The sequence below is a fragment of the Pseudarthrobacter sp. NCCP-2145 genome (assembly GCF_023708005.1).
Classification (GTDB): Bacteria; Actinomycetota; Actinomycetes; order Actinomycetales; family Micrococcaceae; genus Arthrobacter; species Arthrobacter oxydans.
Window position 1 is genome coordinate 111,599 of sequence record NZ_BRCG01000005.1, and the last position, 115,343, is coordinate 226,941.

The window sequence follows — 115,343 nt, forward strand, 5'->3', positions numbered from 1 at the left end:
GTCCACGGCAAGCTGTTTTCCCCAGGCTGTTGCCACAACCGGGGAGGCTTGTTCGGCTACCGGGCTGAGCAGGAGGTAGTCCTGCTTGCCGGCCAAAGCGGTCAGTTCGGCGAGCTCGTCCGGGGCAAGGTCGGGGCGGTAGGTGAGCCACACGGCCCCGTGTTCGAGGGAATGCACTGCCCGGGTCTGTTCAACGGGGGCCGTGTAGATCCCGCAGTTCGTCCAGACCGGCGCATGGTCCCCGCCGGTGGCCGGAGTCTGTGGATAATTGACTGCCTGGCTGGTGTGGTTCCTGGATTGGTCCGGATAGTCCTGCTCGCCCTCGATCGGCCGTGCGGCCGCTGCATTGAGCTGTTCGCGCTGCTGCACCTCCCCTACGAGGACAAAGGTCACCGCGGCAATGATTGCGAGGACGACGGCCGCGCCGGTGCCGTAGATCAGCCAGGCCCGCCGTCTGTCAGCGGCCCGCTGTTTGGCCTGCACTGCTGCCAGGAGCGCTTTGCGGTCCTCACCGGCTTTTGGTTTTCCGGTCATCGGCGGTCTCACTCTCTTTTTTGGGGCGATCAGAGTCGGCTTCGGAGTTCTTCAAGGGCCGTGATTTCAGCTGTCTGTGCTTCGAGGATACGGGCAGCGAAGTCCCGGACCTTTGAGGTTTCCGCCAGCCGGGTACCGGCGGTGGCCATGGCGACGCCTCCTTGATGGTGGCGGATCATCAAATCAACGAACAGACGATCGGCCTCCGCACCTGAAGCTTCCCGCAGCGCCTGCATCTGTTCCGGGGTCGCCATGCCTTCCATGGCACCTTCAGGGCCGGACCCCTGGGCACCATGCGCGGCTCCGGCCCCGTCATGAGTACCATCTGCCGTCATCCAGGCCATCGGCGGCGCTGTCCCGGCCGGGGACAGTCCCCAGTCCTGCAGCCAAGCGAACATCTGCCCGTTCTGATGCTGCTGCGCGGTGGCGATGTCGTAGGCGACCGCCCGGACCTCGGGGTGGTCGGACTTGTCCCGAATCAGCATTGCCATCTCCACCGCCTGGGCATGATGGGTCTGCATATCCCGGGCAAATCCGGCGTCCGGGCCGGAGTCCGGGACGAGTGCGGGCGCCGCGGAAAGCCGGCCCAAAGCGAAGAAGCCCAGCGCGGTGAGGGCCACTACTATGAAGAAAACAGCCCAAAGCCGCTTCCGGTGCATTGGTGACGTTGCCGGCGCCTGGTCGCCCGGTTCCATGAGGGTCACGGCCGGAGCCAGCCCTGGGGATCCACCGTCACGCCGTCGCGGACGATTTCGAAGTGCAGGTGGCATCCGGTGGAGTTTCCGGTTGTTCCGGCCCCGCCGAGCCGCTGGCCCTTGGCCACCACAGAACCGACGGAGACCTCTATTGAGGACAGATGGTTGTACGTGCTTTTCATCCCATTGCCATGATCGACAACGATGCGGTTTCCGCCGCCGTTCTGGGACCATCCAGCTTCCACGACGGTCCCCGAGCCGGCCGTGAACACTGCCGTCTGGCACGAAGCCACCAGATCCAGCCCGGTATGCAATTCACCGGACGCGCCCGTGATCGGGCTCGTCCGGAACCCGAACGGAGAGGAAATGGACATGCTGGCCAGCGGAGCGCCCAGGGTGGTATCCACGGGCACAACCGTTGGCGGTGCCGCCGCTGCAGCGGAAGGAACTGCGGAGGGGGTCCCGGCGGTGGATCCTGTTGCGGCAGGCGCGGGCGTCTCAGGCCGTTCGGCCGGACGGGTCCCGACGTCAGTGCGCGGATAAGTGATGACCGCCTGTTCCTGCGCTGTTATGGCCGGGGCTGCCTCCACAGCGGCCGGCTCGGCGGCGGGAACGGTGCCGGCGGCAATAAGCCCGGCATGCGCGGCGGGTATGCCGGCTGCAAGCATCACGACGGCGGCAAAAGCGGAGGCCCCGGGAAGCCAGACAGGGCGCGGGGACGGGGCCACGGGACGGACGGCGCGGCGCGCAGTTCTGGCAGCACCGGCGCGGCGCCGGGAGCGGTCACTGGGCAGAGCGCGGCGGCGGCCATGGAGGGAGGAGGGCACAGCGGAATCCTTTCGGGTCGCCTGCGAAGTTAGCTGTCGGGTTCGGGCCAAGGAGAAAGCCCGGACGCCCCGTGGAGCCGGCCCTCGTGGCCCGGCACAGTGTGCGTCTTCACCCCAAGGCAGCAAGCTGCCGTTTGTGGGTCCTCCGCCCCCGCCGTTCATGTTCGGATCTGACACCGCCGGCGGGGCTGAGCGTGCGGCGTCGAGGGCTCAATACAGGAAAGCCTGAACTAACGTTACCTAAGAAAACCTAATTATCACAATCTGATAACAGCAGCAAGGAAGGCGCAGTTCTACGCTTCGTAAAATTCATCTGCAGATATCTTCATATGACCAGGCCCGCGGGTCAAGTTGACCGGGCCCTTTATCGGCGACGGGGTTCAGGTCTGTCTGCCAGCTGCTGCAGGTAGCTGTTGTAGGCGTCCAGCTCCGGGGTTCCTCCGGTGAGCTCGGCCCGCTCAATTCTGGCGTTGGATCTGGCTTCCTCACGCTGCCAGCGGACCAGGATGAACATCAGCAGAAGCACTCCGGGTAATTCCCCGTAGGACCATGCCAATCCGCCGGCTACGCCCTGGTCCGTCATGGGGTTGATGTTCCAGCTCGCAGGCGGCGCGGCGAAGAATTTAACCATGGGAGTGGTGGCCATCATGATGACCACCCCGAAGAACGCGTGCAACGGCATCTCCGCGAAGATATCGATCATCCGTCCGAAGTGGGTTTGGCGGCTCGGCAGCGGGTCAGCGGAAATCAACGGCACGGTGAAGAGGATCCCGGAGATCAGGAACAGCAGTTCCAGGCCGACGTGGCCGTACCAGTTTGGCAGCAGCAGGTCCGCCAGACCGGAGAAGTACACGCCGTAAAAGCTGAGCAGGAACAGCGGGACCATGAAGGCCGGGTGAATAGCAACGCGTCCCCATCGGGAACGCAGGCCCCATAGCGCGGCTTGGAGGACGCGGCGGCCCAGCCTGCCGTGGGGTGTTGCCCGCAACAGCAGTGTTCCTGGTGATCCGATGACCAGCAGCGGCGGAACGGCCATCATCAGGGTCAGTTGCTGGAACATAAAGATGGAGAACATCCGCAGTCCGTACCCTTCGATGCCGGCTCCCATGACCACGATGATGGCCAGGCAGCCGACCAGGAAGGAACAGGTCCGCACCACGGACCAGCCCCGGCCCTGCCGCCACAGACGGATCGCCCCTGCCAGGTAAAGCGCCGCGGCCAGCAACGTCAGGGCAGGGATCAGCGGTACCGGCTGCAGGTTCGGCGCCAGGTATTCAGGAAGCGAGGGCGGCAGCGACGGAAGCCAGACCGGACCGGTGATCTCGGGCTCAGACATGGCAGCACCGGCTGTCGCACTGTGCGGGCAGGCCCGCCCCTGTCAGGGTGCCTGGCCGCCTTCGACCATGCGCAACCGGTCCTTGCCTGTATGCCCAACGTGCGTCAAGCCGAGATCGAGGAGCATGCGGACGTGCGAATCCGCCAGAGAGTAGTAGGCCATCCTGCCCGAGCGGCGCACCTGAACAACCCGCGGCCCGCGCAGCAGGCGCAGGGCGTGGGAGACGCCGGACTCGCTCAGCCCGGTAGTTGCTGCCAGGTCGCAGACGCACATTTCTCCTTCGAGAAGGGCGATCAGGATTCTGACCCGGCCAGGGTCCGAGAGCAGCCCGAAAATCACCGCCAAGTCGGTTACGTCCGAATCTCCTGGCATCCTGGATCTGACCGCGCCGACTTTTTCTGCGTCGACGAGCCGGACCGAACACTCCGGCCCGGCGGGGACCCGGGGGGGAATCTGCATCATCCATCTAGGCTACCTTTACGCGCTAAAGCTTCGAGTTCCCCCGGTTACGTGCGGCAAGTGCAGGAGGCCCGCGGCGCCGGGGGAGTGCACGCCTTGACACGCACGTTTAACGTGTGAACAACTCTACAGATAATCTGGTGTCGCGCGCTGTGCTTCGTTTCGCGCTCCATCCCCACCCTTCCGTAGGGGCCAGGACCAGGTTAGGACGTATTGTGGCGCTCAAAGTCTCCACTTCACAGGAGAGGCCCGCTGTCTCACCCCGGCCGGTCTGGCTGGCAGCCGCCTGCGCAATCGCCCTGGTGGTGGTTCTGGCCGCGACCGCCTACGGCAGGGGAACTCTTCCGGCCGAGACCCGGGACCCCGGGGCGCTGGTCCAGTGGGGATACGGCCTGGCACAGACGGTGCACAACCTCGCGGCGGCGGCAACGATCGGCGGACTCGTCTTTGCCGCTTTCATTATCCCGCCCACCCTGAGAAGCTCAGGCCGGGCGTCAAGGACACGCCATGACGAGCAGGGCCCGACAACAGGCGCTGAGCACCCCGCCTTTACCCGGATCATGGTCCTGGTTTCGGCCACCAGCATCATCTGGACCTTCTCGGCGCTGGCGGTCCTGGTCCTGGGCTTCGCCGACATCGCCGGCGTCCCGGTCTCCGGCAGCCCCGAATTTTCCGCGGGCCTTGTCGCCTATATGACAGAACTGCCCAGTGGAAGCGCCTGGCTGTCGGTCGTGATCATCGCAGCGGTGGTGGCAACAGTGGTGTTCGGCGCCCGTTCTCCCGGGCCCCTGGCCGCGGCCGCGCTGCTGGCGATCGCAGGACTGGTGCCCGTCATCCTTATCGGCCATGCCTCCAGCGGCACCGACCACGAACAGGCCACCAATTCCCTGGGCCTTCACCTGGTCGGGGTGTGCCTCTGGTTCGGCGGACTGATCGCCCTCGCCGCCGCCGGAACAGCCCTGGGCAAGGACACAGCCGCGGTCCTTCGCCGGTTCTCCTCCCTGGCCTTGTTCGCCTTCATCCTGGTCTCCGCCTCGGGCGTCATCAACGCCTCAATCCGGATGCCGCTGCCGGAAGGACTGACCTCCCCCTATGGCGTCCTGGTGATGGCTAAAACCGCCGCCGTCATCATCCTGGGCATCATCGGATATCTGCACCGTACCCGCCTCATCCCCGCCCTGACCCGGAAAGACGGGCCGGGTGCAGGCAGGGTGCTGTGGCGGTTCATCGTCGCCGAACTGCTGATCATGGGCGCCGTCAGCGGCCTCGCGGCGGCATTGGGCCGAACGCCTCCCCCCGGTGGGGAGGAAATCCGCGCCGCCCTCACCCCGGCAGAAGTGCTCACCGGATACCCCCTGCCGCCGGAGCTGACCCCCGAACGCTGGTTTACCGTCTGGCGGCCGGACTGGCTGTGGATTGCCGTGGCCGCCACCGCTGCCGTCCTCTACCTTTTGGGCGCGCATCGCCTGCGCCGGCGAGGGGACAACTGGCCCTGGATCCGGACGGTGCTCTGGCTCACCGGGCTTGCGGCGCTGGTCTTTTTCACCTCCGGCGGCCCATCGGTCTACGGCCGCATACTTTTCAGTGCCCACATGGTCGACCACATGGCCCTGACCATGGTCGTCCCCGTCTTCCTGGTCCTCGGTGCTCCGGTCACCCTCGCCCTGCGCACCCTGGCTCCACGGCGGGACGGCTCCCGCGGCCCCAGGGAATGGATCATGGTCCTGGTCCATTCCCGGCCCGCCGCGGTCCTGACCCACCCCTTGTTCGTTGCGGCCAACTTCGCCGGCTCCATCGTCCTGTTCTACTACTCGGACGCCTTCGGGTTCGCCCTGCGCGAACACGCCGGACACGAGCTAATGACCGCCCACTTCCTGATCACCGGCTACCTGTTCATCCTCTCGATGATCGGGACCGACCCGGTACCCCGCCGCGCCCCCTATCCGCTGCGGCTCCTGCTGCTGCTGGCAACCATGGCCTTCCATGCCTTCTTCGGGGTGACGCTCATGGGCTCACCAACTCTCCTGCAGCCGGACTGGTTCACCGGCCTGGGCCGGGACTGGGGACCGCCGGCCCTGGCCGACCAGCAGATGGGCGGAGCAATCACCTGGGGCATCGGCGAGGTCCCCACCCTGCTCATCGCCATCGGCGTCGCCATCATGTGGTCCCGCTCCGACGCCAGGGAAATGCGGCGAACCGACCGCGCGGCCCTCCGGAACAACGACGCAGACCTCGACGCATACAACGACATGCTCGCCCAGCTGCAGGAACGCGACAGCAGGATAGACCGGCAGCGGGACGGCCAGTGAACCGCGTCAATTCAGGCTTCTCTGAATCCACCCTTATCTGTACGATTGCCCGTATGCGTATCCTCTCAAGCACTGAGGTCCTGGCCCGGTTCGGCAAAGCCCTCGCAGACCCGACCCGGGCAGCTGTCCTGCTCACGCTGCGAAACGGCCCGGCGTTTCCCTCCGATCTGGCCGAAGGGATTGGTGTGAGCCGCCAAATTCTTTCCAACCACCTAGCCTGCCTGCGCGACTGCGGGCTGGTCCTGGCCGAGCCCGTGGGGCGGCGCGTCCGGTACGAACTTTCTGATCCCCGCCTTGCCCACGCCTTGGATGACCTGCTCGGTACCATCCTCACGGTCGGCCCCATCTGCCAGTGCGCCGACCCTGACTGCGCCCAAGAGACAACCGCATACTCCCGGCCCGGGGCCGTAAACCAGGAGATCCATCCGTGAGCGGGCACGACCACGCCCACGGCACCGGCGACGGGGCGGCTCAGCGCGGAAAACTAATCATCGTCTTCACTATCACCTTTACCGTGATGATCGCCGAGATCATCGGCTCCTTCCTGACCGGCAGCCTTGCCCTGCTGGCCGACGCCGGACACATGTTCACCGATTCCACTGGCCTGCTCATAGCCCTGATCGCCGCGTCGCTGGCACTCAAGCCCGCCACCATGAAGCGGACCTGGGGCTACAAGAGGGCAGAAATCGTCGCCGCTGCCGGGCAGGCGGCCCTGCTCCTGGGCGTGGGCGGATTCGTCATCATCGAAGGCATCCGCCGGCTCTTCGAACCTCCCGAAGTCGGGGGCTCCACGATGCTCTGGTTCGGCATCATCGGCCTGGCCGGCAACGCCATCGGCCTGATCGTGCTCGCCTCGGGCCGGAAACACAACTTCAACATGCGCGCCGCGTTCCTCGAAGTCCTCAACGACGCCCTCGGATCCGTCGCCGTCATCGTCGCCGCGATCATCATCGCCGTCACCGGCTGGGTGCAGGCCGACGCCGTTGTATCGCTGCTGATCGGTGCCCTGATCATCCCCCGGACACTGAAGCTCCTCAGCGAAACCCTGAACGTGCTGATGGAGAACGCCCCGGCAGGCCTTGACCTGGCAGAGGTCCGTGAACACATCCTCGCCCTGCCGCACGTCATCGACGTCCATGACCTGCACGCCTCCCTCGTCGCCTCCGGCACCCCGGTCCTCTCCGCGCACGTCACGGTCGAAGACGGCTGCATGATGGACGGCCACGCCGCGGAGATCCTGGCGGACCTGCAGCGCTGCGTCGCAGAACACTTTGAAGTCAGCGTCGAACACTCAACTTTTCAAATCGAACCCGCCGCCCACCGCGACCAGGAAAGCATCCCCCACTGATGACAAAAACAACACCCACCACCAAGCCCACCGACCCGGCACGGAAGGTCCGCATCGTCCTCTGGATCCTCCTGGCCGCCGCCGTCGGCGCCGGCCTGATCTGGTACGCGGTATTCACCTTCAACAAACCCGAACCGGCCGCCCTGCAGCCCGTCGCGGACGCCCAGGTCGTCAGGGAGGACAGCCATCGCCTCACCACCCCCGCGACCGAGAAAGCCCAGCTCGTGGAGTTCCTGGACTTCGAGTGCGAGGCCTGCGGCGCCGCCGCGCCGCTGGTGGAGGAACTGAAGAAGGAATACGGGGACCGGATCACCTTCGTGAACCGCTACTTCCCCCTGCCCTCGCACAAGAACTCCGGCCAGGCCGCCCTGGCAGTGGAAGCCGCGGCGCAGCAGGGCAAGTACGAACAGATGGCCGCCAAGATGTTTGAGACCCAGCCGCAGTGGGGCGAGAAGCAGGACTTCCAAAACGCCCTGTTCAGGACCTTCGCCGAAAAGCTCGGCCTGGACATGGAGAAGTACGACGCTGCCATGGCCGCCGAAGAGACCAAGGAACGGATCCGCAAAGACATCGCCGACGGAAAAGCCCTCGGCGTCACCGGCACCCCTACCTTTTTCCTGAACGGTGAAAAGCTGACCCTCAACACCGAAGCGGAATTCCGGCAGAAACTCGACGACGCCGTCAAATAGACGGCACATGGCTGCTTGCAGAACCGCTATCGTTCTACATGATGTAGCAGAACAACGCCCGGAAGGAGCTGGCACGTGGTCGTTCACGCGCCTTTGCGCCTGCCCCGCGCAGGGGTTCTGGCCCTGACCGTGCTCACGCTCGCCGCCGCGGCACACCTGGGCGCCGGGGGCGAACTTCCAGGGCCGTCAATCATGATGGCGCTTGCCGCGGTCGTAGGACTCTCCGCAGTCCTGCTCGCGGGGCTGAAAATGACAGCGCCCCTCCTTGCGGCCTACCTTGGCGGGTCCCAGCTGAGCCTGCACCTGGCCTTCTCAACGCTGTCCGCCAGCGCCGTGCCCGGCTCTGAGCCTTCACATCATGGGCTGGGACTGGCGGCCACCGGCCCATTGATGCTGGAAAGCGCAACGTCCCATCGGCATCTGATGGCCGACGCCGGTTCACCAATGACGTTCGCACACGTCATTGCAACGCTGGCCACAGCACTCCTCCTTGCCCGCGGCGAGGACGCCCTCTGGGCGCTTGCGGCGTGGCTGCGTCCCCTCAACGGACCCATCGATCCTGTCATTATTCCCCCGGGCTTCCGCCAGCCGCCGCGTACCCAGCGTCCTGTTCCTCTTTGCGCCAAGGTTCCCGTTCAAACCGTTGTCCGTGGGCCACCGCCGGGATTCGGCTGCTCTTAAGCGCCTCGCCGGTGACGGCGGGGCAACCCGCCTGCGGTATGCAGTGCGGTGACCGGATACGAACAGAATCGAATGAACCCATGACAGTACGAAAAAAGAACGCACGCTCCCGGGCGGGCCTGGCTCTCGCCGGGGCGCTGCTGCTTGCTGTGATCGGCGCCGGCCCGGCGCAGGCCCACGACGCTCTCCAGTCCACGTCCCCGGACAGGGACGCGACAGTGACAGCCGCCCCTGACACGGTGACCCTCACCTTGTCAGAACCGCCCACGGATTCAGAGAGCCTGAACCTGAGCGTGATCACCGTGACCGATTCAACCGGAAAGACGCTCAGCGACGGCAAGGTCACAGTGACCGGCCCGACGATCTCGACCAGAGTCGCCCCCGGAAGCAACGGACCCTACACGGTGCTGTGGCGGACGGTTTCCTCCGACGGTCACCCCATCGAGGGAAACTACTCTTTCACGGTCCAGGACCCCGCAGCAGTAACGCCGGCTGCACCGCCAGCCTCGACAACAGAGTCGGTGCCGCCCTCGGCTGCACCATCGCCGACTCAGAGCGCGGCGGCAAACACCGTTCCGAAGGCTCCGCGCCCGGATGACAGCAATGGTCCCCTCGTCGTAGGGATCGGCGCAGTCATCATCGCCATCTTGGGGGGCATCCTTTACCTCGCCCGGCGCCGCCGGGAGCAGACCGGTAACGGGTAACTGACCCCTGAGGGATTTTCTGGAACCGTAGCTGCCGTGCCCGGCCACCTGACACGAAGGGTGCGACCGGGGCCGGCATCTCTTTTTAGGGCGTGGTCTTAGTGCTTTTGCGGCTGCTGTCCGGCTTTCGTTGAACGCCTGCGGTCCCGGTACCTGGAGACCGCAGCAGCCGCAACGGCCCCGGCCATTAGCCCGAATGCGGCGAAGCCAACGTAGAACAATACGGAGGACACCGGCGGTGCAGGTGCGGACGCATCGGCGGCCGCAACAATGGTCAGCCAGTACGCGATGGTGGCTCCTGTCCACGCTACGCCCGCACAAGCTGTCAGCCATGACCACCGGGAAAACCACGCCGTTCCGTGCCGATAGGACAAGGCGACGGCTATCGCCACTACCCCGGCGACTGCCAGGAGCTGCAGGCCGAGCAGGTACGGCCCGGCAATCAATCCGACGGGAACGCCTAATCCGCCCAGGAGTACCAGCCGCTTGGCGCCCAGGGGCATTCCGGCCGTGCCTCCCTGGTCCCCGTCGGGCCGTGCCCCGTCGCTTGTCGTCTTATCTGGCATGGTCGTATCCATGGACTTCCTCTTAAAAAATGGGGCTTGGCCGGCGCAGGGGCTGCCCGGCGCCGCACGATGGCGCGGCAAATGTTTGGCCCCCCTGACGTTACAGCATCAGCTGGATCGAACCTGGCCGGGGCGAATCTACGGGGGAACGGAACTTTTCACCGGAGTAACGCGTTTGAGCTGTTATTCCTGCGAGGCGTCCGGCCCCGGGTCCCGGGCTCTTCCTTTGGCAGTGTGAGGAAGGTATCCATGACGCCAACTAATCAGGGGCTCCGCGGGCAGGAGATCTGTTACGGGCAAAAGCACCTTCTCCGGGCACAAGAGACGATGTGCGCTGAGGAGTATCTCGTTGACGGTTCTGATCCATCTGTTTCCTTAGTTCTGTAACGGGCCAGAACGTCATCTCGATGGAAACCGCCACGACGATAAGACGCCGGTCGCTCCTGGCGCCCGATCCACGAGAGCAGTGGCGCTCACCGGAGCAGCGCGCACAGACCGCTGGCGGTCAGCGGCACTTGATGGTGTCGGTAGCAGCTGTGGCGGCAGTGGTCCTTGTATCGCTCAGCATCCATGGAGTCCTTGATGGCTGGAGCTGGCTTCCAAACGTAGTGTCTACTGCCGTGGCCGTGTTGGGGGCGACGGCAGGGGCGCGGAGCCTCCGTTGGCCCCCTGCCCTCATCATGGGTGCGGGTCTTGTGGCCCTTGCGGGGGCGTTGATCTGGCAATTTTTCCGTGAGCAAAGCACTCTGGGCATCATTCCGAGGCCCGAGGCTGGAGACCGGTTGGCTTTTCTGCTCGAAAACGCCGAACTTACCGTGTCATCCGAGTTGGCACCGGTGGTCCCTGGTGATGGAATCCTTTTGATTACCTGCGCGACCATCGGTCTGACGGCAGTGCTCGTTGATACCCTGGCCATCACCTGCAGGATGCCGGCGACCAGTGGCCTGCCCCTGCTGGCTGTCCTTTCCATCCCCGCAGTCATCATTCCCGAAAGCGTGGGTGTTCCCGCGTTTACTGCAGCGGCCGCCGGCTACATCTTCCTCCTTGGCTCGGGGCAGTGGCGGGAAAGCTTTGATGTACACAGCCGGGCAGCGCACTCAACTGCCGGCTACCTCGCTCGTGCTGTGTCTCTCGGGGCGGCCGCGCTTAGCCTGACTCTTTTTCTGCCAACCGTCATCCCGGGCTTCAACGCAGGAACGTTTCCCCAGGGAGCCCGGTTGCAGTGGTGGGGCGCCGCGTCCGGGCTCGACCCAAGCATAACGCTGGGAAACTCGCTCAGGGAGCCTGACGGTTTTGGTCGAATCACGTATGCCACCACTGCCGATGAACCACTGTATCTGCGGCTTGCGACACTGGAGGACTTTTCGGGCAAACGATGGCAGCCGGACCCACGCCTGGATTCGCGCCGGTCCGGCATCAGGGAGATGGGAAAGAGAGCCGGCCTTCCGGTCCGTAGCGGGAGTGTGATCACCACCCGGATCGATACCCGAAGTTTTACGAGTCCCTGGTTGCTGGCACCCTATGCCCCGGTGAGCATCTCTGGACTTGATGGCAGGTGGACATGGGACCCGCGAAACCTGACTGTGCTGTCGGCCAAGGGGGAGACAGCAGCCTGGCAAAGCTATCAGGTGATCAGTTCAACACCGGAGTTAACGAGTGAGTCACTGGCCGGCATGGGCCCTGTCAGGGAAGATGAGGTCGATGCCGGGTTCAGCTCCCTGCCCGGGGAGCTTCCACCCATCGTCAGGGAAACCGCACAATACCTCACCGAGGACCTGATCAAGCCCTACAACAAAGCAATGGCCATCCAAAATTACCTGCGGGGTGGCGACTTCACCTACTCCCTGCAGGCACCCGTCGAAGGAAACTACGATGGCACCGGCCTTGAAGTCATTGGACGGTTCCTTGAAGTAAAAGCCGGCTACTGCGTCCACTTCGCCGGAACCATGGCTGTCATGGCACGGCTGGCCGGGATCCCGAGCCGCGTCGCCGTCGGTTACGCCCCAGGGGACCCAACCGGGAACACCGTTATGGTCGGCGGGGAAGAGCTGCCCGAATTCGCCGTTGATTCCAAGGACGCCCATGCCTGGCCAGAGCTGTACTTCCGCGGTGCCGGCTGGGTTAGATTCGAACCGACTCCTTCCCGCGGAGTCGTCCCCGGCTATGCGCAGCAACCGGCAACTCCTCAAGGGCTCGCGGTAGAGGACGACTTCAGATCCGAAGGCTTGCCCGTGCCGGACATCGGGATATCCCCGACTCCTGCCCCAGGACCTCCAGGCGTCGGCACGCCGGGCACGTCCGCCCCTTCCGGTATGGATCGCAGCGTTTTCACGGGCGCGGTTTTGGCCCTGCTACTTCTGGCCTCCGCACCATTTCTGGTCCGCATCGTCAGATCCGGTGGACGAAAGCGCCGATTTCTCAGGTCAAGTCCGGGACAAGCAGCCAGCATCGCCTGGGCCGAGACGACCGAAAGCGCCGTTGATCATGGTTACCGTCCGAGCCCCGCGGAAACACCGCGGAATTTCACCAGCCGGCTGATGTATCAAGCCCGGTTCAACGGCCCGGCCATCGAATCACTGACCAGGCTCCGTCACGCTTACGAACTCCAGGTCTACTCCGCTGCTGCAAACGCGAAACCCGGCCCCGGGGCTCCAACATGGGCCGACGTTCAGGAAGTTAAAAGGGCATTACGAGATTCCAATACTCTTCCCGCACGTCTGGAAGCCAGGCTCCTGCCGAGATCGCTCCATGAGGGCCAGTTGCACGCCGACAAGAAGCAGTCGCGGCAGGCCGTACCCAAACTGTGACCGAGCGGCCGGTCTGGTCCTTGCGAACAGGCCGGTAGTTTAAAAACCGGCGTTCAGAGGCCCATGCTGCTCAAGAGATACTGAAGGCCGGTGATTCGCCGCCCCCAAGGCACCGAATCGCCGGCCTTCAGAAATTTATTAGCCTGCGCGTACGAAGGTGACAGCACCCTTTGACGTCATCCACGTCAGCGGGTGAACGGCGGTTTCGTTCTTGCCGTTCAGGCCGGAGCTGAGAACCTGGCCGTTGCCGACGTAGATTCCTACGTGGCCGGGCTGCATGACCATGTCACCGGGCTGCGGATCGGAGACTACAGTGCCGTAGTTCATGAACTGCATCGGACCGAGGTCTCCGACAGGGATGCCGGCAGCGTTAAGAGCGTTCTCGACCAGTCGTGTGCAGTCCTGGATCATGCCGATCTGGGCGTAGGCCGAGGAGACCATGGTGGCGTTGACTCCGCCTGCCGGGGCGGCTGCCGGCGCGGCAGCAGGGGCGGGGGTGACGGTGACTTGGGCCTTGGCCGGCGCTGCGGCGTTCGCGACGGCAGTCGCGGCGGGCACGGCCGCCTTGGGTGCCTGAACGGCGACAGGCGTTGGCGCTTCGATGACAGGAGCGGGCGTCGTCTTTACGGCGGGGCGCTCGTAGGAAATCTGGACTGTCGAGTCTGCGCTGAGCGGCGCCTGGACCTGGCTGGCAACCTCCAGGGTCGAGGCCGGCTCTGCCTCGCGCTGGGTCGGGGCATCTGCTGCCTGGGCTGCAACGCCACTGGTAAGAACGAGTCCGGAAGCTGCTGCGATGACGGCCGCCTGGCGGCCCACACCGCCGGCGTTGTCGGTGACGGACTTGGTCAGGACTGCAAGGGCGCTGGTGTGGACGGGGACCGCGCGGTGGCGGCCGTGAGCACGGCGAATGGACATGAAAGGGCCTCTCCCACTGCCTGCGGGGTTAGCTGTCGGATTCGGATGGGAGACACCCGGCCGCAGTTCCAGCACAAGGCAGGAGTCGCGGCTTCACCCCAAGGCCTGCCCGAAGCAGGCCACAATTGGTTTCCCCGTCTCTGCCGGACGAATGATGCGAACGGATCCCGAGGCAGCGGCAGAGTTAGGCAATCTGCTCAGGAGTGCCGCATTCTGAGACCGGCACGCGTCTGACCCTACTCGAAAACCCACGACGTTGTCACATTTGCATAACGCAGAGCCGCAGATCCTCTTATTGGATGCATAAAGGACGGCACTAAGGACCAGGGATGAACAATTGCGCTGCCGCCTCCATGTACTGCCCTGTGCCCGTATTCCTGTCCGGTCGGCCACGTAGTCATTTCGGGAGTCTGAAACACGCTCTTAGAAAACAGAAGACGAAGACGAATTGCATTTTCCGTCGGGCACTTGCGAGGAGGCTCTTGTTTAAGGGCTGCCTCTGGAACAGACCCCGCTGGTGGGCCTCACCGCTTAGTAAGGCAGGGCCGGCCCAACCGGATTAAGGCTGAGTTGTCCTGCACTTACTCGATGTCCTGGAACACGAGCCGTATCCTTTCTGAATGGATCCAATTCCATTGCTTCGAGAAACCCATGGGTGGCGCTGCGGCTGCGGTACCGTCTAGGGCCAGCCCTACAAACACCGCCGCCCCTGAAGCCGACATACGCCCCCGCCGCTGAACAGGAAAGCACCGCCGATGACACAAGCTCCGGCCGCCGTCACGCCCGCCGACTCTGAACGGAAGATACGCAGGATCATTTGGGTCGTCCTGGGAGCAGCCGTGGCAACCGGGATGATCTGGTACGCGGTGTTTAACGCCACGAAGTCAGCACCTGCCACAGCCGAGAATGTTATCTACCTGCTTGGTGACGGCATGGGCCGAACCCAAGTCACGGCGGGCAGGGAGCGTTTCTACGGGGCCGAGGGCAGGCTGGTGATGGAAACCCTCCCTGTTCACGGCTCCGTCAGCACCTACGCTGTGCAGAAAAAGTCCGGCCAGCCGGGCCAGGCCGACTTTAATCCGGAACTGGTTACCGATTCCGCCGCCGCAACCACGGCCTGGGCCTCCGGGATTAAAACCTATAACGCTGCCCTCGGGGTGGACGCCAAGGGGGCCGTGGTGCCGACGATCATGGAGTTGGCCAAGCAGGCCGGCTACCGCACCGGCAATGTCTCCACCGCCGAAGTTACCGACGCGTCGCCGGCCGGGCAGGTGAGCCACGTCCTGTCCCGTGGCTGCCAGGGACCCGACTACTCCGCCGACGCGTGCCAGGACACCGAGATCACCGGCAAACCGTTGCCTGCCAGTGATGTGCGGGTGACCCCCGTCGCAGACCAGATTGCCCGCAACGGCACCACGGACGTCATTCTCGGTGGCGGCCTGGGCCGCTTCGATGCCTCGAATGAAACCGCGCTGAAGGAGCAGGGCTACGCAATCCTGGGTTCAGTCTCCAACCAAATCCCTGCCACCCGGACAGCCCTGAACGCGGCCGCACAGGAGAAGGTCTTTGGCTTGTTCAACACGGGAAACCTGACCGTCGAAAAAGCCAAGCAGGACAACCCCGAAGATCCCGAGGCGAAGGAGCCATCCCTGTCGGAGATGACAAAGAAAGCCATCGAGCTTCTTGACCGGAAAACCAGCGGCAAGGGTTTTTACCTGCAGGTTGAAGGTGCCTTGATCGACAAACGCTCCCACGACAACGACGCGGCCCAGACCCTGGAGGAAGTCAAAGCTTTCGACGACGCCGTCGCCGCAGCCCTGGACTTCGCCAAGAAGGACGGCAACACCCTGGTCATCGTCACCGCAGACCACGAAACCGGGGGTTTCAACATCATCGAAAAGGGCACCTTCACCAATGCCGAAGCAGCCGGACCCCCCGTCAACGTCGACTCCGGCAACCCCGCCAATAACTCCACCCCCACCCGGTCCGACGGAAACTCCAAGGACACGGACCGCTCAACCGGGATCACCAACGGAACCGGCGCAACGGACCCGAAAAACTTCGGCCCCGCCACCTTCCGGACCCCGAGCGACCCGCCCCACGTCAAGGACGGCTCCAAGGAAGCCAGTCTCTGGCTGACCTACGCCTCGGGCAACCACGCCGGCGCCGACGTGCCCGTGTACGCCTACGGCCCAGGCTCCGAGCAACTGCACGGCAGCGTGGACAACACCGACCTGTTCGACATCGTAGGTAACGCCCTGGGCGTCCTGCGCTGACCCTGGCGAAAAATCAGAACTGCAAAACTGCCACGGCCCGGGTCAAACTCGACGGGACTCCCGGCGGCCTGCAAACCGATCGGCCAAGTGATGCAGGCACACCACCCGGGGGACCCCGTTAAGGTCCGGAACAAACTGCGGCAACCGGTCGGTGCCAGGGCAGCTGAGCCCGGCAGCCTACTGCGCGCGCTTGTTCTTCACCCTTCGCCACTGGCTGGGTGCCGGCTGTGTACCTCTCGAAATGCGGGTGCGGAAACCCGCATAACTTCCCCGTGAATCTTCCCTAGCAGATTTTGGGCATGGGACGCTGGGGAATCGCTTGTGAATCAACGACTGACACTTGGCCCCAGCCAGTTTGTCAAGGAGGCAAGATGCCAGCCATCCCTCGGTGGTACACCCCAGCAGCTGTACGGTTCAGAACCGATTCCCAGACCTGGGGAATCGCCCCGCGCCAGGCGCTGCTGGTGGCCCTGCTTCCCTTTATCCTCGCCGTTGTCGCCGCGGCTACTGTTCCCTTCAAGGAGCTCTATCTCTGGCTGGTTGACGAGGATTCCCTGATCGAATGGCTCCAGGTTCTCTGCCTGCTGGGCGCATGCATCTTCTTGCCCCTGATCACCCTCCGCCTGCTCCGGGCCGGGCGTCTGGGCATCGCACTGCTCTATGGTGTGGTCACTCTCGGCGTCTGGTTTCTCACGGGCGAGGAGATCTCCTGGGGCCAGCGCATCTTTGGCTGGGACACCCCCGAAGACCTGGATGCGGTCAACCGTCAGGGGGAGACCAACCTGCACAACCTCCGGGGAGTGCAGGAGCTGGTCCCCTCCGCCATGCTCCTTGCCAGCCTGTACGGTGCATGTGCCCCGCTGGTGTGGGCAGCGGTCGGCTCACGGCGGGACGTTGCGCCCAAACACCTGCTCGTTCCACCGCTCTTTCTCGTGCCGGCCTTCCTGTTGGCCGCGGGCTATCGCCTGTTCCGCCTACTAATCTGGCCGGAACCGACTTTCGTTATCTCAGAATATGGCGAGGTGATGGAACTATGCCTGTACCTGGGGCTTGCGGTGTTCTGTTGGCTCAACCTGCGCCTCCTGCGGCAGCTGGAGCCGGCCCCGGGTGTGCAGGATCTATCTCGTCCCTTGCCCCGCAGGCCCTGACTGTCAGGCATGTGCAGTCCCATTGGCCAGCAGCATCCTGCGTATCAGGGCCTCCCTCAAGGGCACTTGACCGGCCGGAAACCCAGCCAGACGGCACCACAAAGCGGCTATCGCTGGGGCGAACCCCGCGCCCCCGCTTCCCTTAGACACGCCTGGCCGGGGTCATCGGCCGTTTCCTCGCGGGTCTTCAACTCAAGTGCTCGGTCAACGTCCCGGGCGCCCCGGGAGGGGCCAAAAGGAACCGTCCTGCCGGGCAAGGACTGGTTGTAGGAAGAACGTCGTTTAGTGCAGGCGACCTCGGTGCATCCGCTTGAGAACTCAGGAGGGTTCGGAGACTGCTTGTCCGTTCCCGTCTGCACTACGCGCGTAATCGTGGGGTTAATACTGCAAAAGGAGTGTCTGCAGTGGCCTGCACGAGCGCTGAGGAGGGGAGTGATGGAGAGACGTGCAGTTAAAGCAAGGCCTCGGTGATGCTGCCCTCACTGCATGGGCTCCAAACTATAAAGCGGGGCTGGCTCCAGACGTGCTGAGACCGGGAGCCAGCCCCACCCCGTTCGGCACGTGCTCCCGGACGAAGAAACAGGATCTCCCCCCACAAGGACAAGGAACACCCACCGCTGCACATCATCCGCCAAAACGGGGTGCCAACCAAACAGCATCGCGCAGTCCATCGCCATGACGGCGACTTTCAGGAGCCAAACGGTCGCAGGGTGTGCACAGGTAAGCCAATGCCTGTCTCCAGCCGTGAAGGCAACATCCCGTCCGGGGGCAGCCCAGATCCAAAGGCCGCCGTCGTCGCCCTTGAAGGCGTGAGCGCCAATACCTGGGCCTGCATACTGACCCTTTGCGTGCAGGTGGTTCCGGCGTCAGCCGAATAGTACACACGGTACCGTCCGGTTCAACGCAGCACGGTTAGAAAAGCCAATGAAGCGCCAACGGAGAAGTTAGCCGCCATCGCAGGAGTCTTGACGGCAGCCAGTAGAAATGGGTCCGATAGCCGATCCGTCAGCGGGCGGCCTTTCTTGTGGTGTCTTTGCGGCATCCCGGAAGAGACCTGGCAACTGCAGGCAAGATAGGACCATGCTGGTTCCTTCCCGCCGCCGTCTGCGGATCGAAGTCTTGATAGTACTGGGACTGTCGTTAGGACAATCCGCCGTCTACTCCGTGGTGCAGCTTCTGGACAAAATAACCAGCGCGCCGCTGGCTCAGGGCACCTCCACACTCAACAACTCCCAAAGCACGCGCGAATACTTTGACCTGACATATCAGCTGCTGGAAATCTTCTTCGCGCTGGTACCTGTCGTTCTGGTGTTCTACTTCCTGACCGAGCAGCACAGAACGAACACCGGCAACGGCTACGGCAGTGTTTCTGCCTTCACAAAAATCGGTTTTAATTTTGCCCGTCCCGGAATGGACATGCTGCAGGGGCTCGGGCTTGCCGTCCTGATAGGCGTCCCCTCACTGGGCCTCTACGCGGTCGGGCGGGCACTGGGCATCACGACAGCGATCATTCCCAGCGCCCTGGACCCTTACTGGTGGACGGTTCCCGTGCTGGTTTTGTCAGCGGTGCGGCACGCGATCGTCGAGGAAGTCATCGTGGTGGGTTATCTGCTGGACCGCTTTGGGAAGTTTGGCTGGTCAGTGCCCCTGGCCATTCTTGCCAGTTCCACGCTGAGGGGCAGTTACCACCTGTATCAGGGTTTCGGGCCGTTTATTGGCAATGCCGTGATGGGCGTGGTCTTTGCACTGATCTATACCAAGAGCCGCCGTGTGATGCCACTTGTCATCGCCCACGCACTCCTCAACATTGTGGCGTTCGTCGGTTTCAGCCTGTTTGGAAGGGCGGTCGGGCTCGGCTAATTGACTCAGCCCTCGGTACTGGGCCTCCGCGCAAAGATTCCAGCCTTGTGCCGCCCTCATCACCCGTGCGTGAGCGCACTGCCAGTCTCATTGACCGCTGTAGGTGTGCTGACCGGCTGAGGTAAGGATCTGGGACATGGACCCCTTCGTTTGGGGGAGCTTCTCCGGTGGCCGTTCAGGTGCTCAGGCTGGTGCCCTGATGACCGGCAGTTGCAGTGGCTAAGGTCGAGGAACGAGCTGGTATGCGTAAAGCAGAGGCGCGTCCACGCTTGATGCTGTGAATTCCACGGGGCCCGATTGCGGAATACGGAGTTTAATACTTTCGCGGGCACCGTTGCAGGCAGCACCAAAGTCGATCAGCTCGCGTTCTTCCACGCGTGCAGTCAGGAAGGCTTTGCCGCCGCCGTCACACGCCAGCACAAGGGTGTAATTGCCTTCAGGCACGGTCACGATGTTACTGACGGGCTCCGCATCCAGGATTTTGCCGGCGCCCTCGGCCACTGCTGTGCCGGCAGTCGGGAGCGCGGTGGCCGTCCACGATGGGATATCAGCGCTCTCGACCGAAAGCTGCTGAGTGCAGCCCGAGAGTGCGACCACGGCTGCAGCGGCAGCGACACCTTGGAAGCCGTGCGTAATGGACAAGAATCGGAAGGGCATGCCTCCAACTTACCCGGAAATCAGAAGGGGGCGGAGGCACCCTGCAGGGCCACCCGGCCCACGATGCATCCTGAATGCTTAAGAGCTTTTCCCCTTAGATGCCGCCACTGCGACCGCGCCGACCAGTCCAGTTAGGGCGAACAGAATTCCTACGATCTGGTCTGTGCCGTAGGCGCCGGGCGCGATAAATGTCACCCCCAGTAAACCCAGGAGTGCCATTGCCGCCAGACTGAAACGCCGCATTGATAACTTCCGGACGCACGACAGGGATGTGTGGGGGAGCAGCCGGCTACTACTGCACCACACAGCCCCAGCCATGGTTCCGCTCAATTGGTGAAGCTCCGGTCAAATAGCGGTTGACCGGAGCTTCGGTCCATTATGCCTACCTGAACCTTGTGGTTTGCTGGGAAGGCAGCACCAGGGCCAGACATTATCCACAGATAATTGCCTGACTCGCCAGGCCTGGCGTATTACACACCTGCGCTGGGGTCGGTCCGCCCCTGTATCCAATCCTGCAATTGTTGGGGAAGGTAACCCGGCGCCTGTGGTCCAGGGCCGTCCACCCTCGACGGTCCCAGGGCGGCGCAAAGTAGTTGATCTGACGTGCCAGCTGCTGGAGACGTCATTTTTCGCTTTCGTGCCGGTTGTGTTGATGTTCTGCTTTCCAACCGTCAGGGCCAAACGAAGTCGGGAGCCGGCTATGACCGTACATCCTCATTTTCTGGTGCCTTGCTCTGCTGCAGGGGCCCGGATTGCCCTGATCTTTGGTTGCCTCGCCTGGCCTGTACGCACAGTTTGGACTCCTACGGCAGCCGGAAAGTGTCCGGAAAGTGCCGGGGCGGCCGGCGGTAAAGGCGGAGCCTGTGACAAGACGCATCACCGTGGCAAACATTGAGGAAAGGGCGGCAAAAGCGGGGGAGTGAACTGCTCCCAAGGGCTGGAGACAAAGGCGCCGGCTCATTGGTGGACCGTATTTTGCCTGCCCCGCCAGGTGTCCTGCCCGCTGAGCGGTAGACTCCTTTCGTGCTGAATGAGTTTTGGAATGGTGCCTCTAAGTTTTACAAAGCCTTGGTGTTTGGTGCCATGGGGTTCATCGCCGCAGGCCTCGTTATTAGCATCCTGGGCAATGCTACGCAGAATCAGGGGCTGGCTTTCGCTTCTTTGCCCGTGATCGGAATTGGTCTGGTTCTCCATGCGGTAGGAGTCGCGGTACGCGGGCACCAGGTCCGCAAGATGATCAGGTAACGCGGGCCGCCGCCGGCTCAGCACTGGTACGGAGGCCCCCGGCTGGATAGTTGCACGACGGCATGGCCCCAAAACTTTCACGACCCCTCCGCCCTGTTGTCGTGAAAATCTTTCGTGAACAGGACGGTCTGCCCGGCCGTCTCCGGAGGGCGCGTAACCCGGACAGAACTGCAAGGAATACATGAAGCTATCGTTAGTCGATTCTCTGGCCCAGGGAATCATTGCCTTCAGCGCAACCCCCTCCCCGAGCGCTGGCGAGAATGGGCTAAGACCAGGTCTTAGCCCCGACCAGGTGACCCCGGGCTTCCTTGGCTTCGTGATGACAGCGTTCATGGTTATAGCCGTTGTGATGCTGATGGTGTCGATGACCGGGCGAATCCGCCGCATGAGATACCGGGCACAGGTCAGTGAAGCGGGCGGTGAGGGTCCTGCTCTGCCCGGTGCCCGCAGTGCGGAGCAGTCCGGGGATGACCCGGCCCAGCAGGCGGTCTGACACCACTATTCGTCCTTCCCGTTCCGTCAAACCGAGTGTGTGAAGGAGAAGGGGTGGCCTGCTCGCTCTTCCAGGTCAGGTCGCCCTTGAAAGGCGGCTGTAATCGTGTCGCTGTCGTGGTGGCGCTGTCCCAGGGAATGTCCAGTTGAGTTAGGGTAGCTTTACCTTTACTGTGCTGGATTGTGACTGTACAGCCAGAACTGGCAGGAGTCTCGTTCGCCGCCACACTGGCCGGCTTCGGAGACCGCACCGCCATCAGGACCAAAAACCAATCAGTGAGCTACGGCGAACTGGCACGCCGCGTAGAGGACATGGCCCGAACCTTCGGCCCCGCCCGGCGGCTCATTGCCCTTGAGGCAGGGAATTCCCTGCCGTCCCTGGTGGCCTACCTCGCGGCCCTGTCCTCCGGCAACCCATTGCTGATCCTGCCCGCAGCCGGCGGGACCGCCGCCGAGGCGCTCGTCGCCGCCTACGATCCCGACATCGTGGTCCGCGCGTCCCAGGGCGAGGCGGTACTGGACGTACGGCGGGACGAAACCCGGCATGAGCTGCACCCGGAGCTGGCGCTTCTGCTGAGCACCTCCGGATCCACCGGTTCCCCCAAACTCGTTCGCCTGTCCGCCGAAGCCGTCCAGGCCAACGCCTCGGCGATAGCCGAATACCTGCACCTGCGCCCCAGCGACACCGCGGCCACCACGCTTCCGCTCTCCTACTGCTACGGGATGAGCGTGGTGAACAGCCACCTCCTGGTGGGCGCGTCCCTGGCGCTGACCAACCTTTCAGTAGTGGACCCGTGTTTCTGGGAACTGGCCCGCACCGAAAACGTCACATCCTTCGCCGCCGTGCCCTACACGTTCGATCTCCTCGAACGCGTCGGATTTGAGCACATGGACCTGCCCGGCCTGCGCTACATCACCCAGGCGGGCGGCCGGCTCGATCCGGACCGCGTGCGTTCCTACGCGGAACTGGGCAGGCGGCAGGGCTGGGACCTGTTTGTAATGTACGGGCAGACCGAAGCCACGGCCCGCATGGCCTACCTGCCGCCTGACCTGGCCGCAGAACACCCCCACGCCATAGGAGTGCCCGTCCCCGGTGGATCCTTCCGGCTGGAGCCCGTCCCCGGCCTGGATGCCTGCGAGCTCGTCTACTCAGGTCCCAACGTCATGCTGGGGTACGCCGAACAGCCGGAGGACCTTGCCCTGGGACGGGTCGTCACCGAGCTTCACACCGGTGACCTCGCCAGGTGCGGGTCCGATGGCCTCTATGAAATCGTTGGCAGGCGCAGCCGGTTCGTCAAAATCGTCGGCCTGCGGGTGGACCTGGGCCAGGTGGAACGGCTCCTGGCCGATTTTGGCCTGACCGCCGCCGCTGCCGGCTCGGACGACGCAGTGGTGGCCGCGGTGGAAGGAAGCCACGATCTTGCCCTGGTGGCCAAGACCCTTGCCCAGGACCTGGGCCTGCCGCGTTCAGCTGTCCAGCTTCATGCCGTGAGGTCCATACCGCGCCTCGACAACGGAAAGCCGGACTACCCCGCGGTCCTGGCCCTGGCGTCACCGGATGATGACAGCACCGATGGTAGTGGCACTGCGCCGGAACCGGCAGGAGACCCGGCTGACGTGCGGCGGATCTTCGCGGAGGTCCTCGAACAGGACGAGATCGCCGACACGGACAGCTTTGTTTCCCTGGGCGGTGACTCGCTGTCCTACGTCGCAGCGTCCGTCCGGCTGGAGCGTTCCCTCGGCTACATCCCGCAGGGCTGGCACCTGATGCCGGTCTGCGAACTTGTGCCTGCCCCGCACCGGGCTCAGGGGACGCCGCCCGCGGCCGCGGGTGAGCCTGCGGTCCGGCCGACCGGGCAGGTCGCGCGAAATTCCCGGAGCTGGCACCAGCGGTTGCTTGCCCCGATGGAAACCGGGATTGTGCTCCGCGCCATTGCCATCATCTTCATTGTTTCCACGCATATAGGTTTCTTCCATTGGGAAGGGACCGCCCACGTACTCATCGCCGTCGCCGGCTATAACTTTGCGCGCTTCCAGCTGACCGGTACCCGCGGTGCCCGGCTCCGGCGGCAACTGCGCAGCGTTGCCCGGATCGTGGTGCCAAGCGTTGCGGTCATAGGTTTAGCCTTTGCCGTGACGGATACCTATACCTGGGCGAATGTTTTCCTGCTGAACTCCCTGCTGGGGCCGGAAGGATGGACCGACTATTCCCGGTTCTGGTTTATCGAGATCCTGGTCTACATCCTGCTGGGCCTCGCTGCGCTGATGGCAATTCCTGCCGCTGACCGAGCCCAGCGCAGGTGGCCGTGGGCCTTCGCCCTTGCCTTGATTGCTGTTGATCTGCCGTTGCTCTTCGGCCTTGTTGACAGCCGGTATCCGGGGCAGGGGCCGGTCCTGTGGTTGTTCGGGCTGGGCTGGGCCGCGGCCGCGTCGCGGACGCTGTGGCAGCGGGCAGCCGTGACAGCCATTGCCCTGCTCACTATCCCTGAATCCTTCGACGACCAGTACCGCAGCGCAACCATCCTGGTGGGCTTCCTCATCCTGCTTTGGCTGCCAACGTTGACCGTCCCGCGCGGACTGCACCGGGTCACGGCACTGCTGGCCAGCGCCTCGCTGTACATCTACGTCACCCACTGGCTGGTGTACCCGCTTGTCGATCCGGCGCAGAAGGGCCTGGCCGTCGCCGTTTCCCTGGCAGCAGGCATCCTCTACTGGGCCGCAGCCACCCGGGCCATGGGCATGGTGGAAAAGATGTTCAGGAAGCGGCCTACGCCAGCGCCAGCCGCATCAACACACGCGGGAAGCCGTTGAGTACCGAGTCCGTGTCCGCGGCCTTGGTGAAGCCTGAGTACCAGCACCAGCCGCCGCCTATGGGGATGGGATGCGACTTAGCTGGAGGGGTCGGTCCGTCATGATGATCCAGGGGACGATCTTGACGTACGCCACCATCCCGATGAGCTCCACTAATGATGTCTGGGTGACGACGACGAGGGATACCAGGGCGAGCGGCTCGGGAAGGGCCAGGACCAGGGGGAGTACGACCAAGGAGTTGCGTGTTGCGCCGCTGAAGATCACGGCCTTGGCACTGGCGGCGTCCAATCCGCCGGCCCGCCGCGGCAGCCATTCCGGGCGGGACCATCACCACCAGGAACGCCGCGTAGTTCGGGATAACTGGCCTGCCCTACGGGGGCAGCGGGATGACTGTGCGGTGTTTGCCGCCTGGGGTGAGGCGCGGAGGACCGGGGTCTCTGGTTAGGGTGACGTTGCCCAGTCCGTGGCTGGTCAGCACGGCGGCGATTTCGGATCGGGCTGCTTCGAAGATCCTCGCAGGATCCGCACCAGCAGCGGGCTGTAGCCGGAGGGTGAGGCTCTGGGGTCCTGTTTGGATGATCTGACCTTTAGTGAGGCCGTGAACTTTGTCCAGCGCCGTACTCAGCGTCAGGGGTGTCACTGGAACGGGGAGCCCGGCGCTTCCCGGGAAGGTCAGCAGCTCCGCTGTTCGTCCCTGTACGTGTATGGCCGGCGTCAGGTCCCCGCACGGGCACGGGTCCGTCCTTGTGGTGACGCTGTCTCCCAGGTCGTAGCGCAGGATGGGTTGTATGCGGTTGGCCAGGTTGCTCAGCAGCACTGTGTGCGAGGGCTGGCCGGGCGGGACAGGTTTGTGGTTGGCGTCGACCGGTTCAAGGATGACCCAGTCGCTGTTGATGTGAAGCCAGCCTTCCCGGCAGCTGTAGCTCAGAAAGGGGCATTCGGTCGCTGCGTAGCTGTGGAGGACCTTGGCTCCGAACGCTGCGCCGATCCTGGCGTAGTCTCCAGCAGGCAGTCCCTCGGCGGAGAGAATAACGGCAACGGGGTGGATGTTCAGCCGTCCTGCTTCCTGCTCCAAGGCCAGCAGCCGGCCGGTGGAGGCGTAGGGGGCTAGAAGGGCCGGGCGGCAGCTGTCCAGTTGGGCGACGAGGTCCGGCATCGGTGTCTGGACCGGGAACACAGCCACGCGTTGCCTGCCTGGCCCGTTTTGGAGCGCGGCCGCGGCTGCTGCTGAGGCGAAGTGGCCGCCGGTGGCGATGACCATGGCGGTCCGCCCGCGCCGACGGATGATCTCTTTGATGTCGGCCGGGGTGAGCCAGGAACTGAGCATGTGGAATGTCAGGGCCTTGGCCACGGCCAGGGATCTGGTGTCGAGCAGGAAGATTCCCCGGGTGCCGGTCGTACCGGATGTCGTAGCGACCGTGTACCGGTTGAGGAATTTTGCGCCGACCAGTGATGTGTCAGCGACGAACGACTGCATTTCCTCCAGTGTCACGGCTGGGTCTGTGACCCAGTCATCGAAATGGGCCATCAGTGCGGCCTTCGTCGTCGCGGGCAGCAGTCCCGGGTCGGTGATCCGGGCCGGCAGGCCCTGATAGAGCCGGCGGTAGTACGGGGAGCGTGTCCGTGCGTAGGTGACGATCTCTGCCAGTCGTTCCCGTTGACGTTCCAGGATCGCAGCGCTGCCTCGTTTCCGGGCCGCCCGGGCATCGAGTAACAGCCCGATAGGTGTCTCTCTTATGGTTCCTCCTGACCCTGGCAGTGTTCTCCTCTCACGACTCGTGATTTCTCAGGCGTTGAACAGCCGGGTGAGGACGCCGGAGCTGATGAGGATGAACAGGCCCAGCCCGATGAACACCGCAGGGACCAGCCAGTGTTCTATCTTCTCCAGGTTTTCGGTGACTTTGGGGTGCGTGCCTACAACGCGTCCCAGTGCGCACCAGACGGCAACAAGGATCAGGAACACAATGATGGTGACCACGGTGTCCTGCGGCGCCATGGTCCGGAAGATCGGGGTATAGATGGCGATGTTGTCCGCGCCGTTGGCGATGGTGATACCGGCGACGCTGAGCAGGCCGACTGCGCTGATGGCAGTTTCTTCCTCCTCTTCCCCGCGTTGGCGCAGGAAACGGATCAGGCCGATGACGCCGATTCCCAAAGGGACCAGGCCGAGCCAGCCGACCCATTCGTCCGGGACAAGCGTCAGCCCCAGGGCGGCCAGAACGCTGATGCCGACCAGGGTGATGAATCCCAGGTACTGCCCGCCGACGATCTCCCAGGGCCGGGGCCGGCCTTTCGAGGAGGCAAGGAACAGGACGGTCAGCACGACGATGTCGTCAATGTTCGTGGCGGCGAACATGGCTGCCGCCGCTGCGATGATGCCAAGCATTGGTCGTGCACCTCTCGGTGGGCCCCTGACGGGTTTCATTCCGGCGGGGTGGATCAGATGGGCGTGGTGAAGGTTCCGATCAGGTTCTGCAGGCTCAGGATCCAGGTGGTCCAAACACCGGAGACCATCAGGACGCCGATCAGGACCAGGGTCGCGGCTCCTGCGAGGTTGAAGGTCCTGATGTTTCGGCGGACGAAGCCCAGGGTGCCGGTGACCCAGCTGAATCCGCGGGCGACGAGGAGGAACGGGATGCCCAGGCCGATGCAGTACGCGAAGCCGAGCAGCGCCCCGCGCCAGGCCGACCCGGTGGTGGTGCTCAGCGCCAGCACGGCGCTGAGGGTCGGGCCGATGCAGGGGGTCCAGCCCAGCCCGAACCCGATGCCCAGCAGCGGGGCGCCAGCCAGGCCGGTGTTCGGTTTCCAGGCCAGTTTGGCCGTGCTCTGCAGGAACGGGATCTTCCCGGACAGTGCCACACCCATGACGATGACGACCGCGCCCAGGACGCGGGTGATCTCATCGCTCCAGCTCACCAGCCAGGACCCGATGGTCCCGAACGCCGCACCGTACAGGGTGAAGACCGCGGCGAAGCCGAGGATGAAGAGCCCCACGCCGGCGGTGGTCCGCCGGCGTGCGGCCTTTTCATCGGTTCCGGCGAGACCGGAGACGTAGCCCAGATAGCCCGGGAGCAGGGGCAGGACGCAGGGTGAGATGAACGAGACCAGACCGGCAATGACCGCCAGAGGCACGGCCAGGAGCAGGGCTCCGGACTGCACGGCCTCGGCGAAGTACCCGCCCAGATTCACGCCCTGTTCTCCGGGTCCTTCCCGGGCAGCAACGTTCCCAGGACCAGGACGGCGACGCCGACGGTGACGAAGACGTCGGCGAGGTTGAACGTCGGGAACCATCCGCTGTGCAGATAATCCACGACCCCGCGCCCGTCGAGCCGGTCAATGAAGTTCCCGATGCCCCCGCCGGCGACAAGGATTCCGCCGGCAAAGGAGGTCCTGGACATCTTCGGGGCGCTGACGGTCAGCCAGGACAGCAGCGCGGCGATGACGACCCCGGTACCGGCCACGACAACGCCGGTGGGCAGGGCCGCGCCGAGGCTGAAGGCCACCCCCGTGTTGTACAGAAGCTTGATCGTCAGCAGCGGCGTCTCGATCACCTCGCCCCGGGCGAGGTTGGCTTCCGCCTGTGCCTTGATGAACAGATCGGCTCCGGCGAGCAGGAGCGCGCCGATCAGCAGCCCGCCCCGCCGTCTCCACGGCCGGGGCGGGGCGCTGGTCCGCACCGGTGCCAGTTGGCTCACCGGGCCGGTTCCAGGCTGGGGACGGTGTCCTGGGTGACCGGGATGGTGCCGTACTTGCTGACCCGGCCGGCGCGGACACCGTTGGCGATGACGACGATTTCGGCCAGTTCGTGGATCAGGACCACCGCTGCCAGTCCCAGGATCCCGAACAGGGCCAGCGGGATCAGCACCGCGATCAGGACCAGGGACAGGCCCACGTTCTGGAACATGATGCGCCGGGTGCGGCGGGCGTGCTCCAGCACCTGGGGCAGGTGGTGCAGGTCCTCGCCCATCAGCGCGACGTCGGCGGTTTCGATGGCCACATCGGTGCCCATCGCGCCCATCGCGATGCCGGTATCGGCGGTCGCCAGGGCAGGGGCGTCGTTCACACCGTCACCGACCATGGCGGTCGGCTGCCGCCCCTTCAGGGTGCGGATGATGTCCGCCTTGTCTTCGGGGCGCAGGTCGGCGTGGACTTCGGTGATGCCCGCTGCCTTCCCCAGGGCCTCGGCGGTAAGCCGGTTGTCACCGGTGAGCATCGCCGTGGTGTAACCGGCGCGGCTCAGCCGTTCAATGACGGCTGCGGCCTCCGGGCGAAGTTCATCGCGTACGGCCACGGCGCCAATGAGGACGGAGTTCTCCTCAACCAGGACCGCTGTCGAACCGCCGGCCTGCATCCGCCGGACGGTGTCCTGCAGCGCCCCGGGGGCGATCCACCCGGGCCTGCCAAGCCGGGCGCTGTGCCCGTCGATGGTCCCTTCGAGCCCGGCCCCGGGGACCGTGTCCAGACCGATGACGGTGACCCGGTCCGTGGCGGCGGCGAGGATGGCCCGGGCGAGCGGGTGTTCGCTGCGTTCCTCCAGGCCGGCGGCAACGGCCAGCACCCGTTCCCGGGTGGAGGAGGCGGTGGCGGCAACCTCGATCACGGCGGGTTTGTTGCGGGTCAGGGTTCCGGTCTTGTCCAATGCGATGGTGCGGATTTTGCCCAGGGTTTCCAGGGCTCCGCCGCCCTTGATCAGGACGCCCATCCGGCTGGCCGCACCGACGGCGGCGACTACGGTCACGGGCACGGAGATGGCCAGGGCACACGGTGAGGCTGCCACCAGGACCACCAGGGCACGTTCGATCCACAGGAGCGGCTCGCCCACGATGAAGCCATAGACGGAAATCAGCACGGCGGCGATCAGGATGCCCGGGACCAACTTTTTGGCGATGGAGTCGGCCAGGCGCTGGCCGGGGCCCTTGCGGGACTGCTCGGCCTCCACGATGTGCACGATCCGGGCCAAGGAGTTGTTCTCCGCGGTGCTGGTGACCTCGACCTCGAGCGGGCCGGTGCCGTTGATCGAGCCGGCGTAGACGTCGCTGCCCGGTCCTGCTTCGACCGGGACTGATTCGCCGGTCAGGGCCGACGTGTCCAGGGAGGTGCGCCCGGTCAGGACGCGCCCGTCGGTGGCCAGCCGTTCGCCCGGGCGCACGATCATGGTCTCACCCAGCACCAGCCCGGACGGGGCGACGGTGACTTCGGTTCCGTTGCGCAGGACCCGGGCCTCAGCCGGGACCAGGTCCAGCAGCGCCCGCAGCCCGCGCCGGGTGCGGGCCACCGAGTATTCCTCCAGCCCCTCGGAGATGGCATACAGGAAGGCCAGCATCGCCGCTTCCTCGACCTGGCCCAAGGCAACGGCGCCCGCTGCGGCGATCGTCATCAGCGTGCCGACACCGATCTTGCCCTTGGCCAGCCGGCGCAGAGTTGAGGGAACGAACGTCCACCCCGCGACCAGCAGCGCCGCAGCCTCCAGCGGCAGGGTGACCCACTCGGACGCGTCCAGCAGCGAAGCGATCCAGGCGACCAGCAGCAGAGCGCCGGAGACCGCGGCAGCGCGGACCTCGGTCACCTGCCAGAAACCCTCCGCCTCTTCCTGACCTTCTTCTGTTACCGGCTTGTCATCGCCGCAGCAGGCGTCACTCACAGTTGCTCCCCTTTGGTGGTTGCGGCGTCGCAGGACGCGTCACCGTAAACCGGGCACAGGCTGACCGCGTTGCCCGTCGCGGCCAGAAGGATCTCAGCCTGGGCCAAAACGTCGATCAGCTCAGGCCGGGTCAGCGAATAGAACACCTTCCGGCCCTCCATCCGGCCCGTCACCAGCCCACAGTCCCGCAGGCAGGCCACATGCGCTGAAACCGTGGACTGCGCCAGACCCAGTACCTGGGTGAGGTCACCGACCCTGACCTCACCCTGGGCAATGCGCTTTACGATGGCCAGGCGGGCCGGGTCCGCCAAAGAATGGAACAACGCGGCGGCCGGATCCAACCGGGTGCCGCTCCTCATATCAATCGTCATATGCCGATGATATCTAAGCTTGCAGATATGTGCCAGACGCAAGCCCTCCATGGTCTCCTGAATGCAGGTCGGAGCCAGTCCGCGCATGGCCCGTGGAAGGGGGTATGCGGAGCGGTGTTGGTGCGGTCCGGGGCGTCCGGAGAGAATGACGCCGCTTCCGGGCAGCGCGGGCACCCGGGTGAGGCCGATGCTCAGGTCCTGGGCGGGTACGGTGGCCGAGACGCTCCACCGATTCCCGTGCACGCATGACCGGCCTTCAGGATATGCGCAGGTGGCTGGAATATTCGGGAAATCCCAGCGCACCCCTGTACGGGAGGGCTGGGGAGGCAGCCTAAAACGGCATCCCAGTTTTTTCTAGGGGTTGAGTGTGGAAGTGATCAGGGCTTTCAGGGTGCTCTTGTCGAGTCCGCCCAGGATTCTGGCCGCGACACGGCCCTTTTTGTCCAGCACGAGGGTGGTCGGGACCGCCTGGGGCGGAACGAAGCGGGTCATGGCGAGCAGCACCTTGCCGTCCTTGTCCTGCACGCTTGGATACGTCACGCCGAAGGTCCGCTCGAAAGCTTCCGCGGTCGGCTTTTCATCCCGGACGTTAACGCCGTAGAACAACACTCCCTGCGGGGCGAACTCCTGGTACAGCGCTTCCAGGTGCGGGGCCTCGACACGGCACGGGGCGCAGGCCGCGTACCAGAAATTAAGTACCGTGACCGAACCGGACCAGTCACTGGAGTTGACAGGCGTGCCGTCATAAAGGGTCGCGTTCAAAGCCACCGGAGCCCCCCGTGACTCCTCGGCGTATTCCTGCACCGATCCGTCACCGGCAATGTAGTTCTTGTTATCCCCTGCCGCCGCCTGCTCGGCGAGCGGATCGGGTCCGGCGCAGGCGGCCAGGCCGAGGGAGGCCACTGCGGCCAAACCTGTCAGGATGCTGCGCCGGGCCAGGCCGCCGCCGGATGGGGTATTCATGGGATGACTTCCTCGTTCGTGGGTTTCCAAAAGGGGCATCACGCTCACTGCTTCCTTGGCGGATCAAGCCAGACCGCTGGGGAGCTCCACACCCGCAGAAACCGTTCCCGGCCCGCCCCCGTTTCCCGCGATGGCTTTTCGAGCGCAAGGCTTAACCGGAATCGGTTCAATCGTCTTTAGGCGATATTATCAGGACGAGGCTCCCTGAAGCGCAGGAGCCCCTTCTGCTAATTCTACGTATGGTAGAACTGCGGGTTACCAGACCTGTGCCCGCTTTTGATGAAACCGACCGGAAGGCAGCGATGTCCTCATCTGACGCAACGGACACTGCGGCAGCCCCAGTTCCTGCGCCGCTGGGTCCCGCCGGAATGCTGCGCTGGGCATGGACGCAGCTGACGAGCATGCGGACAGCGATCTTTCTCCTGCTTTTGCTGGCCGTGGTCGCCGTGCCCGGCTCGTTGTTCCCGCAGCGTCCGGCAAACCCTGCCCTGGTCACGCAGTACATCAAGGACCGCCCGGAGTACGGGAAAATCCTTGACTCGCTCCAGCTTTTCGATGTCTATTCCTCGGCCTGGTTCTCGGCAATCTACATCCTGTTGTTCATCTCCTTGATCGGATGCGTGATCCCCAGGGCACGGGCCCACTGGAAGGCCCTGCGCTCAGCCCCGCCGCGCACTCCCCGGCGGCTGTCCCGGCTGCCCGAATACGGCACGCTCGTGCTGCCGGCGAACGCCGCTGTCAGCCCGGGCGACGCCGTCCGGGACGCAGCGGAGGTTCTAAAGAAACGCGGCTACCGGGTCGACATCCGGGACGCTGACGGCCCGATGCCCTCACTGGGGGCCGAACGGGGACTGCTGCGGGAAGTCGGCAACCTCGTCTTCCACACCGCCCTGATCGGCGTGCTGGTTTCCGTGGCGATCGGCGGATTGTTCGGCTACCGGGGCCAAAAAATTATCATCGAAGGCGACACCTTCGTCAACACCCTTGTCGGCTACGACAACTTCACGCCCGGCACCAACTTCCAGTCCGACTGGCTGGACCCGTTCGCCCTCACCCTGGACAAGTTCGAGGTCCGCTTCGACCGCGAATCCATTAGGCAGTTCGGGCAGCCCATCGACTTCAAAGCCGCCCTGACGACCAGGGAAAGCCCTGATGCCGCCCCGCAACAGCAGGTCCTGAAAGTCAACGAACCGGTCTACTTCGGCGGGACCGGAATCTTCCTCGTCGGCAACGGCTACGCACCCATCATCACCGTCAAGGACGGTGACGGGAACACCGCGTTCAGCGGCCCCGTCGTGTCCGTGCCCAACGACGCCGTCTACACCTCCAGCATTGTCCTCAAGGTCCCGGACGCCGCGCCTTCCCAGCTGGGTTTCGTCGGGTTCTTCCTGCCCTCGGCCATCAAGAACCAGGAGGGTGTGTCCTACAGCTTCGACCCGGACCCGCTGAACCCGCAACTGAACCTGAACTCCTACTACGGTGACCTCGGGCTGGACACAGGCAAACCCCAGAACGTCTACAACCTGGACGTGCAGAACCTGACCCAGCTTAACGGCCGTGATCGTCCGGCCGGCGGCATTGTCCTGGACGCCGGGCAGAGCTACACCCTCCCGGAGGGCAAAGGTTCGATCAGTTTCGACGGGCTCAAACGCTACATCGGGGTGGACATCCGCACCGACCCCGGCCAGGCCGGTGTCCTGGTCTTTTCCCTGATCGCCACCGCCGGGCTGATCGTCTCCCTGTATGTGAACCGCCGCCGTGTCTGGCTCCGTGCCGGCGCCCACGAGGACGGGCGGACCATGATCGAATACGGGCTGCTGGCCCGCGGCGAAGACCACCGGCTCGCGCCCGAAGCCACCGCGATCCGTGCGCGGCTCGGCGCCCGCTGGAACCTGACCGAGTCCCGCCCCGCTGCGGCCACCGTCCCTGCCCGCTCACCGAAGGAGCACTAATGTCGGAGATCAACGAAACAATGGGTCAGTACAGTGAGCTGTTCATGCTCCTGGCCGCAGGCACCTACACCGTGGCGTTCATCGCCTTCGCCTGGGACCTGGCCCGCAGCAGCAAGGCCCTGCGGACGGTGGACCTCAGAGCCGCATCCGCCGCGCCCGCCCTGGCCTCCCGGCCAGCCAGGGTTCCGGTCAGCGCGGGAACCAGCGCCGCCGCGGACCGCGCGGCCTCCGGCGTTGGCGGACCGGCCGGCATTGCCGAACGCCCCAGCTCAGCAGCCCGTCAAACAGGAGCGGACGCGGCCGGTGCAGGACAAACCGCCGAGCCCGGCATGGGCTACGCCCCGGAGCAGCGCATGCCGGCGCGCATCGGTGTGGCCCTGACTGTGCTGGGCGCCCTGATCCACGGCGCCGGAGTCTTGACCCGGGCCCTCGGTGCGGGTCGGGTGCCGTGGGGGAACATGTACGAATTCCTCACCACCGGCGCCTTCGCCGCCGTGGCTGTGTTCCTGCTCGCGCTGATCCGTCGTGACCTGCGGTTCCTGGGAACCTTCGTGGTGGGCCTGGTCATCATCATGCAGGTGGCCGCCTCGGTGGCCTACTGGACTCCAGTGGGCCACCTCGTTCCGGCCCTGCAGAGCTACTGGCTGATCATCCATGTCTCCATCGCCGTGCTCTCCTCGGCACTGTTCACCCTGACCTTCGCGATGTCCGCCCTGCAGCTGGTCCAGTCCCACCGGCAAAAATCGGTGGCTGCCGGCGGAAAGGACAAGCTCGGCTTCATGCGCCTCGTTCCTTCGGCGCTTAGCCTGGAGAACCTCTCCTACCGCATCAACGCGCTCGGTTTCATCGGTTGGACCTTCACCCTCATGTTCGGTGCTATCTGGGCCGAGAAGGCCTGGGGCCGCTTCTGGGGCTGGGACACCAAGGAAGTCTGGACCTTCGTGATCTGGGTGGTCTACGCCGGCTATCTCCACGCCCGCGCCACCAGGGGATGGACGGGCACCCGTGCAGCCTGGCTGTCCATCGTCGGCTACCTGTGTGTGGTGTTCAACTTCACCATCGTGAACCAGTTCTTCAACGGCTTGCATTCCTACTCCGGGCTGTGATGGCATCACAGGTGCCTGAGCGTATCAACCGACCACGGCGGGCCAGGGCGGAAAGAGTGCCGGCACCGCCTTGCTGACCGCCATCGTCACTGTCCTCGCCTTCGACACCGGCATGGGCGGATGGATGCTTTTCATGCAATTCGGCAATTTCATGCCGGCCCCTACCGACATCAGCTTCTTCTTCCTCATGCAAGTCGGTCTGGTTCTGGAGTTCTTCACCGCATACCAGCCGTCCGCTGGCTCATTCGGCGTCGCGTCAAAGTCGTCTCGCTGTGATCGTTAAGGATGCAATGCGAGTGGGTCCACCGCGAACTCCCGCTCGCCGTGCTGGAAGCACCTGCACCGGCACGGTCTTCCGGTATGGTCACCGACACGGCTACCACAGTGGCCTCCCGAAACCCGTGCGACCGGACCCTGCGGCGTCCACGGTCGGCCACGACGACTCCGCAGCCGCGGGCACCCGCATACGGTTTCGTCGGTTTCGACGCGCAGGAGCATCCAGCCCCGGTGCCGGCAGTAGCATAATGAGAAGCGTCCGGGATGGCGAGCAGCGCGACACGAATGTGTCGGATGAACTGCCCGCTAGGAATGCCGTGCGGTCCCGCCCCAAACGACGGAAGCAAAGTGAACCGACGATGCAAATGATCTCGACAACTAAGTTCCGGGCAGTGAAGACATCTGCGATGCTGTTGTGTCTCTCATGGCTGGTTGTCGGCTGCTCAGGTGGAAACGCAGAATCCGAAGCAGCTCCAAGCGCATCGGTGCTTCCATCGCCGGAGTCCAGTCCCAACAGTTTGGCGGGAAGCGAAGTCTGCGGGGACCTTCTTGCTCAACAGGAGTCGTTCAACTATTTTCCGCCGTTGATCTTGTCCAAGCGTGAGGGAGCGCCGGAAGCGCTGGATGAGGCCATAAAGAAGGTTGAAGACGTCGACGCGTCGGCTATACCGGAGTTGGAGGCGAAGCTCAAGGATTTGGCAGCAACGATGAATCTTGGACGCGGCGAAGCGAAAGATTTTGACTACGATAAATTTGTGGCCGCCAAGATCGAGGTTGATGAGTGGATAACTAAAAACTGCCTGTGAACACCGGTTGATTCGGTCCACGGACGTCCAGTGCTTGTGTGAGTCTCGTGTCCGGCCATGAAAATTCACGAATCGTGGAACGGATCCCGGACCGCTTTCGATGCCGCCTCCGCGGTGGCTTTGTCGTCCTTGGCCCCGGTCATCCATTACCGGATTGTCCAGATCCGGCTATCGGGCCGCTGCTTTCGATGTCCCTGCTGCAGAGAAGCAAGGACTGATCACGGGGCAGCTGCCCGCGACCAACACCCGGCGCCCCAACCGCCCACAACGCCAGGTTCAGCTTCCTAAACGCGCCAAAGCCTAGCTGGTCTGCCCGAGAATATGTGACGCAATTTACATTCTCGCCCATCCTTTCCCGGAGTTGTTCCGAAGTACTGGTGCCCCCTTCCCGAGGGCACCAACGTCACACGCGCGTGTATGAGGAGATTTTCCCCAGGACGGAAGAAGAGCAATGAAACAGCACAAGCTATTGCTGGCCTCCCTGACCATGGCCGCCCTGCTGCTCTCCGGCTGCGCAACAGCGGCCGGATCGGCGTCCACCCCGGCCAACGTCTCGACACCGGCAGCTCCGCCTGAGACCGGGAACGCCGGCAACCACGGCGGCGGGCACAACGCAGGGGGTCATCATCACCCGAAGCGACCATCGACGGGCCCAGCGATGCTGCCCTAATGGTCTGCGGGAAACAACCGATGGACAGGCTCAAGTCCATCCTGGACCTGGACGCGGATCCACACACCGCCAACGACTGGGCCGACAACACCTTCACCTGCACCTATCACCTGGGCGAAGGCGCGCTGAAAATCTCCGTCAAGGAAGATAAAGACCAGGCAACTGCACGGACAACCTTCGATGCAATGCAGGGCCTTGCCAAGGACGCCGAACCCATCGAAGGACTCGCCAACTTGGGCTTCCCGGCCTATGAGACCGCAGACGGGTCAGCGGTCTTCCAAAAAGACAGCTTCGTCCTGCACGTGGACGGCACAAACCTGCCCGCCACCCTCGGGCCGGAAAACATTACCCGGAACGCCCTGGCCTACCAGCTCTCCACCACCATCCTGGCCTGCTGGGTAGAACACCCCTAACAGACACCCCGGCGGTACCCGTCAAAGGTTCACCCATAAAGGCAAACACCAGAACCGGTCCACAGGCTATAACGTCCTCGCGGTTTATCTGGCCGCCGGTGTCCTGGCGTTCGCCGGCGTGTTCTCCCCCCGGCGGGCGCTGTGCTGATGTCGGTATCCCCGATTGTGGTGGCCCTGAACGCCCAGTTGCTGCGGAGGGTGAAACTGAATCCATCCCGGGTACGTTGATCATAAGGCTGTGACCGGCACGAAGCCCCTGCCGGTACGCTTAAAACCATTGATCCGGTGTGGAAGGGAGGAAAGTTATGACCGCAGTATCACGCGGCCCCGTCACCGCTTTCCTCCTCCGTGCAGGCCTTCCGACCGCAGCACTGGCCATCATCGCAGGGATTTTCGGCATGCACATCATGACCGATGCGCACAACATGATGACCGATGCGCACAACATGCCCGCCGGGCCCGCCATGCCCGCAGCAGCTGCCGGCCCGGCCATGGCGCCGATGTCCGGCGCCCCGACCGGCAATGCCGGCCATGGGCCAGGACGAGTACCGGACGGGGCAGCAGTTGCCGAAACGGCAACCGGCTCCTCTTCCTCCTGTTCCGTCGCAGGGTTCTGTCCCGAGATGTCCGCGATGGACAACGACTGTGTGCTGTCACCGGGAAACACGCCACTGACGGCCCCTATGCCGGGAACAGCACCATCCGTGCTGCCGGAATTCGATGGCCGGGCTGCGGCCGGCACGAACTATTCATACTCACCGGACAGCCCTTCCCCCGGTGACCTCTGTATCAGCCGTACGTAAACCGGCACTTTTGCGCCGTGTCCCGTCCCGGCGCACAGCCCAGCCACCAGCACGCATGAAGCAGCCCCGCCCTCCGGCCGGGCCGCCCCTGCACGCAACGTCCAAGGCGCCCTAAGCGCCGCTGGTACTTTTGAGGACCCCGATTTTTATGAAAAAAACCCTGACCATTTCCGCTGCCGCCATCGCCGCAGCCATCGCCCTCGCCGGGTGCTCCGCCGGCCCTGAAACAGCCAGTCCGGACGCAAGCATCACGCCCGGCATAAACCATGACAGCTCCGGCATATCATCCAGCCCGGCTCCAGCAGCTTCGGCTGACTTCAACGACGCGGACACCATGTTCGCGCAGATGATGATCCCGCACCACACCCAAGCGGTGGCCATGAGCGACATCATGCTCAATAAAGAAGGTATTCCCGACGCGGTGACCCTCCTGGCGGCCAAGATCAAAGCGGCCCAAGCCCCCGAGATCGAGAAAATGACCGGCTGGCTTGAAAGCTGGGGCCAGCCCACGGTGATGCCCACGAACATGCCTTCGACCCACAGCATGTCCGGGATGATGGGCGGGGACGACATGGCCAAACTCGAGGCCGCGCAGGGTACCGAGGCCGCCAGGCTGTTCCTTACCCAGATGATCGCCCACCATGAAGGCGCCGTCATGATGGCCAAGACCGAAACCACCAACGGCAAAAACGCCGACGCGGTCCAGCTCAGCAAGGACATCGTCAGCTCCCAGGAAGCGGAAATCCAGGAAATGAAAGACCTGCTGGCCCCCCTGTAGCAAGCACACATCCGGCACCGGCCCCCTCCCGGGGGCCGGGCCCTCCCACAGACATTTCCCGGTCCACCCTTTGGAGTTTCCGTGCCCCTGCACTCTTTTACCCGTCGCCTGCCCGGGGCTGCCCTCGCGGCCGCCGCCCTTCTGTTTACGCTGTCCGCCTGCACCCCCGGCTCAACAACCGATAGGCCGGGCGCCGGCACCGCACCGTCCATTGCGGCCTCGGGCCTTCCGAGCTCCCACGTCCATGGACTCACCGTCATCGGTGACACCGGCCAGGTACTCCTGGCCACCCACGACGGCCTCTTTGACGTCACCACGTCCCCGGCCACCAAAATCGGTGACACCAACGACCTGATGGGCTTCACCACAGTCGGTGACAAGGGCCCGTTTTACGCCTCCGGGCACCCGGGCCCCGAATCGGATCTGCCCAACCCGATGGGTCTACTGAAGTCCTCCGACGGCGGCAAAACCTGGGAACAGCTCTCCCGGCAGGGGGAATCCGACTTCCACGCCATGACCATCACTAAATCCGGCATTATTGCCTTCGATGGGACGCTGCGCACCAGCCCTGACGGGAAGACCTGGACAACCGCGTCGGCCGGGTTTGCCCCGGCGGTCCTGGCCGGGCATCCCGGCAGTGACACCGTTCTGGCCACCACCGAGGAGGGTATCCAGCGCTCCACCGACGCCGGCGCAACGTGGAAGCCGTTGGACGGCGGGCCGGTGATCCAGTTCGCCGCCTTCGCGAACCCGGCCGAGGCCGTGGGCGTTGAACCGGACGGTACGGTGCACTACTCCGCTGACGGGGGGCGGACCTGGACGCAGAAGGGCCGCATCGATGCCCAGGTGGTGGCGGTCGCCGCGGTCAAGGGCGAGGACGGCATGCCCTGGATCTGGGCGGCCACCCCGGACGGGATCGTTTCCTCCACGGACGGGGGAATGACGTTCCGGCCAGCGGGCGCCTAATAGCCTGATTCCTGACTGGTTCCTGACCTGTTGGGCATACCGCTGGCGTGTCTAGGGAGAAGGGGACGGCCGGGAACGGCTCCGGCGGCCCCTCGCCCAGTGACAGGAGCCACCACGTCAGTGCCATGCTCAACGCCCGCCCCGAGGCGGACACTGCCCCGGGCCGAGACAGCCTGGCCGAATGTATTGCGGCCTGCTTCGAGTGCGCCCAGACATGTACGGCTTGCGCGGACGCGTGTCTCGACGAGGACATGGTCGCCGAGCTCGCCAACTGTATCCCGACAGATTTGGACTGCGCCGACTTCTGTGGCCGCGGGAATATCCTGACCCGGCAGACCGGCGGGCAGAGCCCTATCACGTTGTGGCGTTGAAGGCCTGCCGGGCAGCGTGCGCGGCCTGCGCCGAAAAGCATGGGGGATGCACGAGCACTGCCGGATCTGCGCCGAAGCCTGCTGCCGCTGCGAAGCCGCCCTGCGGTGTCCTCCTGGCCGGAGGCTAGGAGTTTTCGGTGCAATAGCTGCTCGTTCTAGGACGTGAGGGCCAGGGCGAGCAGTTGGACCAGGCACACTCCGCAGAGCGTGAGGCAGCAGCCGCCGCCACAGCGGCAGGGCCCCGGGCAGTGACCGCGGAGGCCCGGGCAGTCGCCCTCCGGGAAGGCCACGACGCTCTGCTGCAGCGCATCACCCCGGAAACCCGATGGAAGGCCTCAGCCAAGGGGAGGCGGATGGCTAAGACGAAGAAGGCAGCCGGCGGCCTAAGCCGACAAGCGTAAAGGGGCGAAAACCCGCTGGCTCCCAGCGGTGATAGGAGAGCCGACGGCGCGGACAACGAACAAGACGAAATGCAGCACCAGAGCGAGGGAGGAGAGCCCATGACGAAGCGGACAGAAGAGGCCAAATCAGATGGAGGTCCGGCGCCGGTGTCCTTCCCCGGAATGTTGTCCCTTGAGCAGGTCCAAGAGATCCTGAACCTGGGCGCACCGGCGGTCTATGCCCTGGTGAGAAGCTGGTGAGAAGCGGGGAGTTGAGGGACCACGTCAGGTCGGCACTTAAGGTGGCCGCGCTCCCAGGAACCATCATGTGAGCTGGACGAGGTGGGGGCGCGCCTTCGCGGAAGGTGCGCCCTCTCACCACATCCTGTTTATTGGGTTGCTGTTTGTGGCGTGGTCGATAGTTCCTGGAGGACCTTGGCGCATGCGCTGGGTACAGGCTGGATGATCTCCGCCATGCCGGTCAGCGCCAGCCGCCTGGCTGTTTCGCTGAGGGGTCCGCCGGCGATGATGACTGCTTCCGCCCCATCATTGTGGCTGGCTTCGCTCACTGCCTCGGCCAGTTCCAGATACTGCTGTTCCGGGTCCGAGGCGAGAACCAGCGGTTCGGACCTCGTCAGCCTGACCCCGGTGAACCACCGGCTACGGCCATGGCGCTTAACCAGTGCCGACAGCGACCCGGCGAGCAGGGGAGTGCTGGTCGCCATCCCGAACCGGCGGCCCTCTCCGCAGGCTGACTGGATGGAAGCCTGGCCGATGCCGATGACGGGTATGTCAAGGCTTTCGGCAAGGGCACTCCGTCCCGGGTCGCCGATGGCCGCAACAATCACCGCTTTGACAGTGGTTCCGTCCGGCCCCCTCATATAGTCGTGCACAGCGTCGTGGACGTGCTGTGCCGATTCTGCGAGGGAGTCCGGGTCGATGATCATGGCGGGGCCTCCGGCTGCCGTCAGGCCGACCACTTCCAGGCCCTCGGGTTCGAGGATGCCGGCGGCTATGTCGGTCATCAGCTGGGTGGTCCGGGAGTTGCTGTTCGGATTGATCAGGAGAACCTTCGCCTGAGCGCTGGATTCAGTGGCCATAGATGGCTCCTTCGTCCTCGGTGGCGTCCTCTTCCAGCGGCTGTCCGAACGTTTCGGGCGGGAACTGCACCACGACGCCCAGGATGATGAAGAGCCCCGCGAGGGTCGTGAACATGCCCATGAGTCCTGCGGCGTCGAAGATGACGCCGGAGATCAGCGGGAACAGCCCGCCGGACAGTGACCCGGCGGCCAGGATGATCGAGGTGCCGAACCCGCGGGTGCGGGTGGGGTACAGCTCGGGGGCGAAGAGCCAGATGGTGGTGTTCAGGATGATGACGGAGAAGTTGAACAGCACCCCGAACAGAACGACCAGGACGATGTCATTCGCGAGGAAGGCCATGGAGAGCCCAGCGGCGCAGCCGAGGATTGCTGCCCCGGTGAGGACCTTCTTGCGGGGGAGCCGGCTGGCCAGGAACGCGGCGGTTGCGGCCCCGATGAGGGATCCGGACTGCATGATGAGGGTGAACCAGAGGCTGGTATTGAGGGCGTAGCCCCGGGAGACCAGGATGGTGGGCATCAGGGTCAGCATCGAGATCTGGGCTGCGTAGGACATGCACACGGCGACGCAGAGCAGGACGGTCCGCTTCAGGAGCCGGCCGCGCAGTGCGTCCTTCCAGTGCCCCTTGGATTCGATGACAGCCGGGCCCGGCACCGCGGTGATGTAGGCTTCCGGGTCATCAATGCGGCCTGAGAGCTTACCGCTGGCGAGCCGGGTGATGACCATGTTGGCTTCATCGAGCCGTCCCTGGGACGCCAGGAACCGGGGAGTTTCCGGGACGTACCGGCGGAAAAACATGACCAGCAGGGCCGGGATGAAGAGCAGGCCGAAGACCCAGCGCCACTTGTCCGGGCCGTCGAAGAGCGTGTAGACAAGGATGCCGAAGGCCGGGGCGAGCATGTTGCCAAGGCCTGCGGCGGTGACGTTGATCAGTCCGACGGCGGTGCCGCGGTGCTTGGCTGCAAAGAACTCGGCCATCATGATCACGGCGACGGCGATTTCTCCGCCGAGGCCGAACCCGACAATGAAGCGCCCGGCGGCGAGTATCGGGTAGTTGGGTGCTACGGCGCACAACAGTGAGCCGCCGGCGAAGATGATCAGGTTGATCACCAGCATGTTCCGGCGGCCGTACTTGTCGACGATCAGCCCCGTTGCCACGCGCCCGAGCGCGGTGGCAGTGAAAGTCATTGTGTTAAGAAGTCCGATCTCGCCGGCGCCCAGGCCCCACGATTCCCGAAGGACCGGGCCGGTAATGCCGACGACGTTCTGCTCCAGTGCATCGAAGAAGACGCCCAGTAGAATCATTAAAACAATTTGGCGGTGTGCCCCGGTCACCCCGATGCGCTGATACGCCCCCTCAATCTGGTGGGCCAACGTACCCTTGCTGGACGCCTGATCCAGCGCGGCCTCACTCTTCTTTTCCATAGTGCGCACCTTTTATGAGCTTCGGAACCGGCCTCACCCTTGAGCACCGCCTCAGTTCCACGATATGAAATTCCTTTACCGCATTAAGGAATGTGACTTAGCTTACATCCGTGGCGGTGCTGGAATCAACGGGTCAAGGAACAATGCTTTGTGACTCACTCGCTTCCGGAAGACTCCGGACTGAGGCCCCAGCTAAACGAACGCGGAGAGGCTTCGGCCGCCTGCTTAGCGGTTCCGTTCCAGGCTTGCGCGGTGTGTCCAACTGGTGTAGCGGGACAACCCTTCGGGCACTGATGCTGGGCCAGTGTCATGGGTGGACGTTTCGCCGTCGACCAGTACGGGCGCCTGCGGGCGTTACGTCGCCCCCGGTGGGTCGCTCTGGATACTTACCAACAACACCGTTGGCCGTGGAAACCCCTCGGCAGAGGATGACCGGATAGTGCACTTCCCCCTTTACCTGATTGAGCGGACCTCTTGTCCTTGCCGCTAACCGGGCGCGAGGGCAGGCCCGGGAATACCGGTCCCCCTCGGAAGGAGGCTCAGGTGTCTTGCTCCGGCGGCGTCCCACCTTTGGGAGCCAGCGCGAGTGCGGGTCGCAGCATTAGGGCGTGGTTTCCAGCGGTTTTGAATCCGCCATAGTCCCGGGCAATTCCGTTCCGCGGTTCCAAGTGATCATGGCGGCCGGGACGGTCTGGCCGCCGTGGTCCCCAGGAAGGTGCAGCAGGGTCGTAACCCCTGATCGAGTGAGGCGCCGGCCCAGCTGTCAATGAAGTCAGTACTGGTGATCGGGTACCTCGGCTCGGAAAGCCACGGCGCGGCCGAGAACCGGACCGGCAACTCCAAGCGACGGGAGCCCGTCAGTGACCGGTGAAGGTCCCTCCCTAAAACGAAACGACGGGCCTCAATTCCTTGGGGCTGAGACTGCTATTTCGTCTTGCTTCACCCCCGGTTAGGGTGAAAACACGTAAGGGAGTATTCCGAAGCGCTGCAAACGTCACCACGTTAGGCATCGATGCCTCGCCGGGTGCAGCGGCCCGCCGGACGGCGGGCGGAGAGACTTACTCGGCTGGCTGCTACGCACCTTACGAAAGCAGGAACACGTTGACTGTTTCTCCGCTGATCTGGGGCATCACCATTGTGGGCATTCTGGCCCTGCTGGCCTTTGACTACTTTTTTCACATCCGAAAAGCGCATGTTCCCCACCTGAAGGAAGCGGCCATTTGGTCGTCCATCTACGTGGGCATCGCCATCATCTTCGGCGTTCTGGTCTTCGCCTTCGGCGGCCCCGATATGGGTAAGGAGTACTTCGCCGGGTACATCACGGAGAAGGCACTTTCGGTGGACAACCTGTTTGTCTTCCTGATCATCATCGCCAGCTTCCGGGTTCCACGCGAGGACCAGCAGAAGGTGCTGTTGTTCGGCATTATGTTCTCCCTGATCGTCCGCACCGGGTTCATCTTCCTCGGCGCGGCACTGATCAATTCCTTCGCCTGGGCCTTCTACGCCTTCGGTCTGATCCTGCTGGTCACGGCGGGCAACCTGCTCAAGCCGGACCACGGCAGCGGCGAAGCGGACAATTTCATGATCCGTCTGGCCCGTAAGTTCTTCCACACCACCGACCACTATGACGGCGACAAGCTGCTCACCATGAAGAACGGCAAAAAGGTCCTGACCCCGATGCTGCTGGTCATGGTCGCCATCGGCGGTACGGACATCATGTTCGCGCTGGATTCGATTCCGGCGATTTTCGGCCTCACGCAGAATGTCTACATTGTCTTCAGGGCCACGGCGTTCTCGCTGATGGGCCTGCGCCAGCTGTACTTCCTGATCGACGGCCTGCTGGACCGGCTCATCTACCTGTCCTACGGCCTGGCCGCGATCCTCGCCTTCATCGGCGCCAAGCTGATCCTGCACGCCCTGCACGGAAACAACCTGCCGTTCGTCAACGGCGGCGAACCGGTCCCAAGCATTGAAATCAGCACCGAACTGTCCCTGACCGTCATTATCTGCGTGCTGATCGTTACCGTGGTGACCTCGCTGCTGAGCAAGGCAGGCAAGGCGCAGACCGCAATCAACAACGCCCGACGCCACGCTGTCAACTACCTGGACCTCGAATACACCGCGGACCCCGCCGAGCGCGAGCGTATCTATAACGCCCTGCGGAAGGAAGAACAGCAAATCGAACAGATGGAACCGAAATACCGCAACAAGGCCAAAGACATAGAAAAAATCCGCGCCGAAGTAGCCGAGGCGCACCGCCGGCACAAGGAGTACCTCTCGCGCTAAAACGCTGGGTCGGAGTGATCGTAACCACGGACGCCCCAGAACTCCGCTTGCTGCGCGGGTTCGCGCGGCCAAGAGTTCGTCATAGATTCCCGATCGGTGCCAGGGGCCATCCGTCCCGAGGCAGACCCTGCGCGGCTGGCATTTCGGGCCCCTTTGAGGCCTCTCCCCCGCTCATTTCCGAAGGCCGATAATGGATATTCCGTCAACTTGCCGCAGCTGGGCGAACCCGTGCTTGCTGATCACGCGGCCGGAACTGGTTGCGACTTTAGTCCGTCCATGGCTGGGGTCAATTCAGGTTATCCACGGCTGGAATTGGGAGCCATTGGGGTAGCTCCCTGACAGCAGTAGCGGTGGATAACCTAGGAGAATTGTCCCCGGCTGTGGACGGGCGGACCGGACTTCTCGGTCAAACGTAGATCAATTCCGGTTGCTCGGAGGACCAGGCAAGGAACCGTGTGTCAGCTTTGGGTGTGCCCCAACTGCACGGACCTTTCCAGGACTAAGTTAGGCAGAAGGGCCTGCCACGCTGAACCTTGAGCTGGCTAGGCTATAAGCCGTCGTATAGGGAGGACCCAGGAAGGAGTTGGACCATCGCCGCAGTGCAAACACTGGTTGGAAGTCATCTCTCGTGTTCCTACCGAGACCTTCGCAGATCCGCGATGGTGGTCGTCAGCTCCTGCTCAGCGCAATCAATTGCACGGCGGTCGGTGGAAGCTCACGTGGCAGGCTCCAGCCGCTTTATAAAGTAGACCCGGCGAAATCCATCTTCGATGTTTCGGTGTGTTTCTTGATAGCCACGGCGCCGGTAAAAGGTCAGGTTATCGAGCATCGCCTCGTTCGTGTAGAGGCCCAGTTCATCGCGCCCCGCGCGACGGGCGAGCTGCTCGGCTTCGATGAGCAACGCTGATCCCAAACCCAGGTCCTGAACGTCAGGGGATACGGCGAGGTTATGAATATGAAGTGCCGCGTCCTCCAAACGGGTGATAAGCATGCCGACCAACTGGTCATCGCTCCAGGCAAGGAGGGCGTCCCCGGAGGCTGCAATCGCAGCATAATCGAATGTCATCGGAGCGGGTTCCTTCCCAATCCGCTCAACGTAGATTGCGTACGCCCTGCGGGCGAGGTCACGCATGAAAAAGCTGTCAGAGGCACTTGCAGCTGCCATTTTTATCCCTGATTTTCGGAACATCTTGGTAGTGGGCATAGCCAGTGCTGGGCCCCGGCCTAGCCTTTTCTTTCCGTAACGGAGCGACCGCACCAGGCTGACCAGGCCGCTAGCCGTTAACTCGCCTGGACGGCGGCGTCTACTTCCCCATTGGAGTGTGCAGTGGCGGGGAGATAGGCAGCAACATGATGCGTCAGGGCATGCTCGGCCAGCTCAGGATCACCAGCTTCGAGGGCGTCAACAATTGGTCGATGTGATTCGGCTGCGTCATCTAATGGGACGTCGCTGGAGGCCATTGCCAAGATCGTCATGACCTCGATTCCCAGGGCGTTCCAGGCGCGCAGCAAAGAGGCGTTTTCGGCCGCCCGTACGACGGATCGGTGGAACGTGGTACTGGCCGCAGCGAAAACCCTGCGGTCACCCCCTTCCGCCGCTTCCTTCATAGCCTCGAAGCCTCCACGAACCTCCTCAGCGTGATTGTGATAGTTACTGGCGGCTAAGCGACCGGCTATGCCTTCAAGGGCAGAACGGATGGGCACCGCCTCAACCAAGTCCTTTTCGGCTAGTTGTCGTACACGGGTGCCGACGTGGATACGGGATTCGAGCAGGCCAAGGGCTGCGAGTTCACGAAACGCCTCACGCACCGGCGTCTGACTTGTCCCGAGCTGTGCCGCTATTTCCATCTCACGAACGGGGGCGCCCAAAGGTAGCCTTCCCTGCGCAATTTCCATGACGATGAAGTCTCGCACTTGGCTGGCGACGGTCGTTCTCGTCAGCCGCTTAGAGGTGGCGTCCATGGTTCCTCGGCCTTTCTTGGAGCGCCCGGAAGGCAAGCACGAGCTTTCTAGTCTCGCCGGGCTTTGCATTCACCTTACGCGGGGCAAGGAGAAAAAGAAAGTTTTAGGCATTATCGATAATGCTTGACTTGGGGGTGATCGCGGTCATAGAGTTGCTGCTCGAACAGGCCGCCGAGACGGTGCGGCTTTCCGCTTCGGCGGGTGTCACAACGAAGTGAGATGAGGCTTTCGTGTTAGCACTTGAAGTACGGGGAGTGAGCAAATCATTCTTCGGATTCCCGGTACTGACCGGCGTAGACCTTGAGATAAGGCCGGGAGAGGTGCACGGGCTCGTAGGGGAGAACGGCGCCGGGAAATCTACATTGATGAAGATTCTTGCGGGAGTCTACACAAGGGACGTGGGCCGGGTTGTTCTCGGTGGCAAGGAGGTAATGTTCAGCCATCCTGTGCAGGCTCAGCTGGCAGGCATTTCCACGGTATTCCAGGAATTCAACCTGTTGCCGGACCGGTCCGTAGCCGAAAATATCTATCTCGGCCGCGAACCGCGTGTGCGAGGTTTCATCTCGCAACGGAAGATGAACGCAGCGACTGCAGAGCTTTTTTCATCCCTTGGTGTTGACTCCATTAACCCGGCAGCGCATGTGCGAACACTATCTGTGGCGCAGCAACAGCTCGTGGAAATCGCCAAGGCCCTCAGCTTTGACGCCCGGGTCATCTCCATGGACGAGCCAACCGCTGCGCTTGCGGATCACGAAGTGGAGCTCCTGTACAGCATCATTGAAAACCTCAAGAAGCGCGGCGTTGCCGTTCTCTACGTATCCCACCGATTGCGGGAAATTTTTAAGCTTTGTGACCGCATCACAGTTCTCAAGGATGGCGCCCTTGTAGCCACGAAGCCGGCAGAAGAACTCAACGAGCAGGAACTGGTCCGGCTTATGGTCGGGCGCCCCCTGTCCTCGTTCTTCCCGCCCAAGACCGAAGGAACAGTAGTTGGAGACACAGCGCTCTCCCTTCAAAACGCCGGGAACCATGTAGTAAACAACGTGACGCTGAAACTCCGTCGCGGGGAAATCCTGGGAATAGCCGGACTGCAAGGGTCAGGCCGCACAGAAGTCTTGGATGCTATCTCCGGATCGGCACCATTTACCCGCGGCGAGATACACGTCAATGGGGCAGCCACGACCATCAAAACAACCCGCCAAGCAATTCGAGCCGGGATTGCTCACGTCACGGAGGACAGGAAAGCTACGGGACTGCTCCTGAATCAATCAGTCATTGATAACGCTCTGACAGTAATCCGAGCCTGCTATCCCAAACGCACTTCAACTGCCCGTCAGGCTGCAACCGACCTGTTTCTGGAGCTGCAACTCTCAGCACGGGGACCGGATCAGGAGATCAGGTACCTTTCCGGCGGCAATCAACAAAAAGTGATTCTCACCAAGTGGCTGCTTATGGAACCACAAATCGTCCTTCTCGATGAGCCCACCAGAGGGATTGATGTTGGTGCGAAGTTTGCCCTGTACGTCCTAATGCGACGTTTGGCTGCCGCCGGACACGCCATCCTCATGGTTTCCAGCGAATTGCCTGAACTCATCGGGATGGCCGACAGAGTTCTCGTTATGCGTGACGGGGAACTGGTCTCCGAGCTTCCTGCCGGGTCCAGCGAAGAAAGCATTTTGCAGGCAGCGGCCGGCATAACCGACGCGGCGGTGGCAGCATGAACGCTCACAGATTCAAGTCCACTTTGAACAACGCCCTCCGGTCCAATACAGGTTCGGTATATCTGGTCTGGATCCTCGTCCTCTGCTGCGGTGCGGTTCTCACTGGGCTCTCCGGCCGCACCTTTTTTACCGAAGGGAACATCACCGACCTTCTGACCAGCACCACCGTCCTTGGCCTGGTTGTCGTCGGACAGACCCTCGTCATTCTCCTTGGAAGCCTTGATCTGTCCGTTCCATTCGTGCTTAGCCTTTCCAGCGTCCTGGCCGCAGGAGTCATGGCAGGACGATCAGAAAACTTTACTGCCGGTATCGTCGCAGCGGTTTTGGTATCCCTCGCCATTGGACTCATCAACGGCCTGCTCGTCGGTCTGGTCAAGATCAATGGCTTTATCGCCACGCTCGGTACAGGTCTCGTGGTTTCGGGATACCTCTTCACCAACTACCGCGGAAGCACTGGCAAAGCATCCCCTGAACTTGCCGCCATCGGGTCAGCCTCCTGGGGAGTGGTGCCATGGACGACAGTTGCCATGGTCCTATGCCTGGTGGCCACAGCCCTGTTTCTGAACAGGACCCGGACAGGGCTCCACATTTACGCCGTTGGCGGGGATCCCGCCGTCACAAGGATGTCAGGAATCAGGGCATCGTTACCCGCAATCGTGGCTCACTCCCTTTCCGGACTCTTCGCGGGCCTCGCCGGACTGGTCATCGTCGCACGTCTGGGCGTCGGCAGCCCCGAGGTCGGCACCCAGGGTGGTTATGACCTGCTCTCAATTGCGGCCGTCGTGGTGGGCGGAGCAGTCCTAGCCGGCGGAAAAGGATCGATTTGGGGCTCGCTCGGCGGCATCCTCATCTTCGCGACCATCGACAGCCTGCTGGGAATCATGGAAGTCAACCCCTACCTGAAGGAAGTAGTCAGGGGCCTCATCATCATCATCGCTGTCGCTGTCTATGCGAAAAGAAACCAACTCAAACGATCCGCGCGCTTCGACTCACTGCGGACGAAATCAACCAGTTCAATGAAGGAGGGAAGCATCCGATGACCACAATCAGGTATTCCGCCCAAAGGCAGCCCCTGTTTTCACGAACCCTGCGTTCCTTCGCCACACCCAGTGGAGCGATTTACTTGCTCCTCCTCGCCCTCCTTATCATCCTGACCTTTTACAATCCATCCCTTGCAGAACCGGACCAGATGACCCGGTTCATTGGGAGGTCAGTACCAATCGCGGTCGTGGCAATTGGCCAGTACTTCGTCATCGTCGCAGGGGAATTCGACCTGTCAATGGGCGCCGTCATCTCGGCTCAGGTCGTTCTTGCCGGAAATCTGATTGGCCAGGAGCCATCCCGGATCCCGCAGGTCATGGTGCTCATGGCGGTGCTGGGAACCGTCGTAGGTCTGGTCAACGGCGTACTGACCTCTCTACTCAAGGTACCCAGTTTCATCACAACGCTCGGAACGGCACTGGTCCTGTCCGGACTGACTTTCTACTTCACCGGCGGCGCTCCCAGCGGAAACCCGGCCGATGCCTTCCGCGCCATTGGCCGCGGTGGACTGCAAAATGTCCCCCTTATAGGATTCGTGCCCTACTCAGTTCTGATTCTGCTCTTCGTAGCTATAGGCGCGGCCTGGCTCATGAAAAGACCGTTCGGACGAATGCTGATTGCAGTTGGTGACAATCCTGCGACAACAGCCCTTGCTGGTGCCAGCCCCTGGTGGATCCGTACTAAAGCCTTCATCCTTTCATCCACGGCAGCCACCGTGGCAGCAGTTCTCATGGTCGGCTACGCCGGTGTCAGTCCGGTTGTCGGACAGGGCTATGAGTTCACGGCCATCACGGCCGTCGTCCTCGGCGGCGTCGCCCTGGGAGGTGGACGCGGCGCAGTCCTGTCCGCGGTAGCAGGGGCATACGTCCTGGAAACCCTCGTCAGCATCCTCAACTTTGCCGGCGTCCAATCGACGTGGCGCCCTTCAGTTCAAGGCGCAATTATCATCCTCGCTCTCGGCATCCCACTGCTGCGCATGAGGCGCCCAGCATGGATGACGAGAAGGCCGGTAAACCGCAACACCCCGGATGACCAGTAACAAATAACAACAACCCCCTGGCCACAGCAGGCCACTTCGAAAGGAACAACGTGCCTACACAAGGGACCAAAACAAAGATGTTTGCGGTGCTAGGTGCAGCCGCCATGATGATCACCGCGTGTGCTCCCGGTTCGACCGCTGGTGCGGAAACCTCTCCGGGTTCCACCACCACAACCAATGACTGGTTCAACCAGGCACAATTCGATCTGGAAAACTCGCAACGGACTGCAACCTTTGCCGGGGACCCATCCACCCCCTATCTTCAGCACCTCGACGGGCCAATGGTAGACGCCACAGCATTCAAAAAGAACGCGCCGGCCAAGGTCTGTTTCTCCAACGCTGCGCTCAGTAACACGTGGCGGCAGACCGGCTGGATCACCATGAACGAACAGCTCAAGGAGCTGCAAAAGCAGGGTGTCATCTCGCAAATGGAAACCCGCAACGCCCAAGACAGCGACAACACACAGGTTGCTGACATCGACTACTTCGTGAACCAGCAATCCTGTGACGCCTTCATCATCGCCCCCAACTCGCCACAGGCAACGGCACCGGCAGTGGAAAGAGCCTGCAACACAGGAAAACCCGTCATCATCTTCGACCGTGGGGCCGGCACGGACTGCGCAACCACATTCATCCACTCCGTGGGCGGCATGGCCTGGGGAATTGATTCAGCGACGTTCGTAACAGAAAACGTCAAGCCAGGAGGACACGTAGTAGCACTGCGTACGGCGCCTGGAGTTGACGTTTTCGAGCAGCGCTGGGCTGCTGCCCAGCACATTTTCAGCAAGGCAGGGCTGAAATACACGGACTACATCACCGGTGCCGACCCCACGAAAATCAAAGCAGTCGTGGCCGATGAACTCGCCAAAGGAACTGTCGATGCCGTTTGGGTGGACCTGGGCGACCAGTCGGTTCCAGCTATCGAGGCCTTCGAGGATGCCGGCAAGGACATCCCTGTGGTGACCGGCGAAGACAACCTCTCTTACCTCAGGGCATGGAAGAACAAAGGGTTCAAAGGCTTCGCATCCGTGTATGACGCCTACCAGTGGCGAACTGCGCTCCTTGCGGCAGCGTCCCTCTTCCGGGGCGAATCCATCCCCAAGGATTGGGTGTTGCCGCAGGTACCAGTCACTTCCGAAGATCTCGACAAGGTACTGAAGACCAACGAGGGAATGCCCGATTCGCATTACGCAGCCTTCGGCGGCGAGGACCTTCCAGGCTTTCCGCAGGTATGGCAAAAGCGGGTCATTCCCTAACCGCACAGGGAAGGGCCGGGAAGAACGTCCTTCCCTCCACACTTCACTTCAGTTCGAAAGGAAAATCCATGGCGGCAGACAGCGCTGTTTTTTCGCCCCATCCAGACCTATTTCCACCTGCGCGCGTCGCAGAGCTCATCGTGCTGGCAAAAGCGCTTTATCCACACCCGGACCTACGGGACGGACCTTACACCCGGACTGTTTCCAGCATCATCACACAGGCCGCATCAGACCCCGGGCTATACCGAACCCTGTCGGACGGATTAAGGGACTTGGCCCAGATAACAACTTCGCCAATCCGCGACATGGATTCCAAGGCCATTGATTGCCTGCTGCGAGCGGTTGAGCAAACGACGTTCTTCAACACTCTGCGTCCGCTGGTTGCATTTCACCTTTACGACGACCGCGAAGTCTGGGAATTCATCGGCTACCCGGGGTCTTCGTTCGAACACGGCGGCTACCTGCACCGCGGATTCGACGACCTGGCATGGCTTCCCCAACCCCGCATCGAAGAACCCACCGAGTCCCTCCTCCCCATCGGGCCCCTCCCAACGACGTCTCCTGACGTGACCGAATACGCAAGGACAGCCGGATGAAAAAGTATGACCTCACTGATGACGACGTCGCCGTTATCATCGGTTCCGGCCCCGGCGGTGCCACCTTGGCCCTCAGACTCGTACAGCAAGGCCTTAAAGTCGTGCTTCTCGAAGCAGGCCCATGGATCACCAACGACAAGTTCATCAACGACGAACGGGAGTCCTACAAGCAGCTCACATGGACCGACACCCGCCTGGCAACAGGATCATGGAGCCTCGCGAAGGACTTCCCCGGCAGCCCGGCGTGGAACGGAAAGGCCGTCGGTGGAACCGCGACATTCTGGACCGGACTGACACCCCGATTCAAATGGCACGAGTTCAAGACACACACGTACTACGGAGACCTGCCCGATGGGACCATCGCAGACTGGCCACTGGACCTGGACGAACTCGACCATTACTACACCGAAGCGGAAAAAGCGGTGGGAGCCTCCCACCGGCACGGCCGACCTCCACTGCCGGCGAGCAACGGCTACAAGGTTCTGGCGAACGGCGCCGAACGAATCGGATACCGCCATTACGCAACAGGCCCCTACGCCACCAACGTTGAACCCTACGATGGCCGCCCGGGCACAGTTCAGGACGGCTTCGCCATGGCAGGCGATAAAAGCCGCGCCAAGTGGTCACCACTTGTCAGCGAGATACCAAAGGCCTTAGCCACCGGCCTGCTGGAACTGCGGACCGAAGCCCAAGCCGTACAAATCACGCTAGGCCCTGACGGCCGCGCGGACGGCGTCGTCTACACAGACACCGTCGGAAACCTGCAACGTCAACGGGCTCGCCTCGTAGCTGTAGCAGGAAACGCCATCGAGACGCCACGCCTGCTCCTGCTTTCGGCTACCTCGGGCCATCCCGACGGCCTTGCGAACTCCTCAGGCCAGGTCGGGCGCAACTATATGCGGCACACCACCGGTCTCGTCTACGCCGAGTTCCCCAACGAAGTCCATATGTACCGCGGCGAACCAATGGCAGGCATCATCAGCGACGAATCGCGGCATGACCCATCACGGGGCTTCGTTGGCGGCTACTACATCGAGATGATCGCCCAAGGGCTGCCCTCATTCAGTACCTTCATGAGCCCGGGGGAGTGGGGGCCACAATTCACAGAAAAGGTAGAAGCCTACACCCGCACAGCGGCACTTTGGATTTGCGGTGAGGACGTTCCGCAGGCATCCAACAGAGTGACCCTAAGCAACACCGTCACCGACCGCCTCGGTCTGCCCGCACCTGTCGTCCACTACGACGACCATCCCAACGACATCGCCATGCGGAACCACGGCTACGAGCAGGGCGAGAAACTCTTCAAAGCTGTCGGCGCCATCCGCACAACCAGAGCCCCGGGGATGCCCTCCGGCCACAACCTGGGAACAGCCCGAATGAGCCAGAAGCCTGATGAAGGCGTCGTCAACAGTTTCGGTCAAGCCCACGACGTACCTAACCTGTTCGTCTCCGACGGGTCACAATTCACCACCGGCGCTGCCGCGAACCCCACCCTGACAATCGTCGCCCTGTCGATGCGACAGGGCGACTACATCGGCCGGCAGCTCAGCGCGGCAGCTCTGTAGACATTCCGTTCCGCTGCCCTACCAGCCATCGAAAACAGCAACAAGGAGCATCATGGCAATCGCGACCATCGACCCCACCACGGGCATCACCCTGAAAACCTTCGACGCCCATACGCCCGAAGAGGTAGAAAACCGGATCGCCCGTGCGGAAGCAGCATTCCGGTCACTGCAGAACACCTCCTTTGAAGAACGCGCCCGCTGGATGCATAAGGCCGCTGACATCCTCGAAAGCGAAGCCGACGAAGTGGCCCGTCTCATCGCCACCGAGATGGGCAAAACCTTAACGACAGCAAAGTACGAGGCCCTGAAATCAGCCACCGGCATGCGGCACTTCGCCGATCACGCCCAGCGCTACCTTAGCCCGGAAACCCCGGTCCCGGCGAAAGAGGTCAACGCCTCCAACCTCCACGTACAATTCGACCCGTTAGGCGTCGTTTTGGCCGTTATGCCCTGGAATTACCCCCTTTGGCAGGCCGTCCGCTTCGCCGCCCCCGCACTAATGGCGGGCAACACAGGGCTCCTCAAGCACGCCTCAAACGTTCCTCAATGTGCGCTGTACCTGGGAGACCTCTTCGCCCGCGGCGGTTTTCCTGAAGGCGCGTTTCAGACACTGCTGGTTGAAGGCAAAGACGTTATTCCCCTCGTGGATGACGCAAGGATCAGGGCGGTCACCCTGACCGGCTCCGTCGCTGCCGGTTCCGCCATTGCTGAAGCAGCCGGCAGGAACATCAAAAGGAGTGTCCTGGAACTGGGAGGCATGGATGTCTTTATCGTCATGCCCTCGGCCGATATTGAAAAGGCTGCTGCCCAGGCAGTAATCGCACGCCTTCAAAACTCGGGGCAGTCCTGCATCGCGGCCAAGCGCTTCTACGTTCACGAAGATGTCTACGACCGCTTTGAACATCTGTTCGTTACAGGTATGGCCGAAGCAGTTGCCGGTGACCCCTTGGACGAAAGCACCAGCTTTGGCCCCCTGGCCACGGAGCGAGGACGCCAGGACGTTCATGAACTGGTTAGGGACGCCCGCGAAAAAGGGGCAGCAGTTCAGTGTGGAGGAGAAATACCGGAAGGGGAGGGCTGGTACTACCCGGCGACTGTCCTCACAGGCGTAACAGAGGACATGCGCATCTACCGGGAAGAATGCTTCGGCCCCGTGGCCTGCCTCTACAAAGTGTCATCACTCCAGGAAGCCATCGCTCTCAGCAACGACTCTGATTTTGGTTTGAGCTCAAGCGTGTGGACGAATGACGAGACCGAAGCGACCGAAGCAGCTCGATCAATCGAGGCCGGGGGCGTCTTCATCAACGGTCTGACGGCGTCATTCCCGGCGGTGCCTTTCGGCGGCCTCAAAGACTCCGGCTACGGACGTGAGCTCTCCGCCTATGGAATCCGGGAGTTCGTAAACATCAAGACGGTCTGGACCTCCTGACCCACCCGACACGGGGCGGCGCTGGCCCTACTAACCCTCAGCGCCGCCCCTTCAACCCTTTTCTCTGAGGAAAATATGACTAAAACAGCGATTGTCCGCGTCGCCATGAATGGCATCACCGGCCGGATGGGTTACCGCCAGCACCTGCTGCGTTCCATCCTCCCGATCCGCGACGCCGGCGGCTTCACCCTCGAGGACGGCACCAGGGTCCAGATCGAACCGATCCTGGTGGGCCGCAACGAGGCCAAGATCCGCGAACTTGCGGAAAAGCACAAGGTCGCCGAATGGACCACGGACCTCGACTCGGTCATCAACGACCCCACCGTTGACGTCATCTTCGACGCCTCCATGACCAGCCTCCGCGCCGCCACCCTGAAGAAGGCAATGCTCGCCGGCAAGCACATCTTCACCGAGAAGCCCACCGCCGAAACCCTTGAAGAGGCCATCGAACTTGCCCGCATCGGCAAGGAAGCCGGCGTCACGGCCGGCGTCGTTCACGACAAGCTCTACCTGCCCGGCCTGGTCAAGCTCCGCCGCCTGGTGGACGAGGGCTTCTTCGGCCGCATCCTCTCCATCCGCGGCGAGTTCGGCTACTGGGTCTTCGAAGGCGACATCCAGGCGGCCCAGCGCCCGTCCTGGAACTACCGCAAGGAAGACGGCGGTGGAATGACCACGGACATGTTCTGCCACTGGAACTACGTCCTCGAGGGCATCATCGGCAAGGTCAAGAGCGTCAACGCCAAGACCGCCACCCACATCCCCGCCCGCTGGGACGAAGCCGGCAAGGAATACAAGGCCACCGCGGATGATGCTTCCTACGGCATCTTCGAGCTCGAGACCCCGGGCGGCGACGAAGTCATCGCCCAGATCAACTCCTCCTGGGCAGTGCGTGTCTACCGCGATGAACTGGTGGAGTTCCAGGTTGACGGGACCCACGGCTCCGCCGTCGCAGGCCTGAACAAGTGCGTCGCCCAGCAGCGCGCCCACACCCCCAAGCCCGTCTGGAACCCGGACCTGCCCGTCACCGAATCCTTCCGCGACCAGTGGCAGGAAGTCCCGGCCAATGCCGAGCTGGACAACGGGTTCAAGCTGCAGTGGGAAGAGTTCCTCCGCGACGTCGTGGCCGGCCGCGAACACCGCTTCGGCCTCCTCTCCGCCGCCCGCGGCGTCCAGCTCGCCGAACTCGGCCTGCAGTCCAACGACGAACGCCGCACCATCGACATCCCGGAGATCACCCTCTAATGACCTCGCTCATCCTTCCCTCCCACGACGGCGGCACCCGCGAATACCGGCTGCAGGGCGGCACCTCCTGGGCCCGCCCCACCGCCCCGCTGACTGCCCGGCGGGCCTACGCTGCCGCGCACGTCATCCCCGAAGTCCTCGCTGACAACACCCCCGGCGCCCCGGCCCGGCTCGACTGGGACGCCACCATGGCCTACCGCCATGAGCTGTGGTCCTACGGGCTCGGTGTGGCGGACGCCATGGATACTGCCCAGCGCGGCATGGGCCTCGACTGGGCGGCCACCCAGCAGCTCATCAAGCGGACAGGCGTCGAGGCCGCATCGGTGGTCGCAACCGGAAACGCTGCGACAGCGGGCAAGACCGTCCGGGACCTGGTTTCCTGCGGCGCCGGCACGGACCAGCTGGACATCGACTCCCTGCCGGCCGGCGAAGCGGGCATCAAGGCCGTGCTTGAGGCCTACCGCGAACAGATCGCCGTGATCACCGAAGCCGGCCCCAAGGTCATCCTGATGGCCTCCCGTGCCCTGGCCAAGGTTGCCAACGGCCCTGACGACTACCTGAAGGTCTACTCCACCCTGCTGCAGGAAGTGGACCAGCCCGTCATCCTGCACTGGCTCGGCACCATGTTCGATCCCGCACTGGCCGGCTACTGGGGTTCGGACGATGTCGCAACCGCCACCGAGACCTTCCTGGGCCTCATCAAGGACAACGCGGACAAGGTAGACGGCGTCAAGGTCTCCCTGCTGGATGCCGGCCACGAGGTTGCACTCCGCGCGGCCCTCCCCGAAGGCGTCCGCCTCTACACCGGCGACGACTTCAACTACCCCGAGCTCATCGACGGCGACGGGACCCACCACTCCGACGCCCTGCTGGGCATCTTCGCGGCCATCTACCCGGCCGCCTCGGTTGCCCTCCAAAACTACGACGCCGGCAACGCCGCCAAAGCACGCGAAATCCTGGACTCCACCAGGGAACTGGGCAAGCACATCTTCAGCGCCCCCACCTTCTACTACAAGACCGGCATCGCGTTTATGTCCTGGCTCAACGGCAAACAGCCCGGCTTCCAGATGGTCGGCGGTCTGCACTCCGGCCGGTCCGTGTGCCACCTCGCCAAGACCTTCGAACTGGCCGACCAGGCGGGCCTGCTCAAGGACCCGGCACTGGCTGCCTTCCGGATGTCTGAATTTTTGCGGATAAGCGGGATCTAGATGGACCTTGCCAGTCCGCGCCCGAATGGACACGCACGGGTTCTCATCGCATCAGATAAATTCAAGGGCTCCCTTTCCTCACGAGAGGTCGCCGCCCATCTCACTGCTGGTCTTCGCAGCGTGCATCCAGCCGTTCAGGTCAAACAGCTGCAGGTCGCTGATGGTGGCGAAGGCACAGTAAAAGCGGTGATCAGTGCAGGCTTCAGCAGCCATCTCGTTCAAGTCAGCGGTCCCACAGGACGTCCAGTTGTCGCAGAATTTGCAACACGGGGCAACGAAGCCGTTATTGAGATGGCAAATGCCGCTGGCTTAGCCCTTCTCCCAGGGGGTGCCTCCGCTCCGCTGACCGCTAGTAGTAGAGGAGTAGGAGAACTCGTCTGCGCAGCACTCGACCTGGGCTGTAACAAGATCGTCATCGGGGCTGGAGGAAGCGCCTGCACTGACGGTGGGGCTGGATTCCTGGCGGCACTTGGTGCCGAATTTCTCGATGCCAAGGGTCAACCTCTGCACGAGGGCGGGGGGTTTCTGATGGACCTCGCCTCCGTGAATCTGGACAACCTGGATAAGAGACTTCGTCGGGCGCGATTCGTTTTGGCAACAGACGTTAACAACCCATTGCTCGGTCCTGAGGGTGCAGCAGCGATATTCGCGCCCCAAAAGGGGGCTACGAAGACCGACATCGCGCGCCTCAAAGCCGGACTTGAGCAGCTAGTCGCAAGTATGGAGCAAGAAATCGGTCCTCGGGCTATTAGAGCTGCCGCAGTACCAGGAGCGGGATCTGCGGGCGGGCTCGGTTACGCTGTCATCGCAGTCCTGGCTGCGCGAACCCAACCAGGAGTCGTTGCCTTCCAAAACATACTGGAACTGAACCACTACATCGCGGACTCAACACTCGTAATAACCGGTGAGGGAAACATGGACGAGCAAAGCCTCGGCGGGAAGCTGCCCCTGGGTATCAGTCGCATCGCTTCAGAACACGGTGTACCAGTGATTGCAGTCTGCGGAAACATCGCCCTGGACGCTTCGCAAGTTGAGCTCGCTGGTTTCACCCGGGCCTACTCTCTGCGGGAACTGCAGCCCGATCTGTCCCGATGCATCAACCAAGCTGGGCCACTGTTAGAACAAATTGGGAGCACCATCGGATCTGATCTTCACAAACTGGGTGCATGACGGACACGACGGGCAGGGCAGGTCGCACGTTGGAGGCAAGAATATGAGCAAATTCCAATACCTTGAGCCCGGCAGCCGAATTGAAGCATGGGACAAAACCGGCACCCGCTGGCAAGGAACCGTTGATATGGCAGACCCTGATTTTGGCGTTATTTGGATCCACACAGACGTTGGGGAACGCAAACTCCTCGACTTCCACGAGCATACGATCCTTGCGGCCCTGCCGGTAAATCTGCAACCTGAATCGCTCAGGCCTGTGTAAGACTAACGCCGATAATGGAGATTCCGTCAAGCTAGCGCCACAATGGCTACTGCACATGGACGGCGCAGCCGGGGGAGGGCTTAGGAGAGTTTAGCCTGGCGGAGGTACTGGTAGACCGTTTCCCGGCTGATCCCAAAATCACGGGCAAGGAGGGCCTTTGGAACACCGCTGCCGGCGCGCTGAACGAGTTCGGCCGCCCGTTCTGGGGTGAGCGTCTTTTTCCGTCCTTTGTAGGCGCCGCGCTGCTTGGCCAGCGCGATGCCTTCCCGCTGGCGTTCCCTAATGAGGGAGCGTTCGAATTCAGCAAAGGCACCCATAACGGAGAGCATGAGGTTGGCCATGGGGGAGTCCTCGCCGGTGAAGACCAGGCTCTCCTTGACGAACTCCACCCGCACACCTTTGCGCGTGAGGTTTTGGACCAGAGCGCGCAGGTCATCAAGGTTCCGGGCCAGCCGGTCCATGCTGTGAACCACCACGGTGTCCCCGTCCCGGGCAAACCGCAGCAACTCCGTAAGCTCTGGCCTCGCGGTGTCCCTGCCGGAGGCCTTGTCCGTGAAGACCCGGTCCAGGACCTGTCCTTCCAGCTGGCGTTTCTCATTCTGATCCAGGGTGCTCACGCGCACGTACCCGATCCGCTGTCCGGCCACTGATCGCCTCCAACCTTGAACCCGTCAGGTTGAGTTCTAGGCTTCTCTCAGAAAGAAGTCAAGACCAGCCGCCGAATTTGTCAGGTTGGGGTGTGCTTCAGGCCCACAGGACGGGCTAGCCTACGGCGTGCGGAATTCTGAGTCGTGTGCCGTCTAGCTTGTCGAGCAGGTGGTATCCACCCAGCGCTGGATCAGTTCAGCCGCGCCCGGCACAGCTTGGTTTTCATGGACGAGAACGCCGTCCATGTCGGTGAGCCAGCATTCGATCTCACTGCCGTTGCGGGAGGAGCGGGACCAGTTGCGATTGCCGTTGGTGGGGGAGAGCGCCGGGCTGTTCTGATCCCTGTCCCGTGACAGGTTCCTCGGTGCTGCTTTGGGCATGGGCCTACCCCCTTTTTGACGGGTCGGGTGGGATGGGTGGCGATGTCAGTTTCGGGCAGTATCATCCCGGGGGAGGGCTGCCCTGCAGTGCCTGCAGGGCAGCCCTGGTGACGTAGGTGTCAGGCCTGCAGGCGTGACAGGGAGTCTTTTGCCTCGGCGGTGACAGCTTCCGCGGTGATGCCGAATTCCTGGAACAGGCGCTTGTAATCGGCGGAGGCGCCGTAGTGCTCGATGCTGATGGAGCGTCCGGCGTCGCCGACGAACTCCTTCCAGCCCAGGGCCAGACCGGCTTCGACCGAGACGCGGGCCTTGACCGCTGCCGGCAGGACTGCCTCGCGGTAGGCGGCGTCCTGCTTGTTGAACCACTCAACGCACGGCATGGACACCACGCGGGTGGCGATGCCCTCGGCCTGCAGCGCTTCGCGGGCCTGCACGGCGAGCTGGACTTCCGAGCCGGTGCCGATCAGGATCACCTGGGCGTCCACGGTCTGGCCGTCCTTGGACGCCTCGGCCAGTACGTAACCGCCCTTGGCCACACCTGCGGTGGATGCGAAGGTGTCGCCGGTGGCGTCGCCGTCGCCGCGCTCCCAGGTGGGGATGGTCTGGCGGGTCAGGACGATGCCTGCCGGGTTTTCGTGGTTGGCGAGCATGGCCTTCCATGCTGCCGCGACTTCGTTGGCGTCACCGGGACGGACGACGTCCAGGCCCGGGATGGCGCGCAGGGAGGCCAGCTGCTCCACCGGCTGGTGGGTGGGGCCGTCTTCGCCGAGGCCGATCGAGTCGTGCGTCCAGACGTACAGCGACGGGACACCCATCAGGGCACCGAGGCGGATGGCCGGGCGCTGGTAGTCGCTGAAGATCAGGAACGTGCCCGAGAACGCGCGGGTCTTGCCGTGCAGGGCGATGCCGTTCACGATCGAGGCGGCAGCGTGCTCGCGGATGCCGAAGTGCAGTACCCGGCCGTAGGGGTTGCCGGACCAGGCGTCCGTCTGCTTGGACGCGGGAACGAACGACGGCGAGCCTTCGATGGTGGTGTTGTTCGATTCCGCGAGGTCGGCCGAGCCGCCCCACAGTTCGGGCAGGACCGGGCCGAGTGCGTTCAGCACCTTGCCCGATGCGGCACGGGTGGAGACGTCCTTGCCGGCGGGGAAGACGGGCAGGGCTGCGTGGACGCCTTCGGGAAGTTCCTTGGCCTCGACACGCTCGAGCAGGGCAGCGGCCTCGGGGTTGGCGGACTGCCAGGCGTTGAAGGACTCTTCCCAGGCCTTGCGGGCGTGGGCGCCGCGGTCAACGACGGCGCGGGCGTGGGCCAGCACGTCCTCGTCCACCTCGAAGGACTTCTCCGGGTCGAAGCCCAGGACTTCCTTCAGGGCGGCGACTTCCTCCGAGCCCAGGGCAGAGCCGTGGATCTTGCCGGTGTTCTGCTTCTTGGGCGCCGGGTAGCCGATGATCGTGCGCAGCGAGACGATGGACGGCTTGGACGTTTCAGCCTTCGCTGCCAGCAGCGCCGAGTACAGCTCCTGGACGTCTTCCTTGTATTCGCCGGTCCGGGTCCAGTCCACGCGCTGGGTGTGCCAGCCGTAGGCCTCGTAGCGCTTCAGGACATCTTCGGTGAAGGCGATGTCGGTGTCGTCTTCGATGGAGATGTGGTTCTCATCGTAGACAACAACTAAGTTGCCCAGTTCCTGGTGGCCTGCAAGCGAGGAAGCCTCGGAAGTAACGCCTTCCTGCAGGTCGCCGTCGGACGCGATGACCCAGATGGTGTGGTCGAAGGGGCTGGTACCCGGAGCGGCGTCGGCGTCGAACAAGCCGCGCATCCGGCGCTGGGAGTACGCGAAGCCCACCGAAGACGCCAGGCCCTGGCCCAGCGGGCCCGTGGTGATTTCCACGCCGGCCGTGTGCTTGTACTCAGGGTGGCCCGGGGTCAGTGAACCCCAGGTGCGCAGCGCCTGCAGGTCCTTCAGTTGCAGGCCGTAGCCGGAAAGGAAGAGCTGGATGTACAGCGTCAGGGACGTGTGCCCGGGGGACAGGATGAACCGGTCACGGCCGATCCAGTCCGGGTCCCGCGGGTCGTGGCGCATCAGTTTCTGGAACAAGAGGTAGGCAGCCGGAGCCAGGCTCATCGCCGTTCCGGGGTGGCCATTGCCCACCTTCTCCACGGCGTCCGCAGCCAGGACGCGGATAGTGTCCACCACGCGCCGGTCTAGGTCGGTCCAGGACAGTTCACCCGTCCGGGAATCGGATTCTTCAATTACAAGGCTCGGCACTGAAGGGCGCCCTCTCTACTGGCGTTCGTTGTTACTGAGTTAGTCTTCGTAGCCGCAGATCGCCGCGACCTTGTCTGCTGAGGCACTGCTTTCGTCGAAGGTGTAGCCGACCCATTCCTTCGTAAGGCGGCGGGCCAGCTCGAGTCCGATGACGCGCTGGCCCATGCATAGGACCTGCGCGTTGTTGCTCAGAATGGCACGTTCTACGGAAAACGAATCATGGGCGGTCACGGCCCGCACGCCTTTGACCTTGTTCGCCGCGATCGCTACGCCGAGGCCGGTGCCGCACACTAAAAGTGCCCGATCTGCCGCGCCATCAGCCACCATCCGGGCGGCCTGAACCGCTATGTGGGGGTATGCGGTATGCCCGTCGGCGGCTACGCCGACATCGAGGACGTCTGCTACGAGGCCATGAGCCTCCAGGTCGTTTTTGAGAGTCTCCTTGTAGTCAAAGCCTGCGTCGTCGCAACCGACAACAATTCTGAGTTTTCCAGTCATGGGAGGTTGATCCTTCGATCTAGGTTTTGGAGATGGAGGTCAGGAGGCCGTGGCGCTGACGGGCAGTTTGGCCAGCCCGCTCACCAGGAGCGCAAAGGAAGTTGCGCCGGCGTCGGGTGTGCCTAGGGACTTCTCAGCCAGAGGGCGGGCGCGGCCGAGCTTTGGCGTTAGCAGGGCGGTCATTTCCGCCTTTTGAGTAGCCACCGCTGCTGCCGCCCGCCACGCCGCAGCAAGAGGAGTTCTTCTTTCGATGCCTGCGCTGAGTTCTTCGACGAATGGCAGCATCGCGTCCACCAAGGTCTTGTCGCCGATGCTGGCGCGGCCCAGATCCAGGATTGCAGCGGAGAATGACCGCACTGCCGTGACGAGGTCCTTGTCAGTGTATGCGGTCCTGCTGTCTGTCAGGGACCGCCCGGCGGCCTCGAGAGCTGCTCCCCAAAGAACACCCGAGGTTCCGCCAGCGCGTTCCGCCCAGCTTTGACCGGCTGACTGCAAAAGCCATCCGGCCCCTGCGCCGCCGTCGTAGGCGATTCTCGCTGCGGCAAGTGCGGCATCGATGCCTTTCACCATGCCCCGGCCGTGGTCGCCGTCGCCGGCCACCGCATCGATTTCTCCGAGTCGGACCTCGTCAGCATGGAGAATTCGGGCCATGCTTTCCAAAGCATCGACGGTTTTCCCTGCAAGGAACCGTGCGGCTGGGGTTGCATCCGGAATCGTTTTGGATTCCTGGATTTCCTTGCTGCTGTCTTGAGCGAAACCACTGATCGCTGCAATGGGGGCTTTCTGCTTCCTGAAGGCAGGAGTGTAGGTGTCTGCGGTCCAAAACGTCTCGAGCTGTTCGTCCAGCCACATCAGTGTGAGTGAAACACCGCCCATATCCATGCTGGTCACGAGTTCCCCCACCTCTGGGTCGACTACTTCCAGGTCCGCTTCCCGTAGCAGCTTCGACACCGATCCCCAGAGGAGGAACAGCTCTTCGTATTTGGTAGTGCCGAGTCCGTTGAGGATCGCCGCTACTCGCTTGCCGGCACCACCGGGTGCGGCTTCCAGGAGGGAGTCCACCAGCAGGCGGGCGAGATCTGCTGCTGGCGGCATCTGCATGTCGCGGATGCCGGGCTCACCATGTATTCCGAGTCCCAGACCCAATTGGTTTTCTGCGACCGTAAAAAGCGGCCGGTCTGCCCCCGGCAGCGTGCAACCGGAAAATGCCACACCGATGGTCCTGGTGGTTGCGTTGGCGGTGCGCCCCGCCTGTTCAACACCGTCCAGGTCCAGCCCCGCGGCAGCTGCAGCACCGAGAACCTTAAAGACGGAGAAGTCTCCAGCGATCCCACGCCGTTTGTCTTCCTCGACGGCCGATGCGATGTCGTCAGTAACCACCACGATCCGGGTATCGATGCCTTCTTTGCGGAGGCGCTCCGCGGCGATTCCGAAATTCATGTTGTCCCCGGCGTAATTGCCGAACGTCAGGATGACCCCCCTGCCCTGATGCGCGGCCTTTGCCACCGAATAGACCTGGGCCGCCGAAGGCGATGTGAAGATGTTGCCGACGACAGCGCCCGTCGCGAAACCCTGCCCGACCAGGCCTACGAAGGCCGGGTAGTGGCCGGAGCCGCCGCCGACGACCACCGCTACTTGGGGTTCGCCGGTACGCAGTGCCACTGCACCGCCAGGCACTCCGCGTAGCCGGTCCGCGTAAAGGTCAAGGAAGCCGGCGAACTGCTCCTCTGCGAATTCCGCGGGGTCGTTGAAAATCCTGGTCATGGTGTTGCTCCAAAAGCTCGAGATCTGGTGTGTTGTTAGTGGTGGCGGGTTCCGGCTGTGTCGGCCGGGACCCGCAGGAAGGTGGTGAGGATGAAAGCCACGCCGTAGAGCGCCACAAAGGCCCAAACCACGCCGGCGTTTCCGCCCCATGGCAGGACAGCGGCCACTACCGCTGCTCCGAGGAAGGCTGCCCCGCCGGCAGCTGTGGTGTACATGGCCATGGCAGCACCCTTGTGATCGGGAGTCAGCGCGGGCATGATAGCGCCCATCGGGACGAAGCCCGCCAGTAGGATTCCAAAGGCCACGCCAGCCAGGACGGACAGCCAGTAGCCCCAGTCCGAGCCCGGTTCCACGAGATGGGGAACGTACCACCAGGCCAGCAGTCCAACTGCTGAACCCACCACACCGAACCAGCGGACGGTGCGCTGCCATCCCCACTTGTCGCCGATGGCGCCGAAGAGGGCGTTGAAGGCGATGTTGGATGCGTAGACAATGACTGTCATCATCAACCACTGGGTCTGTGACCATCCCAATTCGCCGCCGATCACACTTGGCAGGATCACGAACATACCGTACTGGGGCGCGGTGTTGATGAGCCGGACGATGAAGCCCATGAGGATTTTGGGTTCGCGCGCCAGGAGGCGGATACCGCCGGAAAGGACTTCCGCTGTCGACTCCCCTGGGGGAGCGAGACGTTGGGTGCCCCGCTGCTCCTTGACGCCCAACCAAGCGATAAGGAAACCAAGGGTCACCAGACCGATCGAGGCGGCCATTGTCAGCGCTTCACCGGTCCGACCCCCGCCAAAGACCGGGATGAAGGTCAGCGCAAACAGCGAGCCAAAGGTGGGCAGCCCACCAGTGAACATGACGTAGAACCAGCCCACTGCAGTACCGTTGCTCTTCCTCGGGGCAACTGTGTTGATCCAGACGAGGAATGCGAAAGCAAAGAGCGGGTAGCCGAGCCCGCGGAGGAAGTAGCTGGCCATGATGCCGGCGGTGAAGCCCGCATTCAAACTAACCAGGAACAGCACCTCGAATAGGACCCAAGCTGCAAAGCCGAGCGCCATGACGCGCCGCGGACCGATCAGATCCGAAAGGGCACCGGACAGATAGGACGCGAGCGTGACGGCCACGCCGTACATGGTGATGATAGTGGGGGCCAGCATGGCCTGCCCGCCTAGCGCGCCAGCCATGTGGGGTGCAATGAAGTTCGATTCGACGCCGTTGCCGGTCATGAAGACCAGGACTCCGAGGAACCCCCAGCGGAGGGAGTGCGGAATGCCGATCCGGTCAAGCAGCCTTTCCCGCGAAGCTACAGCGGGCGTGGCAAATGTACTCATGGAAAACGCCTTTGTTTTGAGGGGCAGGTGTGGTTCAGCTTCCATGGGGGCTGCAGCGATGGCCCCCGGGCCGCTTGAGTTAGCGGGCGGAACCGGGAAGGATGGAGACTTTAACGGAGGCGCCGGTGGTGTCTCCTACGAGATCCAGCGCGTCCTGGAACCGGTCGAGGGGAAACTGGTGTGTGCAGATCTCATCCATCGGAAGGATGCCTGACTCGATCATCTTGATAGCAGCAGGCCAGCAGTGAGGCCCGAGGTGGGCGCCGCGGACATCCAGCTCCTTGTCATCGCTAATGATGGACCAGTCCACGGAAACGTCTGATCCGAAGACCGAGTACTCCACGTAAGTTCCGAGCTTGCGCAGCAAATTCAGGCCCTGGCCTACGGCCGAGGGATGGCCGGTTCCTTCTATGTAGACGTCCGCGCCGTAGCCGTCGGTCATATCCTTGACCAGCTTGACGGCGTCCTCGCGTCCCACATTGATGACGACGTCGGCGCCGCACTTACGGGCAAGGTCCAATTTCGTGTCAGACATGTCCAAGGCAACCACCGTGAGTGGGCTCTTGGCTTTTGCTCCGGCAATCATGCCAAGGCCAATCGGGCCGCAGCCGGCAATTACCACAACGTCATTGAACTGGATGTTGGCGCGCTCTACCGCATGCAGGGAGCAGGACAGCGGTTCGGCGAACGCTGCGTGCTCCGGGGCGAGTTCCTTGGACACCTTGTGAGCTCTGGCGTTGGGCGGCACCACCAGGTATTCGGCCATGGCCCCGTTGTAGTTGCGGAAGCCGAACATGTCGTGCGGCCCGCACATCCAGTACTGGCCACGCTGGCAGTACCGGCACGCTTCGCAGGGCACGATCTGCTCGCAGGCGATCCTGTCGCCGAGTGTGAGCCCGTGATGGGCGAGGGCGGCCTCGCCGCCGCTAACGATGGTTCCTACGAACTCGTGGCCCGGTGTCACTTCCTTCTGTGCCCACGCGGGGCGGTTTTCATCGCCCCAGAACTTCGCTGCGCCGTGGTAGCACTTGAGGTCACTGGCGCAGACGCCAACCGCCTCAACTTTCATCAGCAACTCATCCTCAGCCGGGACCGGGGTTGCCACCTCCTCCAAGGTGTAGTTCTCCGGTCCGTGACAAATGACTGCTTGCATCGCTGCCGGTACTGCAACGTGCTTTTCCACTTCTTCTGCGTAAGTGCTTGACATGGTTCCCTCCTTGGAACGTGTGACGTGCGTCAATAACCCAAGCTTGACGACGTGCTGAACAAATGTCAAGAACAAAATTTCTGAGAGCGGCCGTTGTGAAATTTTGTTCTGGGACCGATTACTATTGAGGCATAGGCATCTGCTGTGGAATGGAGGATGGGGGATCGCATGTCGGAAGCCGCACTCGCTCCGGTTGGTACGAGCAGTAAGTTTCCGCTGGAAACGATTTATCAGGCTGCCCGGATGTACTATGTCGAAGACGCAAACCAAGTTAAAATTGCCCAATCACTCGACGTCTCAAGACCTACAGTGAGCCGCCTGCTGGCCGAGGCACGCCGCATAGGCATGGTCCGCATTGAAGTGGTAGATCCCGCCGCGACGACATCTAAGTCGTTGGCCATCGAACTCGCCGATGCGTTATCGATCCAGCAGGTCTACTTGGCCGACGGAGATCAGTCGCGACGCCTCCGCGGGGGTCTGCTGCCCCTGGTCTTCGAGGCCATCTCCGACATGGCTCTTGCCCCCGGCGACGTCCTGCTCGCATCATCCGGACGCACAATCTACGAGCTCAGCCAAGCGCCGCTACCGAAGCTTCCAGGCGTAATCGTTGCCCCCTCCGTGGGGGGACAGACAGAGCCGGAGCCCTGGTACCAAACAAATGAAATTGCCCGTGCGATTGCCGAACACACAGGCGCCCAGCCCGCTTTTCTCTGGACCCAGGCTCTGCCCTCGCCGGAGATGCATGAGTTCCTTCAGCGGGACCCGGACTTCCAAAGGATTAAGCGGTTGTGGGAGTCAGCAAAGGGTGCGCTTCTCGGCATCGGCGCGCCTCCCACCACGCGAAGCTCGATTTCACGATTTATCCCGAAAGACGATGATTCGCTTTCTCGCGCAGTTGGGGATATCTGCTTGAACTTCTACGACGTCCACGGCAAGCAAATTGCCTTCCCTGGAAGTGACCGAATCGTCTCAACCTCCGAAGAGAACCTACGAGCCATCCCCCATACGGTCGGTGTGGCGGTTGGCGCCGAAAAGGCCACAAGCATAGTGGGTGCAGCACGCGCCGGATACTACCGCAAGCTGGTGACCGACTCGCATACAGCGAGGGCCGCCTTGGATTACATCAGAACAGCATAACCGGGGGCCATCCGGCCTACCACGTGGTGTCTTTCTCCTGCCACCGGGCCAGGAAGTGCATATGTTCGCGGTTGGCAGGATACAAGCTGAGGTACTGCTGGTAGAGGTCCTCATAGACAGCGCCGGTTCGAGGGTCTGGCTCCACAATCCGAGCAGTTTGCATCCAATCAGTGTCGGGGCCCACACAGCCGGTACCCACCGCCGCCATCAAGGCATCCCCGTAGCTCGCGCCTATCGTCACTTTCGGCACTATCTGAGGCCGTCCTGAAATATCGCTGACAATCTGTGCCCATAGCCCTGCTTTTAGCCCTCCACCAACGGCGAGAAGGCGCGTGATCGGTTCTCCCGCCTGCTCGACCAGATCCAGCATCTGCCGCAAACCATAAGAGATCCCTTCGAGCCCGGCACGGAGCAGGTGCCCGCGTCCATGCCGAAGGGTTAATCCAGTAATCATTCCGCGTGCGTCAGGGTCAAGGAGTGGCGTGCGTTCGCCGGCGAAATAAGGCAGCAAGAGAAGGCCCTCCGCTCCGGCTGGCGTCGCGGCTGCCTCAGAAAAAAGTTCTCCCATATCTGCTCCGCCGAAAAGGCGCTGCAGCCAAGTCAGCAGGCTTCCAGATGTGGCCATACCCCCGGACAGCGTAATGGAGCCAGGCTCCACGCCGGGAGCGACCCACAGCTTGGGATGACTTCGGAGCGCCTCGAGGCGTTGAACGAAAAACATGGTGGACCCGTACATCAGCATGGTGTCCCCTGCTCGGCGGACACCCGCACTGTATGCCTCCACCCAGGCGTCCACCGTTCCGGCACACACCGGTATCCCAACCGGGATCCCAGTCAACTCCTGCGCTCCCCGGGTGACCGTCCCTGCGACCTCGGCTGGCCACAATAGCCGTGGAAGGGGAAGATGACCGGCAACCGCCCGGGCGCGTTCAGTGATCCATTCGAGCCGGTGAATGTCGTAAAGGGGATCACACTGGCTGGCCGTGGGGTGGTCCAGGACGTACTCGCCTGTCAGCCGCTGAACCAAGAAGGAACTGCAGGAAAACCAATACCTGGCAGCAGAAAAGACGGCCGGCTCGTTCCTAGCAATCCAGCGGAGCTTCGGACCAACCGATTGTGACGACAGGTCTTTCCCCCCACTAGCAACGATCGCTGTTTTCCCCAACTCCTCGTTTAGGTCTCCTATGTCCTGGGTCGCCCTCGTGTCCACTCCATATAGAATCGCTGGCCGGAGTGGAGCAAAGTCCCCGTCGGTAACGACCAGACATGGTCCCATACCGCTGACGGCAACACCGAACACGCCCTTTGCGTCGTTACGGGCGAACAGCTCACCACAGAGCTGCTGAACCTCCGCCCACCAAGTTTCTTCAGCAAGCATCTCAGCCCAACCGGCGCGCGGCAGGGAGATCGTGTGGTGGACGATTGCGGTATCGATGATCGACCCGTCAGAAGTGACGAGAACGGCTTTGCTGCTACCCGTTCCTATATCGATTCCGAGGAACAACCGCCGTCACCTTCCCTAGGGCTCCAGCCCTCTTTCCCAGGCACCACCGGTGCCCCAAGCGCCATCCTATCCCCGGCACCAGACCCGGCCACTGCAGCGGGCGCATCCGCTGGCAACTCCTTTGCAGCCCAGCCCTGCCCGTTTTGAAACGCCGATAACGGATATTCGGTCACGTAGCTATCTGCCTTTGCACGAGGACCAGAAACCGTAGGTGGGTTCGCTACACGCCGCACCCGTCAAGGTTCCTGGGAGGTCACCTCGCAGTAGAGCCCAGTTGACGGGGTGGCGGGCAGCGCGGCAACTTGGTGGCGCCAGTCGTGTGTCTTCATCTGGCGCAAAATTCGGCGCGATGACCTTGGTCGGTGTCAGAATTGCGTCCAAGTTCCGTTTATTGACAGTGGATCAAGATGGTCTCAGATTCCACCCTGACAGTCGGAGGGGCAGGAAACCCGGGTTCGGCAGCCCGAGAATAATCGAAATAGTCCAAGGAATCGGGACTTGATGGAAACCCTTCGGGCAAGGGATGGCGATCACGCCTCTTCCGACTCTCTGGTGCCCAGAAACAAGTCCGGAGCTCCGTCGAAAGGCCCAATCCTCCGTGGTCAGGCCGCCCCGACGTCAGGTTGGGGTGTGCCCCAAGTGAACGGACTAGCTACGCTAAGTCGGGGTGGGACAGGTCGAAAGGATTTGGCCTGAGTGTTCATGCGCTTGCCCGGCAGCACGATTCAAGCTCTTGCTCTCAGGGCAGGCCCCGCGGACTTGACGATGATCCGGGTCCTTGAGAGGAACCACAGGCGGGGCAGATAGTCCCGCTGGGCGGTACCGGCAGATCCGGCCGCCCCCTACCCGGTTCTAATTTCTGGCCACGACTTGCTTCGTGGGCTTGGACGTGTTGTTCCCCTTCTAAGGACAAGCTGTAGATTCTGTGCCTGCCGACTTTCTCGATACTCACGAATCCGTGGGAGTTCAGCTGAGTTAATCGGTTGCTGACGTATCCCTGTGAAAGGGCGAGCTCATCCGCTAGCGCCTTAGGATACGTGGGCCCTCGCTGCAGAACACGGACGATAGCGACTGTGGTTCGCCCTTCAAGCAAGGGGGAAACTTGCGCCTTCACACGCTTTCCTTACTGTCGTTGTGTTCCCTGATAGGGAGCACAAAGCGAACTTCTTGCTGAAAGTCTCTGCCCGGCTGGTGGCCGAGCCGGGCAGAGACTGCTGCTGTTGGGCTACCCCTTGAGCATGCCTTCTAAGTCGGTTTTGGCTGCGGCCATAGCAGCTTTGGCGGAGACGCTGCCGGACAGGGCAGCTTCGACGTGTTCATTGAAGCGTGTCTGAGCTGATGACGCGCTGGGGAAGTTCCAGAACGGGTTGCGCGTTGCGGTGGAGGCAACTTGCTTGTCGAATTCGCTGTGGAACGCATCCTTCTTAAACCATTCCGCGTTGAGATCCCGTGTGGTGGTTGGAGGTTGTCCGGCTGCCTCAAACATCTTTTGCGTGGCTTGGGCGTCGGTGCTCATGTATTCCATAAACCGAGTTGTGGCATCCTCGTCAGTAAACCGCACCAGGGGCTGACTCCATACCAGGGCTTGCGGTGTGTCTCCCGAGGATTGGGTCGGGCGGGCGGCGGGCTTCATCTTTGATGCCATCTCAGGGTCACTTGATTGGCCCGGAATGATGCCTATTGCCTGTGGCGCGTCCTCGTAGATGGCAGCCTTCCCCTGGGCGAAAAGCGTGCGGGCAGAGTCACGGACCACTCCGGCCTGGATCAGTCCTTCGTCCAGGAGCTGCTTCCAGTAGTCCAAGGCCCGAACTGAGCCTTCATCGCCCACGGTCACGGTCTCGCCGTCCACAACAGGAGAACCGAAGGTCCACATCCACGGGATGATGTCCTTAAGCTGCTCCACCTTGGTGCAGGGAGCGTAGGGCACCATGCTGCTGTCGGCCTGTTTCAGCGCCCGAAGGGCCGCCGTGAAGTCATCGACGGTGCGGGGCGGCGCCGAAACCCCGGCTGATGAGAGGATGTCGGTGTTGACGATGATGCCGATCGCTGACTGCGTCCAGGGCATCGCATACCGCTTGCCCTTGTAGGTGCCGGCGTTCTTTACAGAGTCAGGGTACAAAGACTCGTCGAACGCCCCTGAGACCTCTTTGAGGGCGCCGGTCAGGGCGAGAGTTGAAAGCCACTCCTCGTCGATGTGGGCGACACCGGTGAGGCTTCCGCTTTTGGCTTTGAGGACGAGCTGGTTGAGGTACTGCAGGTACGGATAGCTGTTCTCCTCCGTTTTGACTGACGTGGCCGAGCTGAAGTCCGCCACGACTTCTTTGAGTGTCGTGCCCGAGTCCTGTCCGAAGACCCATGATGTGACGGACAAGGCCCCGTTGGCGGCGGGGGTGCCCGATGAGGAGCCGCAGCCTGTGAGTGTGAGGAAGCCCAGGGCGGCGGTGCCTGCCCCCGCTCCGAGGAAGGCCCGGCGGGACAGGGCGTTTGCTGAACGGTTAGGCATCGTTGCCATTTTCTTTCTCCTATTGATCTGTTGCGGCCGGCGCCGCAGGTGGTGGGGAGCTATTTGACGGAGCCGGCCAAGGCTCCGCTTACGAAGTGTTTTTGCAGGAGCAGGAAGACTGCGATCACGGGCAGGGAGGTCACCAGGGACGCGGCCATCATTTGGCCGTAGGAGTTCTGGAACTCGCCCAGGAAGGTCAGTGACAGGCCTGCCGGGAGGGTTTGCAGAGGTGTATCGACAAGGGTTAGTGCGTAGGCCAGGTCATTCCATGCCCGGATGAAGGCGAAAAGGCCGACGGCGATCAGTGAAGTTCGGCAGACAGGCAGCAGCACGGTGATCATGATTCTGAGCTCGCTTGCCCCGTCGATGCGGCCTGCTTCTATGAGGTCGCTGGGAATCGCATCAAAGCTGTTCTTCATCATCCATACGGCGAGGGGGAGGGTGAATGTTGAGTACGAGAGGATGAGCGCCCCGTAGGTGTTGAGCAGTCCGAGGGCGTTGAACGAGGCGTACAGCGAGAGCAGGAGCAGGACCTCGGGGACCATCTGGGCCACGAGTATCAGGTACATCAGCGGGGTGCGGCCGTAGTAGCGGAATTTCGAGAAGGAGTACCCCGCGGTGAATCCCAGGAAGAGGCTGATGACGGTTGTCGTGGTTGCCACGATCAATCCGTTCACCATGAACTGCAGGAGTGTCGCGTTGGTCAGGACCTCGGTGAAGTGCTCCAGGGTGAAAGACCGCTGTATCGAGGGCGGGAACTGGAAAATGTCATGGTTGGAAGTGAACGCCGTCAAAGCCATCCAGGCCACTGGAAAGAGGGAGAACAACAGCAGTGCCGCGACCGTGATGTGGGCGGTGGTTGAGCGACGCTGCCCGGGAGCGGAACCGTGGGCAGATGCTCCGATGCCGGTCCTCGCTGGTGTTTTGAGGGTTGCAGACATCTGGTTAATCCTTTTCCTGCTTGAGTGTATAGACGACGTAAATGGCCACCAGGGCGCTCATGAGGACGGTCCAGACGGCGCCGATTGCTCCTGCCGCCCCAAGGTCGAAGTCGCTGAAGGCGGCCTTGTACAGGGCGATGGAGAACGTTGTCGTGGAGCCCACAGGCCCGCCGCTGGTCATCACGTAGGGAATCTCGAACTGTTGGAATCCCCAGATCGTTTCGAGCAGCAGGGTCAGGGCCAGGGCCGGTTTGATTTGCGGGAGGATCACGAAGAACTGTTTCTTCCAGGCGGAGGCTCCGTCCACGGCTGCGGCGTCGTGTACTTCGGAGGGAACCCCCTGCAGCGCCGCCAGGATCAGGATGGTCATCCAGGGGAAGGAGTGCCAAATCTTGGCCACAATAATTGCTGCCATGGCCAGCTGGGGGGAATCCAACCAGTTGGTGTTGCCTTCTCCCAGGCCCAGCAGTTGGATGGCGCCGTTCAGGACGCCGTAGTTGGTGTCGAAGATCCAGAGCCAGACGAAGGAAACGACGACGCCGGGGAGGATCCACGGTACGAGGAATGCCGTGCGGAGGGCTCCGACGGCCGCCATCCGCGTGTTCAAGGCCAGGGCAAGGGCCAGTGCGACGACGAAGGCGCCGAGGGTCGAGGCTCCCACGAAGACGATGGTTTGCCACAGGATGGGGCCGAAGGATGGTGAGGAGATGAAGTTTGCGATGTTTTCGAATCCGACGAAGTTCTCGTCGGTGCTGAGCAGGCTCCGGTCGGTGAAGGCGAAGGCGAGGGATTGAACGAAGGGATATCCGATGACAAGGATAAACAGGGTCAGGGCCGGAAGGATCAATAGATAAGGGAAAGGTGTCCCGCGTTTGGCTCTGCGGTTCGGTGCGGGATGTTCCTTGCTTGGTTTTCGGCCACTTGTGCCTGGGCCGGCCTGATGTTGTGTTCCGGTATGGACAGACATGACTTAACCAGCCGATGTGCAGATGGGGGATTGGTAGCACCGGATCTCGTAGACTCCGGCGGAGGGGTCGCCGTTGGTGGCGAACACGGTCAGGCGGAGTCTGCCGGTGGTGATGCCTTCAGGCAGGTCGTGAACGACGCGGGTGGAGTAGTTGCCAGACACGCGGGTGATTTCGCGCCACCCGCCAGCGGTTTCGGCTTCCAGGGCGTAGTCACGGGCGCACTGGGGGTCGCGGTAGAAAGCAGGGTAGGCATGGTATTCGCGCAGCAGGTGGCCCGAGAACGTGATCTGGACCTGGCGGATGCGCTGGGGCTCCTGCCAGGAGAGCTCGAGCCACTGAGGAAGTGGGGCCACCGGATCGGACCTCCACTGGTTGGTGCCCTGGTGGGGACGGGTGACGCCGGTAAGGACGTTGTCGGCGGTGTAGGCTTCCTGCGCCGGCTCGATCTGAAAGCTCAGGGTTGAGCCTCCGCCGAAGCGGCGGTAGCGGCCTGGGCTGTACTCGTAGCCGGCAATCTGCCCTGGCAGGACGGTGCTGGAGACGTGCCACTCGATCTCAGGAGCTGCTTCAAGGTCCACCCTGATATAACCGCCCTCTGCCAGGTCATCACCTGGGATGGTGACGGGCCACTCGATCCAGTGGGGGCCTCCGGGCGGGACGATTAACACTTCTTTTCGCAATGCCCCTCCGGGCTCGGTCCTGTAGTCCCAGATGTCCTTGACCTTATGAACGGTCGCAGTGACTTCACGGGCCGATTCCCCTCCATTGCTGAGTGCGAGCCGGATGACGTCGACGCCCTGCCCTGCCCCTACCGCAATCCATTGCGCGGTCCGCCGCTCAAGACGACCGGTGAACGGGTGCACTGGATGGTCGCGCCAGTGATCGATCCCACCGAGCCAGTTCGCGCTGTTCGGTCCGACCCCGCGGACCTTGTCAGCGCTGCTGGAGGTGACCGACGACGCGAGGGCCAGGTCCGCCGGGTCAGTATTCCGCACGTGGGGCAGGAAGCAGCCATCGCGCAACAGCGCCTGCTGGAGCTCCCCCATATTAGTGGTGAGGACAGACTGGATTCCCTGGCCGTCCTTGGCGATGGCAGCAGCGGTACCTGCCGCTTGGCCCATTACTGCCGTTGTCCCCATGACACGCAAGGCGCCTAATGCGGCGTGGGTGGAACTGACGTTTCGTCCCGCGAACATCAGGTTGGAGACGTCCTTGCTCATCAGAGCACGAAGCGGGATTCCGAAAGGTCCCACGTACTTGGAGGAGCCGAAGCTGGATTTTGGATTGGCGAAAAGAGCCGTGCTTACAGGCTCTGCGTCCTCGGCCAGCAGACCCCCCAAAGTGTGCAGGTCCACGTACCAGCCTCCGAACGCGACCTCATCCTCGAAGGACCCGTTTTCAATCAGGTGGTTCTCTGTTAGGACCAGCTCCCCAAGCAACCTCCTGCTCTCACGCTTTCCTGGCACTTGCCCGATCCAGTCCAGTGCCAGGTTCGCCGCCTTTTCGGACCAATGGGGATCCCTGTTTTTCAGGTAGTCCCAGATTCCCAGGACATGGCGCGTGAGTTCGTGCCGAATGACCTCGTTGTCGTGAATGGAATCCCAGGGGGTGCCGATTTCAATCCACCAGTACCCGCTGGAGAGCGTCTTCGGAAGCCGTGCCCCCTTGCGGAAGAACGAGGGGTCATCGTATTTCACCGCCCACTCGGGGGCCTTGAAGGGGACCGGCCGGCCAGTATCGACTGTTTTGAAGTGGAGGGAACTGCCCATTGTCCCGTCCGATGCTTCATCCGGGGCATCGGGTTCGCCGTACTCGGAGGCCGCTTCCGTACCGGAGAGCCATTCCGCCCCTGCCAGAGCACCCAAAGTCCCGTCGCCGGTGCAGTCTATGAAGGTCTTACCGGAAATCTGGATAACCGTCTCGGCGTTGGCCACGCGGGCACGCACCCTGCTGATCCTATGGTCGATGACGTCAACCTCTTCCAGGGCCGTGTTGAGGTGCAGGGTCAGCCCTTCTGTGCGGACCGCCATGTCATAAAGAACGAGGTCCCAGACGCTGTTTGTCCACCCGTTTTCTTCAATCTTGGCGTGGTTCGTGGCCCGTTCCTGGATCAGTGCTTCAGAGATGATGCCCGTTTCCCTGGCGTAGCCGTGGAAAGCTGCCGCACCGTGCGGTGTGACGCGCACTTCAGATGAAGAGTTTCCGCCAAGAACCGGACGGTCCTGAATCAAAACGGTCTTCGCTCCATGGCGTGCCGCCGCAACCGCGGCGGAAAACCCCGCCAAACCGCCACCGGCGACCACAACGTCGTAGTCTTCTTCGACAAACTTCACTCGTAAACCCCTTCAAAGTCTCTGTGTGTTGATGCAAGTGCTCATTGCTTGCCATGTGTGCGTGATGCCGCCGCTTCCCAGAACTTAAACGTTCTAGTAGAATTAGTATGTGATCGCGGTTACGGTCATGTCAATACATAGTTCTAAATGAGAGGTGGTTATGGCGGCCCGGAACCCGAACGGTCGACGGCCCACTATCGTCGACATCGCTAAGCAGGTGGGGGTTTCCCCCGCGGCCGTATCCATGGTGCTCAGGGAGCTGCCAGGTATTGGGGATGAAACGAGGCAGAGGGTCTTGGCGGCTGCAGCAGAGTTGAACTACCGCCCGGACTCGCGGGCAAAGTTGCTTCGGAGCCGCAACTCCAAGGTCCTCGGAGTGCTGTACTCGCTAATGTCGCCTTTTCACGCTGACCTGGTGCAATGGCTATACGAGTCGGCGGGGAAACGAGGCTACACCGTGATGCTCGGCGCCCTGGGGGAAAACATCTCCAGCGCCCGCGCCGTGGAGGCCCTGCTCAACGCCCGTTGTGACGGAATCATACTTATTGACCCGGAGTCTATGGATGAGTCGGTGATTTCCGTGGCCTCCCAAGTGCCCACAGTCGCCATCGGTCACATGCACCCCCGTCCCGGAACAGATCTTGTCCAAGCTTCAGGGTCGGAAGGTATTGCTCAAGCACTTGGGCATCTTGTCAGTCTCGGGCATCGACGAATTGCCCATGTCTCCGGGGGATCTTCCCTAGCGGGAGCCGAAAGAAGCAAAGCGTACGTAAGCTCCATGGAGAGGCTTGGGTTGGCCTCTGAGATCGAGATTATCGAGGGGGATGGTTCGGATCTGGCCGGCGTCCTCGCCGCTCGATCCTTCCTGCAGGGCAACATGCCAACAGCCGTCGTGGCTTACAACGACTCCACCGCCGTGGGGTTACTGTTCGAGCTCCTCAGAGCCGGCGTGTCGGTTCCGGCCGATGTGTCCCTAGTCGGTTACGACGACAGCCATGTCGCCTCGCTACCTCACATCGGCCTGACATCCATCGCTCAAGGTTCGCCGAGACTGGCGAAAGCAGCAGTGGAGCGAATGGATGCCAGGCTGCAGGATTCCGCCTCCACTTCCGCTCCAGCTGACCCGTGGATCGACATACTCACACCACACCTGGCGGTTCGCTCCTCCACCGGTCCCGCGCCTGCGGCGAAGGACCACAGCTTGATAACCAGCCAAAGGCATGGCACACCTCATGGGGCCGGGATGGACACCAGCCCCACTAACCATGTCCCCTCCTGAGGGAAAGTCTAAGGACCTACCCCACTTCAGTAGTGGGAGCTGGCGAGAAGTTGGAGGGAAACCTAACGCGAACCGATGATTGACTGCCGCGGTGCCGACAAGGCACCGCTGCGTAGCCGTCTATCACATCAGCGCGCCGCCGATAACGGATATTCGGTCAAGCTAAAGCAGACCGCTCAGCGCGGTACCGGGCTACCTCGCGAGGACGTCGACGTTGAGTGGCGCGCAGATGTTGACCAGCCAGCTAAAGCCGTCGGCTGCGGCGAAGGCAAGCCCGCTTCCGGGGACGACTTCAAGGTGATGCTCCTGAACCCTGTCACCAAATAGCATGTAGGCCCTTGCGCTGTTGTCGCGTTTAGACATCCAGCCGATGCCGTCAAACCCTGCGGCATGGGCAGCGTGAGCCCACTTGCGCGTCTGCGGATAGTTGTCCATCGGGGTGTCCGTGAGTTGGATGGCCTCGACCCCGAGGGCGCGGAGGCCCAATCCAAAGAATTCCACGACCCGGATTGGCCGCTTTAGCTCCAGTCCAGCCAGAACACTGTTGGCGTAAATGCTGCGGGGAAGCGGCGCCGGAGCACCGACCGGGACATCATGAAGCAGGGTCTCGGCCAGTGCGGCTTCCCGGGTCTCGGCGAGGTACAGGGCCGGCACGGCCGGGTCGCCGAAGAAGTGAAACCGGCCGGCCCCCTTCGGCCCGGGGTTGAACTGGTTGGGCCGAAACCGGTTGGAATGGATGCGCTGGAGGATGGTGCCAGCATCCAAGATCCCGGAGCGGGGCTCGAAGGGGCTGGGTGGCTCCGGGGTGGCAGGCCAGGAGGCCGTCACCATATGGCCCCAAAGTGGGCCTCAGCCGCCGCGAGCAACTTTTCCGGGTCGGTTAGGTGGTCTACCGGCCTGCGCTGGTCAGCGAATGCCGCCGACGGGGCTGCCATCCACAGGACCAGGTCTTCGTCCGGGACCCCGAAGCCGCGGGTTAGTGCCAGTAGCTCCGGAATGACAGTGAGGACGGAACCGCGCTGCACGTCGAATTGAAATTTCGGGTACCGGACGGCCTGGCGGCGGGCATAGCCGAGCAGCCTGCCGGCGGCCCGCTGCGAGGACGCGAAGTTCCGGTTGGTGGCTTTGGCGCCGAGGAAAGCTGCCGTTTCGGTGCTGCTCATCGATGGCAGTTCGTGTTCGATTCGCCGCCACCAGTTTTCCTCCGCCTGCAGGCTGCGGGCGAGTTCAGGAGATGGCATTTCCGGGTTGGACGCGATCGCAGCCCCCAGAGCCGCGATGCTGTTCGCTTCACTGAGAGCGCGCTTCAGGATCCACCCATCGACACCGGCTATTTTTAGCGGTTCTTTTATCGTCGAGGACGGAGAAGACTTGCTTGAGAACAAGCTGCCTGCAGCACGCCTGTGAGCTACTTTCGCCTTCTTCTTCAGGATCACGTCCCGCCGTGAGGTAACCATTTCGCCTCCTGAGCAATGACGGTTATTACATATCACTCTAGCGCGTGAGTTGTCATCCGGGAAGGACAGGCGCGCGGTCATCACGCGTTCTACGCCTGCCTTGCATTCGTCTGGCAGGTACGGACGTTGGCGTCAGAATAGCGCGGGATTCCGGTTTTATTGACACCGGCTCATGACGTTCTCACCTTCCACCCTGACAGTCAGAGCGAAGAGAAAGCAGGTTGGTAGCCCAAGAATTATCGAAGTAGCCGACCGGATTTGTACTAAGTGAAGTTCGCTCGGTGCATGAGGGTTACGGTGTCATTCGTTGTGGCCCCGAAGGCCTTACGAGTACGTGCCGACGGCTCCGCGACGGGGACCAGGTCCCGCATTCCCCCTCGTCGGACGTCCCTGACGTCAGGTTGGGGTGTACCTAAACCTAGTAATGCCGGGCGTCGAGATTCTCGGCCCTCGGCCATTTTTGGTCACGGTCCGCGATAGCCAGGGCGGCCGTCTAGGGATTGGTACACCCCGTTTCCTATTCCTATCGCACTTGCGCGAGGGCTTCTTCAACGATGTGTTCGGCGATGGCTAGGGAAGCCGTGGCCCCGGGGGAGGGTGCGTTGCGGACCTGAACGAGTCGCCCTGTGGACCGGATGACGAAGTCGTCTACCAGGCTTCCGTCCGCGTTGAGGGCCTGCGCGCGGATCCCACGCACGCCCTTGACCACGTCGGCTGATTCGATGGCGGGCACGAATTTGCGGGCTTCCTCCACGAAGGCTTTCTTACTGACCGCAGTGCGGACCTGCTGAAGCGTCGCGGGGATGTTTTCGGCAGCAAATTTCCAGAAGCCCGGGTAGGTGAGCGTGTCCGTGAGGTCGCGGAGGTTGGGTGCGTTGTTCCGGTAGTTTTCGCGTGCAAGGGACAGGAAGGCGTTGGGTCCGAGCATGACTGCGCCGTCCACGCGTTTGGTCAGGTGTACACCGAGGAAGGGGTACCGGGGGTCCGGGACAGGGTAGATGAGCCCGTTGACCAATGAGGAGCGCTCGGGCCGGAGCAGGAAGTAGTCGCCGTAGAACGGCACGATTTGCGGTCCGTTGTCCTTCTTCCCTGGGGTTCCTGTCTGGTCTGTGACGGCGTTGGCGAGCCTGTCAGACTGCAGGCCCGCGCACGTAATGACCAAGTCGAACGCCTCAGTGTCGAAGCCGGCGCCGGAGACCCTGACCTCGGATCCGGTCACGTCCAGCCCGGTGACTGAGGCGCCGAGACGGATCTGGCCTCCGTCGGCCTCGACGTCCTTGCCGAGTGACCGGGTCAGGCCGGGGTAGTCGATGATGGCAGTGTGAGGGGAGTGCAGGGCGGCGATGCCTCCGGTGCAGGCGGGTTCCAGCTCACGAAGCCGGTCACGGTCGATGAGGGCAACGTCCGGGACACCATTGGCCTTGGCCCGTTCGAAGATGCTGTGCAACCGGTCGAGCTCAAGGCTGTTGTGGGCTACGACAACCTTTCCGCATTCGTCGTAGGCGATGTTGTTCTCAGCGGCGTATTCGGCCAGCAGCTCAACCCCGCGGCGGCAGAGCCGGGCCTTGAGCGAGCCGGGTTCGTAGTAGAGGCCGGCGTGGACGACGCCGGAGTTGTGGCCCGTCTGGTGTCCGGCGAGGTCGGATTCTTTCTCAAAGAGGGTGATTTGGGCGCCGTCGACCATTCGGGATAGCTGCCGGGCCACCGCGGTGCCAATGATTCCGCCGCCGATCACTGCAATTCGATTCGTTGTCATTACTTTTCTTCCGTTGCTGAAATGATGGTGAAGTGAAAAAACTGAGCCGTAGTACGTCCCTTACCGATCAAGCCGTGGAGCTTTTTCGTGAAGCGATCACTTCCGGCGAGCTGGTTGCAGGCGAAACGTATTCAGCCAACAGCCTGGGTGAGCGCATCGGCGTCTCCAGAACCCCGGCCCGCGAGGCCCTGCTGCAGCTGGCACGGGCGGGAATGATCCGGATTGACAAGAACAAGGGAGCCACGATCCTTGCGACCACGCTCACCGATCTGGTGGAGGTCTTCCAGATCCGGCTGATGCTTGAAGTGCCCGCCGCGGCCAAGGTCGCCCGGACGGTTTCCGAGGCCGGAATGAGCCGCATCCTCGAGTGTTTCGCCCATATGCAGGCCGCAGCGGACGAGGATGACGCCGAGGCAACCCTCCGGGCCGACCGCGATTTCCACCTGCAGATTATGGAGAATGCAGGAAACACGAAACTGGTCGACGTCCTTGAAAACCTCCGCAATCTGGTGCTGACGAGGGGGGTGGGGACCGCTCCGGCCGCCCGATCCTGCCAGGACGTCGTTGATGACCACCTCGACATCGTCAAAGCGATCTCAGCGCATGACGGACCGGCCGCCGCAGCCGCCATGCGCCGCCACATCGTCAATACCGCAGAGCTGCTGATCGCACAGGAGGCCGGGGACAGCGGGGAGTTCGACGCCGACGCCGTCACCGAGGCCCTGCGCTGGCCCAACGACTATTCCTGCTGAGTCGCCTGCGAGGCTCAGGGCCTGAGCACTGCCTTGGTGCACTGTCCGGCGGCGACGGTGTCCATTGCCTCATTGACGTCTTCGAGGGCGAAGACGGTTAAGAGGGCGCGCAAGTCGTGCCGCTTGCGCAGCTGGGGCAGCGACTCCACATATTTCACGTAGTGGGCTTCGGCGAAGCCCCAGGAGCCGAAGATCTTGAGCTGCTTTTTCGTGATGTAATGCGGGTTGATGGGCGTGGCCCCGTGGTCGGTGTATTGTCCCAGAACCAGGACCTGTCCGTTGGGGCGGGCCAGGTCCAGGCTTTCGGCCACCGCCGCCGGCACCCCGGCGCATTCGATAACGACGTCCGCGCCCCGCTCCTGCGGGGTCATCTGCCGAAGCTTCTCCAGGCGCGCAGCGGGGTCCGTGTAGATGCCCATGTCTATGACCTCGTCGCAAGCGCCGATTTCAAGGGCGAGTTCAAGGCGGGACGCCGGTGCGCCGAGGAGGATGACCTGGTCCGCGCCCATTTGCTTGGCGTAGATCGCTGCGGCAAGTCCGACGGGGCCGCTGCCTTGCACTGCCACCGTGTCTCCCGGGTGGATCGTGAGGTTTTCCAGCATGCCGTGGAGAGCGGTGGGACCGGCGCAGCCCAGAGCGATCACTTCCTCGAAGGTCACGTCATCGGGAATCCGGATGATCGCTGTGCCGGCTTCTAGGGCGATCTGGCCTGCCATCCCGCCGCGCAAATGCGGGGCGTCGCTGCTGGTCCGATTGATGCCGTAGATTTTACGGGATTTACACAGAGTGCGTTCTTTCAGGACGAGGCACTCATGGCAACGGCCGCAAGGGATGTTGTTGGACCAGACAACTCTGTCGCCCACACGCAGCGGTGCACCATTGATGTCGGTGGACAGGGCCGGATCGAGAGCCGCGATGGTGCCGACGGCTTCGTGGCCCATGACGATGGGCATGGGAACAGGGAGATTCCCTGACTTTAGATGGATGTCGGTGCCGCAGATGCCCGCGTAGGCCACCGCGACCACGGCGCCTCCGGTGGACGGGACGGGTGCAGGGAATTCCTGCATTTCAAGAGGCTTGTTCACAGCCGTGAGGACAGCGGCCTTGATGAGCTCGGTCACGAGATTTTCCTTTTCAGATCTTTTAGGTGTGCGTGAGTTCTTCGACCTTGGGGGCGGTGGCGCCCTTGCGTTCCTTGCCGAGGGTGATCGCGAGCAGCCCGATGAGGGCAGCCCCGGCGATGTACAGCGCAATGCCCCAGGACGCGCCTGTTTCCGTGTAAAGCAGGGCGGCCAGGAAGGGGGCCGGTGCCGAGGTGATGATGCCGCCGATCTGGTAGGCCAGTGAGGCACCTGTGAAGCGGACTTCCGGCTCGAAAAGCTCGGGGATGAAGCTGGCAATGACGGAGTACGCCATGGCATGGGCCACGGGCAGGGCGAGAACCATGGCCAGGACGATCAGGAGGGTCTCACCCGTGTCGACCAGCAGGAATACCGGGTAGGCCAGAAGCGCGACGGCCAGGGCGCCGGCCTGGAGGATCTTCTTCTTGCCGAGCCTGTCCGCCACTGTAGCGACCAGGGGGATGGTGAAGACCTGGATAAAGGCGGCGAAGATAACGGAGAGGAAGATGACGTCCCGGCTGACCCCGACGACTCCGGGGCCGTAGCTGAGCATGTAGACCGAACAGATGTAGAAGATGATGTTCGGCGAGGCCATGGCCAGGGAGCCGAGGATGAGCGGCTTCTTGGCGCTCCGGAATACTTCGAGGAAAGGAACCCGGACGTCTTTCTCCTCCGACTTCATCTTGAGGAACTCCGGCGATTCGGAGACGCGCAGCCGGATGAAGAGTCCGACCACAATCAACAGTGCCGAGAGGAGGAACGGGATGCGCCAGCCCCAGGTGTTGAAGAACTCCGGCGGCGTCTTCTGCATGAGGAAGAAGATGCCGCTGGAGAGCACGAGGGCCGCGGGTACGCCGCACTGGGTCCACGAGGCGTAAAAGGCGCGGCGGTTTGCCGGAGCGTGCTCGAGTGCCATGAGCACCGCGCCGCCCCATTCACCGCCGACGGCAAGGCCCTGCAGGAAGCGCAGGGCAACGAGGATGATCGGCGCAGCAATGCCGATCGCGTCGTAGTTCGGCAGGAGGCCGACGATAAAGGTTGATGCACCCATCACCAGGAGGGACCACACGAGCATCTTCTTGCGACTGTACTTGTCGCCGAAATGCCCGAAGATGGCGCCGCCGAACGGGCGGGCAACGAAGGCTACAGCGAACGTGGCAAGGGACGCGAGGGTGGCCGCTGCCGGATCGAGCGTGGGAAAAAACTGGTTGTTCAGGACCAGTACGGCGGCTGTGCCGAAGATGTAGTAGTCGTACCACTCAATGGTGGTGCCGATCATCGAAGCCGCTGCCACTCTCCGGGGAATAGCGCTGGCTGAACTTGTCTTGGTACTCATGGAGGCCCCGTTGCCTTTCGGTGCTGGAAAGTTAATTACCTCACACAGAATGGCTGCATGTAACATGTAAGTCAACCGCAGCAGCATATTTCGTGGCTGTGCGCCTTCAATTTGCAGACTTGACACCTTCAACAGGAGCAGAGGAATCACATGGTTGAGATCCCAAGCACCACCAAGCTCACCGCCGATCACGGTACTTTCAGCATCCCCACAGGCCTCTTCCTCAATGGAGAGTGGCGGCCCGCGCAGGACGAGGCACACATCCCGGTGGTGAACCCGGCCACCGGCGAAGAGTTCGCAGCCGTCTCGGACGCCTCACTCAAAGACGCGGCAGAGGCCCTCGACGCCGCCTCCGCGGCGCAGGAGGCGTGGGGACTGACCAAGCCGCGCGTTCGGGCCGAGCTCCTGCGTAAGGCCTTTGACGCCGTCATCGCCCGCACGGAAGATTTCGCATGGACGATGGCGACCGAAATGGGCAAACCCTTGGCTGAGGCCAGAGGCGAAGTGGCGTACGCGGCAGAGTTTCTCCGCTGGTTTTCCGAACAGGTACCGTCCCAGACCGGCAATTACGGGCCCGCGCCTGATGGTGATTACCGGATAATAACGACTTACCAGCCAGTGGGTCCGTCGTTGCTGATCACGCCGTGGAATTTCCCTCTCGCCATGGGAACCCGGAAAGTCGGAGCGGCCCTGGCTGCCGGCTGCACTGTGATCATCAAGCCGGCATCCCAGACCCCGCTGACGATGCACCTCTTCGTGGAGGTCCTGCGTTCGGTCGGTATCCCTGATGGCGTCGTCAACCTCGTCACCACCAGCAAGTCAGGGGCACAGTCTGCGGCCTTGATGAGCGACCGGCGCCTGCGCAAGGTCAGCTTTACGGGCTCCACCGGAGTCGGTACGGCCCTGCTGAAGCAGGCGGCGGACAACGTCATGGCATCCTCCATGGAGCTGGGCGGCAACGGGCCATTCCTGGTCCTCTCGGACGCCGACGTCGAGGCAGCCGCGGAGGGGGCGGTCACCGCGAAGTTCCGCAATGCCGGCCAGGCCTGTGTCGCGGCCAACCGGATCATCGTTCACAAGGACGTACTGCCTGCCTTCCGGGAAAGCTTCCTGAAGCGTGTGGCCGAACTGCGTGTCGGCGCCGGCACGGCCGCCGGAACCACCGTGGGTCCGCTCGTCGACGGCAAGCAGCGGGACTCCGTGCTGGAACTCCTGGAAACGGCCAAGGGCGAGGGGGCAAATGTTCTCGCGGGCGGCCACGCGATCGAAGGGGAAGGCTTCTTTATGGAGCCCACCGTCATCGACGGGGTGGCTCCGGGCTCCACGATCGCGCGAGCGGAAATCTTTGGTCCCGTCGCTGTTCTCTATGCGGCCGATTCCGACGACGACGCCATCGACATGGCGAACGACACCGAGTACGGGCTTGTGGCCTACCTGTACACCCAGAATCTCAGCAAGGCGATGCGGGCGGCCGAACGCTTGGAGACAGGAATGGTGGGCATCAACCGCGCGATTATTTCCGAGGCGGCCTCACCGTTCGGCGGTATCAAGTCATCAGGTCTTGGCCGCGAAGGCGGACCTACAGGTATCGAGGAATACCAGGACATGAAATACATCGCCCTGACCCTCTAACACCAAGGAGACAAGCTACGTGAACGCTTCAGGACGCATCCCTGCATTGCCTCGGGCGCGGCGGGCCTCCTAGTGGATCTCGGCATTGAGGGGAAGACAGCCTTCGTGGCGGCGTCTACCGGGGGCCTGGGATTGGCCGTCGCCTCGGCATTGGCCTATGAAGGCGCGAACCTGGTTATCACGGGCCGACGGGGCGAGGAGGCCAGAAGGATCGCAGCAGAGTTGCCATCCGCAGCGATCGGCGTTGAAGCCGATCTGTGCACGCATGACGGCCTCACCGCGGCTGTGACCGCCGCCAACGCTCGCTTTGGGTCCGTGGACATCCTCGTGCTCAACGGACCCGGGCCGGCCCCGGGAACAGCGGCCGGCCTCACCAGTGCAGATATGTCCTCCGCGTTTGATCTCTTGCTTCGGCCCCCGCACGCACTCGTGAGCAGCCTTCTGCCAGGCATGAGAAATCGTCGTTGGGGCCGGATTCTGGCAATAGGCTCAAGCGGTGTGGCCGCCCCATTGCCGAATCTGGCGCTGTCCAACACCGGCCGGGCCGCCTTGGCCGGGTATCTGAAAACGCTCGCGGCGGAGGTGGCTTCGGACGATGTCACAGTCAACATGCTGCTTCCGGGGCGAATCGCGACAGAGCGGACCCGAGGCCTTGACCTTGCCGCAGCCCGACGACGCGGAGTCAGCGTTGACGTCATTGAGGCAGAATCACGTGCGTCCATCCCGGCGGGGCGTTACGGAAGCACCGAGGAATTCGGAGCGACGGCGGCTTTTCTGTGCAGCGGTTTTGCCTCCTATGTCACGGGCACAGCGCTTCGCTGCGACGGTGGGCTGGTTCGGAGCTTATGATCTCGTCCGGTTTCCTTAGTTTTCGCGGGTCAGGCACAGGCGCTCTCTCCCTTACCACCACACCGGGTGGGGGAGAGAGCGCCTGCGCCGACGATCGAGCCCGTCCACCGGCTTCAAAGAAGATCGCCTTGCCAACCGACCTTTACCGACCTTTCGGCCATGCCGAATGATCAGCGCCCTACGAATCGCTCGCTCCGCTCGTCTTAGGGTCAAACGCCATAGCCCCGGTCACACTGGGGGAACTAACCACCATCGCCCGCATCGACCCGGCCCACGGCGGCACGACCGCTTTTCCCGAAGTGGACGTTCCCGATGTGGATGCGTGGTGCGGCAGCATCGCGGAGGAGTTTGGCCTCCTTGTGGCGCCGGGGAACGCGTGCTTCGGCGTCCCCGGCCGCGTGCGGATCAATCTCGGTCTGCGTCCAAAACAAGGGCACAGCGTTTCCCTTGCTGGCACAGGCGTTCACGAAGCTTCATCGAGGGGCAGCCACCAGCAGGTTGGCAGGGCAATGATGAGCTTGCTACAGGTGCCATCGTGGGGCGGTCAGAGGCAGCGGCGGCCCGCGAGAGCGCCCTCACAATCGAGACCCGAGAAAGCCGGACCATGCAAAGAACCATTGACCTCCCAATCACCGTGATTGCAACCGACCGTGCCGGGATGGAAAGCGGACTCGACGAAGCCGTGGCTGTCGCGAGGACGCGGGCATTGCATGAAGGGCGCCAAGGAATCCTGGTAACGAGGCATGACTACTACGCGTTCACGGTCGGCCTTAGCGATGACGTGCCCTTCGGCCTGACCCGCGAATATCAGAACTGGTAAGGCAACCCGCAGGCCCGAGAGACGAATCGGCGAACAGATGGGGTCGGGCATCCGCCCCTTCGAGAGGTTGGGAAAGACGCTTCTCCCCTGTGATTCAGGGCTTTTCGAAGCGCCGATAATGGTGATTCCGTCAAGCCGGCGCCGCACAGGCTATTGCACATGGACGGCGCAGGCGGGGGAGGGCTTACGAGAGTTTGGCCTGGCGGAGGTACTGGTAGACCGTTTCCCGGCTGATCCCAAAATCACGGGCAAGGAGGGCCTTTGGAACACCGCTGCCGGCGCGCTCAACGAGTTCGGCCGCCCGTTCCGGGGTGAGCGTCTTTTTCCGTCCTTTGTAGGCACCGCGCTGCTTGGCCAGCGCGATCCCTTCCCGCTGGCGTTCCCTGATGAGGGAGCGTTCGAATTCAGAAAAGGCTCCCATAACGGAGAGCATGAGGTTTGCCATGGGGGAGTCCTCGCCGGTGAAGACCAGGCTCTCTTTAACGAACTCCACCCGCACACCTTTGCGCGTGAGGTTTTGGACCAAGGCACGCAGGTCATCAAGGTTCCGGGCTAGCCGGTCCATGCTGTGAACCACTACGGTGTCCCCATCCCGGGCGAACCGCAGCAACTCCGTAAGCTCTGGCCTTGCGGTGTCCCTGCCGGAGGCCTTGTCCGTGAAGACCCGGTCCAGAACCTGGCCCTCGAGCTGGCGTTTCTCGTTCTGATCCAGCGTGCTCACCCGCACGTATCCGATCCGCTGTCCGGCCACTGATCGCCTCCAACCTTGAACCCGTCAGGTTGAGTTCTAGGCTTCTCTCAGAAAGAAGTCAAGACCAACCGCGAACTTGTCAGGTTGGGGTGTAGCTCATGGGACTGTCCGATAAACGGTGTGTCGAGTCCGGCCGGTTTTCATTGTTGAGTGGTTCTTTCGAACCGGCCAGCGAAGGTAATAGCGAACGCGTTTAGCGCAGGCTTCCACCTCATCACCCAGCCAGTCCCCGACGCCCTTGTGGTCTCGGCCGTCGACCACGCCGAGGACTTGGCCGGTGTCCAGATCCACGATGGTTGTCATCCACGGCTCGAACCGTGTCCACGCCTTCGTGGTCGGGTCCTGGAAGTAGCGCACGGACCGGAACCGGTGTTCATCAATGCCCAGCATCCGCGGACTGAGCTTGTCCACGTCGGGCAGCCGCAGCAGGCAGGCCTCGGTCACCGCAGCCCGGACCATCCACCAGGACACGGCGAAGCCGGCAGCTGTCTCCGAGAAAGCCCTGCCGGAGCGAATGACCGCGTCCACGAGCTGGTCCCGCAGCCGGCTCGTCGACCGGGCACGGCGCGGCACTTGCGGCGTGGATTCGAAGAACGAGAGCCGGTCGCACGCTGACTCTTCGCAGTACCAGCGGTACTTGGACCAGAGCACGTCCACCGGCCCGGCGACGGGAATATCGCGGAGCCGTTGAAGGCGGCGTTCCTTCCGCCGGGAGGCAATGACCCCACAGCTCGGGCAGCCCGGTAGCGCGTCAGTTTCGACGATGACCTGACGGCGGCCAGCGGACATGGTCGTGGAGATGACACGGTAGTCGGGCAGGTTGAAGAGGATGGTGGCAGCATCGGCTGCGACCCCGGTAGGCTCGTTCAAGGCTCGTGGTCCTGTTCCAGGTTGAATGCTTAGACACACTCATCCCAACAGGGCCACGGGCCCCTTTGTCTTCAACGACACGAACTCAATTCCCCATCAACCGCGAAGAGCCGGCAACCTCCCCAGCCGGGCCTGCCCTGCGGTGGCGGGCTCCCAGACTGATGGCGGGCGACCATCCCCAGGGCGTAAACAAGTCCTCCCGGCGCATGCAGCGGCCTCTTGCGCGCTGGCTGGGCCTCCCCTGCACTGCGGGGACGCCGACGCTGGTGCAGCGGTATGCCGCGCTCCAGCCTCGGAGCCTTACCGCCGCGACGTCGACCGCGGCCGGGACACGAAGCGCGGACCCATGACCGCAGGCACGGACCTCACTTGCGGCCTCAGGGGTACCGTCATGGCCACCACCGATCCCACAGTCAACCAGAGGACGGGGGTGGATGCCATGGAGGAGGCGGACTCCGAAGAAGCGACAGTAAGCAGGAAGCCCACGGCCAGCCACACAGGCAGGCTCTGCGTCCGCGGAACCCGGCGGAGGAGCTTTCCGAGGTGGATCAGGAGCAGGAGGGCGGCAGCAATCATGGGCCAGCCGATCCACGCGAAATACAGCCCCAGCAGGCTCTCACTGCCCACACCAGTGGATGCGCCTTCAAGCGCGGCCTGGTAGCCGGTCGTGCCGAAGCCCAGGCCTGCCGGCGACTGCAGGCCAAGCATGAAACCGGACAACAGGCCATCCGAATGGCTGGCGGTGTTGCCCTGTTCAATGAAGGTGCTGAACAGGTACCCCCCAAGGCCGAGGCCTACAAGAATGCCCGCGTATTTCCCCACCTTGGTCCAGATGAAGTAGATCACGGTGACCACAAGGAAAATCAATATGCCTGCCCGGGCATATGCAAAGAACAGGGTGGCGCCGATGGCAGCAAGCATTGCAAGCCGCGCGAAACTCCTGAGCCTTGCGACGGCAGCAAAGGCGCCGAGGCCAAGCAGGAAGCCCATGACGGGAGGGTTCATGAAGGGACCGCCCGGACGGAAGGTGAGGTCACCGTTGGACACTCCGTCCGCGAAGTAGGCCGGCGGCAAACCCATGCGCATACTGCGGGGGTTCCCGCCCACAACGTTGACGTGGTACCAGGACGGGTCAAGGAGAGGCGCCTGCATGACTTCCTCAGCCAGGGCCCATGCCACGGTCAGCCCGGCCAGCAGCAGCAGGTAGGCGCTGATCTTCCGCCATTTGATGTCGTCCCGGTAGACGAACCCGGCGAACACCAGGCCAAGCGGCATGAGTACCTGCCGTGCCTGGGCAATGCCGATGTCCGCATCCGGTGATCGGATGAATCCGATACCCACAAGTATGACCAGCAGCAGCATCATCCCAAGCGCCTTGTGCAGGCGCTTGTCCTGGGAGCTGAAGGCCCTGATAACGGCGGCTGCAACAAGAACCGCCGCAGGCACGTCATCCAGGTACTGGAAGGCATCAGACCTGGTGAGGGTGATGAGCGGCGCCTGCGACCAGCCGGCCGCAATGACCAGCAGGATCAGTACATGGTAGGAGCGCCCAAGGATCAGTACCAGACTGATCACGGCGGAAGCGGTAACAACGAAAGGCAGTAGCACGAGTTGGTCGTCCCTCTCGAGATTGCTGCAACGCCTCCAGAATCGCTGCAATGCAGGGTCAAGCCCCGGAATCATCCGGACAGGTTTCAATACCCGCAGTATCGCAAGCATCGCGTGTGACGGAATCCGTCGTTCCTCACGCTAGGCCGACCAGCATCTCCCAACAAGTGCCAGGCCGCGAGTATGTGGATACCCACAACCGGCTGTGCGTCATGAACCTCCCCCGTTGACCGCCTCTCTCCAGCAGGCCAGGTACGGCGCGGCAGCCAACGCGACAGTCCGCCCGGTCTGCAGCGCCGTTATCTGGCGGTCGAGGCGTTCCAGCTCGGTCGAATCGGTGATGGTCCTGTGGGCAGCGTCCGCCAGTTCCCGGACGGAGGCGGGAACCACGATCAGCCCGCCGGCCTTGGATGCTTCCCCCAGCGTTCCGGAGTCGAATCCGATCACGGGGGTGCGGTAGGCGAAGGCCCTTGAGGCCACTCCGGAGGCAGGCAGGATATTGCCGTAAAAGCGGCTCGTCTTGTCATAGGGCAGGAGGATGGCCCTCACGGATTCAAAGAAGGCGTCCTCCTGCCGCCCCTCGACCGCTCCCAGGATGGTGACTCCGGGGATCGGTGGCAGCTGTTCGGTTCCCCTGCCGGCCACGCGGATTTCGACGTCCGGCGGGAGTTCGCGACGAAGCTCGACCAGCCTGTCGAAGCCTTTGCCTTTGGAGGCGTGGCCGTAGAGTCCTACCGCCAGAGGACGCTGGGAAGCAGGCTTCAGGGCAGGCCTGGGCGGCACGAAGTGCCAGGTGCTGAGCACCCGGCAAGCGGGAAAAGTTTGCCGAAGCGCTGCCGCGCCGGCTTCACTGAGCGCAAACAGGGTGGTGTCCCGCAACAGCCACCGTTCCAGCCGGGCACTGACAGGGCGCAGCGGGAGATGGATGCCGTGGTGCAGCAGCTTGCTCCGGGCCACCCACTTGAAGCGGAAAGGCCACCACGCGGCCAGCGGGGGGTCATGCACGGTGGCCGTTGTGGCGACGTCCCGCGAGCGGCCTGCCAGAAGCCAAAAGGGACCCAGCGACGCCGCTGACAACTCGAAGTGAACCACCACCCGGCCGGCGGCGAGTGATTCCTTCACGGCCACGGAGAGCCTGCGCCGGTCACGGAACACGTCAAGGAGCCCTACGTTGCCCGGTCCCGCAGTCCTGATTTCGCGGAATGCCGAAAAGTTGGGCACAGCCGCGGCGATGAACTCTTCCGCATAGTCGCCGACTCCACCCGAACTTATACGGGGTGCCACCAGAATGAGTGTGGCGGGAATTGGAGAAGTATTAGATACAGGCACTGCGTCTGAATTAGCCACGTTACTCCGCTTTTGCACCAAAGGGACGAAAAACTATTCGGCATGGACCCTGGAAATTATCACTAAGGATGCGTCCGGCCTTCACTACAGTATGCACCAGCACCCAGGGGACAAACCGGAAAATTGAGCAAACAATTCGTTTTCCCCCTTCCGTCCACCCGGATCGCCGGAAGACCGGTCTCCCGATGCCCGGAAACAATATTTAGCTCAATAACTGCTCAATTACGGTGAATTCCTCCCACCGGTCCGCACCCAGACAGTAAACTTCTGCAAAGAGGCCACAGGAAGGCTCCAACCCATGACGAACGTTGCTGGTGGACTTGCCCGTGTCGGTTTCCGGGGCGCGGTGTGGCAGGGGCTTGCCCTGGTGGGCGGGAAGGCGATCGTCCTCATAACGACGATCGTGCTGGCACGCCTCCTGTCGCCTGAACAGTATGGCCTCGTGGCCGCGGCACTGGTCCTCATGGCCTACGTCGAGACCGTTGCCGATGCCGGCGTCGCTCAGGCCCTGGTCTATCTGCCTGCCTCCGGCGTCGCGGCCCGCTCGGCGCTGCTGGTTTCAGTGGTTCTTGGTTCATCCCTGGCCCTCCTGACGTTCTTCTCGGCGCCATGGATCGCCGGGCTTTTCCAGCTGCCGGACGTGGGCCCCCTGGTACAGGTGCTGTCCATCGCAGTCCTGGCAACGTCGCTGGGTGCGGTTCCGGAAGCCCTGCTGCGACGCGACCTTCTGTTCAGGCGGCTGGCGGTTGCCCCGATTGTCCGGGCGCTCGTCACGGGAGTACTGAGCCTGGTCCTCGCCTTCGCAGGGTACGGTGCCTTCTCGCTCGCGGCGGGCACCGCGGCAGGGGCGGTTGCGTACGCAGCCACGTGCTGGTGGCTTGTCCGCAAGGGCGCTCCCTGGCAGATCTGGCGCGTGGCCAAAGACGCCCTCCGGGCAAACCTCAAATTCGGCGTTCCCGTGGCAGGCAGCAATCTCCTGGCACGGCTGATCTTCGACATCGACTATGTGATCATCGGCGTGATCCTTGGCGCCCAGGCCCTTGGTTATTACACGCTGGCCTTCAGGCTGCCCGAAGCCCTGATCATCAACGTCTTCTTTGTGCTCTCCACGGTCCTGTTCCCGCTTTACACCCAGGTGCAGCACCAGCCGGAACGGCTGCGGGACGGCTACCTGAAGGGTGTCCGTGTGCAGTCCCTGTACGGCATGACGGCGGGGGTGGGCCTGGCGGTACTGGCGCCGATTCTCGTCCCCCTGGTCTTTGGCGGCCAATGGTCCGAGTCGGTCATTCCGCTTGTCTTCCTGGCCCTGTATGCGGCAGCACGCTCCCTGGGAGCGGGCGCGAACGACGTCTACAAGGCCATCGGCCGGCCCGGCATTTCGATCACGTTCTCACTCATTCGGTTGGCAGTGCTGGTGCCGGTCCTGCTGGTGGCTGCCCAATGGGGGATCATCGCCGTTGCGTGCGCCCAGATGGCTACAGCACTTCTTTTCGCCATCGGAATGCAGACGGTGGCTGCCAAAGTGATCCACATCGGACCAAAAGCAATGCTGCGCGCTGTTTTGCCGGCCTTCGCCTGCAGCATTGCCGTGGCGGCGGCCGGAACCATCATGTTCCTGCAACCCTACTTGGGGGCTCCACTGACAGCGGCGCTGGTATTTGTGACTGCCATAGCCGCCGTGTACGGCGTCCTCCGGTGGGGATTCCCAACCCTGCACCATGAGCTGCTTCACCTCGTTCGCCGCCGGCAGGACGCCCCGGCTGAATAGGAGGGCTCGGGCAATCGTCCCCGCGCAGGCGGGGATGCGGCCCGGGCCGGCGTGTCCGGGCAGGCCGGTGTCGACGATCACCTGCCGCCGGCATCACCACGGCGGAGACGGCGGCAGGCGGGCAGGTACCTAGAGCCGGGGCGTCAGATGTCGCTGCCGGTGTCGACGAGCGCCACAGCGCGACGGCGGGTTCCGGCCAGGAAGGCAGCCTGACCCGCCAGGACCTGCTTGGACCGGAGGTGCCCTGCCGGCCCACGTCCTTTACAAACCACGTCCCTTACAAAGCAGGTCCGTGCAAACCAGGTCCCTTACAAGGGGAATGCCTCCCTGCGCGGGACAGCAGGCACGGCATCCGGCTCCTGTTGCGCCGCAAGGTCCGAGCCGATGACCAGGCCGAGAATGATGAAGTAGGGTGCCGCGGAGTTGGGGCTGAGCGCTACTTCATTAAAGGCGGCATTCAAGAGGAACCCGCCCAGGAGGCCTGCCGCCAACGTCCTATCGCGGAGGTCTTTGATTCGTAGGACGTGTTTGGACAGCTGGACAAAAAACACCAGGTACACGGCCAGTCCGACTATTCCGAGTTGACCGATGACCATGCCCAGTCCGCTCTCCGTCACAGCAGACGTGGACTCGGACCCTTCCGAAAATAGACCAGCGAGGACTCCGGAACTGCCCAGTCCACGCCCGAGTGGATGGTGCGGGAACTCCACAAAGGCAGCGGTGAACCCGTCAATGTGTGCCGCAGTACTGCCTGTCGAACTGGATACGGTAAACAAATAGAAGTTGTAGGCCCCGGCAGCCAGCAGCAACAGCGCAATGATGTGGCTGGTTCTCGATGCGTAGAAGCGAGTCCAGAATGCCAGGAACACGATCAGGCCAAGGAGTGCACCCTTGCTGACGGCCAAAACCATCGCCGCCACCGTTGCGATCTGGCAGAGCAGCCCGCGGAGATACCAAGCCGCCATGAACACGGCGAAGAGGAAGGTTCCGAAATTAACCGGGTCCGCGAAGGGGCCCGCCATGCGCCTGAGGAACTCGCCCGGAACCACCTGCTCCGAAGCAAAGAAGTTCTTGGGCAGGCCGGAGTCCTGCTGGACAGAAATTCCCTTCTTCTCCCACAGGTCCCGGAGGTTGAGTGTCTGCCAGAAATCAGGGGTGTTCGCTTCAATGAAGCCGAAGACAATCGCCACGAAGCCCAGCATCACCAGGTAGCGGAGGTATACGGCATGCTTGGCCCAGGCGCTGGCATGCAGGCCGATAAGGAGGAACAGGAAAGGAGCCACGATGTTCCTTGAGGAGGCGGCTGCTGCTGCCAGGTCATGTTGGAACAACACAACGGTTGCAGCACCGTAGAGAACAAGGATGGCCAGGCAGGTTGTCACTGCCTTGATCAGCTTCCGAAGGGCCTTCCCTTCCGGAGCCGGCTTTTTTGCCGAGATCAAAACCAGATACAGGGCAACCGAGAAGAGGAAATTCAGGATGATGGCAAACTGGAGCCGTCCGCTGTCCATGGCATCGGCGACAGTGGTCAGATAGACGTTCTGCGTCGCTGACATGATCGTCGGGATGATGAGGAAGAACGAAATTTCGGCCTTTCGCTCAGCCAGCCGGTGAATCAATTGCGCGGTGACGGAAAAAAAGACCACTGCCGCCACTGCGGCAAGAATGGCGATGGAGCCGAGGCTGGCGGCGACGGTGATGAGTACCAGCCCGCCGCCGAACAGCAGGAAGGGGACGATGTCGACCCTGGGCGAGAACTCGGAGGCCGTTTTCTTGGTGTACATCTTCTCCCCATACTGTCGAGCGTGCAGCCAATCAGCGGCTGATCGTACCTAGGCAGGAACCGCTGCCCAGTCGGTGACCGCATGGCGCCAGAGCCAGAAGTCGCGGTCAGCTGTCACTGCGGCCTGGACATGGCCGGTATCCCCTTCATGTACGGCCTGGCCTGCCAGGCGGTAAGTCATGGTGGCTGCTGAACGAGCCCATGTTGCGATGACCAGGTAGGGAAGCAGTTCCGGTTCCACACCTCGCAGCCGCAGGTGTTGCGCCAGGGGTTTCAAGGCCCATCCACCGGGACTGAAGGCATTCTCGAAGGCCCGGAGCTGGAGCCGGCGGGAGGACAACGCATCTTCCTGGGACTGGCCGATGTACTGCAGGTAGAAAATCAGGTCATGGGCGGGCAGGCCATCAAGGCGCGAGCGTTCCCAGTCCACCACCTGGAGCCGGCCGTTGGGCTGCAGGAAGAGATTCTGGTAGCTGAGGTCTCCGTGTTCCACAACTGCCGGAAGCTGCTCGGCGCGCATTGGCGCCAGCACCTCGTGGGTGCGCTCGATCAGCCGGGCCACTTCCGTGTCAGCCGGCAGCAAGGATGCGAGTTCGTCCAGGGGGCCGGCGATGGTCCGCTGGTACCAGTCGGCGTTTTCCCGTACCGGCCTGGTGCAGGGCAGCGCAGCGACGAAGTTCAGGCCTGCGTCCAAGGCTCGGGGAAAGTCCTGCACAACGAGGTGGGGCTCCAGCAGGCTGCCCACCACGGCAGTCTCAATGAGCACTGTCTGCCCCCCGACGTCCAGTACTCCCACAACCTCCGGCGCACCCTGTTCGGAGCCGACTCCCAACGACTTGAGCTGGAGCAGGACATCGGCTTCTTTGCGCACGCTTTCGTTGTCTCCCGGCTGGCGGGGGATCTTGACCACGAGCCGGGGAACCTGGGCGTCTGTGGAAAAAATGAGGGCCACCACGTGCCGTGACGTGACAAACTGCGGCGTCAGCAGAAGTGTGTCCCATTGGCCGGTGAGTCCGAACTTCCTAAGCTCGAGCGTCCGGTAGTTATCGCGGAGGATCTGGTCAATGTATTTCACGGCAACTCCTGCCGCCCAGGCTCCGGCGCCCGTCGGCCCACCACGGTTCCTTCTGCGGCGGCCACGTTGAACAGGCCCAGGTTCAACGCAAGCCTCCCGATCGCAGCCTTGGCTTTTCCAAAGCGTACGCCCGAATAATGCGCGAGGGTATCCTGGACCGCGGTCCTCGATGCCGTGGGGACAAAGCGTGCCGGCCGTTCGAGTGTCGGCACATGCCAGTAGACCGCCACGTCATCGAAGCCTGACCTCTCCAGCGCCCGCTTCCAGCCTGCGAGGGTGTGCGGGCCCGGACGGGTACCCAATGAGCGCCTGACCTGCAGGCAGATCCAGCCGCCCGGCCGGAGTGACGCGGCAGCGCTGGCAAACAGGGGCGCGTCCGGTTCGGAGAGCAGGACGACGTCGAGGTCGTTCGCCGGGGCGGGTGCGGGAGGTGCCTGGATACGGCGGGCGGACGGGTCCAGCAGGCTGATCGCCGCCACCGCGTCGTTGCTCAGCCCGCCCCCATAGCCGAGCTTCTCCGGTTGGCTTACGGGAAGCAGGAAGCGCCAATCAAGCAGCGTCCACAGATGCAGGGGTAGCGGTTCCGTGCCGGCGTGCCCGTCCACTCCCTTGGGCGCCGCGACCTTCCACAAGAGCCCGCTGGCCTTTGCGCGGACCTGGGACTCTGACTGGCTGGCGTCCAGGACGTGCGCTGAGGGAATGTCCTCGGCCAGCTCCAGATAGGCCTTTCGCCATTCCTCCAGTTTCTGGGGAGTATGTTCACCCTTCCTGGCAAACATGACCTCACCGGGGACGTCAAGGACCAGGACGAGGTCAGGGTGTGGCTGGAACCGGAGGGCCAGCGCGTCCGTCAACGCAGCCAGGCGGCTGTCCGCCTTCGAGCCGGGGAGCAGGACATCGAAGGCGAGGCGGTCCATCAGCACCACCCTGCCCCGGAGGGAGTAGTACCGGGCGGCAAGTCCGGCGCGCAAGATGCGGAATACCTTCCTGACCAGGAACCCGCCGCGGATCTTTTGGAGCCACCTGTCCACGGGACTGCTGGACCACAGTCCCATGTAGACGTAGGCAGAAGGCAGGGGACAGCTGGAACGGAGGCCGTGGAGCAGGGTGGTCTTGCCTGCCCCGTCGGGGGCCAGCACTCCTGCCACGGGCCCGCGGCCCTTGAGCCTGGGGCCCACCCGCCGCAGCGCCCTGTTGCCAGAGCTCGTAAGCCACGGCGGAATCCTGGTGCCGGTCCATCGGCTTTTCAGGCCAGCCGCGGCGGCAGGGACGTCCTCGAAATTTTCGGACCGCAGCAGGTTGAGCAGCTTTCCCGCTGTTCCGGTCCCGAATTTCCGGTCCAGGAACAGGGCGATGGGGTTTTCGACGGTCGCCACGGCAGCTGCGGACCGGGCCGCCGGGGCTTTGGCGGGAGTAATTTCACCCTTGTCGAGCACCAAATGCAGGATGTGGAGCCAGGCCTGGTCCTGGATTTCCGGCAGCCACAACGGCCCCAGGGTCACGCGCCGCCGAAGGCAGCCGGCGGCCAGGGCGGTCCCGAGCTCCTGGAACTTCCCAAAACGAATGTCCGAGACCACGTCCAGTTTGATCCAGAGATCCTCTTCGGCGAGGTAGCGGAAGTAGAAGCGGTGGCTCCCGTGGCCCAGCGCTGCCACGCGCCGGAACCCTGCACTGGCAAGATGGCGGTCCAGGCCGGGCACCAGCTCAGCGGAAACAAGCAGGTCAACATCGCCCGCCGGCCGCACCAGGTCGTCCTCGCCCCTCAGCAGAGCCCATGGCAGCCCGGAGTTGTCGAGTTCCCGGAACACCGTAATCAGCGCCGAATTAACCTTTGGAATGACGCCTGCATTATTGCCGTGTGGATATTTGCTGGCAAATTCCGACTCAGAATAGGAAACCGGAAGTTGGGGGGAATTCGACAATTCGCTCACCACTTCTTGATAGTTTGGAATCTGGGTGCCCGCCCCCTGCACGCCGGCAGGGCACCGCTGATCCGATGGCAGTCCCGAGAGCCTACCCCCTACCTAATGGGGTGGCACGAGTAGTGGGTACTCACATTTTTGGGCCCGTGCCCCCTGAACTACGTAGGTAAAGGGCATGTTGCTGCCGCCTGCAGCGGGAATAGGTAGCAGGCCCGCTGTCGTCGGCATTAGGTAGGGGAGGTAGTGGACTGCGGGCCATTAGGTAGGTAGGGCATCCGCTCCCCTCTTGAGGAAAAGGAGGGGTGATCTTGAGCAAATACTAAGTGAACGATATATGGCGCTTTGCACAAATTCAGGGCTATATTCGCTTAACGGCTGGGAACCGTGCTGGAGGTGCAAACCGACAGCCTGCCTACCAATGGTTATATCCATAACCGGATGGCGGCATGCAGTATCCGAACAACTACTAACGAAAGAATGTGGTCTCCTTCTTCGAGGATTGGGGACCCATGTCATTGTTAGGGCGAAACAAGGAGTTGGACAGGCTTCTTTCGGTGATCCGCGGCCCCAAGGACACGGCCCTGGCGGTGATCGGCGGCCACGGGGTTGGAAAGTCGGCCTTGCTTTCGGAGATCCCCACGCTTTCGGACTACAAAACCGTCTTCCTCGGAGCAAGCGCGTTCGAATCCGACTGGCCTTTGTCCGGTGTCACGGCCCTCCTCAACGCCATGGATGATCCCGTACTCAACAGAATCGCTGATGAGCTCCTGCGCGATACTGCCGGATCCCTGGACGTGCCGGCCATTTCCTCAATGCTCCTCAACGGCCTGCACCAGCGTGCGTCCTCCCGGACCGTCATCGTCATCGACGACGCAGACCAGCTGGATCCCGGCAGCCAGGCTGTTATCGGCTTCCTGGCCCGCCGCTTGTCCGGCACGGACATTGCCATGTTCGTCTGCCTGCGCGACGAAGCACCTGACAGCCCTTTCAGCGGGCTGGCCGTGCTGCACCTCCAGGCGCTGAGCTACAGCGATACCGTGAGGATGCTTGAAGCAATCCCCGCACGGCACACCACGACGGCGGCCGCCCACGCGGTTGCCGCAGCAACCCGCGGAAACCCCCTTGCCGCCGTCGAACTTTATGCCCGGTTGCTGGAACGGCATGCGGAGGGAAAGTTCGCCCTCCCGGTTCCCCTGCCCGGCAACGGCAGTTTCGAGGCTGAATTCGCCCTGGTGGTGGGCGGACTGACCGCGCCCGCACGGAACGTACTGGATCTCCTGTCCCTCTCGTGCCGAAGCGACATCACCACGCTGGAAAAGATCAGCAAGGACGTGTGGACCGGCGTGGACGAACTGCTGGCCTGCGGAATCGTGCACCGCACCGGCCCGCACCTTGCAATCCGGGACCAGCTGCTTCGCGGGTACGTCTTTGGCGCCATGACGCCGGCGGTCCGCACGGCCAACCACCGGGCATTGGCGGACGCATGCCAGGACACTGACCCGTACGCCCGCAGGTGGCATCTGAGCTTCACGGCGCTGGAACGGCAGACCCCGTTCGGTTTGCTCCGCCACGCCGTCGACCTGATCCGGGGCGGGGAGCTGTCCTTCGCCGTGGCGTATGTTGAGCGCGCCCTGACCATCAACCCCTGGGAGGCGGAAACGGCGGCACGCCTGGCGGCGATCGCTGAACTCCTCTTCAACCGGGGTGAGTTCGTTTACGCCCGGCGCTACCTGGAGTGGGCACAGCGGGTGACCCGGAATCCGGCCCTGATCCTGCGGCTTACAGGGCTCTCCTTCGAAATCGACTTCATCCAGGGGGGAGCAGTCCGGTCCAGCATGGTGCTGCGCCTGGTGAAGGAATTCGGCCAGCACGATCCTGCCTTTGCCGCCAATCTCCTCGCCGTCGCCGCTGTGTACTACGCGGAACGCTGGGAATTCCAGGACGCGTGCGAGCTTCTCCAGTACGCCGGAAATTTCCAGGAAGCCGCATCAGCCGAATGCCTTGAACTCACGGAACGTGCCAGGCTGCTGACCGAGTCCACCGGCGGCGACGGAGTCCAGCCCGGACGCAAGTACACCCTTGAGGGCTGCTCCGTGGCAGGCCTGCTGATCCAGGGCCGCGCCTTCAGCTACGCGGAGCGCTATGACCACGCCCAGGAGCTCTTTGCCATGGTGCGGACCTCAACACGGGACGCCCACGTGAACTGGCGGGAAACGGCCTTGTTCCTCGCTGTGGACAACGAGATCAGGGCAGGAAACGTCCGGACGGCGAGCAAGCTGATGGACGACCTTGAACTTTTTGAACCTGAGTTCAAGTACCACCGCGGCCTCCGGCACGTTTTCCGGGTCTGGCGCGCCCACGCACTGGGGGATGAGACCCTCGCCCAAAGTTACGCGGCTGAGGCGCAACGGTTCGCCGGCGCCGAAAGCCACCCGGCCATCACCGCCCAGCTTGCCGCGTGGCAGGGCCACTTCGCACTGCTTCGGGGTGACCTGGCGGAATCCCTCGCCCAGCTCTCACGCGCGGCCGAGATTGGCACGGGCTTCACCAATCCCACGTTGCTCCGGTGCGATGCGGACCTCGTGGAGGTACTGGTCCGGCTGGGACGCCACCGGGAAGCCACCCAGGCACTCCTCAGCCTGGAGAGCCGTTCCGTCGGGCTGCGCTCACCGTGGCTGATGATGGCGGTTGCCCGGAGCCGGGCCATCCTTGCGGACGGCGAGCAGTCGTTGCAGCTGTTCGGCCAGGCCCTGGACAGCAGGAACTCGCGGGATTCGCTGCTTGAACGGGCACGTACCATGCTGTGTTATGCAGAACGGCTGAAGGCCCTCGGCCGCTTGCGGGATGCCCGCGACGGCCTTCTGCGGGCCAAGGTCATGTTCGACGAGGTTGGCGCCAACGCGTGGATCCAGCACGTGGATGCGCTCCTGCTGGACGAACGGGTGGAAGCACCAGGCCCCCAGGGAAACCCGGCCATGCTGCTGCTCGCCGACCACGAACGCGTGCTGGCAAGAATGGTCGCCCGGGGCATGCGCAACAAGGAGATCGCCTCCACCCTCTTCGTTTCCGTGAGGACCGTCGAGGTGAGGCTGACCGCCATCTACCGCAAACTCGGGGTTGAGTCACGCGCCCAGCTGACGGCCCTGGCTGCCAGCAAGGAAAAGGCAGCTCCGGAGCCGTACATCCTGCCGGTCCTCTAGTGCCGGCTGCAGCTGCTGCAGCTACCCGCATTATCCACAATATTCCTTCGCGGGACCCACAAAGGGCCCGCGCAAACCCTCCGCACGTGGCTTTCCGTGACTAATTTTGCTTCACGGCAAGAGCACAAGCGGACAAACCGGAAGGGGTCACCATGGCAGAAGCACCCGTCACCGGACAGCGGCGTCCCACGTTTTACGGGTCCAAACGCTCAGCGCTCACCGGCAGCCTGGCAGGCGAGCGGCCTGCCCTGGCGGGCGACGGTCCTGCCCAGGGAGTATCCCCCGGCTACCGCCCGGCAGTCAGCCTCGTCCCCCGGGAGCTGGGCCGTAAGGCGTCCTCCGCGGACTGGATCTCAGTCCACATCAACCTGTTGCGTGTCACGGACTCGCTGCTGATCGCCGGGGCAGTCGCTCTCGGCTACCACCTTGCCAGTCCCGGGCTTTTGAGCAGGACATCAACGGCGGCCGGAATCGCGGCCAGCGTTGCGCTGGCACTGATCTGGATTGCTGCACTGGAGATTTACAGGACACGCGATCCCAAAGTCCTGGGCGTGGGTGCAGACGAGTACAAACGGGTCATATCTGCCACCTTCCGGCTCTTTGGATTAATTGCCATCGCTTCCGTCGTCTTCTCGATCCAGAGCGGTGCCACCATGTTCGCCGTTGCCCTGCCGGTGGGCACCGTGTCCCTGACGGCGAACCGCTGGCTTTTCCGGCGCCGGCTGGCGACTGAGAAAGCCAAGGGACGGCACCTGTCACGGGCCATCGTTGTCGGCGAACCCGAGGACGTCCGCTACGTGGTCCAGCAGATCGAAAAGAAGTCCGGCCCCGTCTACAAGATCCTCGGTGTGTGCCTTCCCGGTTCGCGCCGGGGGGCCAGGCTGCGCGTGGGCGAGCAGCTGGTGCCCGTCCTTTCTTCCACGGATGACATTTCCCGGACGGCACGCCTCGCGCAGGCCGATGCCGTGATTGTTGCCGGGCCCCTCCCGGGCGGAAACAAGTTCATCCGGGAACTGGGGTGGAGGCTGGAGGAGTGCTCTGCCGAGATGGTGCTGGCAGCGACCCTCACGAACGTCGCGGGGCCCCGTATCCACTGGCGCCCCGTGGAGGGGCTTCCACTGATGCACGTGGACATTCCCCAGTATTCCGGCGGCAAGCACGTCCTCAAGCGGGTCATGGACGTTGTCCTTGCCGGTGCCGCCATCACCGCACTTTCGCCGCTGTTGTTGCTGCTTGCCGTCATCGTCCGGCTGGACAGCCCGGGCCCCGTCCTGTTCCGCCAGGACCGCATCGGCAAGGGCGGCCAGACCTTCGGCATGTACAAGTTCCGGTCCATGGTGGTGGATGCCGAGGAGCGCCAGGCCGTGCTGCACGAGACCAACGAAGGCGCCGGGGTCCTGTTCAAGATGCGCAATGACCCCCGCGTGACGCGGTGCGGTCGGTGGATGCGCAAGTACTCCCTGGACGAACTCCCGCAGCTTTGGAACGTCGTCCTCGGCGACATGAGCATGGTAGGCCCGCGCCCTCCCCTTGCACGCGAAGTCAGCGGATACGAGCAGCACACCCACCGGCGCCTCCTCATCAAGCCCGGCCTCACCGGTCTCTGGCAGATCAACGGGCGCTCGGACCTGTCCTGGGACGAGGCAGTGCGCCTGGACCTCTACTACGTCGAGAACTGGTCAATCCCGGGTGACCTGCTGATCTTGTGGCGGACTTTCCGTGCCGTCATCCAGCCTTCCGGCGCCTACTGACAACGAGGATGAGAATGGAAGCTTTCGCTAAGGACTTCAGCCACGGCAGGGACCGCGTAAACGCAGACAGGCTGCGTATCGCGGTGGTGGGCGCAGGTTCCCGGGGAGCGGGCATGGCCGAAACCCTCCAGGCCAGCCCGGACTGGGACCTGGCAGCCATCTGCGACGTGGACTCCCGCCGGGCCGGCACAGTCTCCGAAAAGCTTGGCGGCGCGCCCTGGTTTGAAGCCATCGATGAACTGCTGGACAGTGTGGAAGTGGATGCGGTGGCAATCGCCACCCCCCTCCGCGCCCTGTTCGGTACCGGAATGACCGCGCTGCGGGCAGGCAAGCACGTCCTGGTGGAACAGCCATTGGCGGACAGCCTGGAGCGCGGGCAGGAGATGGCCGCCGAGGCGGACGCCAGGGGCGTTGTGCTGATGGCAAACAAGGCCCAGTGTTTCGAACCTGCCGTGCAAAAGATGCAGAAGCTGGTGGGCAGCGGATCCCTGGGCGATATCCTCTTCGTCGAAGCAGTGCGGACCGAAAGCAACCTGGCCCGGACCGACCGGGACGTCTTCTGGGACCTGGCCCCGGACAGCCTTGCCCTCCTTGACTATGTGTTCGCCGGGCGGCTCAACCCGCAGGGAGTTTCGGCACTTGGGGGTGATCCGCTGGGAACCGGCCGCGACTGTGTTGGCCACGTGATTTTCCGGCTTCCAAACGACGCCACGGTGCACCTGCACGTCAACAACCTGAGCCGCGTGAAAAGCCATCAGCTGGTCATTGCAGGTTCCCAGCTTGTCCTGGTGTGGGATGCCACCCTTCCGCAGGAGCAACTGGCCATCTTCGACTCCGATTCATCCACGCAGCAGCGGCGCCGCTCCCCGTATTGGACGGAGCCGGGCGCACTTCAGGTGCCGGGCGAAGATGGACAGGTGCCCGCCTTCGGGCAGGAGGCGCGGGACCGCGTGGCTGCCGAGTTTGCGCGTCGGGTCCGCGGCCACCAGAGGGCCCCCTCCACCAATACGTCCGGCCTGCGGGTTCTCGGCATGCTGGAGGCGGTTAGCCGCAGCAGGGGCCTCGAAGGCCAGGCGTCGAGTATCCACGTGCCAGGGCCTGAAGATTACCAGCAGCAGGCTGCCGGCTCCTGGCTTGAAAGTGTCCTGTGGTCAAGGTGACACGAGCTGCCGTTCTTCATTCCGCTCCTCCTAGGAAAGATGGTGCCTCGTGGCCACCGAATCAGCTGTTGCACGCATCGAAGTAATGAAGCCCTGGCTGGGGCAGGAGGAAGCCCATGCACTTGCGGAGGTGGTCTTCTCCGGATGCGTCACGCAGGGCCCGAAAGTCAAGGAGTTCGAGGTCGACTTCGCAGCCGCACAGGGTGCCCGGTTCGCAGTAGCCACGTCGAGTTGCACCACCGCCCTGCATCTGGCCCTCGTGGTGGCGGGAATCGGACCAGGGGACGACGTCGTTGTGCCGTCACTGTCCTATATAGCCACGGCCAACGCCGTGACCTATGTCGGCGCACGCCCCGTCTTCTGCGATGTGGATCCTGCCACCGGCAACGTGACCGCGGAGACCATCCATGCCGCGCTGACCCTGGATACCCGGGCGGTGATCGTGGTGGACCAGGGCGGAGTGCCCGTGGACGTGGACCCGATCCGCGAACTGTGCGACCGCCACGAAATCACGGTCATCGAAGACGCTGCCTGCGCGGTGGGCTCGCAGTACAAGGGAAAGCCGGTGGGCGCCGGCGCCCACATCACCGTCTGGTCCTTCCATCCCAACCACATCCTCACCACCGGGGAAGGCGGCATGCTCACCACCCGGCGGGCGGACTGGGCGGCCCGCGCCCGGGCCCTGCGCGAACATTCAAGCAGCCTGGCGGCCCTCAACCGGGAAGAACTGTTCCTGTCGCCCCGCGAGATCTGCCTCGAGGTCGGTTTCGACTACCGCATGACCGACCTTCAGGCCGCCGTCGGAATCATCCAATTGCGGCGGCTTCCGGAAATGGTGGAACGGCGCCGGAAGATCGCAGGCACGTACGTCGACGCCCTCAAAAGCCTCAAAGGCCTCAGGATCGTGTCCGATCCTCCATACGGCACCACGAACTATCAATCCCTGTGGCTGGAAGTCCTCCCTGGATTCCCCATGACCCGCGAGGCCCTGCTGGAAAGGCTGGCCGACGCCGGCATCACCGCACGGCGCGGGGCGTACGCCGCACACCGCCAGCCGGCATACCGCTGGCGCGACAACGGCAACGCCAGGCTGCAGTCCACGGAGCGGCTGAGCGACCGCACCCTGGTCCTCCCTGTGTTCCACGAGATCGACTCATCCAGCATCAACCGCGTCATCAACGCCATCCGGAACGCAGCGCACCCGGTGGGCACGTGAGTGAGCTGATCCTCATTTCAGTGAGCGGCCTTGCCCGCGAAGTGCTGGCGATGGTGCGCAGCAGTGGCCAGTACGACGTCGTTGGCCTGTTGGACGATGACAAGGAGATGGCCGGTGTCACCGTGGACGGGGCGCCTGTCCTGGGGAGCATCGATGATGCCGCCAACTACACCCATGCGTTCCTGCTGGTGTGCCTGGCATCCGGGAAGGCACGGGAAGCCGTGGTGGACCGCCTCACGTCCCTGGGAATCCATGAATCGCGGTATGCAACTGCGGTGGATCCCTCGGTCCAGTACCCCGAAGGCTGCCGGATTGGGCGGGGAAGCATCCTGTTGCGCAATGTCACCCTGACAGCCGCCGTCACCCTGGGCTCACACGTGGTGGCAATGCCCTCGGTAACCTTCACCCACGACGACGACGTGGCGGACTTTGCGACGTTCGGCGCGGGCGTGTCATTGGGCGGCGGAGTCCGGGTAGGGAAGGCTGCCTACCTCGGCATGAATTCCAGCGTCCGCGACAGGACGTCGGTGGGCGACTATGCCACGGTGGGCATGGGCGCAGCCGTGCTCAGTAACGTCCCGGCCGGAGAAACGTGGGTTGGAGTCCCCGCCCACGAAATCGACCAGCACCTGTTCACTTTCGGGAAGGAACCGTCCCGCTAGACCGCCGTCCGGAAGAACTGCGCGGTCACCGCGGCCAGGCGCCAGGGATCCTTTACGCCGCACAGCTCCCGCGCGGAATGCATGGACAGCAGGGGAACGCCCACGTCCACCGTCCGGATTCCCAGGCGGGTGGCGGTCAACGGACCGATGGTGGAACCGCACGGAATCGCGTTGTTGGACACGAACTCCTGGTAGGGCACACCGGCCTCGGCGCACAGCCGGGCCCACAGCGCTGCACCGGAGGCGTCGGTGGCGTAGCGCTGGTTTGCATTGATTTTCAGGAGCGGTCCGCCGTTCAGCACCGGATGGTTGGCGGGGTCGTGCCGTTCCGCGTAGTTGGGGTGTACAGCGTGGCCGGCGTCCGCGGACACACAGAAGGACGCCGCCAGAGCCTGCCGCCGCTGGCTCACCGTGGCGCCCAGGCCGTCGGAGATCCGAACCAGGACATCCTCGAGGATAGGCCCGCAGGCGCCCGAGCGGGAGTTGGAGCCGATCTCCTCATGGTCGAACGCCGCCAGGACGGCGATCGGGCTGCCGGTACCGGGCGCCGACGCGTGCGCGGTCAGCGCCGCCAGCCCCGCATGGGTTGAGGAGAGGTTGTCGAGGCGCCCGGAGGCGAAGAACTCACTGTTGCCCCCGAAAACCGATGGGGCCTGCGTGTCCGCCATGACGACGTCGTACCCGCCAATGTGGGCGGGGTCCACGGAAGCGCCGGAAACGTGGGAAGCCAGCACGGCCAGCAGGTCGGCATCCGCGGGATTGCCGAGCCCCCACACCGGATTCATGTGCCGCTGCTTGTCCAGGGTGAGGCCGTCGTTGACAGTACGGTCCAGGTGGATAGCCAACTGCGGGAACCGGAGCATCGGCCCGGTGGCAGTCAGGTGCTCGGTGCCGTCCAGCATGACCAGGCGGCCGGCCAGCTGCAGTTCCCGGTCAAGCCAGGAGTTCAACAGCGGTCCGCCGTACACCTCCACGCCAGCCTGCAGCCAGCCGTGGGCACCCGTGGTCGGCTTTGGCTTGAGCTTGAAGGTGGGCGAATCCGTATGTGCGCCCAGGATGTTGAAGCCGGTGGCGGGCCCTGCCCCTTCGGGAACAACCCAGGCGATCAGCGCGCCGTCCCGGATGATGAAGTACTGTCCGGGCCCGCCCTCCCAGGGCTGCAGTTCGTCCAGGCGCACAAAGCCCGCTTCCTCCAGACGCCGCCCCGCTTCGTGCACGGCGTGGAAGCTCGACGGCGACGCGCTGACATAGGCGCCAAGGTCCTGGATATGGTCTGCGGCGGAGGCAAGGGAAGGCATGGTCTCGAGTCTAGACGGCGTTGCGCCGCGGGTCTCAGTAGTCCGGGTTGCTCGGCACCACGAGGCCGGTTTCGTAGGCGTAAACCACGGCCTGGACTCGGTCGCGCAGGTGGAGCTTGGTGAGGATGCGGCGGACGTGGGTTTTCACCGTCGCTTCCGAGAGGTAGTACCGGTGGGCGATTTCGGCGTTGGACAGGCCCTCGGCCATCGCCTCCAGCATCTCCGTTTCCCGCGGGGTCAGGTCCGCCAGCAGGGGATCCGGTGCAGGAGCGGCGGGGGCCGGGCGGGCGGCACCCCGGACGTATGTTTCCAGCAGCCGCTGCGTAACGCGCGGCGCCACCACGGCGTCCCCGCTGGCCACCACCCTGACGGCACTGACCAACTCCGACGGCGCCACGTCCTTGAGGAGGAAGGCCGAGGCTCCAGCCTGGAGGCCGGCAAAGGCATACTCGTCCACGTCGAAAGTGGTCAGGATGATGATCCGGGCGCACGAACCGGAGGCGGTGATGGCGCGCGTGGCCTCGATGCCGTCCAGCACGGGCATGCGGACGTCCATCAGCACCACGTCCGGGCGCAGCTCCCGGGCCTGCCGTACGGCGTCGGCCCCGTCAGAGGCTTCCCCAACAATCCTCAGATCCTCTTCGCCCTCCAGGATCAGGCGGAATCCCATCCGCAGCAGCGGCTGGTCATCAGCCAGCAGGACGTTGATGGGGGTGTTTCCGGTCATGGGTTGCCTTGCAGTTCGTAGGGGCGGATGGAGCCTGCGGAATCGTCTCCGGGCCAGGACAGTACGGCGTGGACGCGCCAGCCCCGGCCGCTGGGCCCCGCTTCCACGGAGCCGGAATAGATCCTGGAGCGTTCAGCCATCCCGGCCAGCCCCTGTCCGGATCCATGGGAACCGGCAGCACCGGACGGGGAAGTACCTCCATCCTGGGCGGGGTGCCCGGTGGCTCCGGCGCCGTCGTCGAGCACGTCAATGGTCACCGTGGAGCCCGAGCGGACAATGGTGACGTCCACCCGGGTCAGGGCGCGGCCGTAGCGGAGCACGTTGGTGAGCGATTCCTGCACGATCCGGTACACCGTGAGCTGGAACGCAGCATCGCCGGGCAGGGCAGGCCCGGTGTGGGAGTAGTGCAGCGGCAGGCCGGCGGTGCGGAAGCCTTCGAGCAGGCTGGCCAGGCTGTCGCCGGCGGTCAGCGGCAGCCGGGGCGCGGCGGTGCCGGTGTCATCACGCAGGACACCCAGGACCCGGCGCATGTCTGCGAGGGCGGTGCGTCCCGTCCGGGACAGTTCGCCGAGCACCTCCCCGGCGCGCTCCGGGTTTTTCTGGACGACGACGGCGGCACCGTCGGACAGGCTGATCATCACCGTCAGCGAGTGGGCCACCACGTCGTGCATCTCGCGTGCAATCCGGTTCCGCTCGTTGACGGAGGCAAGGCTGGCGGTCCGGGCGGCCCAGGCGGCGACCTCCTGCTCGTGCTCACGGCGTTGCCGGACGCTGATGCCGAGGCCGGTGGCCAGGATGTTGGACAGGGCAATGGTGGCGCCGGTGGCGATGCTGGTCAGGAGGTGGAAGTCGCCCGGGTTGACGCCCGGATCGTGGACGAAGGAGTTTTCCATGGGTCCCACGGCCGCCAGCAGATAAAGGAGTGCCAGCGGGGCCGTGGCCGCGGCCATGGTGATGAGCGCGAAGCGGCGGGTGTGGGCAACCGCTACGGCATAGAGCGAGAACCACAGTCCCGCGGAGACGTTGGAGCCCCAGGGGTGGAGCAGGGTGACCGCTACCTCCACCACGGCGACGAAGGCCGCCAGGCCCACAGGATAGAAGCGCCGCAGGAAGAGGGATCCGGCCACCAGCACCAGCAGGGCGGCTGCAAGCCAGTTGCCGGATGTGGCCGCGTCCGCCACGGTGGGTGCCACCAGGAGGCTGTAGCTGGCGGCCACGACGGCGTCCATCACCAGGGGGTGCCGCTGGAGGTACCTGCGGAACCGCCCTGTGCGCCTCGCCGTGAGCTCGGCGAAGGACGCGTCGGCCTGCCCGGCCGGCGCGTCCTTCGTAAATGCCGTGTGGTTCATATATCGGGGCTGCCCGTTCCGCGGGTTCTAGACGTCGCGCTTCTTCAAGATGATCATGGCAGCAGCCACCGGAACAGCCACCCAAACGCCAAGCCAGGTCCAGGCCTGCCAGACCTCGAGGGCGCCTTCCGCCGGTGCGGCCGTCACGATCCGCTCAAAGAGGCTGTCCGGCAGGTACTTGCGGGCTTCTGCGAAGAACTCGCCGGGGATGAGCTGGAAGGCGATGGGGACCACGAAGAACAGCCCCACCAGGGACATGATGCCACCCGCTGAATTCCGAAGGAGGGTTCCCAGGGACATTCCGATTGCCGCGACAGCTGCCACGTACACGCCGCTGACCAGCAGGAGGCGCCGGGAATGGTCCGAACCAAGGTCGATATCAAACCCGTAGTGGTCCAGGATGGGGCTGGCAGCCGCGTACGCGAGCAGGGACGACGCCACAGTCACCACGAAGGCGCACGCCGTCACCACCAGCAGCTTCGCGACGAAGGCCGGGGTGCGTTTTGGGACCGCCGAGAAGGTGGACCTTGCCATGCCGGTGGTGAATTCCGAGCTCATGAGCAGAACCGCCAGGGATCCGATGATGAGCTGCGCGAACGCGATGCCGGACGTGGGGATTCCCGCCGTAAGGTCAGCGCCCTGGGCCGCGAAGGCCGCACCTGCCTGGGGGTCGTTCCGGGACGCCTCGGAAAACTGTCCGATGCCCCACGCGTTCAGGGCGGCAAAGCCCACCATCACCAGCACGGTCGATCCCACCAGGACCAGGGTGGAGAGGAGCGTCCGGAACTTGATGAACTCCGAGTTGAGGACACGCAGGAAACTGGGACCGGGGCCCGTGCCCTGCGGCCGGCTGGATTGAAGTGCTGCCGTGCTCATTGCTGTCCTCCGGTCTGGGTGGGCGCCGCAGCTCCCGTGGTGATGAGGGAGTGGTACTCCACCTCGTCCTTGGTCAGTTCCATGTAGGCCTCTTCGAGGCTTGCCTGCAGGGGAGTGAGCTCGTAGACCATGATCCGGTTGTCCAGTGCTGTCCGGGCGATGTCCCTGGGGGGCAGGCCCGTGACCTGGAGGAGTTCGTGGTCCTGGACCTCAACGGAAACGCCGTCGTCCGCGAGCAGGCGCATGAGCTGCTCCGGCTGGTCAGTCCGGACGCGGGCGCGGGACTGGCCCTTGCCCGTGATGATTTCGCCGATAGGGGCATCGGCAATGATACGGCCCCGGCCAATGACAATCAGGTGGTCGGCGGTCATGGCCATCTCGCTCATCAGGTGGCTGGACAGGAACACTGTCCGTCCTTCCGATGCCAGGTACTTCACCAGGTTCCGCACCCAGACCACGCCCTCCGGGTCCAGGCCGTTGACTGGCTCGTCAAGAATGATGGTCTGGGGATCTCCCAGCAGTGCGGCGGCAATGCCGAGCCGTTGCCCCATTCCCAGGGAGAACCCTTTTACCTTCTTTTTGGCCACCTCCCCCAGGCCGGTCATCTCGATGACCTCCTGGACCCGTTTCCTTGGAATACTGTGGGTCGCGGCCATGGCCAGGAGATGGTTGTAGGCGGTGCGGCCGGTGTGGACGGCCTTGGCGTCAAGGAGCGAGCCCACCTCGCGCAGCGGTGCGGCATGCTGCGCAAACGGCACCCCGTTCACGGTGACGGAACCCGACGTCGGCCGGTCCAGTCCCATGATCATCCTCATGGTGGTGGACTTTCCTGCGCCGTTGGGTCCCAGGAAACCGGTAACGCGGCCTGCCTGGACGGTGAAGCTGACGCCGTCCACGGCGGTTTTATCGCCGTAGACCTTGGTCAGCCCTGTTGCCTCAATCATGGAATGTTCCTTCGAACGGCAGCTTGTGGACTGCGGGATGCGTTGCGGAAGTCTGGTACACACCACGCTACCCACGGCCGGGAGGTATTTCGCCGGTCTCAGGGATGATTCAGGGACGGGTCAGGGTAGTCCCCGTGGATGACCGGGTGATCACCGTTGCTGTGGCGAGTAGTAGGCAAAGGCCCGGCGGCGCACCGTGTACTCCACGCTGCGCACACCGGCCAGCGCCTCACCGTCAACCGCCAGAGCCATCGGCGACCCGCCGGCGTCGATGCGCACCCGTGTGGCCTCTGAGAGATGGGTGATGCGCGAGGTTGCCACCGTACCCGTCAGCACCGACCACAGCAGACGCAGCCGGGCGAACGACTCGTCGGCCGTGATCATGCGGACGTCGAGGACGCCGTCGTCCATCACGGGCCGGAACAGGGGTGCGTGGTCACGCGGGTAGTACCGGCCCCGTCCCACATAGGCGATCCACACCTTGTGCCGCCTGCCATCGATAGTGAGGGTGCTGGGGGTTCCGGCCGCGAAGGTACGGAACATCGCCACCACCCCGGCCAGCGGTTTTCCCAGCGCAGGCTGCAGCTGTTCCCGGCGGCGAACGAAGTTCGGGTACAGGCCAACGCTTGAGGTGTTCAGCATGGTCAGCTGCGCCCTTTCCGGACTGCCGGCCAAGCCGCGCTCCACCGTGACGATTCCTACGTCTGCCAGCGCCGCGTCTCCTTTGGACGCGGCGGCTACAGCCTCCTTGAGGCTCCCGGTTCCGGCGTCCCTGGCAAAGTGGTTCAGGGTACCGCCGGGGAGGACCAGCAGGGGGAGGGAATGCTCGACGGCGGCAGCTGCCGCGGCGCCGACGGTTCCGTCGCCGCCCCACACCCCGAGGGCACGGGTGCCGGGATGTTCGGCTGCATGCCGGATCTCGCGGAGAAGGTCCTGGTCCGGATGGACGGAATTAATATGCGCGTCAGGGAATACTCCCTGCAGGGCGGTGGCCGTCTCCTCCGTGAAGGATCCCCCGAGGGTGTTAACCACGATGCTGAGCCCCCGGCCGCCAGGTAGCTCCGGCGCCGTGGTCCATGTCCTCGCCACGTCGGGAAAGGGCGGCCGCACCGGCCACCACGTGCGCGTCAGGAGGGCAGCGCAGGCGCCCAGGGCGGAACCAAAGAAGACATCCGAAGGCCAGTGGGCTCCGGTGTGGACGCGTGAATAGGCTACGCCTGCCGCCACCGGAGCCAGTGCGGCCCCGATGACGGGCTGGACAAGTCCTGCACCCACGGCAAAGGCGACCGCCGACGCAGAGTGGCCGGATGGCATGGAGGAACTTGTCGGCTGGGGGTGGACGAACCGGAACACCGGAAGATGCTCCGGCAGCGGCCGTGCCCGGGGAAGCAGGGTTTTGAAGACAACGTTCGTGACGGCGGAAGCCACTGCCTGGGCGATGAGGCCGTGCAGTGCCGCACGCCGAGGCCGTCCCGGAAAGGCGGCCATTGCTGCAGCAGCGGCGATCCACAGTTTTCCGTGGTTGGCGGAGGCCGAAAGGCGCCGAAAGAACGCATCATGGTTTCCTCCCGGAAGATCCGAGACATGCCGCACCAGGTATCTGTCCAGGCGGCTGATCCAACGATGGCTTCCGCGCCATGTGCTCTGCATTCCATCACCCTACCGGTCGGTGAATGGAGGTCCTCCAGCCGCGCGGAAAATCCGGTCTGCCGTCTTTATCCGGCCCTCAGGGGTTTCGCCGCCCCAGCCAGCAGCAGGGCCAGGAGGATCGGCGCGAGGATGGCCAGCAGCGCCAGGTGTATGCCGGTCAGGTCGCCGAGGTACCCCAGGAGGGGAGGTCCGGCGAGGAAGGAGATATACCCCAGCGTGGATACGACGGACACCCTGGCAGCGGCATGCCTGGGGTCGTCCGCAGCCGCAGACATGCCCATGGGGAAGGCGAGTGCTGCTCCAACGCCCCACAGCGCAGCCCCAACGGCAGCCAGCCACACGTTTCCGGCGAGCACAAAGAGGCACAGCCCGGCCGCCGCGGCTGCCATGCTCGCCCGGAGGACCGCAACCCGACCGTACTTGTCGATGACGCGGCCGCCCAGGAACCGCATCGCCGTCATGGCCAGCACGAAGAGGGCGAACATCAGCGCGCCGGTGGATTCAGAGGTGCCCAGCCCGTCTACGGATGCTTTGGCGATCCAGTCATTGCCCGCACCCTCCGTCAGGGTGGCCCCGAGGACCACGACGCCTATGAGCAGGGTGCGGCTGTCACGCCAGGCTGACGGTCCTTTGGCTGCCTTTGCTTCTCCGTCCGGTGTGGCGGTGGAGATATGCGGGAGGAAGTAGCGCGGGGCAGTCAGCATCACCACAACAACCACACCGGCGATGACCAGCAGGTGCAGGGGCAGGCCGACGCCAAGGTTGGAGAGCCCGGCACCGATCAGTGCGCCGACGAAGGCACCGCCGCTGAACGCTGCATGGAACTGCGGCATGATGGTGCGCCGCAGCTTATGCTCCACGTCGGCACCCTCAATGTTCTGGGCTACATCCCAGAGTCCGATGGCGATACCGAAGAAGAAGAGGGCAACGGCCGTCCCTGGAATCGAGGCGACAGAGAGCGAAGCGGCGATTCCGACGCCAGCGAGGGCCGCAAGGACGCCTCCGAAGCGTGCCGTGTTCGCGGTCCCGATCCTGCCCACCACCAGTCCGGCGGTAGGGAGCGCCAGGAGCGAACCCACGGCGGTGCACAGCAGGAGGGTGCCCATCTGCCCGGAGGTGATTTCCAGTGTCTCGGTGACGGCGGGGATCCTCGCGGCCCAGCTGGCAAAGACGAGGCCGTTGATGCCAAAAACCACAAAGGTGGCTGTGGCGGCTGCGTTCAGTCCTGCCTGCTGCCCGGTACCGGTGTTGATGCTCATACAGTCACTACTTCCAGGGAGTATTCGTCGAGTTGTGCGCGTTCATCGGCGCTGAAATTTTTGTCCGTCACCAGGATGTCCACCCGTTCCAGGCCGGCGACCAATGCCCGGGCCTGTGCATCCCATTTGGCGGCGGAGGCAGCCACCACCACCCGTGCGGCGGATTCCACGCCGGCGCGCTTCACCGCGGCGTCCTCGATGTCATGGGCCAGGAGGCCGGCCTTGAGGTCCACGGCGCAGGGCGTCACAACAGCGGTGTCGAAGCGCAGGGAGCGGATGTTGGATTCGGCCAGCGGGCCGCGGAAGCTCAGCTCTCCGGGTACAAGGCTGCCGCCGGGCAGCAGCAGGGCGGGGCGGGTACCTGCGGTGGATTCGCCGCCCGCGAGGACGTTCAGCGCCCTCAGTGACATCGGCATGAGGGTCAGTTCCTTCGCTTGCACAGCGCGGGCCACCTCCGTGGCAGTGCTGCCGCTGTCCAGC

At 63.3% G+C, this 115,343-nt stretch carries 97 protein-coding genes, 4 pseudogenes and 2 riboswitches (2 of these 103 running past the window's edge); of the genes and pseudogenes, 48 read left to right on the top strand and 53 right to left on the bottom strand.

Going from position 1 to position 115,343, the window contains the following annotated elements:
• The 5 genes from NFU08_RS06030 to NFU08_RS06050 all read right to left on the bottom strand — a co-directional run.
• Positions 1-534: the 5' portion of a DUF3105 domain-containing protein gene (locus tag NFU08_RS06030; RefSeq protein ID WP_251421371.1), read on the bottom strand. Its footprint begins 102 nt before the window's first position; only the first 534 of its 636 coding nucleotides appear in the window; the start codon lies at positions 532-534; its stop codon lies off the left edge, out of view.
• Between the two features lie 29 nt (positions 535-563).
• Positions 564-1,229 carry a DUF305 domain-containing protein gene (locus tag NFU08_RS06035; protein WP_251421610.1) on the bottom strand — a complete coding sequence of 222 codons (666 nt, stop codon included), beginning with the start codon at positions 1,227-1,229 and terminating at the stop codon, positions 564-566.
• Between the two features lie 5 nt (positions 1,230-1,234).
• Positions 1,235-2,056: a M23 family metallopeptidase gene (locus NFU08_RS06040; protein WP_251421374.1), complete on the bottom strand. Its 822-nt coding sequence runs from the start codon at positions 2,054-2,056 to the stop codon at positions 1,235-1,237.
• 4 nt (positions 2,057-2,060) lie between these two features.
• Positions 2,061-2,242, bottom strand: a riboswitch (cyclic di-AMP (ydaO/yuaA leader).
• 178 nt (positions 2,243-2,420) lie between these two features.
• Complete coding sequence (locus NFU08_RS06045) at positions 2,421-3,392, bottom strand: cytochrome c oxidase assembly protein (RefSeq protein WP_251421378.1); 972 nt, start codon at positions 3,390-3,392, stop codon at positions 2,421-2,423.
• A 42-nt stretch (positions 3,393-3,434) separates the two neighbouring features.
• A complete protein-coding gene (locus NFU08_RS06050) occupies positions 3,435-3,854 on the bottom strand; it encodes a helix-turn-helix transcriptional regulator (RefSeq protein ID WP_397425288.1) in 420 nt (139 codons plus the stop codon).
• A gap of 212 nt (positions 3,855-4,066) precedes the next feature.
• Here NFU08_RS06050 and NFU08_RS06055 point away from each other — a divergent pair, with 212 nt between their 5' ends.
• The 6 genes from NFU08_RS06055 to NFU08_RS06080 all read left to right on the top strand — a co-directional run bounded on the left by NFU08_RS06055 (position 4,067) and on the right by NFU08_RS06080 (position 9,582).
• Entirely contained in the window at positions 4,067-6,160 is a 2,094-nt protein-coding gene (locus tag NFU08_RS06055; RefSeq protein ID WP_251421381.1) for a cytochrome c oxidase assembly protein, read from the top strand.
• A 53-nt stretch (positions 6,161-6,213) separates the two neighbouring features.
• Complete coding sequence (locus tag NFU08_RS06060; RefSeq protein WP_251421384.1) at positions 6,214-6,591, top strand: helix-turn-helix transcriptional regulator; 378 nt, start codon at positions 6,214-6,216, stop codon at positions 6,589-6,591.
• Positions 6,588-7,508, top strand: a complete 921-nt coding sequence (locus NFU08_RS06065) for a cation diffusion facilitator family transporter (RefSeq protein ID WP_251421387.1) — start codon at positions 6,588-6,590, stop codon at positions 7,506-7,508. The genes NFU08_RS06060 and NFU08_RS06065 overlap by 4 nt, the downstream gene beginning before the upstream one ends.
• Positions 7,508-8,197 (top strand): thioredoxin domain-containing protein, encoded by a 690-nt coding sequence (locus NFU08_RS06070; RefSeq protein WP_251421390.1) that lies wholly within the window; start codon positions 7,508-7,510, stop codon positions 8,195-8,197. The genes NFU08_RS06065 and NFU08_RS06070 overlap by 1 nt, the downstream gene beginning before the upstream one ends.
• Positions 8,198-8,272: 75 nt before the next feature.
• Positions 8,273-8,878, top strand: a complete 606-nt coding sequence (locus NFU08_RS06075; RefSeq protein WP_251421393.1) for a hypothetical protein — start codon at positions 8,273-8,275, stop codon at positions 8,876-8,878.
• A gap of 80 nt (positions 8,879-8,958) precedes the next feature.
• A complete protein-coding gene (locus tag NFU08_RS06080; RefSeq protein WP_251421396.1) occupies positions 8,959-9,582 on the top strand; it encodes a copper resistance CopC family protein in 624 nt (207 codons plus the stop codon).
• Positions 9,583-9,680: 98 nt separating this feature from the next.
• Here the strand turns inward: NFU08_RS06080 and NFU08_RS06085 are convergent, their stop codons facing one another.
• The gene (locus NFU08_RS06085; RefSeq protein WP_251421399.1) at positions 9,681-10,148 is read right to left on the bottom strand and encodes a hypothetical protein; all 468 of its coding nucleotides are present in this window, start codon (positions 10,146-10,148) and stop codon (positions 9,681-9,683) included.
• A 518-nt stretch (positions 10,149-10,666) separates the two neighbouring features.
• Here NFU08_RS06085 and NFU08_RS06090 point away from each other — a divergent pair.
• On the top strand, positions 10,667-12,955 hold the full coding sequence (locus NFU08_RS06090; RefSeq protein WP_251421616.1) for a DUF3488 and transglutaminase-like domain-containing protein: 2,289 nt from the start codon (positions 10,667-10,669) through the stop codon (positions 12,953-12,955).
• 138 nt (positions 12,956-13,093) lie between these two features.
• On the opposite strand, the gene NFU08_RS06095 is transcribed toward NFU08_RS06090, so the two are convergent.
• Positions 13,094-13,870, bottom strand: coding sequence for an NlpC/P60 family protein (locus tag NFU08_RS06095; RefSeq protein ID WP_251421402.1), 777 nt, complete (start codon positions 13,868-13,870; stop codon positions 13,094-13,096).
• Positions 13,871-13,873: 3 nt separating this feature from the next.
• A riboswitch (cyclic di-AMP (ydaO/yuaA leader) is annotated at positions 13,874-14,071 on the bottom strand.
• Positions 14,072-14,625: 554 nt separating this feature from the next.
• On the opposite strand from NFU08_RS06095, the gene NFU08_RS06100 reads away from it, so the two are divergent.
• From NFU08_RS06100 to NFU08_RS06115, 4 genes are all read left to right on the top strand, one after another.
• Complete coding sequence (locus tag NFU08_RS06100) at positions 14,626-16,146, top strand: alkaline phosphatase (protein ID WP_251421405.1); 1,521 nt, start codon at positions 14,626-14,628, stop codon at positions 16,144-16,146.
• Positions 16,147-16,517: 371 nt separating this feature from the next.
• On the top strand, positions 16,518-17,294 hold the full coding sequence (locus NFU08_RS06105) for a hypothetical protein (RefSeq protein WP_251421408.1): 777 nt from the start codon (positions 16,518-16,520) through the stop codon (positions 17,292-17,294).
• Positions 17,295-18,022: 728 nt separating this feature from the next.
• Entirely contained in the window at positions 18,023-18,172 is a 150-nt protein-coding gene (locus tag NFU08_RS06110; protein ID WP_251421410.1) for a hypothetical protein, read from the top strand.
• A gap of 202 nt (positions 18,173-18,374) precedes the next feature.
• Complete coding sequence (locus tag NFU08_RS06115; protein WP_251421413.1) at positions 18,375-19,154, top strand: CPBP family intramembrane glutamic endopeptidase; 780 nt, start codon at positions 18,375-18,377, stop codon at positions 19,152-19,154.
• A gap of 219 nt (positions 19,155-19,373) precedes the next feature.
• On the opposite strand, the gene NFU08_RS06120 is transcribed toward NFU08_RS06115, so the two are convergent.
• On the bottom strand, positions 19,374-19,811 hold the full coding sequence (locus NFU08_RS06120) for a hypothetical protein (RefSeq protein ID WP_251421415.1): 438 nt from the start codon (positions 19,809-19,811) through the stop codon (positions 19,374-19,376).
• A gap of 1,023 nt (positions 19,812-20,834) precedes the next feature.
• On the opposite strand from NFU08_RS06120, the gene NFU08_RS06125 reads away from it, so the two are divergent.
• A complete protein-coding gene (locus NFU08_RS06125; RefSeq protein WP_251421418.1) occupies positions 20,835-21,056 on the top strand; it encodes a DUF3188 domain-containing protein in 222 nt (73 codons plus the stop codon).
• A 675-nt stretch (positions 21,057-21,731) separates the two neighbouring features.
• The gene (locus tag NFU08_RS20970; protein WP_251421420.1) at positions 21,732-24,359 is read left to right on the top strand and encodes an AMP-binding protein; all 2,628 of its coding nucleotides are present in this window, start codon (positions 21,732-21,734) and stop codon (positions 24,357-24,359) included.
• 57 nt (positions 24,360-24,416) lie between these two features.
• Here the strand turns inward: NFU08_RS20970 and NFU08_RS06135 are convergent, their stop codons facing one another.
• The 8 genes from NFU08_RS06135 to NFU08_RS06170 form a co-directional block, all read right to left on the bottom strand.
• Entirely contained in the window at positions 24,417-24,647 is a 231-nt protein-coding gene (locus NFU08_RS06135) for a hypothetical protein (protein WP_309296832.1), read from the bottom strand.
• A gap of 82 nt (positions 24,648-24,729) precedes the next feature.
• Positions 24,730-25,887, bottom strand: a complete 1,158-nt coding sequence (locus NFU08_RS06140) for a phenylacetate--CoA ligase family protein (RefSeq protein ID WP_251421423.1) — start codon at positions 25,885-25,887, stop codon at positions 24,730-24,732.
• A gap of 258 nt (positions 25,888-26,145) precedes the next feature.
• Positions 26,146-26,745 carry a cadmium resistance transporter gene (locus tag NFU08_RS06145; protein ID WP_251421426.1) on the bottom strand — a complete coding sequence of 200 codons (600 nt, stop codon included), beginning with the start codon at positions 26,743-26,745 and terminating at the stop codon, positions 26,146-26,148.
• Between the two features lie 53 nt (positions 26,746-26,798).
• Positions 26,799-27,548 (bottom strand): cytochrome c biogenesis CcdA family protein, encoded by a 750-nt coding sequence (locus tag NFU08_RS06150; protein WP_251421429.1) that lies wholly within the window; start codon positions 27,546-27,548, stop codon positions 26,799-26,801.
• Complete coding sequence (gene lspA, locus NFU08_RS06155) at positions 27,545-28,054, bottom strand: signal peptidase II (protein ID WP_251421433.1); 510 nt, start codon at positions 28,052-28,054, stop codon at positions 27,545-27,547. The genes NFU08_RS06150 and lspA overlap by 4 nt, the downstream gene beginning before the upstream one ends.
• Positions 28,051-30,000, bottom strand: a complete 1,950-nt coding sequence (locus NFU08_RS06160; protein WP_251421436.1) for a cation-translocating P-type ATPase — start codon at positions 29,998-30,000, stop codon at positions 28,051-28,053. Before NFU08_RS06160 ends, lspA begins: the two co-directional genes overlap by 4 nt.
• Complete coding sequence (locus tag NFU08_RS06165; protein WP_251421439.1) at positions 29,997-30,371, bottom strand: helix-turn-helix transcriptional regulator; 375 nt, start codon at positions 30,369-30,371, stop codon at positions 29,997-29,999. The genes NFU08_RS06160 and NFU08_RS06165 overlap by 4 nt, the downstream gene beginning before the upstream one ends.
• Before the next feature lie 354 nt (positions 30,372-30,725).
• Positions 30,726-31,334, bottom strand: a complete 609-nt coding sequence (locus NFU08_RS06170) for a TlpA disulfide reductase family protein (protein ID WP_251421441.1) — start codon at positions 31,332-31,334, stop codon at positions 30,726-30,728.
• A gap of 302 nt (positions 31,335-31,636) precedes the next feature.
• Here NFU08_RS06170 and NFU08_RS06175 point away from each other — a divergent pair, with 302 nt between their 5' ends.
• The 11 genes and pseudogenes from NFU08_RS06175 (at position 31,637) to NFU08_RS06225 (ending at position 40,116) form a co-directional block, all read left to right on the top strand.
• Positions 31,637-33,286, top strand: coding sequence for a cytochrome c biogenesis protein ResB (locus NFU08_RS06175; RefSeq protein ID WP_251421444.1), 1,650 nt, complete (start codon positions 31,637-31,639; stop codon positions 33,284-33,286).
• Positions 33,286-34,392 carry a c-type cytochrome biogenesis protein CcsB gene (ccsB, locus tag NFU08_RS06180; RefSeq protein WP_251421447.1) on the top strand — a complete coding sequence of 369 codons (1,107 nt, stop codon included), beginning with the start codon at positions 33,286-33,288 and terminating at the stop codon, positions 34,390-34,392. Before NFU08_RS06175 ends, ccsB begins: the two co-directional genes overlap by 1 nt.
• Positions 34,393-34,453: 61 nt before the next feature.
• Positions 34,454-34,675 (top strand): annotated as a pseudogene (locus NFU08_RS06185) (DUF4396 domain-containing protein); the annotation flags it as partial.
• 241 nt (positions 34,676-34,916) lie between these two features.
• Entirely contained in the window at positions 34,917-35,474 is a 558-nt protein-coding gene (locus NFU08_RS06190) for a hypothetical protein (RefSeq protein ID WP_251421452.1), read from the top strand.
• Positions 35,475-35,925: 451 nt separating this feature from the next.
• A complete protein-coding gene (locus tag NFU08_RS06195; RefSeq protein ID WP_251421454.1) occupies positions 35,926-36,144 on the top strand; it encodes a hypothetical protein in 219 nt (72 codons plus the stop codon).
• A gap of 20 nt (positions 36,145-36,164) precedes the next feature.
• Positions 36,165-36,557 carry a hypothetical protein gene (locus NFU08_RS06200; protein ID WP_251421457.1) on the top strand — a complete coding sequence of 131 codons (393 nt, stop codon included), beginning with the start codon at positions 36,165-36,167 and terminating at the stop codon, positions 36,555-36,557.
• Positions 36,558-36,862: 305 nt separating this feature from the next.
• Positions 36,863-37,360 (top strand): hypothetical protein, encoded by a 498-nt coding sequence (locus tag NFU08_RS06205; RefSeq protein ID WP_251421459.1) that lies wholly within the window; start codon positions 36,863-36,865, stop codon positions 37,358-37,360.
• A 148-nt stretch (positions 37,361-37,508) separates the two neighbouring features.
• On the top strand, positions 37,509-38,138 hold the full coding sequence (locus NFU08_RS06210) for a DUF305 domain-containing protein (RefSeq protein ID WP_251421462.1): 630 nt from the start codon (positions 37,509-37,511) through the stop codon (positions 38,136-38,138).
• A gap of 87 nt (positions 38,139-38,225) precedes the next feature.
• The gene (locus tag NFU08_RS06215) at positions 38,226-39,104 is read left to right on the top strand and encodes a F510_1955 family glycosylhydrolase (protein ID WP_397425333.1); all 879 of its coding nucleotides are present in this window, start codon (positions 38,226-38,228) and stop codon (positions 39,102-39,104) included.
• A 125-nt stretch (positions 39,105-39,229) separates the two neighbouring features.
• Positions 39,230-39,641 (top strand): annotated as a pseudogene (locus NFU08_RS06220) (four-helix bundle copper-binding protein).
• 334 nt (positions 39,642-39,975) lie between these two features.
• On the top strand, positions 39,976-40,116 hold the full coding sequence (locus tag NFU08_RS06225; RefSeq protein WP_251421468.1) for a hypothetical protein: 141 nt from the start codon (positions 39,976-39,978) through the stop codon (positions 40,114-40,116).
• Between the two features lie 128 nt (positions 40,117-40,244).
• Here NFU08_RS06225 and NFU08_RS06230 read toward each other — a convergent pair whose 3' ends face one another.
• Positions 40,245-40,955, bottom strand: a complete 711-nt coding sequence (locus NFU08_RS06230) for an aspartate/glutamate racemase family protein (protein WP_251421472.1) — start codon at positions 40,953-40,955, stop codon at positions 40,245-40,247.
• Positions 40,945-42,378: an MFS transporter gene (locus tag NFU08_RS06235; protein ID WP_251421476.1), complete on the bottom strand. Its 1,434-nt coding sequence runs from the start codon at positions 42,376-42,378 to the stop codon at positions 40,945-40,947. The genes NFU08_RS06230 and NFU08_RS06235 overlap by 11 nt, the downstream gene beginning before the upstream one ends.
• A 1,101-nt stretch (positions 42,379-43,479) precedes the next feature.
• Between NFU08_RS06235 and NFU08_RS06240 the strand changes: the two genes are divergently transcribed.
• On the top strand, positions 43,480-44,664 hold the full coding sequence (locus tag NFU08_RS06240; RefSeq protein WP_251421479.1) for a TerC/Alx family metal homeostasis membrane protein: 1,185 nt from the start codon (positions 43,480-43,482) through the stop codon (positions 44,662-44,664).
• Between the two features lie 715 nt (positions 44,665-45,379).
• Here NFU08_RS06240 and NFU08_RS06245 read toward each other — a convergent pair.
• Positions 45,380-45,868, bottom strand: a complete 489-nt coding sequence (locus tag NFU08_RS06245) for a GNAT family N-acetyltransferase (protein ID WP_049785989.1) — start codon at positions 45,866-45,868, stop codon at positions 45,380-45,382.
• Between the two features lie 77 nt (positions 45,869-45,945).
• Positions 45,946-46,626, bottom strand: coding sequence for a GntR family transcriptional regulator (locus NFU08_RS06250; protein ID WP_013599263.1), 681 nt, complete (start codon positions 46,624-46,626; stop codon positions 45,946-45,948).
• 254 nt (positions 46,627-46,880) lie between these two features.
• Between NFU08_RS06250 and NFU08_RS06255 the strand changes: the two genes are divergently transcribed.
• From NFU08_RS06255 to NFU08_RS06305, 11 genes are all read left to right on the top strand, one after another.
• On the top strand, positions 46,881-48,347 hold the full coding sequence (locus tag NFU08_RS06255) for a sugar ABC transporter ATP-binding protein (protein ID WP_309296831.1): 1,467 nt from the start codon (positions 46,881-46,883) through the stop codon (positions 48,345-48,347).
• On the top strand, positions 48,344-49,387 hold the full coding sequence (locus NFU08_RS06260; RefSeq protein WP_251421482.1) for an ABC transporter permease: 1,044 nt from the start codon (positions 48,344-48,346) through the stop codon (positions 49,385-49,387). Before NFU08_RS06255 ends, NFU08_RS06260 begins: the two co-directional genes overlap by 4 nt.
• Complete coding sequence (locus tag NFU08_RS06265; protein WP_013599267.1) at positions 49,384-50,427, top strand: ABC transporter permease; 1,044 nt, start codon at positions 49,384-49,386, stop codon at positions 50,425-50,427. The genes NFU08_RS06260 and NFU08_RS06265 overlap by 4 nt, the downstream gene beginning before the upstream one ends.
• Before the next feature lie 104 nt (positions 50,428-50,531).
• The gene (locus NFU08_RS06270; protein ID WP_251421484.1) at positions 50,532-51,683 is read left to right on the top strand and encodes an ABC transporter substrate-binding protein; all 1,152 of its coding nucleotides are present in this window, start codon (positions 50,532-50,534) and stop codon (positions 51,681-51,683) included.
• Positions 51,684-51,751: 68 nt separating this feature from the next.
• Positions 51,752-52,279: a hypothetical protein gene (locus tag NFU08_RS06275; RefSeq protein WP_251421487.1), complete on the top strand. Its 528-nt coding sequence runs from the start codon at positions 51,752-51,754 to the stop codon at positions 52,277-52,279.
• Positions 52,276-53,844: a GMC family oxidoreductase gene (locus NFU08_RS06280; RefSeq protein ID WP_013599270.1), complete on the top strand. Its 1,569-nt coding sequence runs from the start codon at positions 52,276-52,278 to the stop codon at positions 53,842-53,844. Before NFU08_RS06275 ends, NFU08_RS06280 begins: the two co-directional genes overlap by 4 nt.
• Before the next feature lie 52 nt (positions 53,845-53,896).
• Positions 53,897-55,273 carry an aldehyde dehydrogenase AldH gene (gene aldh / locus NFU08_RS06285; protein WP_013599271.1) on the top strand — a complete coding sequence of 459 codons (1,377 nt, stop codon included), beginning with the start codon at positions 53,897-53,899 and terminating at the stop codon, positions 55,271-55,273.
• A gap of 75 nt (positions 55,274-55,348) precedes the next feature.
• Positions 55,349-56,515, top strand: coding sequence for a Gfo/Idh/MocA family protein (locus NFU08_RS06290; protein ID WP_251421490.1), 1,167 nt, complete (start codon positions 55,349-55,351; stop codon positions 56,513-56,515).
• Entirely contained in the window at positions 56,515-57,723 is a 1,209-nt protein-coding gene (locus NFU08_RS06295; protein ID WP_251421492.1) for a dihydrodipicolinate synthase family protein, read from the top strand. Before NFU08_RS06290 ends, NFU08_RS06295 begins: the two co-directional genes overlap by 1 nt.
• Positions 57,724-58,893: a glycerate kinase gene (locus tag NFU08_RS06300; protein ID WP_013599274.1), complete on the top strand. Its 1,170-nt coding sequence runs from the start codon at positions 57,724-57,726 to the stop codon at positions 58,891-58,893.
• A 43-nt stretch (positions 58,894-58,936) separates the two neighbouring features.
• Positions 58,937-59,155: a hypothetical protein gene (locus NFU08_RS06305; RefSeq protein ID WP_013599275.1), complete on the top strand. Its 219-nt coding sequence runs from the start codon at positions 58,937-58,939 to the stop codon at positions 59,153-59,155.
• 80 nt (positions 59,156-59,235) lie between these two features.
• Here NFU08_RS06305 and NFU08_RS06310 read toward each other — a convergent pair whose 3' ends face one another.
• The 7 genes and pseudogenes from NFU08_RS06310 to NFU08_RS06340 all read right to left on the bottom strand — a co-directional run bounded on the left by NFU08_RS06310 (position 59,236) and on the right by NFU08_RS06340 (position 67,259).
• Positions 59,236-59,802 (bottom strand): recombinase family protein, encoded by a 567-nt coding sequence (locus NFU08_RS06310; protein ID WP_141001171.1) that lies wholly within the window; start codon positions 59,800-59,802, stop codon positions 59,236-59,238.
• Between the two features lie 168 nt (positions 59,803-59,970).
• Positions 59,971-60,069 (bottom strand): annotated as a pseudogene (locus NFU08_RS20975) (TIGR01457 family HAD-type hydrolase); the annotation flags it as partial.
• A gap of 233 nt (positions 60,070-60,302) precedes the next feature.
• Positions 60,303-62,450 carry a transketolase gene (gene tkt / locus NFU08_RS06320; protein WP_251421495.1) on the bottom strand — a complete coding sequence of 716 codons (2,148 nt, stop codon included), beginning with the start codon at positions 62,448-62,450 and terminating at the stop codon, positions 60,303-60,305.
• A gap of 39 nt (positions 62,451-62,489) precedes the next feature.
• Positions 62,490-62,948: a ribose-5-phosphate isomerase gene (locus tag NFU08_RS06325; protein WP_120693643.1), complete on the bottom strand. Its 459-nt coding sequence runs from the start codon at positions 62,946-62,948 to the stop codon at positions 62,490-62,492.
• A gap of 39 nt (positions 62,949-62,987) precedes the next feature.
• Positions 62,988-64,712, bottom strand: coding sequence for a dihydroxyacetone kinase family protein (locus NFU08_RS06330; protein ID WP_120693642.1), 1,725 nt, complete (start codon positions 64,710-64,712; stop codon positions 62,988-62,990).
• A 35-nt stretch (positions 64,713-64,747) separates the two neighbouring features.
• Complete coding sequence (locus tag NFU08_RS06335; RefSeq protein WP_120693641.1) at positions 64,748-66,052, bottom strand: RbtT/DalT/CsbX family MFS transporter; 1,305 nt, start codon at positions 66,050-66,052, stop codon at positions 64,748-64,750.
• Positions 66,053-66,131: 79 nt separating this feature from the next.
• Positions 66,132-67,259 carry a zinc-binding dehydrogenase gene (locus NFU08_RS06340; RefSeq protein ID WP_120693640.1) on the bottom strand — a complete coding sequence of 376 codons (1,128 nt, stop codon included), beginning with the start codon at positions 67,257-67,259 and terminating at the stop codon, positions 66,132-66,134.
• 168 nt (positions 67,260-67,427) lie between these two features.
• Here NFU08_RS06340 and NFU08_RS06345 point away from each other — a divergent pair, with 168 nt between their 5' ends.
• Positions 67,428-68,396: a sugar-binding transcriptional regulator gene (locus tag NFU08_RS06345; RefSeq protein ID WP_251421498.1), complete on the top strand. Its 969-nt coding sequence runs from the start codon at positions 67,428-67,430 to the stop codon at positions 68,394-68,396.
• Positions 68,397-68,412: 16 nt separating this feature from the next.
• Here NFU08_RS06345 and NFU08_RS06350 read toward each other — a convergent pair whose 3' ends face one another.
• The 5 genes from NFU08_RS06350 to NFU08_RS06370 all read right to left on the bottom strand — a co-directional run bounded on the left by NFU08_RS06350 (position 68,413) and on the right by NFU08_RS06370 (position 76,645).
• Positions 68,413-69,900, bottom strand: coding sequence for an FGGY-family carbohydrate kinase (locus tag NFU08_RS06350; protein WP_251421501.1), 1,488 nt, complete (start codon positions 69,898-69,900; stop codon positions 68,413-68,415).
• 1,225 nt (positions 69,901-71,125) lie between these two features.
• The gene (locus tag NFU08_RS06355) at positions 71,126-72,412 is read right to left on the bottom strand and encodes an ABC transporter substrate-binding protein (protein ID WP_251421504.1); all 1,287 of its coding nucleotides are present in this window, start codon (positions 72,410-72,412) and stop codon (positions 71,126-71,128) included.
• A 50-nt stretch (positions 72,413-72,462) separates the two neighbouring features.
• Complete coding sequence (locus NFU08_RS06360; protein WP_251421506.1) at positions 72,463-73,344, bottom strand: carbohydrate ABC transporter permease; 882 nt, start codon at positions 73,342-73,344, stop codon at positions 72,463-72,465.
• A gap of 4 nt (positions 73,345-73,348) precedes the next feature.
• On the bottom strand, positions 73,349-74,191 hold the full coding sequence (locus NFU08_RS06365) for a carbohydrate ABC transporter permease (RefSeq protein WP_251421509.1): 843 nt from the start codon (positions 74,189-74,191) through the stop codon (positions 73,349-73,351).
• Between the two features lie 123 nt (positions 74,192-74,314).
• Positions 74,315-76,645 (bottom strand): FAD-dependent oxidoreductase, encoded by a 2,331-nt coding sequence (locus NFU08_RS06370; RefSeq protein ID WP_251421512.1) that lies wholly within the window; start codon positions 76,643-76,645, stop codon positions 74,315-74,317.
• A 160-nt stretch (positions 76,646-76,805) separates the two neighbouring features.
• On the opposite strand from NFU08_RS06370, the gene NFU08_RS06375 reads away from it, so the two are divergent.
• Positions 76,806-77,924 carry a LacI family DNA-binding transcriptional regulator gene (locus NFU08_RS06375; RefSeq protein ID WP_251421514.1) on the top strand — a complete coding sequence of 373 codons (1,119 nt, stop codon included), beginning with the start codon at positions 76,806-76,808 and terminating at the stop codon, positions 77,922-77,924.
• 192 nt (positions 77,925-78,116) lie between these two features.
• Here NFU08_RS06375 and NFU08_RS06380 read toward each other — a convergent pair whose 3' ends face one another.
• From NFU08_RS06380 to lhgO, 3 genes are all read right to left on the bottom strand, one after another.
• The gene (locus NFU08_RS06380) at positions 78,117-78,689 is read right to left on the bottom strand and encodes an RES family NAD+ phosphorylase (RefSeq protein WP_251421517.1); all 573 of its coding nucleotides are present in this window, start codon (positions 78,687-78,689) and stop codon (positions 78,117-78,119) included.
• Between the two features lie 59 nt (positions 78,690-78,748).
• Positions 78,749-79,360, bottom strand: coding sequence for a hypothetical protein (locus NFU08_RS06385; protein ID WP_251421520.1), 612 nt, complete (start codon positions 79,358-79,360; stop codon positions 78,749-78,751).
• Between the two features lie 544 nt (positions 79,361-79,904).
• Positions 79,905-81,137, bottom strand: coding sequence for an L-2-hydroxyglutarate oxidase (lhgO, locus tag NFU08_RS06390; protein WP_174181929.1), 1,233 nt, complete (start codon positions 81,135-81,137; stop codon positions 79,905-79,907).
• A 74-nt stretch (positions 81,138-81,211) separates the two neighbouring features.
• On the opposite strand from lhgO, the gene NFU08_RS06395 reads away from it, so the two are divergent.
• A complete protein-coding gene (locus tag NFU08_RS06395) occupies positions 81,212-81,889 on the top strand; it encodes a GntR family transcriptional regulator (RefSeq protein WP_174181927.1) in 678 nt (225 codons plus the stop codon).
• 14 nt (positions 81,890-81,903) lie between these two features.
• Here the strand turns inward: NFU08_RS06395 and NFU08_RS06400 are convergent, their stop codons facing one another.
• Positions 81,904-83,010, bottom strand: a complete 1,107-nt coding sequence (locus tag NFU08_RS06400; RefSeq protein ID WP_251421523.1) for a zinc-binding dehydrogenase — start codon at positions 83,008-83,010, stop codon at positions 81,904-81,906.
• A gap of 22 nt (positions 83,011-83,032) precedes the next feature.
• Positions 83,033-84,346, bottom strand: a complete 1,314-nt coding sequence (locus tag NFU08_RS06405; RefSeq protein ID WP_174181923.1) for an MFS transporter — start codon at positions 84,344-84,346, stop codon at positions 83,033-83,035.
• Between the two features lie 150 nt (positions 84,347-84,496).
• Here NFU08_RS06405 and NFU08_RS06410 point away from each other — a divergent pair, with 150 nt between their 5' ends.
• Complete coding sequence (locus NFU08_RS06410; protein WP_174181921.1) at positions 84,497-85,978, top strand: NAD-dependent succinate-semialdehyde dehydrogenase; 1,482 nt, start codon at positions 84,497-84,499, stop codon at positions 85,976-85,978.
• 72 nt (positions 85,979-86,050) lie between these two features.
• Positions 86,051-86,827 (top strand): SDR family oxidoreductase, encoded by a 777-nt coding sequence (locus NFU08_RS06415; RefSeq protein ID WP_174181919.1) that lies wholly within the window; start codon positions 86,051-86,053, stop codon positions 86,825-86,827.
• Between the two features lie 242 nt (positions 86,828-87,069).
• On the opposite strand, the gene NFU08_RS06420 is transcribed toward NFU08_RS06415, so the two are convergent.
• The gene (locus NFU08_RS06420) at positions 87,070-87,264 is read right to left on the bottom strand and encodes a hypothetical protein (RefSeq protein WP_174181917.1); all 195 of its coding nucleotides are present in this window, start codon (positions 87,262-87,264) and stop codon (positions 87,070-87,072) included.
• 167 nt (positions 87,265-87,431) lie between these two features.
• On the opposite strand from NFU08_RS06420, the gene NFU08_RS06425 reads away from it, so the two are divergent.
• On the top strand, positions 87,432-87,647 hold the full coding sequence (locus tag NFU08_RS06425) for a hypothetical protein (protein WP_217432796.1): 216 nt from the start codon (positions 87,432-87,434) through the stop codon (positions 87,645-87,647).
• A gap of 184 nt (positions 87,648-87,831) precedes the next feature.
• On the opposite strand, the gene NFU08_RS06430 is transcribed toward NFU08_RS06425, so the two are convergent.
• The 4 genes and pseudogenes from NFU08_RS06430 to NFU08_RS06445 all read right to left on the bottom strand — a co-directional run bounded on the left by NFU08_RS06430 (position 87,832) and on the right by NFU08_RS06445 (position 92,160).
• Complete coding sequence (locus NFU08_RS06430) at positions 87,832-88,398, bottom strand: recombinase family protein (RefSeq protein ID WP_251421525.1); 567 nt, start codon at positions 88,396-88,398, stop codon at positions 87,832-87,834.
• Positions 88,399-89,025: 627 nt separating this feature from the next.
• A pseudogene (locus tag NFU08_RS20980) lies at positions 89,026-89,187 on the bottom strand (transposase family protein); the annotation flags it as partial.
• A gap of 381 nt (positions 89,188-89,568) precedes the next feature.
• Entirely contained in the window at positions 89,569-90,843 is a 1,275-nt protein-coding gene (locus tag NFU08_RS06440; RefSeq protein WP_251421527.1) for a hypothetical protein, read from the bottom strand.
• Positions 90,844-91,086: 243 nt separating this feature from the next.
• Positions 91,087-92,160, bottom strand: a complete 1,074-nt coding sequence (locus NFU08_RS06445; RefSeq protein WP_251421530.1) for a glycosyltransferase — start codon at positions 92,158-92,160, stop codon at positions 91,087-91,089.
• A gap of 361 nt (positions 92,161-92,521) precedes the next feature.
• On the opposite strand from NFU08_RS06445, the gene NFU08_RS06450 reads away from it, so the two are divergent.
• A complete protein-coding gene (locus NFU08_RS06450; protein WP_174178472.1) occupies positions 92,522-93,991 on the top strand; it encodes a lipopolysaccharide biosynthesis protein in 1,470 nt (489 codons plus the stop codon).
• Positions 93,992-94,299: 308 nt separating this feature from the next.
• Here the strand turns inward: NFU08_RS06450 and NFU08_RS06455 are convergent, their stop codons facing one another.
• The 3 genes from NFU08_RS06455 to NFU08_RS06465 are packed head-to-tail and all read right to left on the bottom strand — an operon-like array spanning position 94,300 to position 98,657.
• On the bottom strand, positions 94,300-95,775 hold the full coding sequence (locus tag NFU08_RS06455) for an O-antigen ligase (protein WP_251421532.1): 1,476 nt from the start codon (positions 95,773-95,775) through the stop codon (positions 94,300-94,302).
• A 48-nt stretch (positions 95,776-95,823) separates the two neighbouring features.
• Positions 95,824-96,849: an aminoglycoside phosphotransferase family protein gene (locus tag NFU08_RS06460; RefSeq protein ID WP_251421536.1), complete on the bottom strand. Its 1,026-nt coding sequence runs from the start codon at positions 96,847-96,849 to the stop codon at positions 95,824-95,826.
• Complete coding sequence (locus NFU08_RS06465; protein WP_251421539.1) at positions 96,846-98,657, bottom strand: hypothetical protein; 1,812 nt, start codon at positions 98,655-98,657, stop codon at positions 96,846-96,848. The genes NFU08_RS06460 and NFU08_RS06465 overlap by 4 nt, the downstream gene beginning before the upstream one ends.
• 650 nt (positions 98,658-99,307) lie before the next feature.
• On the opposite strand from NFU08_RS06465, the gene NFU08_RS06470 reads away from it, so the two are divergent.
• The 5 genes from NFU08_RS06470 to NFU08_RS06490 all read left to right on the top strand — a co-directional run bounded on the left by NFU08_RS06470 (position 99,308) and on the right by NFU08_RS06490 (position 106,760).
• Positions 99,308-101,971 carry a LuxR family transcriptional regulator gene (locus NFU08_RS06470; RefSeq protein WP_251421541.1) on the top strand — a complete coding sequence of 888 codons (2,664 nt, stop codon included), beginning with the start codon at positions 99,308-99,310 and terminating at the stop codon, positions 101,969-101,971.
• Between the two features lie 152 nt (positions 101,972-102,123).
• Positions 102,124-103,722, top strand: coding sequence for a sugar transferase (locus NFU08_RS06475; RefSeq protein WP_251421544.1), 1,599 nt, complete (start codon positions 102,124-102,126; stop codon positions 103,720-103,722).
• A 14-nt stretch (positions 103,723-103,736) separates the two neighbouring features.
• Complete coding sequence (locus NFU08_RS06480; RefSeq protein ID WP_251421547.1) at positions 103,737-104,882, top strand: Gfo/Idh/MocA family protein; 1,146 nt, start codon at positions 103,737-103,739, stop codon at positions 104,880-104,882.
• Positions 104,883-104,967: 85 nt separating this feature from the next.
• Positions 104,968-106,098 carry a DegT/DnrJ/EryC1/StrS aminotransferase family protein gene (locus NFU08_RS06485; protein ID WP_174178606.1) on the top strand — a complete coding sequence of 377 codons (1,131 nt, stop codon included), beginning with the start codon at positions 104,968-104,970 and terminating at the stop codon, positions 106,096-106,098.
• Positions 106,095-106,760: a NeuD/PglB/VioB family sugar acetyltransferase gene (locus tag NFU08_RS06490; RefSeq protein WP_174178484.1), complete on the top strand. Its 666-nt coding sequence runs from the start codon at positions 106,095-106,097 to the stop codon at positions 106,758-106,760. The genes NFU08_RS06485 and NFU08_RS06490 overlap by 4 nt, the downstream gene beginning before the upstream one ends.
• On the opposite strand, the gene NFU08_RS06495 is transcribed toward NFU08_RS06490, so the two are convergent.
• The 8 genes from NFU08_RS06495 to NFU08_RS06530 form a co-directional block, all read right to left on the bottom strand.
• Complete coding sequence (locus NFU08_RS06495; RefSeq protein WP_251421550.1) at positions 106,757-108,058, bottom strand: M18 family aminopeptidase; 1,302 nt, start codon at positions 108,056-108,058, stop codon at positions 106,757-106,759. The genes NFU08_RS06490 and NFU08_RS06495 overlap by 4 nt on opposite strands.
• A gap of 34 nt (positions 108,059-108,092) precedes the next feature.
• Positions 108,093-108,785, bottom strand: a complete 693-nt coding sequence (locus NFU08_RS06500) for a response regulator transcription factor (protein ID WP_174178488.1) — start codon at positions 108,783-108,785, stop codon at positions 108,093-108,095.
• Positions 108,782-110,134: a sensor histidine kinase gene (locus NFU08_RS06505; RefSeq protein ID WP_174178490.1), complete on the bottom strand. Its 1,353-nt coding sequence runs from the start codon at positions 110,132-110,134 to the stop codon at positions 108,782-108,784. Before NFU08_RS06505 ends, NFU08_RS06500 begins: the two co-directional genes overlap by 4 nt.
• A gap of 27 nt (positions 110,135-110,161) precedes the next feature.
• Positions 110,162-111,010: an ABC transporter permease gene (locus NFU08_RS06510; protein WP_174178492.1), complete on the bottom strand. Its 849-nt coding sequence runs from the start codon at positions 111,008-111,010 to the stop codon at positions 110,162-110,164.
• Complete coding sequence (locus NFU08_RS06515; protein WP_251421553.1) at positions 111,007-111,954, bottom strand: ABC transporter ATP-binding protein; 948 nt, start codon at positions 111,952-111,954, stop codon at positions 111,007-111,009. Before NFU08_RS06515 ends, NFU08_RS06510 begins: the two co-directional genes overlap by 4 nt.
• Before the next feature lie 150 nt (positions 111,955-112,104).
• Complete coding sequence (locus NFU08_RS06520; RefSeq protein WP_251421557.1) at positions 112,105-113,604, bottom strand: bifunctional phosphatase PAP2/diacylglycerol kinase family protein; 1,500 nt, start codon at positions 113,602-113,604, stop codon at positions 112,105-112,107.
• A gap of 65 nt (positions 113,605-113,669) precedes the next feature.
• The gene (locus NFU08_RS06525; RefSeq protein ID WP_251421560.1) at positions 113,670-114,863 is read right to left on the bottom strand and encodes an MFS transporter; all 1,194 of its coding nucleotides are present in this window, start codon (positions 114,861-114,863) and stop codon (positions 113,670-113,672) included.
• Positions 114,860-115,343: the 3' portion of a DeoR/GlpR family DNA-binding transcription regulator gene (locus NFU08_RS06530; RefSeq protein WP_251421563.1), read on the bottom strand. It continues 290 nt past the right edge of the window; 484 of the gene's 774 nt are visible here — the last part of the coding sequence; its start codon lies off the right edge, out of view; it ends in the stop codon at positions 114,860-114,862. The genes NFU08_RS06525 and NFU08_RS06530 overlap by 4 nt, the downstream gene beginning before the upstream one ends.

What these genes read in the sequence shown, in the direction of transcription:
- NFU08_RS06330 (WP_120693642.1), bottom strand. Translation starts at nt 64,712, where the DNA reads ATGACCAGGATTTTCAACGACCCCGCGGAATTCGCAGAGGAGCAGTTC.
- NFU08_RS06035 (WP_251421610.1), bottom strand. Translation starts at nt 1,229, where the DNA reads ATGGAACCGGGCGACCAGGCGCCGGCAACGTCACCAATGCACCGGAAG.
- NFU08_RS06295 (WP_251421492.1), top strand. Translation starts at nt 56,515, where the DNA reads ATGACCTCGCTCATCCTTCCCTCCCACGACGGCGGCACCCGCGAATAC.
- NFU08_RS06345 (WP_251421498.1), top strand. Translation starts at nt 67,428, where the DNA reads ATGTCGGAAGCCGCACTCGCTCCGGTTGGTACGAGCAGTAAGTTTCCG.
- NFU08_RS06425 (WP_217432796.1), top strand. Translation starts at nt 87,432, where the DNA reads ATGCAAAGAACCATTGACCTCCCAATCACCGTGATTGCAACCGACCGT.
- NFU08_RS06145 (WP_251421426.1), bottom strand. Translation starts at nt 26,745, where the DNA reads ATGCTTGGCATCATCGCAGCGGCGGCAGCCATGTTCGCCGCCACGAAC.
- NFU08_RS06085 (WP_251421399.1), bottom strand. Translation starts at nt 10,148, where the DNA reads ATGCCAGATAAGACGACAAGCGACGGGGCACGGCCCGACGGGGACCAG.
- NFU08_RS06060 (WP_251421384.1), top strand. Translation starts at nt 6,214, where the DNA reads ATGCGTATCCTCTCAAGCACTGAGGTCCTGGCCCGGTTCGGCAAAGCC.
- aldh (WP_013599271.1), top strand. Translation starts at nt 53,897, where the DNA reads ATGGCAATCGCGACCATCGACCCCACCACGGGCATCACCCTGAAAACC.
- NFU08_RS06235 (WP_251421476.1), bottom strand. Translation starts at nt 42,378, where the DNA reads ATGGAAAAGAAGAGTGAGGCCGCGCTGGATCAGGCGTCCAGCAAGGGT.
- lhgO (WP_174181929.1), bottom strand. Translation starts at nt 81,137, where the DNA reads ATGACAACGAATCGAATTGCAGTGATCGGCGGCGGAATCATTGGCACC.
- NFU08_RS06480 (WP_251421547.1), top strand. Translation starts at nt 103,737, where the DNA reads ATGGAAGCTTTCGCTAAGGACTTCAGCCACGGCAGGGACCGCGTAAAC.
- NFU08_RS06045 (WP_251421378.1), bottom strand. Translation starts at nt 3,392, where the DNA reads ATGTCTGAGCCCGAGATCACCGGTCCGGTCTGGCTTCCGTCGCTGCCG.
- NFU08_RS06510 (WP_174178492.1), bottom strand. Translation starts at nt 111,010, where the DNA reads ATGAGCACGGCAGCACTTCAATCCAGCCGGCCGCAGGGCACGGGCCCC.
- NFU08_RS06210 (WP_251421462.1), top strand. Translation starts at nt 37,509, where the DNA reads ATGAAAAAAACCCTGACCATTTCCGCTGCCGCCATCGCCGCAGCCATC.
- NFU08_RS06410 (WP_174181921.1), top strand. Translation starts at nt 84,497, where the DNA reads ATGGTTGAGATCCCAAGCACCACCAAGCTCACCGCCGATCACGGTACT.
- NFU08_RS06205 (WP_251421459.1), top strand. Translation starts at nt 36,863, where the DNA reads ATGACCGCAGTATCACGCGGCCCCGTCACCGCTTTCCTCCTCCGTGCA.
- NFU08_RS06225 (WP_251421468.1), top strand. Translation starts at nt 39,976, where the DNA reads ATGACGAAGCGGACAGAAGAGGCCAAATCAGATGGAGGTCCGGCGCCG.
- NFU08_RS06260 (WP_251421482.1), top strand. Translation starts at nt 48,344, where the DNA reads ATGAACGCTCACAGATTCAAGTCCACTTTGAACAACGCCCTCCGGTCC.
- NFU08_RS06195 (WP_251421454.1), top strand. Translation starts at nt 35,926, where the DNA reads ATGAAACAGCACAAGCTATTGCTGGCCTCCCTGACCATGGCCGCCCTG.
- NFU08_RS06270 (WP_251421484.1), top strand. Translation starts at nt 50,532, where the DNA reads ATGATGATCACCGCGTGTGCTCCCGGTTCGACCGCTGGTGCGGAAACC.
- NFU08_RS06265 (WP_013599267.1), top strand. Translation starts at nt 49,384, where the DNA reads ATGACCACAATCAGGTATTCCGCCCAAAGGCAGCCCCTGTTTTCACGA.
- NFU08_RS06070 (WP_251421390.1), top strand. Translation starts at nt 7,508, where the DNA reads ATGACAAAAACAACACCCACCACCAAGCCCACCGACCCGGCACGGAAG.
- NFU08_RS06335 (WP_120693641.1), bottom strand. Translation starts at nt 66,052, where the DNA reads ATGAGTACATTTGCCACGCCCGCTGTAGCTTCGCGGGAAAGGCTGCTT.
- NFU08_RS06520 (WP_251421557.1), bottom strand. Translation starts at nt 113,604, where the DNA reads ATGCAGAGCACATGGCGCGGAAGCCATCGTTGGATCAGCCGCCTGGAC.
- NFU08_RS06110 (WP_251421410.1), top strand. Translation starts at nt 18,023, where the DNA reads ATGCCTGTCTCCAGCCGTGAAGGCAACATCCCGTCCGGGGGCAGCCCA.
- NFU08_RS06495 (WP_251421550.1), bottom strand. Translation starts at nt 108,058, where the DNA reads ATGCCTTCCCTTGCCTCCGCCGCAGACCATATCCAGGACCTTGGCGCC.
- NFU08_RS06095 (WP_251421402.1), bottom strand. Translation starts at nt 13,870, where the DNA reads ATGTCCATTCGCCGTGCTCACGGCCGCCACCGCGCGGTCCCCGTCCAC.
- NFU08_RS06190 (WP_251421452.1), top strand. Translation starts at nt 34,917, where the DNA reads ATGAGAAGCGTCCGGGATGGCGAGCAGCGCGACACGAATGTGTCGGAT.
- NFU08_RS06245 (WP_049785989.1), bottom strand. Translation starts at nt 45,868, where the DNA reads ATGCCCACTACCAAGATGTTCCGAAAATCAGGGATAAAAATGGCAGCT.
- NFU08_RS06305 (WP_013599275.1), top strand. Translation starts at nt 58,937, where the DNA reads ATGAGCAAATTCCAATACCTTGAGCCCGGCAGCCGAATTGAAGCATGG.
- NFU08_RS06360 (WP_251421506.1), bottom strand. Translation starts at nt 73,344, where the DNA reads ATGTCTGCAACCCTCAAAACACCAGCGAGGACCGGCATCGGAGCATCT.
- NFU08_RS06050 (WP_397425288.1), bottom strand. Translation starts at nt 3,854, where the DNA reads ATGATGCAGATTCCCCCCCGGGTCCCCGCCGGGCCGGAGTGTTCGGTC.
- NFU08_RS06105 (WP_251421408.1), top strand. Translation starts at nt 16,518, where the DNA reads ATGCCAGCCATCCCTCGGTGGTACACCCCAGCAGCTGTACGGTTCAGA.
- NFU08_RS06100 (WP_251421405.1), top strand. Translation starts at nt 14,626, where the DNA reads ATGACACAAGCTCCGGCCGCCGTCACGCCCGCCGACTCTGAACGGAAG.
- NFU08_RS06250 (WP_013599263.1), bottom strand. Translation starts at nt 46,626, where the DNA reads ATGGACGCCACCTCTAAGCGGCTGACGAGAACGACCGTCGCCAGCCAA.
- NFU08_RS06450 (WP_174178472.1), top strand. Translation starts at nt 92,522, where the DNA reads ATGACGAACGTTGCTGGTGGACTTGCCCGTGTCGGTTTCCGGGGCGCG.
- NFU08_RS06290 (WP_251421490.1), top strand. Translation starts at nt 55,349, where the DNA reads ATGACTAAAACAGCGATTGTCCGCGTCGCCATGAATGGCATCACCGGC.
- NFU08_RS06355 (WP_251421504.1), bottom strand. Translation starts at nt 72,412, where the DNA reads ATGGCAACGATGCCTAACCGTTCAGCAAACGCCCTGTCCCGCCGGGCC.
- NFU08_RS06090 (WP_251421616.1), top strand. Translation starts at nt 10,667, where the DNA reads ATGGTGTCGGTAGCAGCTGTGGCGGCAGTGGTCCTTGTATCGCTCAGC.
- NFU08_RS06405 (WP_174181923.1), bottom strand. Translation starts at nt 84,346, where the DNA reads ATGAGTACCAAGACAAGTTCAGCCAGCGCTATTCCCCGGAGAGTGGCA.
- ccsB (WP_251421447.1), top strand. Translation starts at nt 33,286, where the DNA reads ATGTCGGAGATCAACGAAACAATGGGTCAGTACAGTGAGCTGTTCATG.
- NFU08_RS06275 (WP_251421487.1), top strand. Translation starts at nt 51,752, where the DNA reads ATGGCGGCAGACAGCGCTGTTTTTTCGCCCCATCCAGACCTATTTCCA.
- NFU08_RS06300 (WP_013599274.1), top strand. Translation starts at nt 57,724, where the DNA reads ATGGACCTTGCCAGTCCGCGCCCGAATGGACACGCACGGGTTCTCATC.
- NFU08_RS06170 (WP_251421441.1), bottom strand. Translation starts at nt 31,334, where the DNA reads ATGAATACCCCATCCGGCGGCGGCCTGGCCCGGCGCAGCATCCTGACA.
- NFU08_RS06165 (WP_251421439.1), bottom strand. Translation starts at nt 30,371, where the DNA reads ATGACGATTGATATGAGGAGCGGCACCCGGTTGGATCCGGCCGCCGCG.
- NFU08_RS06525 (WP_251421560.1), bottom strand. Translation starts at nt 114,863, where the DNA reads ATGAGCATCAACACCGGTACCGGGCAGCAGGCAGGACTGAACGCAGCC.
- NFU08_RS06175 (WP_251421444.1), top strand. Translation starts at nt 31,637, where the DNA reads ATGTCCTCATCTGACGCAACGGACACTGCGGCAGCCCCAGTTCCTGCG.
- NFU08_RS06115 (WP_251421413.1), top strand. Translation starts at nt 18,375, where the DNA reads ATGCTGGTTCCTTCCCGCCGCCGTCTGCGGATCGAAGTCTTGATAGTA.
- NFU08_RS06455 (WP_251421532.1), bottom strand. Translation starts at nt 95,775, where the DNA reads ATGTACACCAAGAAAACGGCCTCCGAGTTCTCGCCCAGGGTCGACATC.
- NFU08_RS06515 (WP_251421553.1), bottom strand. Translation starts at nt 111,954, where the DNA reads ATGATTGAGGCAACAGGGCTGACCAAGGTCTACGGCGATAAAACCGCC.
- NFU08_RS06120 (WP_251421415.1), bottom strand. Translation starts at nt 19,811, where the DNA reads ATGCCCTTCCGATTCTTGTCCATTACGCACGGCTTCCAAGGTGTCGCT.
- NFU08_RS06140 (WP_251421423.1), bottom strand. Translation starts at nt 25,887, where the DNA reads ATGGCCCATTTCGATGACTGGGTCACAGACCCAGCCGTGACACTGGAG.
- NFU08_RS06475 (WP_251421544.1), top strand. Translation starts at nt 102,124, where the DNA reads ATGGCAGAAGCACCCGTCACCGGACAGCGGCGTCCCACGTTTTACGGG.
- NFU08_RS06200 (WP_251421457.1), top strand. Translation starts at nt 36,165, where the DNA reads ATGGACAGGCTCAAGTCCATCCTGGACCTGGACGCGGATCCACACACC.
- NFU08_RS06505 (WP_174178490.1), bottom strand. Translation starts at nt 110,134, where the DNA reads ATGAACCACACGGCATTTACGAAGGACGCGCCGGCCGGGCAGGCCGAC.
- NFU08_RS06375 (WP_251421514.1), top strand. Translation starts at nt 76,806, where the DNA reads ATGGCGGCCCGGAACCCGAACGGTCGACGGCCCACTATCGTCGACATC.
- NFU08_RS06485 (WP_174178606.1), top strand. Translation starts at nt 104,968, where the DNA reads ATGAAGCCCTGGCTGGGGCAGGAGGAAGCCCATGCACTTGCGGAGGTG.
- NFU08_RS06340 (WP_120693640.1), bottom strand. Translation starts at nt 67,259, where the DNA reads ATGTCAAGCACTTACGCAGAAGAAGTGGAAAAGCACGTTGCAGTACCG.
- NFU08_RS06080 (WP_251421396.1), top strand. Translation starts at nt 8,959, where the DNA reads ATGACAGTACGAAAAAAGAACGCACGCTCCCGGGCGGGCCTGGCTCTC.
- NFU08_RS06230 (WP_251421472.1), bottom strand. Translation starts at nt 40,955, where the DNA reads ATGGCCACTGAATCCAGCGCTCAGGCGAAGGTTCTCCTGATCAATCCG.
- NFU08_RS06280 (WP_013599270.1), top strand. Translation starts at nt 52,276, where the DNA reads ATGAAAAAGTATGACCTCACTGATGACGACGTCGCCGTTATCATCGGT.
- NFU08_RS06500 (WP_174178488.1), bottom strand. Translation starts at nt 108,785, where the DNA reads ATGACCGGAAACACCCCCATCAACGTCCTGCTGGCTGATGACCAGCCG.
- NFU08_RS06325 (WP_120693643.1), bottom strand. Translation starts at nt 62,948, where the DNA reads ATGACTGGAAAACTCAGAATTGTTGTCGGTTGCGACGACGCAGGCTTT.